Consider the following 93,266-nt stretch of genomic DNA (forward strand, 5'->3'; position numbering starts at 1 on the left):
CCTGCAATGTGCACCGGCTGTCAGGCGCGGGAGACTCGAGGTCGATGAGATAGTCCGCGACGATTCCATCGACACACGCATTCCCGCCGATCAGGGCCACGCCGTGCTGTTCGCCTTCGACGGTGAGCAGGCTGGCGCCAAGCGTCCTGGCCAGGCTGATCCCCCCTTCGTGCGGAGTCGCCGGGTCGCGGGTGACTGACACGACCAGTGTTTTCGGAAGTCCCTCGATATTGACGGCATAGGGATAGCCAAGCGTCGGCTTTACTGGCCACGCCTCACAGATATCACGGGCCTGGACGGGCCGGCCTGTGGCCAGGAAGGGCGCAACTTCAAAAACCGCGCGCTTCATCGCGCTCTCCTCCTCGGGAGTATGGCGTTCTTCGTCGAGACATTCGATCGCGATTTGCGCCTCGTTGGCGTTGCCGTAGCTGCCATCGGCATGACGCGACTGGGCCAGGTCACGCAGGAGCATCAGAGGTTCGCCACGCCCGGCTTTCAGTGCGCCGATGCCCTGGATGACGGCTGGCCAGCCCGACTCGCTGTACAGGGGCAGGACCAGGCCGTTGAGTGCGGCAGTGTAGGTCAGCTTGCGCCCGGGGGCGGTGACGATCGGTTTGTCGATCAGCGCTTGCAAGAGCTGCTGGAAGGCGGCGGTCGCCTGCGCGGGATCGGTACCGAGCGGACAGTCTGGCGACCTGGCGCAGAAGGCCGCCATATTGTCGAAGCCGCGTTGAAAGCCCGCGAACTGAACCAGCCGACGCGCGGCGGTGCCGGTCAGAGGGTCGACTGCACCGTCGAGCACCAGCGCCCGCACGTTTTGAGGGAACATTTCGGCATACACGGCGCCCAGCCGCGTGCCGTAACTGGCGCCGGCGAATGTCAGCTTGTCGTCGCCCAGCACGGCGCGCAGTACGTCCATGTCGCGGACCACATCGCGGGTGCCGACGTTGGCCAGCACGTCCTCGCCGCCAGAACGCGCGGCGCACTTGCTGTAGACCTGGCGGGTCTCGTCTTCGGTGTAGTCGGCGACCCCGGAGTTGAGCGTGGAGAGTGTCACGTCGGCCTCGCGCTCGGCATCTGTAAAACAGTCCAATGCCGGTATCGACGCTCCGACCCCGCGCGGGTCGAACCCGATCAGGTCGAACCGTCGCGTGATCGGACTATCGGCCAGGGCGTCCGCCACTGTCGCCGCATAGCCCATGCCAGAAAAGCCGGGGCCGCCCGGGTTGAGCAGGATCGAGCCGATCCGGTTGCCCGGCTCGCCCTTCGCCGCCACCCGCAGCAGTGCGATCTGCGCCGTTCTTCCCTCCGGATTTTGATAGTCGAGCGGCACCTGGAGCCGGGCGCATGTCAAGGTCTTGTCGGCGAATTCCTTGGCTTGCGCCTCCGTGGCGGCGTAGCTGTCGCAGGGGCCGAACGTCAGCTGCTGGTCGTAGAAGCGCGCCAACCCTGGCGAGACATCGCCAGGCGTCGGCGTCTGACCCGGGCCGGAGTTGCCGCCACAGGCGCCAAGCATCAGGCTCAGCGCCACGAGTTTTGCTATCCCGGCCATGTGCCAACGCCGACCGCAAGCCTTGCGCGTATTTGATGTTTTCATCCAAGCAGCTTCCTTTCTATCTGATTGACTGAAGTATTGCTTCAGGAATACAAATTAGCGGAGCAGAGCGGTTAAGTGGACGACCGCTCAGAAGTGCCTAGTTTCAGCCTTGAGCATTGTGGGAACATGGCGGCGTGGCCGCGGAGGGATGCAGGGGGAAGTCAGCGCATCGCGCGCCAGGTGAGGGTGAAGGCGACCGCCAGCGCCGCCGCCGAGATCAGCACCGTCCACAGGAGGCTGCCGAAGCTGATGCCGTCGCGCCAGACGCACAGGCCGTAGGCCAGCGCCAGCAGGCCCAGGCCGGCGGGACGCAGCCAGCGCCACGCGGCGGCGCGCGGCGACCCGCCGCCGCATTGTTCCCAATGCTCCGGCATGGCCAGCGCCAGACAGGCAAAGCCGCCATAGCTGGCCAGGCAGGCGGCGACCAGCAACAGCGCCGTCATGCCCGCACCCCGGCCTGGCGGGCGCCGCCTCGGACCGGTTTGACGGCCAGGCGGCGTGCACACCACGCCGCCAGCACTGCCAGTGCCAGCAGCAGCAAGTCCACGCCCGCCACCGCCCAGCTTCCGCTTGCGAGCGCCTGGAGCGGATGGTCGCCGGTGGTGACTGCATTGAGCAGCACGCACACCACGGCCAGCAGGCAGATGGCCCAGGCCTGGTCGCGCCAGGCCGCGCGGCCACGCCACCACGCATGGCCGAAGCCGGCCACCCACACCAGATAGAACGTCCAGACCTCGAGCGCCGCCCGCGCTTCGCCGCCCAGTCCCTGCGCGGGCGGCAGCAAGCGGTTGGTGGCCATGAATGCCAGCGTGGCGATCACGATCCCGGTGACGCTGCCGACCGTCAGACCTTCCACCACGCGCACCCCGGCCAGTCCCTTTGCGGCATGGCGCGCGCGGCGCGCCTCGAGCCAGAACAGGAAGCCGGTGGCGATCAGCACGCAGCCCGCCAGCCCGGCCAGGAAGTACAACCAGCGCAGCGTCCAGTGCTCGAACTGGATGAAGTGGATGCCCGAGATGAAGCGCTGGGCCGACATCACGGGCGCCGCCTGGAAGCGGTGCAGCACCTGGCCGCTGGCCGCGTCGAAGAAGATCTGGTCCACGTTCATCGTGACCTCGCGCGCGTAGGAGCGGCGCAGTTCGACGTAGCTGTTGGCGTCGCCCGGGTGCCAGACCCGCACGAAATATGGCTGAGATTCGGGCTGCCTGCCGCCCCACTCGCGCCGGGCCGTGTCGGCCATCGCATCGAGCGAGGCCAGGGCGCCGGGTGCGTTGGCCCTGGGCCGGCTGTACTTGCCATAGGCATCGGCGAAGAACGCGGCCTTGGCCGCCTTGCCTTCACCGTAGGCGCCGGTGTACGCCTGGGGAAAATAAATCATCATGAAGATGACCATGCCCGACAGCGTAATGATGAAGTGGAAGGGCAGGCCCAGCACGCCGACCAGGTTGTGAAGGTCCAGGCTGCTGCGCTGCAGGGATTTGCGGGGCCGGAAGGTGAAGAACTGGGCGAATATCTTGCGGTGGACGATGACGCCCGAGACCAGCAACAGCAGCATGGCCATGCCCGCCACGCCGACGATCCACTTGCCGACCTCTTTCCATTGCAGGTGCAGGCCGTAGTGAAATGGGAAGAAAAAGCCGCTGCCGCCCAGCGTGCCTTGCTCAGGCAGGAAGGCAAGCCGCTGCGGATCCAGCTGGCGCGGCGCCGGCTCGTCATCCCCGGCCTTGTAGGTCAAGCGCAGCACCGGGGTGCGCTGGGTCGGCAGGTCGACCCGCCACTGGCTGGCGCCAGCGGGCACCGCCGGCTGCACGGTGCGCGCGACGGCGTCGAGCGAGATCGGCGCGGTTGCGGGCGCGAGCCGGGTGGCCGGCATCATCCAGCGGTCGATCTCGCGATCGAACACGCTCAGGGTGCCCATCCAGAACACGGCGAACAGCACGCTGCCCAGCACGACGCCGGCCCAGGTGTGGAGCCAGGCCATCGATTTGCGCAAGGTGTCTTCCATGGCGCCCTCCTAGTCAACCACGTGGATGACGGCGACTGTCAAGACCACCCCGGCTACCAGCACGATCCACAGCCGCGCCGCGGGACGTACGCTGAACGCCCAGACCAGCAGCGCGAGATAGAACACGAAGCCCAGCATCGAGGACAGCGCGACGGCTTCCGAGCGCGCCATGCCGAGGCGGGCCAGCACGGCGCCGGCCGCGATCACCGTCAACACGGTGAGCAGATAGCCGCCCACCACCGCGCCGACGATCCGGAGGCCGCGCTCAGAAGCCGAGCGCATAACCCACGGTCACGGTGCGGCCGCGGCCGGCGAAGTAGCGGGCCGGCTCGACCAGCGCGCTCTGCGAGTAGTACGTGATGTAGTCCTTGTCCAGCAGGTTGGCGAAGCCCAGGCGCAGGTCGCCCTTGCGCAGCTTGTAGGTCAGCGCCGCGTCGACCAGGGTATAGCCCGAAAAGCGTTTTGCCGGATCGTCAAAGTCCTGCGAGAACGCATGCTGGGCCTGCACCAGCGACGACAGGCGGTCGCTCCAGTTCGCGGTCCAGCTGGCCAGCACGCGGTCCGGAGAGACGTTCAGGCCGTCGAGCTTCGCATCCAGGCTGCCGTCGTTATTGCTGTCGTAGCGGCCCTTGGTACGCGCATACGAGACGCTGGCGCGGTGGGCGGCATTGAAGCGGTGCGCGACCTTGGCCTCGACGCCTTCGAGCCGCGTCTTTTCGCGCGCCATCATGAACACGCCGCCGACCGAGACGACGCGCGCGCCGAAGTCCGAATCGGAACGGTAATAGCTGGCGTCGAATTCCCAGTCGCCCTTGCGCACGCGGGCGCCGGCTTCCACGCCATCGGTCAGGATCGGCTCGAGGTTGCGCAGGCTGCCGATGCTCTGGCCCGGCGTGTTGATCGAGCGGAGCGTGCGGCCGATGTCCGGCAGGCCGAAGCCTTCCGAATAATTGGCGTACAGGGTGACGTCCTTGAGCGGCTCCAGCACCAGTCCCGCATTGAGCAGCGTTTCGTTGAACTTGATTTTGCCGCCTTCGACGAAGGTGTTGTTGTAGGCGGCCAGCGTGCGATAGCTGTCGACTTCGAGGTCGGCATTCTCGCGCCGCGCGCCGGCGTGCAGCGTCAGCTTATCGAGCAGCCTGAATTCGCCCTGGGTGAACAGCGACAGGTTGCTGTACTTTGATTCGGGCACGAAGGTGCGCCCGGTGCCGTACATATCCTGCTTGCCCTCGTCGACCAGCGTGTCAAAGCCGACGGTGAGCTTCACGCGCCCATCGAGCAGGCCTTCTTTCGTCAGGCCGACCTTGCTGCCGTACTTCGAGGCGACCGAACGCGACTGGTCGTACAGGGTCCCGCGCGGCGCAATCGTCACGTCCTGGAAGGTGGCCGAATTGTCGGCGCCGAACAGGCCGACGAATTCCTGGCTGTAGACAATAGCCGACAATTCCATGCCGGCCAGGCTGGTGTGGGTGTAGCTGGCGCTGGTGGTCCAGACATCGTTCCAGGCCGGTGTGCCGGGCGGCGTGCCCTCGACCGAGGTGGACGGGATGCCGCGCGCGCGGTCGCCCGGCACGCCGAGGTAGCTGGCCTTCGACTTGATGCGGTAGCGGTTGACCGAGAACTGCAGGCGCTGGTGTTCGTCCGGCCGGTAGCCGATCTTGGCCAGCACGTCGTAGCTGCGCGAGTCCATCAGGTCGCCCTGGGTCACATCGACCCCGATCGAACGGCCGGCTCCGTCCAGGTACAGCCCCTGGTCCTCGTAGCCTACCGAGAACAGATATTCGAGCTTGTCGCCGCGGCCGTCGAGCCGGTAGGTGGTCTTGTAGCCGAGCAGGTCGCCGTTCACCTCGGAGGTGGGCGTCGTCACCTGCACGTCGACGTGCTGGTTGAAGCTGCCCGGGGCAGGGCGGCGCGTGATGATGTTGATGGTGCCGCCGGTCGCGCCGAGGCCGTTGATGGCGTTCGGGCCCTGCACGATCTCGATGCGGTCGACCATCGCATAATCGATGGTGTGGGCCTCGCGCCCGGTGGGGCGCACCGGATTCGATTGCGGCACGCCGTCGACCAGGATCAGCGGGGTGCGTCCGCGCAGCGTCTCGCCCGAGCCGTTCATCTTGCCGCGGCTGGGCGTGTACGAGGGCAGCAGGTTGCTCAGGACGTCGGACGTGTTGGTGGAAATGGTCAGCTGGCGGGCGATGTCTTCCTTGCGGATCACGACCACCGTTTGCGGCGCCTTGTCCACTTCGACGTTGGAGCGGGAGGCCGCGATGACGACCACGGCACCGTCGCCATCGGCCGACTGGGCCTGGGCCTGGGCGGAGACCGCCAGTATGGTGAGTGAAATGAGCGTCGCGAGTGGACGACGCGTGAAGGGAAAGGCCTGCGATGACTGCACGAACTGCTCCGATCTAATCGATAATGAGAACTATTATCAATTAGATCGGAGGGCGATGTCAATCCACCATCGGCTGTCGGTCGATGGCCGGAGATCAGCTCCCTGCGGCGCCCGTCTTGCCGGCCTTGGCCACCTTGGACGCCGCCTGCGTTTCCGGATTGAGCATCACTTGCACGTAGTTGTTCGTGTTGAAGTAACGGCGCGCCGCCGTCTTGATGTCGTCCGCCGTCAGGGCCTGCACCTGCTTCTCCACGGCGAGGATCGACGCCGGATCGGTGCCCTCGGTCAGCGCCGATTGCAGGTTCGCCACCCAGTAGCCGTTCTCGCGCAGCGAGCGCCGGTGGTTCTGGATCCAGCCGGTCTTGACCTTGTCCAGCTCCGCCGCGTCCGGTCCGTGTTCCTGCAGGCGCGCGATCTCGGCGAAGGTTGCGGCGATCACCTTGTCCACGTGTTCCGGTCCGGTCGGCAGGCTGATGCCGACCGAGTAGTTCCCGTACGGGATCTTGCTCAGGGTGCCGCTGGCGCCGCCGCCGTAGATCATCGCCATCTTCTCGCGCAGCACCTCGATGATGCGCAGATTGGTCACTTCGATCAGCGCCGACAGGCGCAGCTGCTCGGCTTCGGTGAATTCGGCCGGGCCGGTGAAGTTGAGCGCGATGCTGCTCTTCGGTTCGGAGCCGCTGCGGACTTCGCGCTTGACGATGCCGGTCGCCGGACGCAGGCCAACGTCGCGGAAGGCGACCGGGATGTCGGGCGTGGGCAGGGTGCCGAGGTAGGTCGCCAGCAGCGGCCGGATCTTCTGTTCGTCGAAGCTGCCGACCAGGATGAAGGTCAGGTCCTTGGCGCTCGAGAAGCGCTGGCGGAAGATGTCGATGCTGCGGTCCAGGTCGATCTTGGAGAATTCCTCGGCGTCGAGCGTGCGCGGTGCGCGCGGGTGGTTGTTGTACAGGGCCGCCACCAGCGCGTCGTTGAAGTAGCGTCCCGGCAGGCCGCTCTGGTTGCGCGCGATCTCGGCCTGCTTGTCGATGTAGGCGTGGAACAGCCCTTCGTCGCGGCGCACGTCGGCGAACTTCAGCCACAAGAGCTGCAGCATGGTCTCGATGTCGGTGGCGCCCGAAGCGCCCGCGATCACGTCGCTATAGCTGCCCAGGCCCACGGTCACGCCGGCCGCCTTGCCGGCCAGGATCTTGCGCATGTCGAGCGGGGAAAAGTCTTTCACGCCCATGCTGGCCACGATCGCGTTCGAGAAGCGCGCATTGAGGATGTCGCCGTCCGGGAACAGGCTCTGGCCGCCGGGACGGGCCGCGCTCAGCATCACCTGGTCGTTGCGGAAGTCCGTGGGCTTGAGGATCACCTTGACCCCGTTCGACAGGGTCAGGCGCGTCAGGCCCAGCGCCTTGTCGTGCTGCTCGGCGGTGATCTTGCCCGGCTGCGCCGGCCGTTCCATCAGGCGCGTCGCCAGAAGTTTTTCGTCGTGCCGCTCCACCGGCTGGCGCGCGGCCTCACTGACCGCCGCCAGCAGCTGCGCGCCGGTCGGCGCGTCGCCTTGCTGGTCGCCTTTGCTGACGCCCGTATACAACACCAGCTTGCCCGAATCCGCCGGGATCGTGCGCTTCGCATAATCGTTCATCTCGGCGACCGAAATGCCCGGCACCAGCTGCTGCACGTAGCGCCACTCGGTCTCGATGCCGGGGATCGCCTCATCTTGCAGGAAGTTGCGGATGTACTCGGCGGCGTAGGTCGCCGAGTCGCTCTTGGCGCGCTCGAGCCAAGCTTGCTCGTAGGTGCGCATCAGGTTTTTCTTGGCCCGCTCGAGTTCCTGCTCGCCGAAGCCGTGCTGGCGCGCGCGCTCGTTTTCCTGGACCAGGGCTGCGATCGCCGGCAAGGCGCCGCGCGGGCCGATGGCGGCCGACGAATTATAGGAGTGGTAGCGCGGCGTCAGCTTGCCGAGCGAGCTGCCCGCGCCCAGGTAGGGCGCGTCGGGCAGCTGGGCCAGTTCCGCCAGGCGCTGGTTGAGCATGGTCCCGAACAGCGATTGCACCAGTTCTTCGCGGTAGGCGCCGATGGTGCCCAGCTCGCGCACCGGCTGCACCGGGTAGCGGATCAGGACCGCGTTGCCGTTGGCTTCCGGGTCGGTCACGACCAGCGCCTCGGTATCGGCGCGCGCCGGAATGGCGGCGTAGTCGCGTGGGCGCGGATTGGCCGGGTTCTTCAGGCGCGCGAAATGCTGCTTGACGAGTTTCTCGGCGCGCGCCGGATCGACGTCGCCGACCACCACCACCGCCATCAGGTCGGGGCGGTACCAGTCGCGGTAGAAGCGTTTGACGGTCTCTGGCTTGAAATTACGTAGAACGTCTTCGCGGCCGATCGGCAACCGCTCGGCATATTTCGAGCCGTTGAACAGGCGCGGATAGATCTGCTTGCCCATGCGGTCCGATGCGCCTTTGCCGAGGCGCAGCTCTTCCAGCACGATGCCGCGCTCCTTCTCGATGGCATCGGCATCAAAGCGCACGCCGTGGGCCCAGTCTTCGAGCACCTGGAAGGCCTTGCTGACGTGTTCCGGCTTGTCGGTCGGGATCGGGAGGATGTAGACGGTTTCGTCGAACGAGGTGTAGGCGTTCAAGTCGGCGCCGAAGCCCACGCCGATCGACTGCAGATAGGACACCAGCTCGTGCTTGCGGAAGTTGGTGGTGCCGTTGAAGGCCATGTGCTCGACGAAGTGGGCCAGGCCGCGCTGGTCTTCATCCTCGAGGATCGAGCCGGCCTTGACCACCAGCCGCAGTTCGAGCTTGCGTTCGGGGCGCGCATTGCGCTGGATGTAGTAAGTGAGACCGTTGTCCAGTTTCCCGACCTTGACCTGCGGGCCGACCGGGATGGGCGATTCCATCTGCAGCGCCGGCGCCTGGGCCGCCTGCGGCGCGCTCTGCGCCAGCGGGGACAGACCCAGTATCGCGGCCAGCGCCATCAACGGCAGGCCGCGTACGAAGTTGTTGCTCATTCAATGGTTCCCGGAAGACTTGGTTATTGCATTCTACATGGCGCGAGGGCCTGCACGGATGAGCTTAAGGCTGCCCTAAACCTGTCAGAGCACGACCCGTCCTTTCGCCAGCAACTGGGCCATTTCGAAGGCCGGCACCGGCCGCCCGTACAGATAGCCCTGCAACACGTCACAGCCGAGGGAGCCGAGAAAATCGCGCTGGCCGACCGTTTCCACGCCTTCGGCCACCACCGCCAGCGACAGGCCCTGGGCCAGGGCGATCGTGGCCTGGGCGATGGCGGCGCTGCGCTGCTCGGTGGCGATATTGCGGACAAACGTCTGGTCGATCTTGAGTTTATCGAGCGGGAAGCGCGACAGGTAGCCCAGCGACGAGTAGCCGGTGCCGAAGTCGTCCAGCGACAGCGAGACCCCCATCGCGCGCAGCTCGGCCATCTGGGCTTCGGCCGCGGCGCTGTCGCCCATCATCACGCTCTCGGTCAGTTCGACTTCGAGCCATTGCGCTTCAAGGCCGCTGTCCCGCAACGCGGTGCGCACCACCTGGGCCACGCTGCCGGCCTTGAACTGGCTGGCCGAGACGTTGACCGCCACCCGCACCGGCCCCAGGCCGGCGTTTTGCCAGGCCTTGTTCTGGAAGCAGGCCTGGCGGATCACCCATTCGCCGATCGGGTGGATCAGGCCCGTGTCCTCGGCCAGCGGGATGAAGTCGGCGGGCGAGACCGACCCGATCTCGTCGCTGCGCCAACGCAGCAGCGCTTCCATGCCGACCACGCGCCCATCCAGGCGCGAGACCTGCGGCTGATAGTGCAGCGTCAGCTCGTCGCGCTCGATCGCGCGCCGCAGGCGCGTCTCCAGGGCCAGCCAGCGCAGCGCTTCGGCGTTCATCTCGCCCTTGAAGAACCTGAAGCCGTTGCGGCCAGATTCCTTCACCAGGGTCAGCGCGGCGTCGGCTGCTTTCAGCAGGTCGCCCGGGACGTCGCCGTCGCGCGGATAGACGCTGATGCCGATGCTGCCGGTGACCACCACGTCGTGCTCGCCGACCAGCAGCGGCTGGGACACGGCTTCCATCAGGCGCTGGGCGCAATAGATCACGTCGTCGGTGTCGTCGAAACTGGTCAGCAGCAGCACGAATTCGTCGCCCGACAGGCGCGCCACGGTATCGGTCGCGCCGGCCACCGCGCCGGCGCGGTGCGCCACCTCGCGCAGCACGGCGTCGCCGGCCGCATGGCCCAGGCTATCGTTGATGCGCGACAGGCGGTCGACGTTAAACAGCAGCAGCGCCACCTGGGTCGCGTCCTTGCGCGCGGCAGCCAGCGCCTGCTGCATGCGGTCGTTGAACAGCGAGCGGTTCGGCAGCAGGGTCAGTGCGTCGTGGTTCGACAGGAAATCCAGCTGGTGATGGGCCGCCTTGAGCGCCGACAGGTCGGTCGACACCGATACATAGGCGGTGATCCTGCCATGGTCGTCGCGCACCGCGCTCAGGCTGGTGCGCTCGGGGTAGATCTCGCCGTTCTTGCGGCGGTTCCAGACCTCGCCGCGCCACTGGCCCTCGTGTTCCAGGCAGTCCCACATCGCGCGGTAGAAGGCGGGATCGTGGCGTCCCGAGCGCAGCATGGCCGGGCTGCGGCCGAGCACCTCGGCTTCGCGATAGCCCGTGATTTCCTCGAAGGCGGGATTGACGGCGACGATCCTGGCGTCGGCGTCGGTCATCAGGATCGCCTCCTGCGTGCTGTCGAACACCTGGCGCGCCAGTTCCAGCCGGTGCTCGCTGTCGCGCAGCGCGGCGTCGGAATCGGCGCGCGCCAGCGCCTCGAGCTGCAGCTGGGCGGCGTGACGCTGCACGACTTCGTACAGGTTCAGGTTTTCGTAGGCCACCGCCAGCTGGGCCGCCAGCGCCGTGGCCCAGCGCTCCTCTTCGTCCGAGAACGGCGCCGTGCCGACCCGGCGCGTGCAATACAGCCAGCCGAGCGGATGCTGCAGGTCGTGCACCTGCAGGCCGAGCAGGTGGCCGACCTCGGGGTGGTGTTGGGGCAGGGTGGCCAGCAGGGCGTCGTCGCCGTCCAGGCGCAGCGGGGCGCGGGCACGCAGCAGCACGCCGGGCAGGTCTCGCTCGTTGAGCGCATAGGACTCGAGCAGGCAGCCTTCGACGCCATGGGTGGCCAGGTGGCGCACCGTGCGCTCGGTGCTGGCCAGCAGGCACAGGGCGACGCAGTCGGCGTTGAGCACGCGCCGCGCGGCGTCCACGAAGGCATCGGCCAGGGCCTCGACGCGGCGCTCGCCCACCAGCATCATGCACATGCGCTCCAGCTCGGACAGGCGCGCGCACAGGTCGAACGGCAGGTCGCGGTCGTTCTCGCGTTCGGAAGGCAGCGCCGGCGCCGGCGCGCCGTGCATCACGCCCAGTTCGGCGGCCACCGCGTCGAGGATGCGCTGCGGCTCGGAAGGCTTGCCCAATACCGTGGTCACGCCGCAGCGCGCTGCCATCGCCATCGTCTCGCGCTCCGAATAGACGGCCGAGAAGAAGATGACGCGGGTCGCGTGCAGGGCGGGATCGGCGCGCAGCTGCTGGACGAATTCGTAGCCGTCCATGGTCGGCATCAGGATGTCGGTGATGATCAGCTCGGGCCGCTCGGCGCGCGTGATGGCGAGCGCGCGGGCGCCGTCCTCGGCTTCGAGGATCCGGTGCCCGGTGTAGCCGAGCAGGGCGCCGAGATAGCTGCGGTTGCTCGGACGGTCGTCGACGATCAGGATCGTGGCCATCAGCACCGCCCTCCGCATGGGGCGGCGCCTGGATGGCTGACTGGGACGGCTACCGGCATGGCAACTCCGAAAAATGGGCCGCACCGCCTGGATGGGTGCGGTAAAGATGTCTTAATAATAATCCAGTTGTGTGTGGACACAGTACGATGTTGCACGTGAAAACATCGAGCTTAACAATTTAAAGCCGTAAAATCACTAGTTGTTGCTCAATCGTAACGCCAGTTGACGCGACAAGGCGGCTGTGCTGCCGAATTGGGGAGAGGGAGGGGCCGACAATGCAGTTGAAAGCCTGTAAATCCATTAAAATAGCGGATTACGCATAACTCTCCCGTTTCAAGGAATCCCGTATGTCTATTTCCAGCACCGAGGACATCGTTGCCGAACTGCGCGCCGGCCGCATGGTCATCCTGGTCGACGAGGAAGATCGCGAGAACGAAGGCGACCTCGTGCTTGCAGCCGACTTCGTCACGCCCGAGGCGATCAACTTCATGATCCGCCATGCGCGCGGCCTGGTCTGCCTGACCCTGTCCGAGGAAATCTGCGACCGCCTGGCGCTGCCGATGATGACGTCGCGTAACGGCACCTCGTTCGGCACCAATTTCACCGTGTCGATCGAAGCGGCCGAAGGCGTCACCACCGGCATCTCGGCGGCCGACCGCGCGCGCACCATCCAGGTGGCGGTGAACAAGGGCACGACGCCGGACGACCTCGTGCAGCCGGGCCACATCTTCCCGCTGCGCGCCCAGAAGGGCGGCGTCCTGATGCGCGCCGGGCATACCGAAGCGGGTTGCGACCTGACCCAGATGGCGGGCCTGACCCCGGCCTCGGTGATCTGCGAGATCATCAAGGAAGACGGCACCATGGCGCGCCTGCCCGACCTGATCGAGTTCGCAAAAGAGCACAAGCTCAAGATCGGCACCATCGCCGACCTGATCCACTACCGCAGCCAGAACGAGTGCCTGGTCGAGCGCGTGGCCGAGCGTACGCTGTCGACCGAGGCCGGGCAATTCCAGCTGATCGCCTTCCGCGACGCGCCGAGCGGCTGCGCCCACCTGGCCCTGGTCCACGGCGAGCTGTCGCCTGAGAAGGAAGCGCTGGTGCGCGTGCACCAGCCGGTGTCGATCCTCGACCTGCTCGAGAACCGCGCCACCACCCACTCGTGGGACATGGCCTCGGCCATGAAGACGATCAAGGCAAGCGATGCCGGCGTGATCGTGCTGCTCAACTGCGGCGAAAGCGCAGACCAATTGTTCGCCCAGCTGGCGCCGCAGGACGGCAAGACCAGCCGCGCCGGCGCACGCGCCGCGTCGATGGACTTGCGCACCTACGGCATCGGCGCCCAGATCCTGCGCGCCCTTGGCGTGGGCAAGATGCAGCTGCTGGCCAATCCGCGCAAGATGCCGTCGATGACCGGTTTCGACCTGGAAGTCACCGGTTACGTGCCGCGCCCGGAAGCCTGAACAATCAACCAATCAACAAGAAGAGGTCAGCCATGACGGTAGGAACTTTTGAAAGCAATCTGCAGGGCGAAGACCTGCGTATCGGTATCGTGCAGGCCCGTTTCAACGCCGACGTGGGCCACGGCCTGCTGTCGTCCTGCCTGGCCGAACTCAAGCGCCTGGGCGTGGCCGACGAAGACATCCTGCACGTGACCGTGCCGGGCGCGCTCGAAGTGCCGCTGGCGCTGCAGCGCATGGCCGTGACCGAGCAGTTCGACGCGCTGATCGCCCTGGGCGCGGTGATCCGCGGCGAAACCTACCACTTCGAGCTGGTGTCGAACGAATCGGGCGCCGGCATCACCCGCATCGGCCTCGATTACGGCATCCCGATCGCCAACGCGATCCTGACCACCGAGACCGACGAGCAGGCCGAAGTCCGCATGGCCGAGAAGGGCGGCGACGCCGCACGCGTCGCGGTCGAGATGGCCAACCTCCTGATGGCGCTGGACGAGCTGGTGCCAGAGGACGAATAACAGTAAAGGCAAGAAAACAATGACTGACAAGAGTACGCACGCCAACCCGAGCAAGAACCGCACGCCGCGCCACCGCGCGCGCGAGTTCGCGCTCCAGGGTCTGTACCAATGGCTGCTGAATAATGAACCGGCGCGGGTGGTTTCGACCAATATCCGCAGCGCCCACGGCTTCGACAAGGCCGACAGCGAGTTCTTCTCGGCGCTGCTCAATGGCGCGATCGGCACTTCGGTCGAGCTGCGCGAGTCGATCGCCCCGCTGATCGACCGTTCGATCGCCGAACTGTCGCCGATCGAGCACGCGGTGCTGCTGTTGGGCGCCTACGAGCTGAAGAACCACCCCGAGATTCCGTATCGCGTCGTGATCAACGAGGCGGTCGAATTGACCAAGTCGTTCGGCGGGATCGATGGGCACAAGTATGTCAATGGCGTGCTGGATAAATTGGCGTCCCGCCTGCGGCCGGATGAAGTGGCGGCGAACGAGCGTCGTTGATTGGTCTACTTCTAGATCGACGAAAAAAGCCACCGTGCGCGAGCCGGTGGCTTTTTTGTTGGGGGTGTGGTCTGTTGGGGCCTTGGGTGCCCGCCTGCGCGGGCACGACGTGCTTACCTACGTGTTCGAAGTCGCGTTAATGGCAGTTCGATCGACCAAATCAACGTCGTTCCCGCGCAGGCGGGAACCCAAGCCACACGCGCAGCCCGAAACAACATATATATAGCAGACGCAAAAAAGCCACCGCCGCAGCGGTGGCATCGAAGGATTCCCCTCGTGAGATCTTACAGCCCGGCCAGCGGCTCCACATTCGGCACGTGCGCGCCGGTGGTGGAGGCGGTGGTGGTTTCCTGCAGCGGCTTGGCTTCCGGCTTGACCGTGTCGGACTCGGTCTGCTTGGCGGCGACGATGGTCACCGGCGCCGGCGTCACGCGCGGGGTGCGCACCGGGACATTCTGGCCTTTCGAGACCTTCTTGAGCAAACGGTACTCGGTCAGCACCTTGTGGCCATAGCCCGAGTCGGTGTCGAAGTTGGCTGCGCCGACGTAGGTTTTCAGGCCGCCTTCGACCGAGCCGGTGCGCTTGACGTAGTCCTTCAGGATCAGGGCGCCGACACGGATGTTGGCGACCGGATTCAGGGCCGCCTGCGGGCCGCCCACGTCCTCGAACTTGTCGTGGTGGACCTTGGCCATCACCTGCATCAGGCCCTTGGCGCCCATCGCGCTTTCGGCGAACGGGTTCAGGCCCGATTCGATCGCCATCACCGCCAGGATCAGCAGTGGATCGAGTTTCAGTTCGTGCGCCGTCAGGTAAGCGGTCGAGACCAGCATATTGGCGGCATCGCCGGCGACGCGGTAACGCTTCGACAGCCAGGTGGTGACGTATTGCTGCTGCTTGCTGTCACCCAGCATGGCATGCGAATCGCGCAGGTGCGTCGTTTCGACGGCAACTGCTTCGGCCACGGCCTTTGGCGTGGGCGCGACGATTGCCACCGGCTCTGCAGCGGCGACGACGACTGGCTGCGGATGCAGCATTTCAGAGACGCGCTTGGCGAAACTGTCATTGGTGTACAGCAGCGCCAGCATGGCCACTGCGGTCAGACCGAATACGGTCAGGGTAGTGCGTGCGGTTTTCATGAAACCGCTTGCCGTTTTGCTCACGGAAGACCACGTGATTGGCTGGCTCGCCATGGATTGCACGAGCCTTGCGCTCGTGGTTAAACGATGAAACATCGAATTTTCCCCTTGTCGCGGCGAAAAGAATCCCGTCGTGTCGCTGTGAGCGAAACGCAGAATGTGTTTGCCGTGCATCAGAAAATCGTTTGTCGCCGCGACGCGGCCGACTAACGCCGTCATTGCTTTGCTTCAGCTGGCTGCTAACCCGTAGGGCAGGGACCAGTGGCTCAACAACTGTCTCGGGGGGTATGGGCAGACGCCCAAAAAGAAAACACTCCTTAAAATGTCGTGTGGGGCCCCGACCCCGTGAATGCATGAGAACAGCTAAAATTGTGGCAAAAAAAGTAAGGCCGTCTCATCAAGTAGGACGGATTGTAGGGGCGGAGCTTATATCAAGTCAACCCTAGCACGCCTGCCTCTTATTACTTTTGGTTCTGATGACGTGGCCTTCCAAATAGAAATACTTGACGAATCAATCACTTGGCTCCACCCTCTCACTTACGTTCTGCAATCGAAGAAATGCTCAAAACTTGATGAAATATACAGACTTGCGAGATTTTATGGCCCAGCTCGAACGCATGGGCGAGCTCAAACATGTTGACATTCCGGTGTCAGCGAACCTCGAAATGACCGAAATCTGCGACCGCACCCTGCGCGCCGAAGGTCCCGCGCTGCTGTTCCGGCAGCCGACCGGGCACACGATCCCGGTCCTCGGCAACCTGTTCGGCACCCCGAAGCGGGTGGCGCTGGGCATGGGAGCGCAGGACTTGAGTGAGCTGCGCCAGATTGGCCACGTGCTGGCGCGCCTGAAGGAGCCCGAGCCGCCCAAGGGTTTCAAGGACATCATGGGCATGGGCTCGCTCGTCAAGGCGGTATGGGATATGGCGCCGAAAGAAGTAAAAGGCGCTCCCTGCCAGGAAATCGTCTGGGAGGGCAAGGACGTCGACCTCGCCCGCCTGCCGATCCAGCACTGCTGGCCGGGCGACGTCGCGCCCCTGATCACCTGGGGCCTGGTGATCACCAAGGGTCCGAACAAGAAACGCCAGAATCTCGGTATCTACCGCCAGCAGGTGCTGGGACCCAATAAAGTGATCATGCGCTGGCTGGCGCACCGCGGCGGCGCGCTCGATTTCCGCGAGCACGCGCTGGCCAATCCGGGCAAGCCGTATCCGATCGCGGTGGCGCTGGGCGCCGACCCGGCCACCATCCTGGGCGCCGTGACGCCGGTGCCGGACACGCTGTCCGAATACCAGTTCGCCGGCCTGCTGCGCGGCAGCCGCACCTCGCTCACCAAGGCGATCGGCAGTGAACTGATGGTGCCGGCCTCAGCCGAGATCGTGCTCGAAGGGCATATCTACCCGGACGAGAACCACCCATCCGGCTTCGAGCATGCGCTCGAGGGGCCATATGGCGACCACACCGGCTACTATAATGAACAGGACAGTTTTCCGGTGTTCACGATCGACCGCATCACGATGCGGCGCGATCCGATCTATCACTCGACCTATACCGGCAAGCCGCCGGACGAGCCGGCAGTGCTGGGCGTGGCGCTGAACGAAGTCTTCATCCCGCTGCTGCAGAAGCAGTTCACCGAGATCACCGATTTCTACCTGCCGCCGGAAGGCTGCAGCTACCGCATGGCGGTGGTGCAGATGAAGAAGCAGTACGCGGGCCACGCCAAGCGGGTGATGTTCGGCGTCTGGAGTTTCCTGCGCCAGTTCATGTATACCAAGTTCATCGTCGTGGTCGACGAGGACGTCAATGTGCGCGACTGGAAAGAGGTGATCTGGGCCATCACGACCCGCGTCGATCCGACCCGCGACACGGTCATGGTCGACAACACCCCGATCGACTACCTCGACTTCGCTTCGCCGATCAGCGGCCTGGGAAGCAAGATGGGAATCGATGCCACTAATAAGTGGCCGGGTGAGACCAATCGCGAGTGGGGCACGCCGATCGTGATGGCGCCGGAGGTCAAGAAGAAGGTGGATGAGATCTGGGGGCAGTTGGGCATCTGATCGCTTCAGGCGGGGGCGTCCTGTGCGACACCCCCGCCATTTCCCCAAACCGCATACCCTGGGGTATAATGATCGCTGGCGGGCCCCTGCGCATTGTGGCATGGTTTACCTGGTCAGGTCGGGAACGAAGCAGCCAAAGCCGTTCACCGCAAGTGCCGCAGATCAGGCTCGCCTCTTATCTCCTCTCCGTAGTATCTTCCCGTAGTACCTTCCCTCATATCTGTTCCCAAGCAGTAAGCAGCGCCCGCACGTCCATCTCTCGCATTTTTCATGCCAGTTGCACAAGAGCCCGACCGTTGAATATTCGCGACGACCGCCATCTGCGGTAAAATCGTGGCATGTCCTATCAAGTCCTCGCCCGCAAATACCGTCCCAAGAACTTCGAAACGCTGGTTGGCCAGGAGCACGTCGTCCGTGCGCTGACCCATGCCTTGCGCACGGAGCGGCTGCACCATGCCTATCTGTTCACGGGCACGCGCGGGGTCGGCAAGACCACCCTGTCGCGCATCCTGGCCAAGTCGCTCAATTGCACCGGGCCGGACGGGCAGGGCGGCATCACCGCCGAGCCGTGCGGACAATGCGAGGCTTGCCGCGCGATCGATGCCGGCCGCTTCGTCGACTATATCGAGATGGATGCGGCGTCCAACCGCGGCGTGGACGAGATGGCCCAGCTGCTGGAGCAGGCGGTTTACGCGCCGAGCAATGCGCGCTTCAAGGTCTATATGATCGATGAGGTGCACATGCTCACCAATCACGCGTTCAATTCGATGCTCAAGACGCTCGAAGAACCGCCGCCGCACGTCAAGTTCATCCTGGCGACCACGGATCCGCAAAAGATTCCCGTGACGGTGCTGTCGCGCTGCCTCCAGTTCAATCTCAAGCAAATGCCGCCGGGCCATATCGTCGGCCACCTCGAGAACATCCTGGGCCAGGAAGGCGTGAGCTTCGAGCAACCGGCGCTGCGCCTGCTGGCGCAAGGCGCCCACGGCTCGATGCGCGACGCGCTGTCGCTCACCGACCAGGCGATCGCCTATGCGGCCGGCCAGGTCACGCTCGATGCGGTGCAGGGCATGCTCGGCGCGCTCGACCAATCCTACCTGGTGCGCCTGCTCGACGCCCTGGCGGCGCAGGACGGCGCCGACCTGATGGCGGTGGCCGACGAGATGGCCAGCCGCAGCCTGTCGTACAACGGCGCGCTGCAAGACCTGGGCACCCTGCTGCACCGGATCGCGCTGGCGCAGTCGGTGCCCGGCGCCGTGCCGCAAGACTTGCCCGAGCTGGCCGACATCATGCGCCTGGCCGGCTCCTTCGAGCCGCAGGAAGTGCAGCTGTACTACCAGATCGCCGTGCACGGACGCAACGAGATCGGCCTGGCGCCGGACGAATATGCCGGCTTCACCATGACCCTGCTGCGCATGCTGGCCTTTCGTCCCGGACAGGGTGGGGCAGAAGCATCGGCTGCGCCGCCCGCAGCCGCTCCGGTAGGCGCATCGCCTGCGCGCGCCGCCGCGGCCGCCGCGGCCAGCCATGCGGCGGTGACGCCACGTTCGGCCGCACCGTCGGCCGCGCCGCCTGCACCCCCGGCGCCTGCGCCTGCGCAGCCAAGTGCGCCGACCGCCGCCGCAGCCCCCGGCGCGCCGGCAATGACGTCGGCGCGGGCCGCGATCAATGCCGCGCTGGAAGCGGCGCGCGCCGCGTCGGGCATCCGCACCCCACCCAAGCGTCCAGGGGCCGAGCCGGTCGCGCCGGCGCCAGCGGCGCCACCGCCCGCAGCGCCGCCACCAGCGGCGCCCGGACCGTCGGCCGCGCTGCCGTCCGATGGCGTCGGCATGCAGGCACGCGCCGCGACCGCGCCACCGCCATGGGAGGGTGGACAGCCGCAAGCCACGGCCCAGCCGCAACCGGCCATGCAGGCCCGCCAACAGTCGCAGTCACAGCAGCCGCAGCAGCAAATGGACGACGACGTGCCGTCGTGGGTCACCGATTTTTCCGACGACACCGCCGTCGCCGCCGAGGCGCCGGCCGTGGTCGCGCCCGCGCCCCAGGTGCGGGCCCTGGCCGCACCGCCGCACGCCTATGTCGTCACGCCGGTGCCAGAGATCGCCTGGGACGGCAACTGGCCGGCGCTGGCGGGCAGCCTGCCGCTGCGCGGCGTGGCCCAGCAACTGGCGCTGCAGACCGAACTGGTCGCCTGCGTCGTGCACGACGGCGCGGCCACCTTCAAGCTGCGCGTGCCGGTCGATACGCTGCGCGCCAGTGGCAATAGCGAGAAGCTGGCGGCTGCGCTGCAAGAACATTTCCCCGACTTCCGCGTGAATGTGGAGTCCGAGATCGGCCCGGTGTGGTATACAGCCGGGGCCGAACAAAAAGCGGCGCGCGAAGAGCGCCAGCGCCTGGCCGAGTCCATCGTCGCCGCCGATCCTTTCGTGCAGGAGCTCGAGCGACGCTTCGACGCGTTCGTCGTGCCCGGCTCGGTCAAGGTCGCCTGAGCGCGTCGCTGCCGATCAATCACCCATCCGACTTTTGGAGAAACCCACCATGATGAAAAACCAGCTCGCAGGCTTGATGAAACAGGCGCAAGCCATGCAGGACAATATGAAGAAGGCGCAGGAGCAGCTGGCCCTGGTCGAAGTCGAAGGCCAGTCGGGCGCCGGCCTGGTGAAGGTCGTCATGACCTGCAAGAACGACGTCAAGCGCGTCACCATCGACCCGTCGCTGCTGGGCGACGACCGCGACATGCTGGAAGACCTGGTCGCGGCCGCGTTCAACGACGCCGTGCGCAAGGCCGAGGCGACCGCCGCCGAGAAGATGAGCGGCCTGACCGCCGGCATGCCGGGCCTGCCGCCTGGCTTCAAGATGCCTTTCTGACCCATTGAAAGCAGTCCCGGCCGGCGCCTTGCCGGCGGGACGCCCCACATGTCGACCTCGCTCGAATTTCTCATCGAATCGCTGCGCCGCCTGCCGGGCGTGGGCCCCAAGTCGGCCCAGCGCATGGCATTCCACCTGCTGCAGCACGACCGCGAGGGCGCCGCGCAACTGTCGCGCGCGCTCTACCAGGCGGTCGATACGGTGCACCACTGCGTCAAGTGCAATACCTTCTCCGACATTGAAATCTGCGAGCTGTGCGCCGACCCGGAGCGTGACCACACCTTGTTGTGCGTGGTCGAGACCCCGGCCGACCAGATCATGATCGAGCAGACGCTCACCTGGCGCGGCCTGTACTTCGTGCTGATGGGCCGGTTGTCGCCGCTGGACGGCATCGGCCCGCGTGACATCGCCCTGGACAAGCTCGTCAACCGCGCCACCGATGGCCTCGTCGGCGAAGTGGTGCTGGCGACCAATTTCACCAACGAGGGCGAAGCCACCGCCCACTACATCAGCGAGATGCTCAAGGCGCGCGGCCTGAAGGTCAGCCGCCTGGCGCGCGGCGTGCCGGTGGGTGGAGAGCTCGAGTACGTCGATGCCGGCACGATCGCGCGCGCGATGCTCGATCGCCGCAGCGCTTGATGTTCCGCCTCTAAGCGCGGTCCAGGCCACCAGCGCACGCCCTGCGTGCGCGCAAGCCTGATGGCCGGGCCGCTGCTATCGTGGATTTTTCTGCGAGCCGGCCATGCACCTCGTCGACCTCACGATGTTCTATGCCGCCGAGGGCGGTGGCGTCAGTACCTACCTGAACGCCAAGTCGGCGTGGCTGGCGCGCCAGGGCCGCGTGCGGCACACGATCCTGAGTCCGAACCGCGATGTGGATACAGACGTCGCGCGTGCCAAGCGCGCCGCGTCGGCCTGCCTGCGCGTTCCCAGCCTGGCCTTGCCCGGCTTTCACGGCTACCGCATGCCGCTGTCGGTGGCCATCGTCGCTCGCCGCCTGCGCCGCTTGCGGCCCGACCTGGTCGAAGTGGGCGACGCCGGCCACTGCGCCTGGGCCGCGCTGCGCGCGCGTGACCGGCTGCGCATCCCGGTCGTGGCCTTCTACCATTCCGACCTGCCGCGCCTGGTCGAGAACCGTTTCGGCCTGCATGCCGCCCAGCTGACCCGGCGCTACCTGGCGCAGCTGTACAGCCAGTTCGACCTGGTGCTGGCCCCAAGCCGGCTGATGGTGGCGCAATTGCAGGCGATGGGGGTACAAGGCGCGCTGCACCAGCCGCTCGGCATCGATTGCACCATTTTTCACCCCGCCCGTCGCGACGCCGCCGTGCGCGCCGAACTGGACGTGGCGCCCGGGGCATGCCTGCTGGTGTATGCCGGACGCTTTACGGCCGACAAGAAACTGGACGTGCTGCTGGCGGCGATGGGCCGGCTCGGCGCCGGCTTCCATCTGCTGATGGTGGGGCCGGGCGAGGCCGCGTTCGACGTCCCGGTGGGCGTCCGGATCAGCCGCCTGCCGTTCCAGCGCGATCAGCGCGCGCTGGCGCGCCTGCTGGCCAGCTGCGATTTGCTGGTGCATCCGGGCGATTGCGAAACCTTTGGCCTGATCGTGCTCGAGGCCATGGGGTGCGGCCTGCCGGTGGTGGTGGCGGGCGCCGGCGGTCTTGCCGAACTGGTCGACGACGACACGGGCGTGCTGGCGCGCCCCAATTGCCCCGACAGCCTGGCCGACGCGATCAGGCATGCGGCTACCCGCGACCTGGCCGCCCTCGGCGCCAATGCGCGGCGCAAGGTCGAATCGTCGTTCGACTGGGAGGCGGTGTTTGACGGGTTACTGATGCACTACTGCAAGCTGCTGCCGCAGGATGCAGCAGGCTGCGCCGCCGTGGGCCGCGCGCTCGACGAACAATCCTATGCCCAGGCCGGGTTTTACCAGTAAGGGCCCCAATAGCCGCCGCGATAGCGTGGCCCCCAGGCGCCGTATGCCCCGGCGCCATTGCCCATGCGCTGCAATTCCTCGCGCGTACCCAGGTGCAGCACGCATTCGCGCCAGGGATCGGTGTTCGCGCCATAACCGAGCTGGGTGCATGCCGGACCATAGATATTCATGAGTTCTGCCATCTCGGACTGCGCGCGCGCCGATTTTTCTTGCGGCGTCGAACAGGCCGCGGCCAGCAGGGCCAGGCCGATGGCGGCGGATGTGCGCACGATGGCAGGCATTCTTGCGCCCTTGGTGACGTTTTGCATGACAGTTCCTCCCGCCGCATCGCGCGGCATGATTCCAGAATAGCATCGCCCGCACGCGCCGCGTGTGCGATGGCAAACGAATAGTGAGATTTCTTCACATTCCTCATTATCGGATATTGGGGCGGATGTGTCCGCCTTCAACGATATCAGCAGCTACGGCGCAGGAGGCGTAGCGGATGCGCTTATGACGCTCTATGCAATGAGGTATTTTTCTCGCGCCAAATCGTATCGGGCGTGAATTTTCTGGCAAGATACGCTCCCAAAACAAGGAGGGAGACGGATGGACAAATCCTTGGGCAAGTCCCGATGGAAGACCTGGACCCTGCGCGGGACCGGGGCGCTGCTGGCGCTCGTGCTGCTGGCAGCGCTGGCCACCTGGCTGTTCCTGCGCGCCAGTCTGGCCCAGCTCGACGGTGAGCGCCGGGTGGCCGGCCTGGCGGGCGAAGTCAGGGTCGAGCGCGACGCCGGTGGGGTGCCCCTGATCAGCGGCGCCAGCCGGCTCGACGTCGCCTATGCGACCGGCTTCGTGCATGGCCAGGAACGCTTCTTCCAGATGGATTTGTTGCGCCGCACGGCGGCCGGCGAGCTGGCCGAGCTGTTCGGCGCGGCAGCGCTGCCCACCGACCGTACGCACCGCCTGCACCGCTTCCGCGCCCGCGCGCTGGACACGCTGGCCCGTCTGCCGGCGCCGGAACGCGCACTGCTGGAACGCTATGCGCAAGGCGTCAACGAGGGCCTCGATGCGCTCGGCGCGCGGCCTTTCGAATACGCGCTGACCGGCGTGGCGCCGCGGCCGTGGACGGCGCCCGACTCGCTGCTGGTGGTGTGGGCCATGTACATCGACCTGCAGGGCGCCCAGCAGGCGCGCGAACTGGCGCGCGGCTGGCTGCGCGCGCACAGCGACGAGGCGCAGCTGGCTTTCCTGCTGCCCGAGGCGACAGCTTTTGATGCGACGCTGGACCAGGGCGCGGCAAAGGTGGCTAGCGCGTTGCCGCCACAGGCCCCGGCCTGGTGGGGCGCCGCGCCGGAGGCGCCCGGCGCGCCGGTCACGCTGGCCGGCCTGGACGTCACCGATTCGGTCGGCAGCAACAACTATGCGCTGGCCGGCAGCCGTAGCAGCACCGGCGCGGCCATCGTGGCCGACGATATGCACCTGGGCCTGCGGCTGCCGAACATCTGGTATCGCCTCGCGCTACGCTTTCCCGATCCGGGCGCGCCCGGCGGGCAGCGCCGCCTGGCCGGCGTCAGCCTGCCCGGGGCGCCGCCGTCCGTCATCGTCGGCAGCAATGGCCAGGTGGCCTGGGCCTTCACCAACAGCTATGCCGATTCGCTCGACCTGGTCGAACTGCGGGTCGATCCGACGCGCCCGAACCAGGTCGGCCTGCCTGGCGGCTGGGAGACGCCGCGCGAGCACATCGAGGCGATTGCCGTGAAAGGCGCCGCGGCCGAACGCATGGTCGTGCGCGAGACTTCGCTCGGCCCGATCCGCGAGGTGGCGGGACGCAGCTATGCGCTGCACTGGATCGCCCACGATCCGGCCGCGCTGAACATGAATCACCTGAAGCTCGAGACGGTGGCCAATGTCGAGCAAGCGCTGGCCGCCGCCGCCGGCAACGGCATCCCGGCCCAGAACTTCGTCGCCGGCGACGTGCACGGAAATATCGGCTGGACCATCGCCGGCCTGCTGCCGCGGCGCGCCGCGGACGCTCAGGCGGCCGGCCTGGCAGCCGGATTTCCGCTCGCCGCCGGCAGCGGGGCCCATACCTGGAGCGAGGCGCTGCCCTACGCCGAGTATCCGCGCATCCTGAATCCCGCCGATGGCCAGATCACGACCGCCAATAGCCGCCAGTTGTCCGGCGCCGGATACGCGCTGCTGGGCGACGGCGGCTACGACTTGGGCCAGCGCAACCGCCAGCTGCACGAGGGCTTGCAGGCCATGGGCGACAAGGTCGACGTGCGCCGCGCCTTCGACGGCGCCCTGGACGATCGCGCGATCCTGGTCGGCCAATGGCGCCAGCGCGCGCTGGTCGCGCTCGATGCGCAGGCGCTCGCCGGCCACCCGCAGCGCGCCGAGTTCCGGCGCCTGCTCGAGACCAGCTGGAGCGGGCGCGCCAGCGTGGAGTCGATCGGCTATCGCCTGGGGCGCGACTTCATGTGGGCCGTGCACGGCCTGCTGTACGGCGGCGTCAATGCGGCCCTGAAGGAGATCGATCCGAAGGCCAGCGCTGCCGCGGCCAGCACGCGCTGGCCGGCGGTGGCGGCGCGCCTGCTGGACGAGAAGCCGCCGGGCTGGCTGCCGGCAGGTCACGCCTCGTGGCGCGACCTGGAGCTGGCGGCGGTGGACCGCGCCATCGCGGCCCTGGTCGATGCCGGCACGCCGCTGGCCGAGGCCACCTGGGGCCGGCGCAACACCGCCGACATCGCGCATCCGATCAGCATGGCCGTGCCCGCGCTGCGCCCCTGGCTCGCCGCGCCGGGCCAGCCGCTGGCGGGCGACGCCCACATGCCGCGCGTGGCCGGACCGAAGTTCGGCCAGTCGGAGCGGCTGACCGTGTCGCCGGGGCGTGAAGAAGAGGGTTTATATAATATGCCGGGCGGGCAGAGCGGGCATCCCTTGTCGCCGTTCTTCCTGCTGGACCACGCGGCCTGGGTCGAGGGCAAACCGGCGCCGTTGTTGCCGGGGGCGGTGAAGCATACGTTGAGGTTTGTGCCGTGAGCGCACGGTCGGCGTCTTTCGCCTGCTAGCCAACGCACGTCGTTCCCGCGAAGGCGGGAACCTAAGGTTGCTCGCACCCAGGCTGCGTTCGATGCAAATGGCAGCGGTACGGAATTAGGTTCCCGCCTGCGCGGGAACGACGTGCTGGGGCTGCGGGCTGGCGGTATGGATCCTGGCCACCACTACTTCGCCGGCAATGCCTGCTGCGCATGCTGGAGCATCTCGGTGATCTTCTCGGCGCTCGAGGGGTGGCCGAGGTAGTAGCCTTGCACCATGTCGCAGCCCAGCTCCTCGAGCAGCAGCAGCTGCTCGCCGGTCTCGACGCCCTCGGCCACCACCACCATCTTGAGGCCGTGGGCCATGGCGATGATGGCGCGCGTGATGGCCGCGTTCTCCGAATCCTGGGGCAGGCCGGCGATGAAGCTGCGGTCGATCTTGAGGGCCCGCACGTCGAAGCGCTTCAGGTAATTCATCGATGAGTATCCCGTGCCGAAGTCGTCGATCGACAGGTGCACGCCGATGCCGCGCAGCTGCTCGAGCGTGACCAGCGTGGCGCGCGCATCGTCCATCAGGGTGCCTTCGGTCAGCTCCAGTTCCAGCAGGCGCGGTTCGAGCCCGGTCTCGGTCAGGGCCGACAGCACGATCTGCGACAGGTTCTCGTCCTTGAACTGCTTGGCCGACAGGTTGACCGCGATGCGCAGCAGGCGCCGCGTCAGGCGCTGCCAGGCACGGGCCTGGCGGCAGGCGGTGCGCAGCACCCATTCGCCGATCGGGACGATCAGGCCGGTCTCCTCGGCCAGCGGGATGAACTCGGTCGGCGGCACCAGCCCGCGCTCGGGATGGCGCCAGCGTACCAGCGCCTCGACGCCCACGATCTCGGACGTTGCTACGGCCCGCTGCGGCTGGTAGACCAGGTACAGTTCGTCGTTCTGCAGCGCGCGGCGCAGCCCGACCTCGAGCTTCACGTGGCTCATGATCTGCATCGTCAGCGAAGAGCTGTACAGCTTGGCGTTGTTCTTGCCGCAGTTCTTGGCGTGGTACATGGCCGTGTCGGCGAATTTCAGCAGCGAGCCGCAATCGTCGCCGTCCTCGGGAAATAGCGAGATGCCGATGCTGGCGGTGACGAAGATCTCGTTGCCCTCGATCAGAAAGGGACGCCGCATCGCTTCCTTGACGCGGGTGGCCACGTTCAGCGCGTGCTCGACCCGCTCCAGGTCGGGAATCAGGATGGTGAACTCGTCGCCGCCCAGGCGCGCCAGGCTGGCGGCGTCATGGGCGCTGTGCTCTACGCCTTCGCCGCGCGAGACCAGGTCGCTGGGACGGGTGGTTTCGCGCAGGCGTTCCGACACCATCTTGAGCAACTGGTCGCCGGCGTTGTGCCCCAGCGTGTCGTTGATGCGCTTGAAGGCGTCGAGGTCCATGAACAGCACCGCGAACTTCTTGTTGCCCATCTTGGCGCGCTGCAGCTCGCGTTCCAGCGTCTCGAGAAAGGCTTGCCGGTTGGGGATACCGGTCAGGCCGTCGCAATAGGCCAGGCGCCGGATCTGTTCCTCGGCGCGCTTGCGTTCGCTGATGTCGCGCACCAGGCCCAGCACCTCGGACGGGCTGGTGGCCACCAGGCGCGCCTCGAAGTGCAGCACGTCGCCGCAGTCGATCAGCTCGTACTCGACCGAGCGCACCTGCTGGGTGGCGAGTACGGTCTTCATCTGCTCGAGCATGCGCGCCGCGATCTCGGGCGGCAGCGTATCGGACAGGTGCTTGCCGATGAAGCGCGCGCTGGTCGATGGAAAGCTGGCCGCGCGTCCCGGGCACGACTGGCGTTCCTGGCCGGGTTCGTAGTCGAGATAGAAGCCGTCCGCATTCAGTCGAAAGAAGGTGTCGGGGATGGCTTCGAGCACGGCGCGGTTCTGGGCGTCGGCGATGCGCAGGCGGGCGATGGCATCGCTGGCGCGCAGCACGTACAGCACGCGGTGGCCGAGGATCGGCCAGTTGATCGGCTTGGACACGAAGTCGGTGGCGCCGACCTCGTAGGCCTGGGTCACGGCCTCGACGTCGTCGCTGCCGGTGACCATGACGATCGGGACGCAGGCGCCGTCTTTTTCGGCGGCGCGGATCATGCGGCAGGCCGTGAAGCCGTCCATGCGCGGCATGTCGACGTCCATCAGGATCAGGTCGGGCATGCGCGTGCGCGCCAGCTCGAGCGCTTCCAGGCCGTCGCCGGCCTCGACGCCTTCCATTCCGACCTGGGCCAGCATCTCGAGCATCAGGAGGCGCATGACGGGATCGTCGTCGGCGACGAGCACCGTCCCGCGCTGGGTGGAGGCAAAGGCTGGCATGTCAGGATTCCTTTTCGAGCATGGCGTGGAGCGACTGGCGCACCGACTGGAATTCGCGCTCCATGTCGGCCAGCAGGGGCGCGGCGCCGTCGACGCTGCCACCGCGGCCGAGCTGTTCGAGATCGCGGCAAGTCGCGGCCAGTCGCGCCGCGCCAATATTGGCGCTGGCCGACTTGAGGCCGTGGGCGATGCGGCGCAGGCTGTCGGCGTCGCGCGTGGTCAAGGCCTGGCGCAGCGCCTGCAGGTGGCGCGGGGCGTCTCCCACGTAGGCGTTGATCACCTTCTGCACCAGGGCGTCGCCGGCATCGCGGCTCAGCGCGCGGATATTGTCGAGGGCGGCGCGGTTGACCGGGTCACCCTGCGGCGGCGGCGCCGGCGGCGCAGGCGGTGGGGGAAGATGTGATGGCGCAGGCGGGTAGTCCAGCGCCAGCCCGGGCTCGTCGTCATGGTGGCGCTCCGCCAGCACCGGCAGCGCCACCCAGCGCCCGATCACGGCCGCCAGCTGCTGCTGGGTGAAAGGCTTGGACAGGTAGTCGTCCATGCCGGCCGCGAGGCAGGCTTCGCGGTCGCCCTGCAGCGCATTGGCGGTGATCGCGATCACGGGCAGGGCGCGCGCGCGGCCCATTTCTCGCTCATGGCGCCGGATCTCTCCGGTCGCCGCGAAGCCGTCCATCACCGGCATCTGGCAATCCATCAGCACCGCGTCCCAGCCGCCTTCGTGCACCGCATGCAGCGCTTCCTGGCCATTGGTGGCGCAGTGGGTTTCCAGGCCCAGGCCTTCCAGCATGGCCCTGGCGACTTCGACGTTGACCGGATTGTCCTCGGCCAGCAGCACGCGCCGCGCGCGCCGCATCGGCTGCTTGGACGCCATCGGCGTCGGCCGGGGAGCGTCGTACGGCGCCGCAGCGGCAGCGGCGACTGCATGATGCAGCCGCGCCGCGCGCGCCGTCAGGCAGGCATACAGGTCGGCCGCGCGCGCCGGCTTGACCAGCTGGTAGGCCACGCCCGCCTCGCGCCGCTGGACCGGATCGGCGGCGAGCCTCTCTGGGCTGAGCAATACGATGTGGGTCGAACGGGCCACCGCCTCGGCGCGCACCGAGGCCGCCAGCGCCAGGCCGCTGGTCTGGGTCAGTTCCATGTCGAGCACCGCCGCGTCATACGGGCGGCCGGCGCGCGCCGCGCTCACCAGGTGCTCGAAGGCGGCCGCGGCGCTGCCCACGCCCTCGCACGCCGCGCGCCAGGCTTCCAGCTGCTGCACCAGTTCCTTGCGGCTGGCCTCCTGTTCGTCCACCACCAGCACCCGCAGGCCTGCCAAAGTGTGCTGGCGGTGGCCGGGCGCGTCGGGATCGACGCGGCGCTTGTCGAAGCTGAGGGTGAACCAGAAGATCGAGCCCTGCCTTGGCGCGTTCTCGACGCCGATCGTGCCCTTCATGAGTTCGACCAGCTGCTTCGAGATGGCCAGCCCCAGGCCGGTGCCGCCGTACTTGCGGGTGGTGGAATCGTCGGCCTGCGAGAAGGCGTTGAAGATGCGCGCGCGCGCGTCGCGCGAGATGCCGATGCCGGTGTCGTGCACTTCGAAGCGCAGCGCCACCCGCTGCGTGTCCTCGCCGGCCACCCGCACCCGCGCCATGATGCGGCCCTCGGTGGTGAACTTGATCGCATTGCCGATCAGGTTGGCCATGATCTGGCGCAGCCGGTTCGGGTCGCCGCAGATCGCCACCGGGATGTCGTTGGCGATGTCGAAGTCGCAGCCCAGGCCCTTGGCCGCCGCCTGCGGAGTGTAGACGTTGTGGATGTCGTCCAGCAGGTCCCACAGGTTGAAGTTGATGTATTCGATGGTCAGCTTGCCGGCCTCGATCTTCGAGAAATCCAGGATGTCGTTGATGATCACCAGCAGGTGCTCGCCCGAGCGCTTGACCAGCTGCGTATAGCTGCGCTGGGCCTCGGTCAGCTCGGTGGCGAGCAGCATCTCGGTCATGCCCAGCACCCCGTTCATCGGGGTGCGGATCTCGTGGCTCATGGTGGCCAGGAAGCCGCTCTTGGCGCGGCTGGCCGCTTCGGCCGCGTTCTTGGCCTTTTCCAGCTGCTCGGTGCGCACGCCGACCTGGCGTTCCAGCTCGTCGCGGTGGTGCAGCAGGGCCGCGCCGCGATCCTCGATCTGGGCCAGCATGGTGTTGAAGCTGTCGATCAGCACGCCCAGTTCGTCGCTGCGCTTGTGCTGCACGCGCAAGGCATAGTTCTGGCTGACCGAGACCTTTTGCGCGGCCTGGATCAGCCTGGCGATCGGCTCGGCGATGCTGCGCTTGAGCGGCCGCGCCAGTCCCAGCGAGACCAGCAGCGCGGCCCCCATCGCCAGCCCGATCACGACCAGGCTGGTCATGATGTCGAGCCACATCGGCAGCAGGTCGGCCTCGATCATGACCGCGCCGACCGCCAGCTCGCCATGGCGCACCTCGTGCACCACGCGCATGTGGCGCGACAGCAGGAAGCGGCCGGCGCGGTTGGCGTCGTTCAGCGTGTCCAGCCCGAGATCGTCCAGCGACGGTAGTTCGGCGCCCAGGCGCGACGGCGCGCGGTACTCGGCCAGCGAGCGGCCGAAGCGGTCGTACAGCACCGCCGCCGAGATGTGCTGCTGTGCTTCCAGCGCCGCCAGCGTGGCGCCGGCCTGGCGCCGGTCGACCAGCATCAGGTCGCCGGACGTGGCCGCGCCGATCACGCGCGCGAAGGCGGCCAGTTGCAGGCTCTCGGCCTGGCGGTGATTGATGATGGAAGTGACGGCGAAGGCGCAGAACACGAACAGCAGCGCGGTCGCCGTCGAAAGCAGCGACAGGATGTTCAGCTTCCGGTTCAGGCTCGAGCGCTCGAAATTCTGCATCGTGGTTCCCGCAAACGGCACAGCGCAGCGGATCCGGCAACGGTGCAGATCCTCCTAGCGGGCAAGAACCCGCAGGAAAAAAATATACGCACTAGGGGAGGTGACAGCTTTGCGAATCCGCAAATGTGGCAAAGGGAACAATTCTATGTCGCAATTAGCATCGACGGGCGCAAAAAAGGGGCGCACGCGGCGCCCCTTGTCGGCTCAATTCATGCGGCCTGTCAGCAGCACGACGCCCGGCTTCCCCCATAGCGCGCCTCCTGGCGCTCGCGGAAGAATTCCTCGTACGTCATCGCCGGTTTATCCGGATGGGTACGCTCCATATGCGCCAGGTAGGTGTCGTACTCGGGCAGGCCGACCATCAGCCGCAGGCTTTGCCCGAGGTAGTTGCCGGCCTGTTTCAGGGTGCCGAACATCACTGCACCTGCGCGGCCGGCATGGCGACGTACGGCGACTCCTTGGCGGTCGGCGCGTTCGCGCGGCGCGCATCGATCACCGTGCGCACGCCGTAGAACAGCACCGCCAGCACCACGAAGATGAAGAAGCCGGCCAGGCTGGCGTTGACGTAGTCGTTGAAGATGATGCGCTCCATGTCGAGGATCGACTTGGCCGGCGCCAGGATCTCGCCCGCATCGTGCGCCGCCTGATACTTGTTGGCGTGCGCCACGAAGCCGATGCGTGGATCGCTGTGGAAGATCTTCTGCCAGCCGGCTGTGAGCGTGCAGGCCAGCAGCCACAGGGTCGGCATGATGGTCACCCACGCATATTTGGCGCGTTTCATCTTGAACAGCACGCAGGTGCCCAGCATCAGCGCGATACCGGCCAGCATCTGGTTGGCGATGCCGAACAGCGGCCACAGGGTATTGATGCCACCCAGCGGATCGACCACGCCCTGGTACAGGAAGTAGCCCCAGGCGGCGACGCACAGGCCGGTGGCCAGCAGGTTGGCCGGGAGCGAGTCGGTCTTTTTCAGCGACGGGGCGAAGGCGCCCAGCAGGTCTTGCAGCATGAAGCGGCCGGCGCGGGTGCCGGCATCGACCGCGGTCAGGATGAACAGGGCCTCGAACAGGATCGCGAAGTGGTACCAGAAGGCCATCATGGCCGGGCCGCCCACCAGGTTCGACAGGATCTCGGCCATGCCGACCGCCAGCGTCGGTGCGCCGCCGGCGCGCGAGATGATGGTGTGCTCGCCGACGTTGCGCGCCATCTGCTCCAGCGCTTCCGGCGTGATCACGAAGCCCATCTGCGAGACCGCCTGCGCCGCCGATTGCGCGGTGGTGCCGAGCAGCGCGGCCGGGCTGTTCATGGCGAAGTAGATGCCGGGGTCGATGGTCGACGCGGCGATCAGCGCCATGATCGCCACGAAGCTTTCCATCAGCATGCCGCCGTAGCCGATGAAGCGCGCCTGGGTTTCATTCTCGAGCATCTTGGGCGTGGTGCCGGACGAGATCAGCGCGTGGAAGCCCGACACCGCGCCGCAGGCGATCGTGATGAACAGGAAGGGGAAGATATTGCCGGACCATACCGGGCCGCTGCCGTCGATGAACTTGGTCATGGCCGGCATTTTGAGGTCAGGGGCGACCACGATGATGCCGATCGCGAGACCCAGGATGGTGCCGATCTTGAGGAAGGTGGACAGATAATCGCGCGGCGCCAGCAGCAGCCACACGGGAATCACCGCCGCCACGAAGCCGTAGCCGATCAGCATCCAGGTCAGTTCGGTGCCGGTGAAGGTGAACATCGGGCCCCAGGTCGGCGAATCGTGCACCCACTGGCCGCCGATGATGGCGAGCATGAGCAGGACAAAACCGATCAGCGATATCTCGCCGATGCGGCCGACCCGCACGTAGCGCGAATAAATCCCCATGAACAGCGCGATCGGGATCGTCGCCATCACGGTGAAGGTGCCCCACGGCGAACCGGTGAGCGCCTTCACGACGATCAGCGCCAGCACGGCGAGAATGATCACCATGATCATGAAGGTGCCGAGCAGCGCGATCAGGCCGGGGATCTCGCCCATCTCGGATTTGATCAGGTCACCGAGCGAGCGGCCGTCGCGGCGGGTCGACATGAACAGCACCATGAAATCCTGCACCGCGCCGGCGAACACGACGCCGGCCAGGATCCACATCATGCCGGGCAGGTAGCCCATTTGCGCCGCCAGCACGGGGCCGACCAGCGGGCCGGCGCCGGCGATCGCGGCGAAGTGGTGGCCGAACAGGACGTTCTTGTTGGTCGGGACGTAGTCGAGGCCATCGTTGAACTTGTAGGCCGGGGTCTGGCGCGTGGGGTCGAGCCCCATCACCTTGGTGGCGATGAACAGCGAGTAGAAGCGGTAGGCGATCAGGTAGACGCAACCGGCGGCTGCGACGATCCAGATGGCGTTGATGGTTTCACCGCGCTTGAGCGCGATGTAGCCGAGCGAGAACGCGCCCAGGATGGACAAGGCGATCCATCCGAGCATGCTCGAGAGACGTTTCATGGGTGACTCCTCCGAAGTGGATTGATGCTTTTGCGTCAGTACGTGCCGACGCCATTATTTACAGCATGCTGTTGAGTATCTTGCACTATTGTCAGTACCGCAAGCGCATGATTACGCAGTCTCTACGTAATGCTACGTAGATCGACCCCTGCCATCGGACGTAGAATGCAGGCCTTCGAATCGAACCATGCGGAAAAAGCATATGCGGCTGAGGCAAAAAGTGATCGTGCTGGCCGTCGTGCCACTGGTGGTGGCGCTGTGCGCGATCGCGCTCTACGTGCGCCAGCAGGGGGTGACCCTGGCGGCCGAGCAGCGCGCCACCATCCAGCGCGCCTACCTGGCGAGCAAGGAGGCCGAGCTGCGCCACTACGTCGAGCTGGCGGCGCGCTCGATCGCGCACCTCACGCGCACCGGCGACAGCGACCCGGCCACCCAGCGGGAAGCGATCCGCATCCTGTCGAGCCTGAGCTACGGCGAGGATGGCTACTTCTTCGTCTACGACACCCGGGGCAAGAACCTGATGCACCCGCGCCAGCCGGAGCTGGTCGGCACCGATATGTGGCAATGGCGCGACTCGACCGGCGCGCCGACGATCCAGCGCCTGATCGCGCTGGCCAGTGGGGGCGGGGGCTTTTTGCGCTATACCTGGGCCAAGCCTTCGAGCAACCGGCCGGCGCCCAAGCTGGGCTACGTTGTGCCGATCGCACACTGGAACTGGGTGATGGGCACCGGCATCTACCTCGACGACGTCGAATCGGCGCTGGCGCTGGTCGACGCCCAGCAGTCGCGCAATATCGAAGAGACGTTGCTGTGGATGGCGGTGCTGGCCACGGTGGCGGCGGTGGGCGTGGCCGGCGGCGGCCTGGCCCTGAACATCAGCGAGGGACGCGTGGCCGACGCCAAACTGAAGGCGCTGGCCCAGCGCGTGGTGGAATCGCAGGAAGAAGAACGGGCGCGCCTGTCGCGCGACCTGCACGACGGGATCAGCCAGGCACTGGTCTCGGTCAAGCTGCAGCTGGAGGCCGGCATCATCCGCATCGACGGCGATGAAGCGCGGCGCGAGCAGGGCCGCGCGGGGCTGGAGCGCACCGTCGAGCAGGTGAAAACGCTGCTGGGCGAGGTGCGCCGCATCTCGCACGACCTGCGCCCGACCCTGCTGGACGATATGGGCCTGGCGCCGGCGCTGGACCACCTGGCGAGCGAATTCGGCGAGCACGCGGGCGCGCCGGTGCGCTTCCGCGCGGCCGGCGCGGTGGACGCGCTGCCCGAGATCGTGGGCACGGTGCTGTTTCGCATCGCGCAAGAGGCGCTAACCAACGTCGAGCGCCACGCCCAGGCGCGGCATATCGAGATGGTGCTCGAACGCGTGGGCGACATGGTGAGCCTGTGCATCGCCGACGACGGCGTGGGCTTCGACATGGATGGCGTGGCCGTGCATCCCAAGCGCGGCATCGGGCTAAGGAATATGATGGAGCGCATGGAGGCGATCGGCGGGCGGTTCTCGATCGCGTCGTCCTCCACGGGCACCCGGGTGGTGGCCAGCATCGATTTGAAGGAGCAAGGCAGTGAGTGGTGAAGTAAGCGATAAAGTAAATGAGGTAAAAATCCTGTTGGTTGACGACCACCCGCTGGTGCGCGACGGCCTGCGCGCGCGGCTCGAGTCGGCGCCGCACCTGACCGTGGTGGCCGAAGCCGGCTCGGGCGAGGAAGCCCTGGCGCGGGCGGGTGAATTCCATCCCGACCTGGTGCTGATGGACGTGAACATGCGCGGCGGGAGCGGCATCGAGGCGACGCACCAGCTCACCGCGCGCTATCCCGGCATCGCGGTGCTGATGTTGTCGATGCACGACAAGCCCGAGTACGTGAGCCAGGCCATGGCGGCCGGCGCGCGCGGCTATGTGCTCAAGGATGCGCCGGGCAAGGACATCGTGCTGGCCATCGAAACCGTGATGGGCGGCGGCATCTACTACAGCGCCGCGCTGGCGCGCCAGCTGGCCAATCCGGCCACGCCGAGCGACCAGCTGACGGCGCGCGAGCACGAAGTGCTCAAGCATATCGCGGCCGGCCAGTCGAACAAGCAGATCGCGCGCGACCTCGATCTGTCGGTGCGCACGGTAGAGACCCACCGCCTGAATATCAAGCGCAAACTCGGCATCGAAGGGCAGGCGGAACTGATCCGTTTCGCGGTCCAGCGCGCCGGCAGTAACTGAGAGTGAACTCCCAATATCCACTAGGAAACATTGCTGTTGCTTTAAAGTATTCGGTGCAATAAGATTGACTGAATATTATTGAGAAACATCACATGGCCGAGCAGGGACATTTTCCGCTGGTAGCAATCGACCCGGTCGCCAATGCGCAGAACGAATGGGTGGCGCTGAGCCTGCGGCTGGCGCCAGGCGCCGACCTGGCGCAACGGCTGCAGGCGGTGTTCGCCGGCGCCGACCTGCTCACGGCGATCGCGCCGCTCGACTGCCTGCTGCACCTGGATGGCCCCGAGGCCCTGACGGTGCCGGTGCTGGCGCTGCTGCCGGCCAACCGCGTCGGTCTGGTGATCGAGGCCGCGGCTCTCGCGTCGAATGGCGCCACGCGCCAGCTGGCCGAGCTGCATGCGATCGGTTACCGCATCTGGCTCGACGGCGAGGTCCCCGAGGGCGCGAAGGCGCCGCCGGCCCTGCGCTCGGCGGCGCGCGACTGCCGAGCCCATCGCGACACTGCGCTGCCGCCGGGCCGCCTGGTCGCGCTGTTCGGACCGCACCTGGCGCACGGCGTCGACGGCGCGCGCCGCTTTTCAGAGTGCGAGAACGCGGGCTTCGACTGGTTCAGCGGCGACTATCCCTGCGACCCCGACGCGGCGCCATCGACGGACGACGATGGTAGCTCGCGCCGCCGCATCCTGACCCTGCTGGGCCTGTTGGCGCGCGACGCCGAATCGCGCGAGCTGGAAGACCAGATCAAGCAGGATCCGGCGCTGGCCTACCACCTGCTCAAGCTCGTGAACTCGGCCGCCTTCGCGGTGAGCACCCAGATCACGAGCTTCTCCCACGCGATCACGGTGCTCGGCCGGCGCCAGCTGCAGCGCTGGCTGCAACTGCTGCTGTACGCGCGGCAGCAGCCGGACGGGCTGCCGAACCTGCTGCTGCCGCTGGCGGCGCGCCGCGCCGCGCAGCTGGAAGCCTTGAGCCGGGAGGCGGGCGGCGACCGCGACGCGCAAGACCTGGCTTTCATGACCGGCGTGTTCTCGCTGCTCGACCGCCTGCTGCACATGTCGATGGCGGCGATCGCGGCCGACCTGTACCTGCCCGACGACGTCGCCGGCGCGCTGATCGACCGGCGCGGCCAGTTGGGCGCTTGGCTGCGGCTGACCGAGACGCATCCGGACGAGGCGCTGCTCGAGGAGGCGGGTGTGAGCCCGGCGGCCTGGTGGGGCAGCCAGCTGCACGCCTGGCACTGGGCGATCCAGGTGGGCCGGAATGTCTGACCTGCGCGAACTGGCTTCGTTCGACTTCGTCGGCGGCACGACCGCCGTCTGCGACGCCATCCTCCGCCTGCGCGGCGAAGCCCTGACCCTGGGGCTGGGGCGCCTGGCGGCCCTGCTCACGGGCAGTCCGGAGGGCCGCTTCGTGCCGGGCGCCGGCCTGATCGACCCCAATCCGCCGGGCGCGCGCATCCTGCGTCATGCGGTGGCGGCCGGCATCGAGCAGTTCGGCTGGTATGAGGTCAGCGGCGGAGAGGGGTATTGTCCCGAGACCGGGCGCAAACTGGAGGCGCTGGCCCACCTGACGGCCAGCCTGATGCAGATGCACGCGCTGGCGCAGCGCTCCACCCACGCCTATGCGCAGATGGAGGCGCAACTGGCGCACCAGTCGCAGATCCTCGACCAGATCCATGAGTCGGTGCTGACGATGGACCAGATGGGCTACATCACCAGCTGGAACCGCGGCGCCGAGCAGCTGTTCGGCTACACGGCGCTGGAAGCGGTCGGGCGCAACATCCTGTTCTTGTATGCCGACGAAGGCGACGGCGCCGATGGCAAGGACACCCAGCCCGACCTGTTCGCGGAGCAGGGCGGGCGCATGATGGAAGTGCGGCGCCGGAAAAAATCGGGCGAGGTGTTCTGGGCCAGCCTGTCGCTGTCTCCGCTGCGCGACCTGGCCGAGCGGCCGACGGGGCTGATCGCCTATCTCACCGACATCACCGAACGCAAGCAGGCCGAGGAACAGCTGCACCACCTGGCCTATTACGACGAGCTGACCGGCCTGCCGAACCGCACGCTGTTCGCGCGCCTGGTCGACCAGGCGCTGGCGGTTTCGCAGCGCAACGAGACGGCGGGCAGCGTGCTGTTCGTGGACCTGAACCGCTTCAAGCGCATCAACGACACGCTCGGGCGCCGCATCGGCGACGAGCTGCTGCGCCAGGTCGCGCAGCGCTTCAAGGACGCCCTGCGCGATGAAGACGTGGTTGCGCGCCTCTCAGGCGACGAATTCGCCGTGGGGCTGTCGGACATCCGCCAGCACTTCGAGGCCACCACGGTGGCGCAAAAGCTGCAGGCCTCGCTCGATGCGCCGTTCTTCATCGCCGGGCACGACCTGCGCGTGGGCGCCAGCATCGGCATCAGCGTGTATCCGCAGGACGGCAACGATGCCGAGACCCTGCTCGGACTGGCCGACATCGCGATGGAGCGGGCCAAGCGGGCCGAGGCCAATCCGGACCGCAGCGTGGCGTTCTACAGCCAGGACATGAACAAGGGCATGCAGGAGCGCATGCGCATCGAATCGGGCCTGCGCCATGCGCTGGGCAACGGCGAACTGATCCTGTATTACCAGCCCAAGTTCGAGATCGCCAGCGGGCGCATCGTCGGCGCCGAGGCCCTGGTGCGCTGGGTGCATCCGCAGCGCGGTATCGTGCCGCCATCGGAATTCATTCCGCTGGCCGAAACCACGGGCCTGATCGTGCAGGTTGGCGAGTGGGTGCTGGAACAGGCTTGCGCCCAGGCGGCGATCTGGCAGAGATCCGGGATTTCGCCGTTCAGGCTGGCGGTGAACGTGTCGGCGCGGGAGTTTACGCCGTCGCTGCCTTCGCGGGTGGCCGATACCTTGCGGCGCTATCAGCTCGATCCGTCGTGGCTGGAGCTGGAAATCACCGAGAGCACGCTGATGCACGACTTCGAGCGCGTGACGGCCATCATGGACCGGATCACGGCGCTGGGGGTGTCGCTGTCGCTGGACGATTTCGGGACGGGGTATTCGAGTTTGTCGTATCTGAAGCGCTTCCCGATCCAGACGCTCAAGATCGACCGCTCGTTCACGACCGGGATTCCGCGCGATGCGAGCGATTGCGCGATCGCGGGGACCATCGTCAGCATGGCGCGGCAACTGTGCCTGCGCGTGATCGCGGAAGGGGTGGAGACGCTGGATCAGCTGGAGTTCCTGCGCGAGGCGGGGTGCGATGAGGTGCAGGGGTATCTGTATGCGGCGCCGTTGCCGGCGTATGAGTTCGAGCGGTGTTTGCGGGATAACTGGTTGTTGATTGCGTGAGCTGCGCGCCTGTGCAGGCCGGCTTCGTCCGCTTTAAGCACTAACGTCCGCACGTCGTTCCCGCGAAGGCGGGAACCCAAGGTGGTTTGCGTCACCGCGACGCGTGAACAACCTAACCTGACCAGCCCAGATGATTTATGTATAATGCCGGTTCCTCAGGGAAGCGTGGCCGAGTGGTTGAAGGCAGCAGTCTTGAAAACTGCCGACGGGGGAACCCGTTCGTGAGTTCGAATCTCACCGCTTCCGCCAAGCATACTGAACAAGAGCCCCACGAGTTGGGGCTTTTTTTCGTCACATACGGTCAATTCCTGCCCGAATAGCCAGCAAGCTGCGCCCTCCGCGCAACTGGCGACGATTTCAAACGACAAGAAAATACATGGACCAATCCCGTCACGAGCGCAATAATCGTGTCGGGACCATCCATCATTTTTCGCCACATGACCGATATCGACGTTAGCCAGCCAGCCTCGCCACTGAGCGCCGAACACCGCAGCGAACTGGAGTCGCTTCTCCACCCGATCAGGGAAGACCTGCCCACCGGACCGCCGATCCGCTTCGCCCCCATTTTCGACGCATTACGCGAGGCACGCCGGGAAGACGATCCGAGTCTGCCGATGGGCGCGTGGGATAAGCCTCGGAGGCGCGCCGATTGGGCCAGAGTCGAGATGCTCTGCAAGACGACCTTGAGCGGTCACGCCAAGGATCTGCAGATCGCCGCCTGGCTCACCGAAGCCTGGACGCACCGGCATGGTTTCGAAGGGCTCTTGCGCGGTCTGCTGCTTGTAGAGGGCCTGCTCGTGCGTTTCTGGGAGACCGTGCATCCGCAGGTGGACGAAGATGGCGACCCCGGATTTCGCGTGGCGCCGCTGGAGTGGATGAACAGCTCGTTGGCGGCGACGATCAGGATGCACGTCCCAGTGCTGGGCCAATCCGGCCAGCAGCTCGGGCAATTCAGCCTGGCCGACTGGGAACGTATGTCGAGCGACGCTTCGTTGCCGGCAGCGCGAGAGAGGGCGCGCAGGGAAGCGGACGAAAGCGGCCAGCCGCTGCAGGCGCGTGCCGACGTCATCGACTATGCCAGGGCTCGTCGGAGAGCGGACGCCGAGCGCAGCCTTCAGGAGGTTCGCCATTGCGTGGCCGCCGTGCTGTCGATCGCCAGCGTGACCGAAGCGCGCCTGGGCGAGGATGCGCCGGATATGTCGAGGCTGTGCGAAACACTGCGCGCGGTCGAGCGTGTATTGCTGCAACTTGGGGCCACTGGCGAAGCCGGCGCTGTCCCTCGGGATGCGATGCAGGCGCAGCCCGTCGCGGTCGCGGGCACGGTCCTGCACGAGCAAGCAATGCCTGACGATGCTGCCCGGACGAGCCACACATCGGCCGGCGAAGCCTCGCCGCCGGATGCGTCGGAACTGCTCGGCCGGCGCATTGACGCTATCTGCAAGGTGGCGGGTATCCATGCGCCAGGCAATGCCGAGCGCCTGATGGCGATGCAGATCGGACTGCTGCACGATCAGAATACGATCCTGCAAGGCGCCAAGTGGGACGCGACAGATGCCGCTTGCGGTGATTTTACCGCGCTCGTTGGCGCCGTGTTGTCCAGCAAGGTGACGACCCGCTAGAGCGGGGCCGTCCGCCGATGGGAGGAAGCTGGCACGTTCACCGGGTGGCCGGTATGGCCGTCTCCGGTTTCCACACATAGATGCCGCCATCAGCCATCAAGCTCAAGGACAGCATGTCGCCCTGCATCGTGTAGGAGCGAACATACCCCATGTCCCTGGCGATGCGGCTGTCGAGCGACCCTGGCGGGCACATCGCCCGCGTCATCGCCACGTTGCTGAACGTAAGTGCGCCCCGGCCTGGCTCGCTGGTCCCGATGGTGTACGACGTCGAGCCCCGGTTGCAGTCGAGCTGGAACGCGGCGCGGCCGTCCGGCATCAGCTGCATGGAATAGACCCGGTCAGGCGGCGGCCGCGTGTTGCCAGTGGCGTCGTCCATTGACTGGATTTCGTGCAGGCGCCAGGTCGTGCCGGTCAAGGCGATGGTCTGGGTGTCCCGTGCGGCGGGGTTGGTCGATGGCGCCGTGCCGGTGCTGCAGGCGGCGCACAGGACTGTCGCGAGCGCGACGGCGATGCTCGATGGTGTCGACATGGTTGGTTTCCTCATGCGTGTCCGGGTCCGTCCGGTGGTTTTCCTGGGCTTTGCATTGTCATCATCATCCCATGCCGGAGTCGACGACAGGTGCACAGTTGCGTCATCCGATGAGCGCATGCGTGGGCCGCGTCGACCAAGTGCCGGAACGCGTTCCCGGAGCTGCGAACGCCGCCAGCTTGTCTATGTCGCCTTGCGCTTCTTGCCCCCGGCCGCGAACATCTCGATCTTCTTGGTCGGTCCCGAAACGATCAGCAGGTCGGCCGAGCGGATCGTGGTGTCCGCCAGCGCGTGCTGGAAGTCTTCGTTGGCGCGCTTGACGCCCACTACGGTCACGCCGAAGCGGCTGCGCACATGCGCTTCGGCCAGGGTGCGGTTGTGGGTCTCTGGCGGCGCATTGATCTTGGCGATCGCAAACCCGTCTTCGAACTCGATGAAATCCATCATGCGTCCCGTGATCAGGTGCGCCACGCGCGCGCCCATGTCGGCCTCGGGATAGATCACGTGGTGGGCGCCGATGCGCTGGGCGATCTGCCCGTGCTCCGGCGTCATCGCCTTGACCCAGATGTCCTTGATGCCCAGCTCGGTCAAGACCATCAGGGTCATCAGGCTGGCCGCCAGGTCCGAGCCAATGCCGACGATCGCATGCGAGAAATCGGCCACGCCCAGCTGCAGCATCACGTTTTCGTTGGTCGAGTCGGCCTGTACGGCATGGGTCAGGCGGTCGCCCCACACCTGCACCAGGTCTTCGCGCGTGTCGATGCCCATCACGTCGTGGCCCAGGCGCATCAGCGATTGCGCCACGGCGCCGCCGAAGCGTCCGAGGCCGATGACGACCACGCTGTCGCCGGACGAGAACGCGAACTGCTCTGTGAAAATTCTACCCAACAATTGGATGCTCCTCAGGATAACGGTAAGGCATGCGCCGCTCGCTCAGCACCAGCGAGGTCGCGAAGGTGATCGTGCCGACCCGGCCCACGAACATGAGCAGGGCCAGCACCAGCTGGCCGGACACGGGGAGCTCGGCGGTGATGCCGGTCGACAGGCCGGCGCTGCCGAAGGCCGCGATCACCTCGAAAATCACCTGGTCGGTCGGGAAATGCGATAGGCGCAGCAGGGCCACCGTGCCGAGGGCGACGACGACGCTGCCCAGCACCAGCACGGTAATCGCCTGGCGCTGGGCGGACGAGCCGACCCGGCGTCCGAAGGCCTCGGTATCGGTGTGGCCCTTGGCTTCGGCGATCACCAGCAGCACCAGCACCGCCACGGTGCCCACCTTGACCCCGCCCGCGGTGCCCGCGCTGCCGCCGCCGATGAACATCAAAAAATAATGCAGGGCCCAGGTTTCACGGGTCAGCGCCGCCACCTCGACCGTGTTGAAGCCCGAGGTACGCGCCGCCGCCGACATGAACATCCCGTTCATCAGCTTGTCGACCAGACCGAAGGCGCCCAGGGTCTGCGGATTCTTCCATTCGAACAGCAAAATGGCGACATAGCCCAGCAATAGCAGGATCAGGGTACCGGACAGGGTCAGCTTGGTGTGCAGCGACCAGTGGCGCGGATCGCGCAAGCGGTGGCGCAGGTCGTGCAGCACCGGGAATCCCACGCCGCCGATGATGGCGGCCAGCATGATCGGCACCAGGATGCCGGCGTCGCCCGCATAGCGGATCATGCTGTCCGGGTGGATCGAGAACCCGGCGTTGTTGAAGGCCGACACGGCGTGGAACAGCCCCACCCAGCTGGCCTCGCCCCAGGCCATGCCGTAGTCGGACTGCAGCCTGAGCGTCAGCACCGCCGCGATCGCCAGCTGGAACAGCACCGACACCACCAGCACCACCCGCGCCACGCTCGAGATGTCGCCCATGCCGATCGAACGCGTCTCGGTCTGGGTCATCAGGCGGGTGCGCAGCTTGGGCGAGCGGTTGACCATCAGGCCGAGCAGGGTGGCGGCCGTCATCATGCCCAGGCCGCCCAGCTGGAACAGTACCATGATCGTCGACTGGCCGAAGCCGGACCAGTAGGTGCCGGTATCGACCAGGACCAGTCCGGTCACGCATACGGCCGACACCGAGGTGAAGAAGGCCACCATCAGCGGCGCGGCGCCGCCGTCGGCGCGCGCCAGCGGCAGCATGAGCAGCGCGGTGCCCGCGAGGATCGCCAGCAGGAAGCCCAGGGCGACCGCGCGCGCGGGGTGGATGACCTTGTTCATCGGCAGTGTCGTTTATTTCGTTGGCGTTGGCGGATCTTGGTCGAAGTCCATGGTGTCGGGGTCATGGTCGGAGGCCAGTGGCGCGCCCATGAGCTTGAGCCAGGTGAAGCCGATCGTGCCGGCGATCACCGACGCGGCCAGGATCGCCATCTTCGAGGCGTTGATGATATCCGCATGTCCCACGAATGCCAGGTTCGTGATGAAGATCGACATCGTGAAGCCGATGCCGCCCAGCATGCCGGCGCCGAGCACATGGCGCCAGGCCAGGTCGAGCGGCAGGCGGCACACGCCGATCGCGACAGCGGCAAAGCTGAACAGCAGGATGCCGACCGGCTTGCCGAGCACCAGGCCGACCAGGATGCCGAGGCTGTTGAGCGAGGCCAGCTCGCCGGCCCAGTCGGCGCCGATCACGATGCCGGTATTGGCCAGCGCGAAGATCGGCAGGATCAGGAAGGCCACCGGCTTGTGCAGCGCGTGTTCCAGGCGGTGCGACGGAGAATTGGCATCGTCTTCCAGCGCCGAATAGGGAATGGTGAAGGCCAGCAGCACGCCGGCGATGGTGGCGTGCACGCCCGACTTGAGCATCAGGAACCACATCAGCGCCCCGCCCAGCAGATAGGGCCACATGGCCAGCACGCGCAGGTACTTGTTCATCACGCGCAGCGCCACGAAGACCGCTAGGGCGCCCGCCAGGTAAGCCACCGACAGCTGGGCTGTATAGAACACGGCGATGACGATGATGGCGCCCAGGTCGTCCATCACGGCCAGTGCGGTCAGGAACACCTTGAGCGAGGCCGGCACTCGGTTGCCCAGCAGCGCCAGCACGCCCAGGGCGAAGGCGATGTCGGTGGCCATCGGGATGCCGACGCCGGGCTGGGTCGGCGTGCCGCCGTTGAGGGCGAAGTGGATCCCGGCCGGCACAACGATGCCGCCGGCCGCCGCCAGGATCGGCAGCATGGCGTTGCGCAGGTCGGACAATTCGCCGTTGTACATCTCGCGCTTGAGTTCGAGGCCGACGAGCAGGAAGAACACCGCCATCAGCAAGTCGTTGATCCACAGTTCGACGGTGAGGCCGCCGAGCGGGATGTGCCAGAAGCCCAGGTAGGAAGAGCCCCAGGCCGAATTGGCGATGGCCAGGGAAACGAGGGTGCACAGGATCAGGACGGCGCCGCCGGCCTTGCCCGATGCAATGAATTCTTGGAATGTTTTAGAAACTCGTCGTTCGATGCGCATAAAGGATTTCCAGCCGCGACGGCGCAGATGCCGTCCGGTATGTTTCATGAATTGGCAGCCCACGGTCCGGCATGGCCGGGAACGGGCCAGCGGGAGGTGGGTGAAGGCGGGACGCGATGCGGCCAGGAGGTGGCCGGGATGGTGCAACAATACAGGGTGAGTGTCATGGTTGACGTGCGTAGCCGAGCTGCGTGGCGGCCCGACCAGCGCAAATCCTGTCATACCCGCAGCGGTATGATCACCCAGACAATATTATAGGCGATCACCGGCCGTCCCGGCGACGTCTCGTCTGCGTTGCGCAGGTTCAACGACGGGTCGCGGCCGCGGCGTCGATCTCGGCGCCCCACGGATCCTTGTGCGCCACCGGCTTGCCGTCCGCCGAGAAATCCATCAGCTGGTCGCCCCCGCGCGCATAGCGCGGCCATGCCGGCAAGCCCGCGCCGTTCGGATCGCCGCGCTTGGCGAAGTTCACCAAATACGTGCTCATCGCCTTGCCGACGGCGACGTCCTTGCCCGTCGCCTGCTCGCCGTACTTGACCGCCACCGTATCGAAGAAGAAGGGGATGTCGGTCGCATGGCCGGCGCCGGCGCCCGGCTTGGCGTTCGATTCCGCCACGTACGAGAAGCGGTAGGCGTAGACCGGCACCCCATGGTCGGCCAGGGTCGCCGCCAGGCTGCGCGCGCCGGCCACCATATAGCCGGTCTTGCCGCCGATGTCGGCGCTGGTGGCGCCGATCATCACCGGCACCTTGTGCATGCGGCCGGCGGCGAAGGCGGCGCCTGAATCGATCGCCAGCCTGCCGTCGGCGAACGGCCCGTGGTAGGTCGGCATCCCCTGCATCCTGAAGTTGGCCAGGTTCAGGCCATCGACCACGCTGTCGGCCGGCAGCGCGCGCAGTTTTTCCAGGGACTTCGGATCGTCGGCGGCGATGCCCTTGCCGGTCGCGAAATTCAGGCCGATCTTCTCGGCGTCGGCGGGCGGCGTCGGCGCCGTGCCGCCATCGCCGCCCGACATCACGACGGCCTTGGCAAACAGGCCCCGGCTCTGTGGCGACGTAAGCAGGAAATTGACCGACATGCCGCCCGCCGATTCGCCGCTGATGGTCACATTGGCCGGGTCGCCGCCAAAGGACGCGGCGTTGCGCTTGACCCATTCCAGCGCCGCGATCTGGTCCATGAAGCCATAGTTGCCGGGCGCGGCTTCTTGGCCGACCTTCTGGCCGGCTTCCTGCGTCAGTTGCGGATGGGCGAAGAAGCCGAAGCGGCCGATGCGGTAATTGAAGCTGACCACCACCACGCCCTGTTTCGCCAGCTCGGCGCCGGAATACGTCGGCGGCGACGAGCCGCCGTTGACGAAGCCGCCGCCATAGATCCAGACCAGCACCGGGAGCTTGCCTTGGGCAGCGGCCGGCTTCCAGATATTGAGGTACAGGCAGTCCTCATCGGGTTTGGTGCCGAGCGGCGCGGCGTCGCTGGGGAAGGGCAGTTGCATGCAGTCCGCCGCATAGCTGCTTGCCTGGCGCACCCCGGTCCAGGGCTGGACCGCTTGTGGCGCGCGCCAGCGCAGGGCGCCCACCGGCGGGGCGGCAAAGGGGATGCCTTTCCAGCTGGCGACGCCGGCGTCGACCTTGCCCTCTATCTTGCCGCTGTCGATCGAGACCACCGGGCCGGCGAGCGACAGTGGTGCGGCGATGGCCAGGGCGGCGGCGAGCAGGGGGTAGAAGGGGGAACGCGGCATCGGGGTCTCCTTATTGAATATGTAATCGTATCTTCATGGTAACCGACGCGCTCAGCCGAAGCCGGCGAACGCGTCCTTCAGGAAATCGACGAACACCCGCACCCGCGGCGACAGCTGGCGGCTCTGCGGATACAGCACATACACGGGAAGGGCTGGTGGCGCGAGGTCGGGCAGCAAGACCTCGAGTTCGCCCTGGGCCAGCGCGCGTTCGACGCGGTAGCGCGGCACCTGCACCAGCCCCAGGCCGGCCAGCGCGCCGGCCGTGTACATATCGGCGCCGGTGACCGACACCGGGCCGGGCAAGGTCAGCTGGCGCAGGGCGCCGTCGACCATGAATTCGAGCGGATACGGCTTACCGGTGGCAGAGGAAATGAAGTTGACGGCCTGGTGCGGCTGCAAGCCGTCGAGCGAGGTTGGCCGGCCGTGGCGTTCGAGGTAGGCCGGGCTGGCGCAAGTAACCTGCGCGATCTGCGTGATCTGCTGGGCCACCATCGACGAATCCTGCAGATTACCGACGCGCAGCACGCAATCGATACCCTCGCGCACCAGGTCGACCAGCCGGTCGCCTTCGCCGATCTGCAGTTCGATGCCCGGATAGCGCGCCAGGAAGGCCGGCAGGCGCGGCGCCACGACCCGGCGCGCCAGCGTGGCCTGCAGGTTCACACGCAGCAAGCCGGTCGGCGCTGCACGGGTGAAGACGCTTTCCATTTCTCCGAGGTCGGCCAGCAGGCGCACGCAGCGCTCGTAATACGCCTGGCCGTCGAGTGTCGGCGCGACCACCCGCGTGGTGCGGTCCAGCAGGCGCGTGCCGAGCCGCGCTTCCAGGCGCTTGATCGCGTTCGTCACGGTCGCGCGCGGCAGCGACAAGTCTTCGGCCGCGAGTGTGAAACTGCGCCGCTCCACGATGCGCGTAAAAATCTGCATCTCCTGGAAGCGGTCCATGTGGGTGGTCATCTATACCGTCCTTGTGGCAGTCGGCAAAAACGAATAGTGACATGGTCGAATGTCTTATTCCCCATATTCGATTTTTCCGAAAATGCTTGTTCTAGAATGGTGAGAAATGAATACAATTTTTTGCTAAAAGAAATGCTACAGCGACTTCTGCTTGCGTTAAAGTGTTGCGTTCTGTCCAAAATCCTCGGGGACTAATAAATTTCCTCGGTGCATTGTTTCCAAGGATGAACTCACCCTTGGTTTCAGCGCTATGATGACGGGTTATTACGTTTACGCAAATCTCTTATGCAAGGTCTGCTCTGCAAATTCCGCCTGTCCACCCTGATGACGTTGGCAGTGTGCATCACCGTGGCATTGACCGTGGCCTTGCAACTGGCGGTGGTGAACCATTTCGCCGTCCGCCAGGCGAATGCTGAAGCCGAGTTGCGCCTGCAACAACTGTCGTGGCAGATGCGCGATGCGCTCAATCGCGTCGTGGAGCAGGCTGTCGGCGATGCGCGCCTGCTGGCCGCGTTGCCGTCGGTGCGCCAGGCACGCAATCCCGCAGTGGCGCGCGTTACGCTCGAGAGCCTGCAGCAGACCTTTCCCGACTACGCCTGGATCGGCATGGCCGACAACTCGGGCAAGGTGGTCGCCTCGACCATGGGGCTGCTGGAGGGGAACGACGTCAGCATGCGTCCCTGGTTCCAGGTCGGCCGCGATGGCGTACGCGCCACCGACTACCATCCGGCGCTGCTGCTGGAAAAACTGATGCCGCAAAGGCCCGACCCCTGGCGCTTCGTCGACGTGTCGACGCCCGTGTTCAGCCAGGAGGGCGAGCTGTTCGCCGTGCTGGGCCTGCACCTGAGCTGGGAATGGGCGCGCCGCCAGGCGCAGATGCTGCTCACGCCGGCGCTGCGCGAGTATGGCGCCGAGATCCTGGTGGTGCGCGCCGACGGCACCGTGATGCTGGGGCCGCAGGAGCTGGTCGAACAGAAAATCGATACCGCAAGCCTGCGCCGCGCCAACCTGGGCGACACCGGCGCCCTGCGCGAAGCATGGCCGGGCGGGCGCACCTATCTCACCGGATTCAGCCAGACCGGTCACGCCGGAAATCCGGCGACGCTGCAGTGGTCGGTGCTGGTGCGGCAGGATGAAGAAAAAGCCTTGCAGGGAGCAAGCGAGCTGAAACGCCGTATGCTGGCCTGGAGCACATTACTGGGCTTGCTGCTGGTGCTCGTGGCCGCGCTGCTGGCGCGCCGCCTGGCGCAGCCGATGGCCCAGCTGGGCCAGGCGATCGAACGGGTGACGGAGGCCACGGCGAGCGGGAAAGACTTGCCGCCGATCCCGCAGATCAGTGGCTTCCACGAAGCGAACATGTTGTCGGGCACGATGCGCGACCTGGTCAGCAGCGAAGCGCAGTACCGGCGCGCGCTGCAGCAGATGAACGAGCATCTTGAAACGGCAGTGGCCGAACGCACCGCCGAGCTCAATGCGCTGCTGTTGCGCGACGTGCTGACCGGCTTGCCAAATCGGCGCGCGCTGATGGAGGCCTTGCCCGAAGCCATGGCGCGGGCCTCGCGCAGCACGATGCCGGCGGCGCTGCTGTTCATCGACATGGATGGATTCAAGGCGGTCAACGACACCCACGGCCACGAGGAGGGCGACGAGCTGCTGCGCCAGTTCGGCGCGCGCCTGGCCGAGTCCGTGCGCAAGACCGACCTGGTGGCGCGCCTGGCCGGCGACGAATTCGTGGTGGTGCTCGAGATGCTGACCAGCCCGGGCGACGCGGAAGACACCGCGCGCAAGCTGCTTGCCTGCATCCGCGAGCCCTACACCTTGCGCACCACCGACGTCACGGTGGGCGCCAGCATCGGCGTGGCGCTGTTCGCGCCCGGCGACAAGCCCGACCTGGACGCCTGGCTGGCACGCGCCGACCACGCCATGTACGCAGCCAAGCGCGGCGGCAAGAACGCCGTCAGGCTGGCCGCGGTGCCGGTCTGGCATGCAGCGGCGACCGGTACCGTTTCCTGATCGTTCCCCGAGTTCCCACCATGACCCAAATCAGCCAGATCATCGCCACCCTCAAGCGCCAGCTGAAGCTGCAAGGCTTGACCTACCGCGACGTCGCCGTCGCGCTCGACCTGTCCGAGCCAAGCATCAAGCGCCTGTTCGCCAGCGAGCAGTTCACGCTCGAGCGCATCGTGGAAATCTGCAGCCTGCTCGGCTTTACCCTGGCCGAGATTGCGCAGGAAGCCCAGAACGGCCAGCGCCGCCTGCGCACCCTGAGCGCCGAGCAGGAGGGCGAACTGGTGCAGGATGACAAGCTGCTGCTGGTGGCGGTGTGCGCGCTGAACCATTGGCGCATGCTCGACATGCTCAATGTCTACCGGCTGAGCGAGGCCGAGTGCCTGCAATACCTGCTGCGCCTGGACCGCCTGCAACTGATCACGCTCCTGCCCGGCAACCGCATCCGCGTCAACGTGGCGCGCGACTTCGACTGGCTGGCCGACGGCCCGATCCGGCGCTACTTCAATGGCCAGGGCATGCCCGAGTTCGTGGCGGGCGGCTTCGATGGCGCCAGCGAGACCCTCGACTTCGCGCATGGCATGCTCACCGACAGCGCGCGCGCCAAGCTGCAGCACGAGCTGCGCCTGATGCGCGCCCGCTTCGCCCAGCTGCACGAGGAAAGCCTGGCCGCGCCCCTGGCGCAGCGGCGCGGCAGCGGCCTGCTGCTGGCGCTGCGCGAATGGGAGCCGGCCGCCTTCGCCGCATTGCGCCGTTAAGGCCGATATTTCTGGAAATCTCGTAAAGATTGCACCGGCTCACCATTCGGTGTACGGTGGACATCAATGCACGAGCCGTGCGACAGATCAAGGCAGGCCATAGGGTGCTGCGCTGGCGCATGAGCAATACGAAACTGTCGGTTATGTGAGGTATTAGACAGATCAGGTTGCCATAACAGGCGGATAGTAGGTGTCAGGGAGAGATTGACGCCATGAGAATGTCCATCGTCGCATTGGCCGTGCTCGGAGGGAGCGCGGCGTGCGCTTCGGCGCAAAACAACCCGGCGCTTTCGCAAGGCGCCGGCGCCGGGGCGATTCAGGAAGCCGTCTGCGCAGCAGACTGCCTGGCAGAACTGCAGCTGGCCGCACGCGCCGATGCGGTGCCGGCAGCGTCGTCCATCTTCACGCTCGAGAGCGCGGCGGACGTCGAGAGCGTGCGCGAGCGCGCACGCCAGGGCACGGTCACCGTCGGACGCCAGTACAACCTCGACTACACTACCCTGAACGACGTCGGCGACCCATTCCAGGGCGGCCTGGCGGCCCAGTCGGCGCCGCGCGGCGTGCACGCCGACGACAGCGTTGGCTACGAAGGCCGCTATGCCGGCATCAGCACCGGCGCCAAATGGCGCAAGGGCGACGTCGACGGCTCGCCCTCGGGACGCGCCTGGGGCATGACGGTCGGCGTCAACCTGGGACCGCTGAACATCCGCGCCGCCCACCAGAACCGCAACGTGGCCAAGGTCACGCGCTACAACGAGATCGACATCACGATGGCGGCCAGGAATTCCATCGTCGCCGCCAATATGCGTTTCGACTGGGGCACGGCCTACACCGCCTATAGCGCCAACCGCGGCTGGGGCAATTCGCCGCTGTTCAATCCGGACAATCCCTATGGCGCCAGCGTCGCCGCCACACGCTCGACCGACAGCCGCGACGTGCTGATGGGCGTGGCGGTGCCGATATCGCGCCAGACCACGCTGCTGGCATCGTACGTGCGCCGCAACGACCGCGATCCGGCCAACAACGACGCGCGCCAGCTCGCCGTCGGCGCCACCTATGCGGTATCGCGCCGGCTGGATTTCTATGCCGCCTACTCGCGCATCCAGCACCTGGCCGGCACCCGCATGGTCGAGCCGGGCAGCGGCTCCTCGATGAACGTGGGGATGCGGCGCGCGTTCTGAGTTCCGACGTGCGGCCCTGCGCTGCGACACCAGGCAGCGAAATTCAGTACTCTGTCTCCATGGTTCATCAACACTTATGGAGGCAATATGACTGGCACCAGCACACTTGACCCGGACAACTTCCCGGAACGCCCTGACCGCAACCTGGGCAAGGGCCATGGCATCGACGCGCTCGGCCCGAGCGATATCTCGGACACCGGCAGCGACGTCGTCGGCGGCCCCGGTTTCGCCGGCAATCTCGACCCTGAGCAGATGCTCGACTTCGACGAAGGCACGACGTCCGACCTCGAGGCCAGCCACGCCGGCGACACCGCCGGGCCCGACGTCGGCGACGCCGATTTCTCGGGCGACAGCGATGTAGGCGGCACCGGCGAACGCGCCGCGGCCGGGCGCGACGCCGTGTCCCGGGACGGCGCCGACATCGATACCGACCGCATCGAGTCCATCCCCGATCTTCCGCTGACCGAGGAGGACACCGAGTTCTTAACGAGCCGTCCGCCGACTCAGGGCGAAGGCCGCTAGCAGGGCGCCGCCGCCCAGCAGGGCGGTGGTGATCTGCTTCGAGCGCAGCTGGGCCGCGGTGTACGGGCTGCGCTCATGGGTCTGGTAAATGCCCTGGCGCTCGCGCAGCTCGCGCGTGTGGTCGGGCTTGTGCAGCGCGTCGCGGCGGCCCGGATCGGCCGGCGCATCCGATTTCTGGTTCCTGAACATGGTTGCCGTCACATATTTGTCGAAGGCGCGCGGCAGGAAGCGGGCGCCCGACGAATTCATCTTGGCCGCGCCGCCGACGAACACGTCGCGCTTCGGATGCTGGGCCGCGTACAGGATGGCGTCGGCCACCAGTTCCGGCGCATACACCGGCGACGGCAGCTTCGGTTCTTTTTCCATATAGTTCTTGGCGTGCACCGCGAACATGGTGTCGATGCCCGACGGTTTGACCAGCGTGACCGACATCGGCGCGCCTTCCTTTTCCAGTTCCATGCGCAGCGAATCGGTGAAGCCTTTCACCGCGTGCTTGGACGCTGCGTACATGCCCTGCAGCGGGATGCCGTGGTCGGACAGTTCGCTGCCCAGGTTGATCAGGGCGCCGCCGCCGCGTAGCTTCATGCGCTTGACCGCTTCCAGCGAGCCGTTCACGACGCCCCAGAAATTGGTCTGGAACAGGCGGTGGTGGTCTTCGGGCGAGACGTCTTCGATGCGGCCGAAGATCGAGATGCCGGCATTGTTGACCCAGGTGTCGATGCGGCCGAATTCGCGAATGGCGGCATCGCCGATACGCTCGACGTCGTCGATCTTGCCGACGTCGGCGGTGACGGCGATGACGTCGGCGCCGCGCGCGCGCAGTTCGCGGACCAGTTCGTCCAGCGCATCGTCGGCGCGCGCCGCCAGCACCAGGCGGGCGCCGCGCTCGGCGGCCATGCGCGCGGTCGACAGGCCGATGCCGCTGGTGGCGCCGGTGATGACCATGACTTGCTCGTTGATCTTGCGGAGTTTGACTGACATTGGTGATCCTTTCCGTGTTCGGGTTATGCGGGGAAGGACCGCCGCGTTCGCGATAGCGATGCGCGGCAGGCCACGAGTTAGTGAATTGTTCACTTCGTGACCGAGTTTGCTATTTCAAGGGATTTTTTGGCGCGCGGGTGAAACGGGACACCAATGACGGCCCGCAATGCAAAAACGTCGTTACCTCCACTGGAGGTAACGACTTCCCTCGGAGGCGGGAACCCAAGTCTTCAGCGCCGCCACCATGATGGACTTCAGTGGCAATGCATCGGTCTTGGGTTCCCGCCTCCGCGGGAACGACGTGCTTATAGCGTTGGCCGGATCAGTAGCCGCGCGCTGCGCTTACTTCTTGGTGTAGATCTGGTCGAAGATGCCGCCGTCGGCGAAGTGGTTCTTCTGGGCCGCGGTCCAGCCGCCAAGCTCGTTGATCTGGAACAGCTTGATCTGCGGGAACTGCGACGCATACTTCTTGGCGAACTTGTCGACCGCCGGGCGATAGTAGTTCTTGGCGATGATGTCCTGGCCTTCGTCGCTGTACAGGTATTCGAGGTAGGCCTGGGCCACCTTGCGGGTGCCTTTCTTGTCGACGTTCTTGTCGACCACGGCGACCGGCGGTTCGGCCAGGATGCTCAGCGACGGGGCGACGATCTCGAATTTATCGGGGCCGAGTTCGCGCAGCGCCAGCAGCGCCTCGTTTTCCCAGGCCAGCAGCACGTCGCCGATGCCGCGCTCGACGAAGGTGGTGGTGGAGCCGCGCGCGCCCGAATCGAGCACCGGCACGTTCTTGTACAGGGCGCCCAGGAATTCGGCCGCCTTCTGCGGATTGCCGCCCGGCTGGCGCAGTGCATAGCCATAGGCCGCGAGGTGATTCCAGCGCGCGCCGCCCGAGGTCTTTGGATTCGGCGTGATCACCGAGACGCCCGGCTTGACCAGGTCGTTCCAGTCCTTGATCTGCTTCGGATTGCCCTTGCGCACCAGGAACACGATCGTCGAGGTATATGGCGCGCTATGGTATTGCAGCTTCTTTTCCCAGCCCGGATTGATCAGGCCCTTGTCGCGGATGGCGTCGATGTCGTAGGCCAGCGCCAGGGTGACGACGTCGGCCTGCAGGCCGTCGATCACCGAACGCGCCTGCTTGCCCGAACCGCCGTGCGATTGCTTCACGGTGACGTTGTCGCCCGTCTTGGCTTTCCAGTGCTTGGCGAAGGCCGCATCGAACTCGTGGTACAGCTCGCGGGTCGGGTCATACGACACGTTGAGCAGGTTGACGTCGGCGGCGAATGCCGAGGTCTGCACCAGCAGGGTCAGTGCCGCCAGCGAACGGATGAAGGTTTTGCGAAGCATTTATTATCTTTCTGGAGGGTGGGAAACCGTAGCGTACGGTCTCAGCCCATAGAAAGAAAAGGAATAAATTCAAGCATCCATATGAATTTTTCCAACGTAGATCAGCTTACGCAGCGCCGTCAGTTAGTGCGCCTTGGAAAGAATGAGCAGCCAGCGGCGGAACAGCAGGATCTCGACGTGGCCGGCCTCGACGCCGGTATCGCACTCGATAACCGGGTTGACGGCATAGAAGCGCTTGCGGAAATCACGGGTGATGAGAATTTCGCGGCGGCCAATGCGCGCCAGGAAAGGGACAGGTGCGTGTTCCAGGCCGAAGGAGCTGTTCAGAGTCGTCATGTTCGTTTCCTTTAATCGTAGTGGTTGTGCAGTGAGGAAAGAATATCACAACTACTGTACAAATACACAGCTACTGTTCGGATATACAGTAAATTTTTGCGTGTGTGGTTTTTTCGCCAAGTCAGTCATAATCAATGTCATGAGCAATGTCCTGCCCCGTCTTCACCGTTTTGCCGCCGCCCGCTTCTCGCCGGAAGGCGAGTACGGCCTCCATCTCACCGTCGGGATCGCCTTCCTGGTGCTGGCGATGGCGGGCTTTGCCCACCTGGCCGGGGCCGTTGTCGCCGGCGCCCCGATCACCCAGCTCGACGTGGTGGTGGCCGACTGGCTGCACTCGCACGCGAGCCAGGGCGGCCTGTTGCGCGATGCGCTGCTGGTGCTGACCCACATCCACAGCACGCCGGGCGTGCTCACGATCGCCTTCGGCGTCGGCGTCTGGCTGTACCGCCGCGGGCAGCGCTACTGGATCGTGGCACTGATCTCGAGCGTGCCGGGCGGGATGCTGCTCAATGTGGCGCTCAAGCATACCTTCGAGCGCGCGCGTCCCCATTTCGAGGAACCCATCCTCACCCTCACCACGTATAGTTTCCCGAGCGGGCACACGATGGCCGCCACCGTGCTGTACGGCCTGCTGGCCTGCTACTTCGCGCGTCACGCCAGGTCGTGGATCGGGCGCCTGCTGCCCTTCGTGCTGGCGGCGCTGATGATCGGGCTGATCGCGTTCTCGCGCATGTACCTCGGCGCGCACTACCTGACCGATATCCTGGCCGCGCTGGCCGAGGGCTGCGGCTGGCTGGCGATCTGCATCGGCGGCGCGGCCACCCTCAACCGGCGCCGGGCCGCGCGCGAGCGGCGCGCGTCTGGCAGGGCGCCGCGACAAGAGATATAAGTGTCGTAAAAAAAAGGAGACTCCCCGATGCGCACCCTCGTTCACCTGTCCGACCTGCATTTCGGCCGCGTCGACCAGGCGCTGCTCGGCCCCTTGCGCGAACTGGTCGAGCGCATCGCGGCCGATGTGGTCGTGATCTCGGGCGACCTGACCCAGCGCGCGAAGGTCGAGGAATTCGAAGAGGCGCGCGCCTTCCTCGATTCGCTGCCCGGTCCGCAGATCATTGTGCCCGGCAACCACGACATCTCGCTGTACAACGTGTTCCGCCGTTTCATGCGGCCACTGGCGCGCTACAAGCGCTACATCACCGACGAGCTCGAGCCCGTGTTCATCGACGACGAGATCGCCGTGGTGGGCGTCAACACCGCGCGTTCGCTGACCATCAAGGACGGCCGCATCAGCCACGAGCAGGTGGCGGGGCTGCGCCAGCGCCTGGCCGGCCTGGGGCCGGAGGTGACGCGCATCGTCGTCACCCACCATCCCTTCGATTTGCCGGAACACTTCGAAAAGCGCGACCTCGTGGTGCGCGCGCCGTTGGCGATGGAAGTGTTCGCCGAGACCAACGTCGACATCCTGATGGCCGGCCATATGCATGCAAGTCATGCGGGCAGCACGGCGGCGCGCTACCAGATCGACGAATACGCGGCGCTCGTGATCCAGGCCGGCACCGCCACCTCCACCCGCGGGCGCGGCGAGGTCAATTCGTTCAATGTGGTGCGGGTCGAGCCGCAGCGGGTCGAGATCGACCGCTATGGCTGGGACGTAGTCGGAGGCAGGTTTGCCCTGGTCACGACCGAGAAGTTCGTGCGCGCGGGGAGCATCTGGTCGCCGCACAGCGATGGCATGCTGGCGGCCGGTCTTTGAGCCGGCCAGCAGCGCGCGCACGTCGTTCCCGCCCTCGCCGGGCGCCTTGGCGGGAACCCGATCCTTTTTAAGCCGCCACGCGATTTAACAGTAGTGGCAGCGCATGCAACCTTGGGTTCCCGCCTGCGCGGGAACGACGTTTATACGGTAGCGATCGAGTCAGACGCCGGCGTCAGATCCGGCACCGGCATCAGATCCAGTACTCCGTCAGCCGCGACATCATCTCGCGCAGCCGGTCGCCCCACGGCCGCCGCTTCCAGTCCGCCAGCTTGATCTCTTTCGAGTGCCGCAAGTCTTCCCTGAACGCCGCTTCCATATCGCGCCCGAAGTGCGGATCGAGCACCACCACATTGACCTCGTAGTTGTGGATGAAACTGCGGCGGTCGATGTTCGCCGAGCCGATCGACGACCACATGCCGTCGATCACCGTCGTCTTGGCGTGCAGCACCGCCACCTGCAGCTGGAAGATGCGCACGCCGCCTTCCAGCAGCTCGTGGTAGAACGACTCGCCCGCATACTTGATGAAGTCGTGGTCCGACACACCCGGCAGCACCAGTTGCACGTCGACCCCGCGCTTGGACGCCGCGATCAGGCCGTCGACGATCTGCTGGTCCGGCACGAAATAGGCGGCCGTCAGGTGGATCGACTTCTTCGCCTCGCCGATCGCCAGTACCAGCGATTTATAGATTTCCGAATCGCGGTCGGGCGACGTCGCCAGCACCCGCACCACTTTTTCGCCCACCGGGGCGAGCTTGGGGAAGTATTCGATCTGGGGCAGCTCGCCCGCGTCCTGGTGCACCCAGTTGTCGATGAAGGCCCATTGCAGGGCGCCGACGGCCGGTCCCTCGATCTTGATGTGGGTATCGCGCCAGCCGACGTCTTCTTCGTTGACCTTGCCGGCGCGCTTGTTCGAGCGGAACAGCGAGCTATTGGCATAGGTGCTGCTGATATTGATGCCACCGGTGAAGGCGACCTTGCCGTCGACGATCATGATCTTGCGGTGGTCGCGGTTGTTGACTGCCCACTTGCCCGGCCGCTTGGTCGGGTTCACCGGATTGAACACCAGCACGTTGATGCCGGCCTGCTGCAGGCGCTCGAAGAATTCCTTGGGCGTGGCCAACGTGCCGACGCCGTCGACGATGATGTTGACGGTCACGCCCTCGGCGCGCTTCTGTATCAGGATCTCGGCGAACTGGGCGCCGATTTCGTCGTGGTCGAAGATATAGGTCTCGAGGTTGATCGAGGTTTTCGCGTTCTTTGCCGCCTCCATCATGGCGCGCATGGTGGCCGGACCGTCGAACAGCAGCGAGACCTGGTTGCCGGCGATCAGCGGCACGCCGGTCGCCTGCTCTTCGAGCACCGCCAGTTGCTTGAGGTCGGGCGAGGCGCGCGCCCAGCGCCGCTTGAGCAGCGCCGCCGCCTGTCCGTCCTTCATCTCGCCGCGTTGGGTGGCGACGGTGGGCACGGCCTTGTCCGGCGCTCCGGCGATCGTGCTGCGGTCGGGCAGGGCCTTGCACGAGGCGACCACGCAGACGAAACCGATGAAGCCGAGCCAGGCGGCGAAGCGCTTCTTGTTCATTTTGTTCCCCTCGAGGAGACGGTATCGGGCGGCGGCAACTGGCGATGCCGCGGACCCATGAAGAATTCGACCGGCGAATAGGCGAAGCGCCGACCCAGCGCCTGCACCAGCAGGATCCAGCGCTTGAAGACGATCTTGCGTGCGCGCAGCGCCACCCACAGCGCCAGCCCGAAGCTCACCAGCAGGTTGATGGTGCCGATCATCAGCACGCCGGCGGTGGCGTTGGCGATCTGGGCCCAGCTCATGCCGTAATCCAGGGCCACCAGCGCGGTGGCGAAGTTGGCGGCCGAGAAGGTGATGTGGCGGATGTCGATCGGCAGGCCGAGCAGGAAGCCGATGGTGCCGGTGGTGCCGAGCAGGATGCCGAAGAAGAAGTTACCCATCAGGCCGCCGAGATTGTCCTCGACATAGCGGCCCAGGCGCGCCAGGCGCTCGGCGCCCAGCAGGCGGCGCAGGCCGCGGATCTGCTGCACGCGCTGGCCCATGCGCGTGTACAGCGCCTTGTTGTCGTAGTAGCCCGAGATCAGCCCGGCCACGAACAGCCAGACGCCGGCCACGGCGGCGTAGAACAGGGCCGGGCTGTGCAGCGGGTCGATGTCGTTGAGCAGGTGCAGCGCCTTGATCGGGTCGACCAGGTGGTGGCCGGTGTACCAGCGCACGCCTTCGGCGATCGCCCAGGCCACGGGGAAGGCCACCAGCACGTTGCCGAGCACCGCCACCATCTGCGTGCGGAACACTTTGTTGACCAGTTCGGCCAGCTTGTCGACGTCGATGCCGCGCCCGGTGGCGGAGCGGTGCAGCGAGGCTGCGATGCGCTGCGCCGTCATGGCCGGCTGCTTGGTGGCGACCGTGAAGTGCAGCATGTGGATCAGCACGAAGCCGAGCGAGTAGTTCATGCTGAACAGGAAAGCCTCGACCAGCGGCGGCGTCCTCAGGTAACCCAGCAGGATCTTGAACAGCGCCATGAAGCCGACGATGAAGCCGGCGCCGGACGAGGACCACAGCATCTTGCGCAAGTCCTTGCGGTCTTCGGCGATGTAGTGCTCGCCGGTGCGGCTGGCGTTCTCGGTGACGTTGCGCGCCAGCAGGTGCACGTTGTCGCGCACCAGGCCGCTGACCTGGTACTTGGTGTTGTGGGCCTCGATCAATTCTTCGGCCAGCGAGATCGCGGCGTGCTGGCGCGGGGTGAGCAGCGGCGCATCGGGCAGCGCCAGCTGGCCCGGCTTGTCGGCTTGCGGCGCTACCGGCGGCAGCACCTCGCCGTCGATGACCAGCTCGTCCATGACTTCATGGGCCGAGGGGGAGGCGGGCGAGGGCGTCGACCCCTGCTCATCGGTGACGTCGACCAGGAACAGCAGTTTTTGCAGGCGGTCGATGCTCTGCTGCACCGCCACCAGCAGGTAGGTCAGGGCGATGCTGGTGCCGTTCGACAGCGCCAGGCGCCGGATCTTGAGCACCACGTCCTCGCACTGGTCGAGCATCACCAGCAGGTGGCGCGCGTCGTCCGGACGTTCGCGCTCGCCGCTCAGGTAGCGCGCGTATTCATCGAGGTAGCGGTTGGCCTCGATGTTCTGCATCAGGAAGGGCGAATCGAAATTCTCGATCTGGCTATAGCTGTGCACCAGGCGCGGCTCGAGGCCGAGCGCGCAGATGCGGCAGGACAGGGTGCGGATCGCGTCCAAGAGGCCCTTGAGCGTGTCCACGCGCGCGCGGCCGGGCACGCTGTCGTCGGTCGGCGGGGCATTGGCGATCACGTCGAACAACTGCATCCAGTCGCCGTCGGGCACCGCGCGGATCCATTCGTAGTCGTCCTCGCGGTACAGCACCTGGTCGAGCGCGTCCGATAAATACAGATTGTCGAGCGCGGGGGGCAGTAAGCGGTAGGTGATGCGGCTCTTGAGTTCGGTGACGAAGCCGTCGTTCGAGAGGATGCCGATATCGCTGTAAAGACTGGTGTGCCGCCGCTTCTCGAGCAGGGTCGTGATGTAGCGGCGCAGCGCCCAGGCCTGGGCTGGATTGCCTTTCAGGAGCTGGGTCAGCGTGCGCACCGCCTGGGCGGGATCGTCCACGTCCTGCCACACCCAGCGCTGGCGCGGGCGCAGGTGGCAGACCAACTCGACCAAGAGGTCGATGTCGTCGCTGTAGGGATCGATCCGTTCGAGAGTAGCAAGCATGAAAACAATTTTTACTGGAAAGCCATAGTGTACGCGACGAGGCCGGTAAATATGGTGTGGCAACGAACAGTAAGTCGGCGGGTGAAGCCGCCGCTGGCAGGGATAATAAAGGGCTTGCGCTTTTACGAATTTCCTTAGAGCATGTATCGGCGGCTGCCGCGTGCATGGCAGCGCCCTGGCGCCATGGGGCAGGCCGCGACTTTTGACATAGGAGACAGCATGGCAGGTAATCTTGAGCTCGCCGAGGTCGGCTTTATCGAGCGCATCGTCGTCGGCAACAACGATCCTCGACATATGCGGAGCGAGGAAGAGATCCGCTTGCAGATGGAGCGCGTGAACCGATGCCTGAGCGGAACCCCGCGCGGTCGTATCGTCGGCATGGAAAAAAGCTTCGCCCTGCACACGATCGGCGACCAGCAGTTCGTCCTGCAGTACGTCGTGTACCACCTCGGCTTCGTGCGCAAGCCCTTGTACCTGGACGAATACGTGCTTCCGGAGCATGCCGAACCCGAGCCGGCGGCGTCCGAATCGCCCGTCCAGCCTGCGGCGGCAGTCGAGGCGCCAGTAGCCCTGGTCGCGGCGGCCAGCGCGCCGGCGCCTGCGCCGCAGGCACTGGTGGCGCGCGAGCCAGTCAGCCAGCCGTCAGGAGGCACGAACAAGGAAGCGCCTGAAAGTGGCATCACGCTTACCCAGTTACAGCAGCTGCTGACCTACCCTGGGGGAGAGGCGTACGCGGCGCAATGGCTGGAGCCCCTTAACACAGCCATGCGGGCCTGCGCCATCGATACGCCGCGTCGCCAGGCCGCCTTCCTGGCCCAGGTGCTGGTCGAGTCGAGCGAATTGCGGCGCCTCGAAGAATCGCTGAACTACCCCGCACGGCGCCTGCGCGTCGTTTGGCCGCAGCGCTTTCCAAGTGACGAAGTTGCCGCACTTTACAGCGGTAAGCCGCAAGCGCTGGCCAATCACATCTACGCCGACCGCATGGGCAACGGCGACGAAGCCAGTGGAGACGGCTGGCGCTACCATGGGCGTGGCCTCATCCAGCTGACCGGGCGCGACAACTATGCGCAATTCGCGCGCACCTCCGGTCTCGATGTGCTCGCGCAGCCCGATCTGCTGCTGGAGCCGGCCGGCGCGGCGCGCGCGGCAGCCTGGTTCTGGCAGGCGAGGGGACTCAACGAGCTTGCCGATCAGACCGCTGGCAGCGATGGTGACATGTATTTCGTGAACATTACCAGGCGCATCGACGGCGGCACCATGGGACTCGACGAGCGCAGGGCATACTGGCAACGTGCGCGCCGCGCGCTGGGCCTGGGCTGACGTCACGCGCGTCCAGCCGGCCCGCCCATCCGGCCGACTGGACGCGGGCACGCCGGTGCCGATACACTGGCGTGCTCTGCATTGGAAGAAAATCATGTACCTCACTTACTACAACGGCCAATGGGCCGAAGGTAACACCCCCCTGTATGGCGCGATGGACCACAGCCTGTGGCTCGGTTCGTCCGTGTTCGACGGCGCGCGCGCCATCCGCGGCAAGCTGCCCGACCTGCGCCCGCACCTGGAGCGCGTCATCACGTCCGCCGAAAAACTCGGCCTGCGCTGCCCGCTGACAGTCGAAGAGATGGAAGCGCTGGTGCGCGAAGGCGTGGCCAAGTTCCCCCTTGATGCCGAACTGTATATCCGTCCGCTGGTGTTCGGTTCCGAAGGCTTCCTGATTCCTGTCGCCGAGAAAAGCCAGTTCGCGCTGACCCTGTTCGATGCGCCGCTGCCGCCGTTCACCGGTTTCTCGGCCTGCCTGTCGACGATGCGCCGTCCGCAGCCGAATATGGCGCCGACCGACGCCAAGGCCTCGGCCCTGTACGCCAATTCGACCCGCGCGATGCGCGAAGCGAAAGAGCGCGGCTTCGAGCAGGCCATCATGCTCGACGCCGAAGGCCATGTGGCCGAATTCGCGGCCTCGAACCTGTTCCTGGTGACTGAAGACGGCAAGGTGGTGACGCCGGCGCTGAACGGCACCTTCCTGGCGGGGATCACCCGTGCGCGCGTGATGGCGCTGCTGGCCGAGGCCGGCGTGCAGGTCGAAGAGCGCAGCGTCAAGGCCACCGAACTGAATACCGCGCGCGAGATATTCAGCACCGGTAACTATGGCAAGGTCACGCCGTGCACCCGTTACGAGGACCGCATGCTCGAAGCGGGACCGGTCGCACGCCAGGCGCGCGAGCTGTACTTGGCGTTCACCGAAGCCGGTTGATTACCCACCGTCGTCCCCGCGAAGGCGGGGACCTAAGTCTCATGCGCAGCTACGACGATTGACGTCATCGCCGCGCACGTGAACTGGGGTTCCCGCCTGCGCGGGAACGACGGATCGAGCGCCAACAAAAAAGGCCGGCAATGCCGGCCTTTGTCATTGGTGGGAGAGGATCAGCCGCGCGCAGGTTCGGCGACGTAGATCTCGACGCGGCGGTTGCGTGCCTTGCCCGCGTTGTCGTTGTTCGAGGCGATCGGCTCGCGCGAGCCGCGGCCTTCGATGGTGATGCGGTTCGGGTTCACGCCGCGGCCGGCCAGGTAGTCGCGGGTGCGCGAGGCGCGGTCGACCGACAATGGCTGGTTGATCGAATCGCTGCCGGTGCTGTCGGTGTGGCCGATGATGACGACGTTGGTGTTCGGGTTTTCTTGCAGGGTCTGGGCGAAGCGCTGCAGGATAGGCTGGAAGTTGCCCTTGATGTCGGAGCGGCCCGTGTCGAACGAGATGTCGCTCGGGATTTCCAGCTTCAGGCGATTGTCCTGGGTCTGGGTGACTTGCACGCCGGTGCCCTGGGTGGCTTGTTCCATCTGCTGCTTCTGCGCTTCCATGCGCTTGGACCAGATGTTGCCGATCACGGCGCCCGCGGCTGCGCCGATGGCGGCGCCGCCGGCAACGCGGCCACCGCCGCCGCCGCTGGTCGTGCCGCCGATCAGGCCGCCCAGGCCGGCGCCGATGCCGGCGCCGGTCGCGGTGCCGCGCTGGGTGGTGGACATGTCGGCGCAACCGGTGGCGGTCAGGGCGACGATGGCGATGGCGGCGGTGGTTTTGATGAAGTTTTTCTGCATTGTGGAACTCCTTAAGTAAAAAATCCGTTTCGTCGTCACGCCGTTACAGGCGCGACCGCGAAACGGATTGGGGTGCTGCGACAAGTGGAACTTGTCATTCTACTGCTATATGCCGCGTCCGCTGATCAGGCGCACCAGGATCATGATGACGGCGACGACGAGCAGGATGTGGATGAAGCCGCCGATGGTGTACGAAGTCACCAGGCCGAGCAGCCAAAGAATAACGAGAACGACAGCGATGGTATATAACATGGTGGTTTCTCCTCTACTGTTTGCGCCGGTTGCGCTGTGATTCCAGTATGTAGTTGCCAACAGTCGCGTACCGTTCGATAACGTACATTAAACGCAACTTTTTTGTTTTCGCAAGCCGGGGATCCAGCCCATCACGCCCACCAGGCCGGTGCAGCCGATCAGGCAGGTGAGCAGGCCGCCCGCGATCAGGAACACGATGTCCTGCGGTTGCAGGTGTGCATTCCCATCGGGCGCCGGCCCGGCCGACAACAGGCCGAACAGAGTCAGTAAGATTCCCCAGACGATGATGCCGATCCATGCCAGGCTGTTCATGCGCTTCTCCCACGGTTGATGGTGTCCCGCTATCCGTTTTTAGCGTGCTTCGATTGTCGGGGCAGCTCATCCATACTTCCGTGCGTTGGCGCACATTGCATTCAGGAAAAAGATTGGCCGGGACGCTTGCGCAATCCCGGCCATGTGCTAGCCATGCAGCCTGAGTGAATCAGGCTATTGAATTCAGGCCACCGAGCGCAGCTTTCCCTTGACGATGCGGACCCGGTCGCCGCTGCTCCATTGCGGCTGGCTGTTCTGGCGGAAGGTGCGCAGGGTGCCGTCGTCCAGGCGCACGCGGATCTCGTAGCTGTTGGTGGCCTTCATATTGCCTTCCACCTGGTTGCCGACCACGGCGCCGCCGATTGCACCGGCGGCGGTGGCCAGGGTGCGGCCATTGCCGCCGCCGACCTGGTTGCCAAGCAGGCCGCCGATGACGGCGCCGCCGGCCGCGCCCAGGCCGCTGCCTTCGGCGCGCTGGGTGATGGTGCGGACCGATTCCACGTTGCCGCAGTTCGAGCACCAGTCGCGTTCATTGGCGGCGACCTGGGTCGGCTTGCTTTCCTTGACCGGCGTCGCCACGACTGGCGCTGCGACCGGTGCAAGCGGCTGAGCCCGCGCCGGCGCCGGCGCATAGGCTTGCTGCTGTGCCTGCTGCTCCGGCGCGAGCGGCGCGCCTGGATAGGCGGCGTAGCCCGGCGCTTGCTGGGGCACGTCCTGCGGCAGGGTGGAAGCCAGGGCCAGGCGGTCGGCTTCGGTCAGTTGGCGGTTGGCGGTGCCGCCGGTGGAGGAGGGCAGCCAGCCCATGATGGCGGCGGTGCCGACCAGGCTGAACAGGACGACCGCAGCCGCCGCCAGCAGCAGCAGGGGGTGGGTGCGGTTCTTGACAGGATTGTGTGGGGGCGTATTCATCTTTATTCCTTTCGTATGGCGTTGACGCCGCGGTACGTTGATTGTCTTCAGGAACAACCCGAGCTTCCGTGCGTCACCGTACATACTCGCTCAAGGGGCGACGGTTACGCTGACTGAATTGTTTGCAAATGTATCTGGAACAGGGCGTATCCGGCTTGCGCCGCGTACCGATCCTTACAATTTCCTGAGGAAAGAATGAACTCTGCCGTCCCCCCGCCCGTCACCGACTGCAGCAGCAACCTGTTGCTGGCCGCGCTGCCGTCGCAAGAGATGGCGCGCATGTTGCCGATGCTCGACCAGGTCAGGGTAGAGGCGGGGCAAGTGCTGTGCGAAGCCGGCGATCCGATCGAGCACATTTATTTCCCTCACGATTGCCTGCTGTCCCTGCTGGGCGTGGCCGAAGGACGCATGACGCTCGAGGTCGGCCAGGTGGGACGCGAAGGCATGCTGGGCGTGACCAGCGCACTGGGTCACGACACGACCCAGGTGCGCGCCGTGGTCCAGCGCGCCGGCAACGCCAGCCGCATGGATGGCGCGCGCTTTCGCAGCGAGGTCGAACGCAATCCGGCGCTGCAGAAGGTGCTGTACCGGTATACCGATGCGCTGCTGGCGCAGGCGATCCAGATCGCCGTCTGCAGCCGCTTCCACGTGCTCGAGGCGCGGCTGGCGCGTTCGCTGATGGTCACGCGCGACCGCCTGCAATCCGACCGATTCCACCTGACCCATGAATTCCTTGCGCACTCGCTCGGTGTGCGCCGGGTCGGCGTCACCAAGGCCGCCAGCGCGCTGCAGCAGCAGGGCCTGATCGACTACAGCCGCGGCAATATCGAGATCCTCGATCCCGACGGCCTGGCCGCGGCGGCCTGTAGCTGCTATGCGATCGTGAGGGAAGCCGGCGCCATGCCGGTCGCGAACGGCCGCGCCGATTGAGCAGGCGGCGCCGCCGCGTTCCTCTGGCCCGTCATCCCTGCGGGGGCCCCTTGAAAGTACAAACGCCCGGCAAGCCGGGCGTTTGACTGTCGGGCGAGAACGTCGATCAGTTGGTGGTCTTGACCTGGTTGCCGATCACGCCGCCGACGGCCGCGCCGCCCACGGTGCCCAGTGCGCTGCCACCGCTCACGGCGCCACCCAGCACGGCGCCGGCGCCGGCGCCGATGGCGGTGTTACGGTCCTGCTTGGACATGTTCGAGCAGCCGACCATACCGAAGGCGGCGGTTGCCAGGGTTGCGGTCACTACCAGCGATTTGATGTTTTTCATGATGATCTCCTTAGATGGGGTTACTTCAGGCGCAGGTCATTCCTGACCGATTTGACGCCCTTGACGGTTCGCGCGACCGAGGCCGCCGCGGCTACGCTGTCGGCCGAGCTGACGAAGCCGCTAAGCCGGACAATGCCTTGGTACGTGTCGACATCGAGATCGGAAACCGTCAGTTCGGGATCGAGCCTGATGGCGCTGCGCACGCCGGCACTGATGGCTTCGTCATTGACGGTTTCGACGCTGCCGAAACCGGGAATGCCTGAGGCACAACCTGCCAGCGGTCCGCAGGCCAGGAAGGCCAGCAGGACTGGAATGCTTGCGTAACGCTTGATGCTCGATCCGTTCATTCGGGTATGTCGTTTTCTCGGTGACTTGGTTCAAGACTAGAGTCCGTTGCAAATTTGATCTGTTCGGCAACACACAATCGGCGCGCCGTGTTGTTACAGGGTGTTTCAGCCGCGGCCTGTCGCGTGCACTGTTCGGCTGCCTTGGAAATCAATGTGCGTCAACGAACTGAGTGCCGGGCATAACAGGTTTATAACGTTCTCTACAACACTTCCCCAGGAGAATATGCGATGAATAAACATCAAACGATGACCGGGCTTCGCCTCAGCTGCGCCGCAGCCGTGCTGGCACTGACGGCATGCGCCAGCCCCGACCAGGCCCCTGCGACGGCCGACGTGGCGGTCTCGCGCCACGCGGTCGAGAACGCCGTGTCGGCGGGCGCAGCCGAACTGGCGCCGGCCGAGATCAGCGCCGCCCGCGACAAGATGGGCCGCGCCAACCAGGCGCTGGCCGCGCGCGACTACAAGCTGGCGCGCGAACTGGCGGTCCAGGCCCAGGCCGATGCCAAGCTGGCGCAGAGCAAGGCCGTGTCGGCCAAGGCGACCGCTGCCTCGACCCAGCTGAACGAAGACCTGCGCGTGCTGCGTGAGGAAGTCGATCGCGCCAACAGCCAGTAAGACCAACCTTTGACGTCCGCATTGAACGCATGAGTCCGCGCCGTCGAACGGCGCTCCAACAAGAAGAGGAACAAGAACATGAAAAACCGTAAATCCGCCGTCTCGATCCTGGCCGCCGCCGTGCTGGCCGCCGCCTGCGCCAGCGCCCCGGTGACCACCGCGACCCTGGACCAGGCGCGCGCCGACTTCGTCAGCGCCAATAACAATCCGCAGGTGTCGACCTATGCGCCGATGGAATTCAAGCAGGCCAGCGAGGCGCTCGACCAGGCCAACCAGGCCGCGCATCGCCGCGAAAGCCTGGAAGACGTCGACCGCCTGGCCTACGTCGCCAAGCAGCGTATCGCCACCGCGCAGGAAGTGGCCAAGGCCAAGGCCGCCGAAGCCGACATCGCCGATGCCGGGCGCCAGCGCGACCAGGTCCGTCTCGAGGCGCGCACCGCCGAAGCCGAGCGCGCCAAGCGCGATGCCGAAGCCGCCACCGCCGCCGCCCAGCAGGCCCAGGCACAGGCCCAGGCCGCCCAGCAGCAGAACGCCGCCCTGAGCGAGCGCGCCGCCCACCTGGAAGCCTTGCTGAACGACATCCAGGCCGTCAAGACCGAGCGCGGCTATGTGGTGACGATCGGCGACGTGCTGTTCGCCACCAACCAGGCGACCCTGAATCCGAACGGAATATCGACCCTGCGCAAGCTGGGCGACGTGATGCGCGAGAACCCGGACCGTACGGTGCTGGTCGAAGGGTTTACGGACAGTACCGGCAGCGCGAGCTACAACCAGGACCTGTCGCAGCGCCGCGCCAACGCGGTCGCCAGCGCCCTGGGCGAAATGGGCGTGCCGCGCGACCGCATCTCGATGAAGGCCTATGGCCAGGCATTCCCGGTGGCGTCGAACGACAACGCATCCGGCCGCCAGCAGAACCGCCGCGTCGAGATCGTGCTGTCCAACGATGGCGCACAGATTCCACCACGTGCAGCAATGCGTTGAACCACACTGAACACTGATTAAGGAAACACCATGGAACAGACGAACAACCTGGCGCACGGCTTCGACATCGAGGCGATCCGCCGCGCGGCAGCCAATCTCGACGACGGCGCCGTCACCGAGGGCTACCAGGCCGACCGCGAAGCGGTCATCGCGATGCTCAACGACGCCCTGGCCACCGAGCTGCTGTGCGTGATGCGCTACAAGCGCCATTACTACACGGTGGCCGGCCCCAACACGGGCCACATCAAGGCCGAGTTCCTGGAGCACGCGCAGCAAGAGCAGGATCACGCCGACCGCATCGCCGAACGCATCGTGCAGCTCAACGGCTCGCCCAACTTCAACCCGTCCACGTTCGCCGCGCGCAGCCATGCCGAGTACGACGAGTCCGACGACGTGCAGGCGATGGTGCGGGCCGACCTGATCGCCGAGCGGGTGGCGATCGAGTCCTACCGCCAGATGATCGCGGCGATCGGCGACAAGGATCCGACCACGCGCAATATGCTCATCGACATCATGGCGATGGAAGAAGAGCATGCCGACGACCTGCGCGACCTGATGGCGTGAGTCGTCAGCCGTGAACAAGCCGGGCCGGGATGACGGCCCCGGCCTGTTCGCGGCCGGTTTTTCAATGATTTTTCAGTGACAGGAGTAGAACATGCTAGAAACTTCCCGCAACACCAACGGCAGCATGCACCCGATCAGCGGCAGCACCTATGCGACCCAGTCCGACATGAAGGCGCTGGTGCGCGATGCCCAGTCGATGCTGACCGCGGCCGCTTCGCTGACCGGCGAGAAGGCCGAGGAACTGCGCGCGCGTGGCATGGAGCTGCTCGACCGCGCCCTGGGTGGCGCCAGCCTGCTGCCGACCCAGGCCGTGGAGAAAGGCAAGGAACTGGCCCACACGGCCGATGTCTACGTTAAGGACAATCCGTGGCGCACGATGGCGATCGCGGCCGGCGTCGGTGTGCTGCTCGGCATCCTGCTGAGCCGCAAACATTAACGCCGGGGGAATAGACGTGGATAAACAAGAAGCGATCGTACATAACCCTGGCGTCATCAGCGGCATTTCCAGCCTGTTCAAGAGCCTGTTCGGGCTGGCGGTCTCGCGCGTTGAACTGGCGGCGCTCGAGCTGTCCGAGATCCGCAACCATGTCATCGAGCTGCTGGCCATCTTCGCGGCGGCGGTGCTGGCGGTCTGGTTCGCCATCGCCTTCGGCGCCATGACGGTGGTCGCGCTGGCCTGGGATTCGATGGGCTGGACCATCCTGCTGATCATGTTCGCGGTGTTCGCCCTGATCACGGCGGTGCTGGTGACGAAGGGACTGGCGCTGCTCAAGCAGAACAAGCTGGCCTTCCCGGCGACGATGAAAGAACTCAAGAACGACCGCGAGATGTTGCTGTAAGCGGCTGTGATGAGCGCCTGCCAGACGGGCGAACACAAGCGGTCAACAAGGGAGAAAGTATGCAGAATCAAAACGGAACGACAGGATTGGCGGGTCACCAGCACAGCCTGGATCCGGCGGTGCGCAAGGCAGAGCTACTGCGTGAAGGCGAGTTCTTCCGAGCAGGCGTGGCGCATGCCAAGGCCAGCATCCAGTACGGCATCAAGCCCGAAGTCATGCTGCACTCGGCGATGGATCACGCGACCTGGGCCTTGCGTGCCCGGGCCGACGCCATGCTCAAGCCTACCGGAACCAATGTGTCGGTGCTGCTGCCATATGCGCTGGGCGTGATCAATTTCGTGCGCCAGCGCCGGCTGGGCAAGCCGGCGGCGGGCGCCGCCCTGGTGCTTGGCGCACTGGGCTGGTACGTCAATCGCAAACGAGCGCAGCAAATACCAGAATAAGGGTAAGCTGTATTCCAGACGTTGCCGCAAGGAGGAGTTTGCGGCAACCGCCAGCCGGAACACGGGCTTGGACAGTCGGAGCATGAACATAAGCGATCGCGCCGCCATCAAGAACGACAGGGCCGATCGTGTGGTACAGAATATGGTGGGGCTTGAGCGGCGTCGCAATCGGGGATTGGGCGCCGTCTTTTTTTGTCGGCCGCCTGGCCGATACCGATCGTGAGGCGCACATGCATCCGTCTAATATCGTCCTGCTCGAGTTCCATCCCGAGCGCAATGACCTCAGCCCCGACAAGGAATTGCGCAACGGCCTGTCGGTGGCCCTGCGCATGGGCGACACCCTGTGGCTGGCCAACGACGAGTCGCTCAGCATCGAGCGCCTGACGCTGGCGCCCGAGGACCGCCGCGGCAAGACCAGTTTTGCGCGCGCGCACCACCAGTTCGCGCTGCACGACTTCTTGCAACTGCCCCTGCCGCCGCATGACGAGGAGGGCAAGCGCATCAACGAAGCCGATATCGAGGGCCTGGCCAGCGATGGTGACTATCTGTGGCTGACCGGCTCGCACAGCCTGCGCCGCAAGCGGCCGGACGGGGGTGACGGCGTACGGCGCACGCACAAGCGCCTGGCCAGCGTCAGTGCCGACGCCAACCGCTACCTGCTGGCGCGCATCCCCCTCGTCAAGCAGGACGGCGGCTTCACGCTGCAGAAGGAGGCCGCGCACAAGGGCAAGCGGCGTAGCGCGGCGCTGCTGCGCGGCGACGAGCACGGCAACGAATTGACGGGGCTGCTGCGGCAGGACGAGCACTTCGGTCCCTTCCTGGCCATCCCCGGCAAGGACAACGGCTTCGATATCGAGGGCATCGCCCTGGCCGGCAAGCATGTGCTCCTGGGTTTGCGCGGCCCGGTGCTGCGCGGCTGGGCGGCGATCGTCGAAATTGCGCCGGTCGACGATGGCGAAGAGGGCTGGCTAAGGCTGGCGCCGCTCGACGACGAGGGCACCCTGTACCGCAAGCATTTTCTTGACCTGGATGGCCTGGGCATCCGCGACCTGTGCGTGCAAGGCAAGGATCTCCTGATCCTGGCCGGGCCGTCGATGGACCTCGACGGGCCGGTGACCTTGCTGCGCTGGCCCGGCGGGGCAAGGCCCGACAAAGCCTCGGCGGTGAGCCGGGACATGCTCGAACACGTGCTGGCGCTGCCGTTCGGGCAGGGCGTCGATCATCCCGAAGGCATTTCACTGTTTTCGAGCCACGACGGGCGCGAGGAGGGGCTGCTGGTAGTGCACGACTCGGCCTCGCCAAGTCGCCAGATCGGCGACAGCACCCTGGTGGCCGATGTGTATCCGCTGCCGCCGCGGCGCAAAAAGAAATAGATGAAAAAAAGCGGCCATCGGAATGGCCGCTTCGTCGATGCGCTCGGAACCTACTGGCGCGGCATCGGCTTGCCGAGTTGCGCCGTCTCGCGCTGCCAAGTGGCGCGCGCCTCGTGCATGCACGATTTGCGTTCGGCCGTCGGCGCCTTGCGGCAGGCGTTCTGCGCTTCCTGCAGCGCCGCGCCGAGTTCCTTGCGCAGCGTTTGCTGCGCCGGATCGTCGCGGTACCAGCGCGGTGGATCGCCTTTTGCAATTTCATGGGCCTGCTGACGGGCGACGATCGGGTTGACGGTCGCGTCGGTGCCGGCTGGCGCCGCGTCCTGGGCCGATACGTGCGCCGACGCCGCGAAGGCGGCGCCGGCCAGTGCACAGGCGCAAGCGCCGCGCACGATGCGGGTGAGAGTAGCCATGGTTGTCTCCAGCTGTCTCATGCCGGTGGATCAGTAGCGGTAGACGCGGCCGTCGACGATGCGCACGCGGTTGCCCACGCGCAGATCGTAGGCACTGTCCTGGGTCACGGCGCGGTATTCGCCGTTATCCATGCGCATATTGATCTGGTACATCTCCGGGCCCGGGGCATTGCGGTTTTTCTCGACGTTGTTGCCAACGACGGCGCCAGCCAGGCCGCCTGCCACGGTGGCCGCGGTACGGCCGCCGCCGCTACCGATCTGGCTGCCGGCCAGGGCGCCGACCACGCCGCCCAGCACGCCGCCGGCGCCGCTGGTGCGGTTCTCACCCTGGACCACCTGGATCGATTCGATCACACCATAGCCGGCCGAGGCGGTGCTGCCACCCGAGCCGTATCCGGCGTTGTTGCCGTAGGGCTGGGAGCTGTTGCTGGCGCAGCCAGTGAGAAGCGCGCCGGTCGCCAGCAAGGCGACGATAAATTTACGGTTAGCATTCATGTTGTTCTCCTGACAAAATTATGAGTCCAGAATAGTCAGGTGGCCAGCGAGGGTCTGTGCGTTGCCGCACCCACCTTGCTTCGAGGGTAGAGCCGGCCGCTATCCCTATTCGGGTCGGCAGAAAGTCGGCCGATGCGGCCCGCTTTCAGTCGACTGGCTTGTTCTAGGCGCTGTCATCGTTACCTGTTGATGACCCCGAATGCGCTGCGCAGCAATTGCTCGACAGAAGTGACTCGGCCGCCATCGAGCGCCCAATGCCAGCCCAGATGGTTGGGAAGGCGGCGCGACGCCACACCATGAAAGCGCGCCAGCCATTCCTTGAAGCGCCTATGGTAGGCGTTCACGTTCTGCACATGGATGGCGCCTTCGGCGCCGTTGCGGACGCGTTCGCCGGCGCTGAGATTGACGGCCTGATGCGCAACGCCATGGGCACGGGCGAAGGCGGGATAGGCGGCGTTGGCATCGGTGACCAGCAGCGCCTGAGGATCGAGTTTCGGCAGCAGGTGCCTGACCAGTTGGGTTACCTTCAAGGCGCCGCGACCGGTCACGGCGTCGATGGTCTGGCCGCCGCGGTCGCGCGCTACCAGGATGCAGTCGAGGTGATGCGAAATGCCGCGCAGGGCGGCCCTGCCACCACGCTTGCGGGGCTTGCGATCGAGCTTGCGTGAACCCTTCTGCGACTCGAGCAGGAATGTCTCGTCGGCCTCGACGATGCCGATCAGGCGCTCCGGCCGGTCGTTCTTGACGCGGTCGAGAAAGCGATGGCGCCAGCGAAACGTGGTGTTGGGGTGCACGCCGACGCGCTTGGCCGCAGAACGGACCGTGCGCGAATCGAGCACCGTGTCCAGATAATCGAGCCACTTGCCCTTGTGCCTGAGCCGCGCAAGCGGCGTGCCTGTCAGGTCGTTAAAGGTGCGGCCGCACGCGCAACAGCGAAAGCGTTGCAGGTCGTTGGCCTGGCCATGGCGGTGGCAACGCTCGCAGGCGCAATCCGGGCAACAGCGCCCCTTTGACCGGATTTCGCCAATGAGGGCGACCACCCGGTCGAGTCCGGCTGCCGGATGCAGGGCGGCAAGCATCTGCTGACGCTGCGGCTGGTTCAGTTGAGGCAGCTGGGCGAACAGCTTGGCGAACTTCGGCGCTTTCATGGCGCGCTCCCGATCGATGGCGACGTGGATTGGACCGCGGATTAGCTCAGCAGTTCAATGCTCATCCATATTTAACGATGACAGCGCCTTGTCCTATATCTGCTCATCTATATGTGTCCGCCAAGAGTCTGCTAGTTGTGTTCGGCACCGAACAGAAGCCGGGTACGTGGCATGTAAAGATGTCTCCAATGTTGACAAATGGAGAACAAAAATAATGAAGACGTCGCACGCACTCCTCCTGATCGGTGCAGCTTTCGGCTGGGCTGGCCAGGCTGTCGCCCAGCAGCCGGCGCCGGAGGCGAAGACCGTCTATCAACAGACAATGGATGCCGCCGAAGCCGCCTACGACGCCGCCAAGGCGCGCTGCGACGCGCTGGCCGGTGTCCCGCACGAGATCTGTGTCGCCGACGCCCGCGCCGCCCGCGTGCGCGTCGAGGAAGAAGCGGGCGCAGCCTACAAGAACACGCTGGCGGCCTACACCCAGGCGCGCATGCGCATCGCGACGGCCTATTACGAGCGCGACAAGACGCGCTGCGGCGCCGCGCTCGGGAACGACCGCGACGTGTGCCAGCGCCAGGCCAAGGCGACCCTGGTCGCCAGCCAGGCCGACGCCCGGGCCGACCGCAAAGCGATCGAGGCGCGCCTGGAAGCGCAGGGGGCAAAGATCGACGCCGAATACCGCGTCGCACTGCAAAAGTGCGATGCCTTCGCCGGTGACGTCAAGGAAGGGTGCGTCAGCACCACCCGGACGGCCTACGGCAAATGAAAAGAACCTGCGGGCCGGATTGCCGGCGCCGCCCAACCCGCCCGCAAGGGTATTGCACCACCATGATTATCAATAAGGAGCCATCATGAAAATCGCCAAGAACCTCATCTCTGCCGCTTTCGTCGCCACCGTCGCCATTACCGCCGTCGGCTGCTCGTCGACCCCTAACCAGGCGAGCACCGGTGAATACGTCGATGACGCCGTGATCACCACCAAGGTCAAGGCCGCCCTGGTCAACGACCCGAACGTGAAGGCACGCGAAGTCAACGTCGAAACCTTCAAGGGCGACGTCCAGCTGTCGGGCTTCGTGGCCGAGGCCGCCGATGCGCAGCGCGCCGTCGAGATCGCCCGTGGCGTCAAGGGCGTGACTTCGGTCAAGAACGACATCCGTGTGAAATAATATGCGCTTAGCCGGGGCGGCCCGGCATCTCGTTCAGGCATACCATGCAGCTAGCACCAACCGATCCGGCCACGCCGGCAGCATCCAACCCTTCGCCTGAACCAGCCGCCCCTCCTGGCGACGCCGCCCGCGCCGACGCGCGCGGGGCCGGCGACGACCTTGCCCTGCACATCGGCGGCATGCGCGTGCCGCTGCACGTCAATGCGCGCGGACTGTCGCTCGGCATCCTCGCCACCATCGCTTTTGTGTTCGCGCTCCAGTGGGCGCAGAAATTCTTCGTCCCGCTGCTGCTCGGCATCCTGATCGCCTACACCCTCAATCCCGTCGTGCGCTGGCTCGAACGCTGGCACATCAAGCGCATCATCGGCGCCACTCTCGTCACGGCCGTGATCGTGGGAGCGATGGCGGGCACCCTGTACCGGCTGCAGGGCGAATTCTTCAATATCCTCGACGAGTTGCCGACGCTGACCCACAAGGTCACGCGCATCCTCACCAATACCAGCGGCCAGCGCTCGACCCTGCAGCAGATGCAGGCGGCGGCGGCCGAGATCGAACGCGCCGCGAGCAATGTTGGCGCCGACGCCAAGCGCCTGGCGCAGCAGCGGCGCCAGTATCCGCCGCCGGCCGCCGCGGCCAGTTCGCCGATCCGCGTGATGGACTGGGTGCTGGCCGGCTCGATGAGCCTGGCCGCCTTCATGTCGCAGGCGACCATGGTCGTATTCCTGGTGTTCTTCCTGCTGCTGGCGGGCGACACCTTCAAGCGCAAGCTGGTCAAGCTCACCGGCCCCTCGCTCACACGCAAGAAAGTCACGGTCCACATCCTGGACGACATCAATACCTCGATCCAGAGCTATATGTTCATGCTGCTGGTGACCAATATCCTGCTTGCCCTCTTGATGTGGGGCGCGCTGCGCCTGATCGGTCTCGAGAACGCCGGCGCCTGGGCCGCCTTCGCCGGCGTGGCCCACCTGATGCCGTATTTCGGCCCCCTCGTCATCACGGTCGCGACCGGGATGGCGGCTTTCCTCCAGTACGAGACCCTGAGCATGGTGATGCTGGTGGCCGGCGCCTCGATGGCGATCGCGACCTTGGTCGGCATGGTCGTCGCCACCTGGATGACCGGCAAGATCGCGCGCATGAATCCGGCCGCGGTCTTCGTCAGCCTGCTGTTCTGGGGCTGGTTGTGGGGCGTCTGGGGCTTGCTGCTCGGTGTGCCGGTGGTGATGGTGCTGAAGGTGGTGGCCGAGCGGGTCGAGGGGATGGAAGTGGTGTCGGAGCTGCTGGGAGAATAATCCGGGTGGGGTGGAAGGCTTCGCCTCCCACCCCACAATGCCTCAGGCGGTGCTGGCCTTCGGTTCGACGCCCGTGATTTCCTTCGGCTTGTTGTGCAAGCTACCCATTTGCAGGGCGTACTGGCGCGCGAATTCGGCGCCCAGGAAGAAAATCTGCGCCGAGTAATACACCCACAGCAGCAGCGCGATCAGCGAACCGGCGGCGCCGAAGCTGTCGGTGGTGCCGCTGTTGCCGATGTACAGCCCGATCCCGAACTTACCCAGCGTGAACATCGCGGCGGTGCCGAGCGCGCCGATGGTGACGTCCTTCCACGACAACCGCACGCGCGGCAGCAGCTTGTAGATCACGCCGAACAGGGTGGCGATGACCAGGAAGCCGATGCCGGAGGCGATCCAGCCCATGACGACGGCGGCTTCCTGCCACACACCGGTGATGAACTTCTCGGCCACCGTGGTGGCGGCACTGACCACCAGGGACACCATCAGCAGGAAACCCAGCACCAGCACCATGCCGAACGACAGCAGGCGGGTGCGGATCGTATTCCAGATGCCGGCATCCGGCGGCGTCGGGAGACCCCAGATCTCGTCCAGGCTGTCCTTCAGCTCGGAAAACACGGTGGTGGCGCCGACGATCAGCAGCACGGTGGCGACGATCGTGGCGAAGCGGCCCGATTCCTTGTTCTGGGCGCCGGCCAGGATGGCCTGGATCGTGTCCGCCCCCTGCGCACCCAGCAGTCCGCGCAGCTCGGCCAGCAACTGGCCCTGCGCGGCTTCCTCGCCGTAGAAGAAACCGGCGACGGCGATCACCAGCACCAGGATCGGCGCCAGCGAAAACAGGGTGTAGAAGGCCAGTGCTGCGCCCTTGCTGGAGGCACGGTGGTCGAGCCATTCCGTTACCGCGCAGCGCAGGACTTTCAGGATCTGGTGCGTGTAAGGGAACCATTTCTTAACTGCCATATCCCATCCTCCAAATAAAAAGGGGGCCGAAGCCCCCTCGAACAAGCGTTGCCGCCTAAGGTATTACTGCTGAACTGGCACTTCGACCGTGATCTGGTCGACTTCGACGCGACGGTTCGGTTCCAGGCAAGCGATCAGCTGGGCACGGTTCTTCTGCTGGCACTCGACCAGCGGGTTGGCTTCGCCCTTGCCGATGGCGCGCAGGCGGTTGCCGTCGATGCCTTTGCCGACCAGGTAATCACGCACGGCGTTGGCGCGGCGCTCCGACAGCTTCTGGTTGTAGGACTCTTTACCCAGACGGTCGGTGTAACCGGTGATTTCGACATTGGTGACCGAGGTGTCGGCCTGCAGGGCAGCGGCGATCTCGTCCAGCTTAGGCGCCGGGGTGATCACTTCAGCCTTGTCGAAGGCGAACAGCTTGGTGGCTTCCAGGGTCACTTTCTGGAAGCGCGGTGCTGGTGGTGGTGGCGGTTCGACTGGCGCCGGTGCTGGAGGCGGAGCCTCGACCACTGGGGCTGGAGCCGGTGCCGGTGGTGCTGGCGGCGGGTTGAACGCGTAGTTCAGGCCGACGGTCAGCATCTTGTTGTTGCTGCGCTTGAAGCCGAATTCTTCGTCATCACGCAGGAAGCCGCGCACGGTGCGCAGGTCGGCTTGCAGCGACCATTGCGGGGTCAGGCTGGCCTGGAAACCGATACCGACGGTGGCGTACGGCGAGTTTTTCTCGACGTTGCGCAGTGGGTTGTTGACCTTGTCACGCTCGGCGCCCAGGCCGAACAGGACGAACGGACGGAAGCGATCGCGGCTCAGCATCAGCAGGGCATCGACGCCCAGCAGGGTCTGGCGATACTCGCTTTGGCCTTGCTCGAAGCGGGTCTGGCTGGCGCCGATCTGGATGTCCCAGTTCTGGTGCACCGCCTTACCGAACTTCAGGCCGCCACCGGTATCGCGGTCGTCCACGCCGAAGTCGGCATCCGGCTTCACGTGGTTGACGCTTGGCTGGATGTACCACGACGGGTTGAGCTCTTGGGCGAGGGTGGCGCCGGATGCGCACAGCAGTGCAGCAGCCAGGGCGATCTTCTTGGTATTGTTCACAGGTAACTCCCGTAGGTTAAAAGTTGATGACAACGCATACGTCAGCAGCGATGTTGGATAAAGAATAACAGTGCAAGTTCCGTATGCTCGGTGCGGTAGCGCACCCAACGTGGAATGGCAGTGCGATTTTACAACAGTGGTAAAAACTCCACATTTCCAATATGAAACGAACTGTAACGACGTTGTCATGTACAGAGCGGGCGTGCGACGCGCGCGCGCCGTCACCCCGCTGTCATGTCGACATATTCATATTAGATATGTGACATGACATTCTGACATCGTTACGTCATGCGCGCATGTTCGCCAAAAGGAGGGGGCAGTTTCTGCAGCGGCGGGCGGCGGAAGGGGAGGCGGGGGAAAAATGCTTTTGGGAATGTTGTCGAATGTTGGATGGCGCACAGACCATGATGTCTGATGCAGGCAATCTTGAGTCCAGTTAAGCGGAACCGAGATGTTGTCAGGGTGTCATACGACACACAGCGACCCGGACCACACAGTCTCACTCTCTATATTGGAGCTCATCGATATGCATGCAACGACTCAGCACAACGCGGTACCAGGCGAAACCGGCGCAGTGCACACTTCCAGCAATTCGGCGCTGATCGAGCGCGTCCCACCACAACCGACCGAGCGCGCCCCGATTTCGCTGGCCCCGATCGAGCGTGTGCGTTCGACCTCGGCCACCCAGCGTCGCATCGAAAACATGCAAAAGCTGATCAACGAACTGTCGAGCCACGAAATGCTGGCCGACGAGATCGCCTGGTTCCTCAAATTCTCGCCGTCGGGCGCCCGCAAGTACATCCGCGACCTGCGCGAAGCCGGCGTGATCGAACTGGCGCGCTATATCGAAGGCACCGCCACCTACCTGGGCAAGGCCGTGTACCAGATCTCGCCAGACCCGGAGCGCGTCAAGGCCTTCCTGGCCGCGATCTGCCAGCCGAAGCGCGAAGGCGCCGCCCCGCGCAAGGAGCGTCCAGGCCTGCGCGAACAGAATATGGCCGGCAGCGGTCGCCATTTCCACATCCTGGCCGATGACACCCATTACGCCATCCGCGTGAACCGCAGCCCGGTTGCCCGCGACCCGCTGGTTGCAGCACTGTTCGGCCCGGCGCCAGGGCAGAACGTCGTTACCGCCAAGGAACGCGCCTGAGTGCGCGCCCGGGGCCGCTGCGGTAGAGACCCGCAGCGCCTCCGGTTCGACGATCGCTGTCGTCATTTTTGCCGCGCTTTATGCGCGGCTTTGTTTTTTATGGGGACGCCACGGAGGGATATCCCGGTGACCAACTTATTGCAACTCTCGTGTTGAAAACCGGTCAATAATCCTCACTTGTCTGCCATGCCGCCGCTCAGCCGGCAGGTTCAATCAGATAGGAGTGACGATGTTACCGAGTGCCGAATCGCTGGAAGGCAAACCAATCCCCAACGTGGTCTTCAAGGCCAGGCTCGACGACCAATGGCGTGATCTCAGTTCCGACGAGCTGTTCAAGGGCCGCACGGTCGTCGTGTTTTCCCTGCCGGGCGCCTTCACCCCAACCTGCTCCTCGACCCATTTGCCGCGCTATAACGAACTGGCGCCGGTGCTGCGTTCGCATGGCGTGGACGACATCCTGTGCGTCTCGGTCAACGATGCCTTCGTCATGAACCAGTGGAAGGCCGGCCAGGACGCGGCCAATATCACGGTCATCCCGGATGGCAACGGCGACTTCACCGACGGCATGGGCATGCTGGTCGACAAGCGCGAGCTGGGGTTCGGCTGCCGCTCCTGGCGCTATTCGATGCTGGTGCGCGACGGCGTGATCGAGAAAATCTTCATCGAACCGGAGCGCGAGGGCGACCCGTTCGAGGTTTCGGACGCCGATACCATGCTGGCCTACCTGGCGCCGGATGCCCAGGTGCCAGAGCCGGTCGTCATGTTCTCGCGTCCCGGCTGTCCTCATTGCGCCCGTGCCAAGCAGGCGCTGCGCGACAATGACATCCACTACACCGACATCTCCGAGGATCAGAAGATCAATACCATCGTCCTGCGCGGCGTCACCGGTCGCATGACCTGGCCGCAAGTCTTCGTTGGCGGCGAGCTGATCGGCGGCGCCGACGAGGTGCAAGCCTGGCTGGCCGACAAGGCTTGACCATGGAGGGCATCGCAGTCGGGGCACTGGGCCTGGCCGTGCTGGCGGCCTGGCTGTGGCCGAAGTGGCGCCTGCGGCAGGCGCTGGCGCGGCCGTTGCCGGCGGCGCAGGTCGCTATCCTGGCGCGCAACCTCGCCCAGTACGGTGCGATGGACGAAGGGCAGCGCCGGCGTTTGCAGCGCATGGTCCAGCAATTTCTGCACGAGAAGAAATTCGTCGGCTGCGCCGGCCTGGACGTCACCGACGAGATGCGGGTGACGATCGCGGGCCAGGCCTGCCTGCTGCTGCTGGGGCGGGTCGGCGACACGGGCAAGCCCGATATCTATCCCACGCTGGACCTGATCCTGGTCTATCCCGGCGCCTTCCTGGCGCCGCGCAAGCAGGTCGACATGTCGGGCGTGGTGACCGAGGAACGCCAGGACTTGCTGGGCGAATCCTGGGGCGATGGCCGCGTGATCCTGTCGTGGGACCATGTGCGGCGCGCCGGCCATGCCGAGTCGGCCGGCCACAATGTGGTGCTGCACGAATTCGCTCACCAGCTCGACAGCGAGTCGGGCAATACGAACGGCGCACCCTATCTCGGTAGCAGCGAGCGCTACCGCAGCTGGTCCGACGTGCTGTCGCGCGACTATGCCAACCTGCGCCAGGAGGCGATGTGGGGCACGCAGGGCGTGCTCGACCACTATGGCGCGACCAATCCGGCCGAGTTCTTCGCGGTGGCCACCGAAAGTTTCTTCGAGCAGCCGCACCAGCTGGCGGCCCGCCATCCGGCCCTGTACGAGGAATTCCTCAAGTATTACCGGATCGACCCACGTCAATGGCAGAGCGCCCCGCAGCCACCGGTGGAGGAACCGCCGAGCTATGGGGTGGTCTATGGGCAGTGGCGGTAGCCTGGCAATGAGCAGCGTGCGATCCCGTACAGATCGGCGGGTGCGACCCGCGTACGCTTGAGCTACCGTAGACGCTACTTATTTGCCACATAATCGGGAGGATTCGCCGATGTCCACCATCATCGCAGGACGTTTCCAGCTTCAGGATGACGTCGACCGTGCGCGCGACGCGCTGATCGACGCCGGATTCGATGCCGACCGCATCAGCGGGTTCTACCTGACCCAACCCGGACAGCACGATATGACGCCCATCGGAGGCGACCACCTCCAGTCGCCCGGCGCCAAGGAAGCGCCTGAGGGCGTGGTAAAAGGCGTGGCCACCGGCGGCGCCGTCGGTGTGGCCGTAGGCGCCGCCACCTCGCCCGTGACGGGGCCGCTGGGCCCGATCGTCGGCGGGCTGGTGGGCGGCCACGTCGGCTCGCTGTTCAGCTTCAGCAAGATGAAAGACCGGGGCGAACCCGAAGAGGGCGGCGAGAACGCCGTGCCGCCGCGTCCGGCCGGCATGCTGGTGGCGGTCGCCTTCGACGATCCCGACCTGCAGGCACGCGCCGTCGACTTGCTGCGCCAGCTGGGCGCCCACCACATCGAACGGGCCCAGGGCAATATCGTCGGCGGAGATTGGGCGGATTTCGATCCCGGCAGCAGGCCCGACGTCATCGCCTGAATCCTGCAGATGTGGCGCAGCATGTCCGCTGCGCTGCTCGTTGCACATGGGCTTTGCCCCGTTCACACTTGATCCTAATCAACAGCCAGCTGTTGTCGTTTCCCTACACTCGGATGCTTGCAGTCGCGCCATCGGCGCCAACGAGAATAGGAGGTCGACATGGCAGGAGACACGGTAGCAAGACAGGAAACAGGGGCATCCGACAGGCGGGTAGCCTTGGTGACGGGGGCGATGGGTGGGCTGGGCACGGCGCTGTGCCGGCGCCTGCATGCAGAAGGGTTCCAGGTTGCGGCAACGCATTCGCCGCAGAATGCGCGCCGCGACGCCTGGCTGGCCGGACAGGAAGCGGACGGCGTCAAGGTGCGGGCCTACGAGCTGGACGTTTCCAACGGCAATGCCTGCGAGAACGTCGTGCGCCGGGTGCTGGGCGACCTGGGCCGCATCGACGTCCTGGTCAATAACGCCGGCATCACGCGCGACCGCAGCATGCGCAAGATGAGCCAGGAAGACTGGCATACGGTGATGGGCACCAATCTCGACAGCGTATTCAATATGACGCGGCCGGTGCTCGAGGCGATGATCGCGCAGCGCTGGGGGCGCATCATTAATATCTCTTCGGTCAATGGCCAGCAAGGTGCTTTCGGCCAGGCCAATTACGCCGCAGCCAAGGCCGGCATGCATGGCTTCACCAAATCGCTGGCGCTCGAAGTAGCGCGCCACGGCGTCACGGTCAATACGGTCTCGCCCGGCTACCTGGACACCGCCATGGTGGAAAAAGTGCCGCAGGACGTGCTGCGCGACCGTATCTTGCCGCAAATCCCCGTCGGCAGGCTGGGCAAACCGGCGGAAGTGGCGGGGCTGGTGGCCTATCTGGTGTCGGACCTGGCGGGCTATCTGACCGGCGCCAATATCGCGATCAATGGCGGGCAGCATATGTATTGAGGGTGGCCGCTCACAGCGTCCGCCTGGCCGGCAGTCGCGGTTCAGGCCGCGGCTGTCGGCGGCGTCGGCGTGAGCGCATCGAGGGTGGTGCTGTGCAGCTGGATTTTCTCGATGGCCAGCACGATCGGCGTCGGCTGGCCGGTGGCGACGGCGCCGGCCAGGGACAGCAGGCCACCGACGAGGCCGGTGACTTCGCCGATCACGCCGATGCGCCGGATCTTTTCGGCCGCCGCGGCGGTGAGGGCCACGAGCCTGCTTTGTGGCTGGCCCAGGCCCTGGATGACGAAGGCGGCGGCGTCGGCATATAAAGTGTTGGCGCGCTGGCGTAATACCATTTCATCGTCCAGCAGGCGGCGCATGGCGTCCTGCACCTGCACGGGGACGCCGCGGCCGTCGTAGCTGCGGATCTCGCGCAGGATGCGTTCGTGCAGGCGGTCGGCGATCGTCGACAGGCCATCGGCCAGTTCGACCACCTGCTGCATGCTGGACAGGCCGCTGCCTCCGCCGACACCGTGGGCGGTCTTGGCGGCGTGGCCCCTGGCATTGGCGGGTGCTGCGGCCGAGGCGCTGGTGACAGGGGCTATCTCGGCTGGAGTTATATCGTCCTGCGCCGCGCCCGCATCCGGCGGGCTGGTCTTGTCGTGTGATGACTCCTGCATGCCGTCCTCCTCAATCGCCGTTCAGCCCGTCGCGGATTGCCCGCAGGTCGCGGGCATAGTTGGCGAGCATGCGCCGTGTCTCGTCGCCCGTCAGCTTGTTCATGTTCTCGCGCATCTTCTGGTGGCCGAGCGCCACCTTGGTGAGGCCCTGCAGCGCCAGCTCATAGCGGCGGTCGATCAGCTTGTACTCGGTCGACTTGTTCAGGTAGTGCACCTTGGCGAGGGTGACGAGCATGCGATCGGTATTGCGGTTCGAAAACGGAAGCTCCACATCGAAGATGCCGAGCACAGTCTTCTTCTCATTCTCGTTGGTCTTGTAATAGAGGCGGGTGAGCGAGATCATGGCATCGAGCAGCACCTGCACATCCGCATCGCCGTCGCGCACCATGGTCTCGACGCTGCGGTTCTGGTAACCCGAGGCGATCACGCGCGTGAGCAGCCGGGTCATCCCCGTATACGCCGCCACATGCCGCTGCTGCAGCCCGGATTCGGCATTCGCCTTGAGTCCATTGCCCAGGTCATCGATCCGCTCCGACAAATCGTAGCGCTCCTCGCCCGCGAGCAGGCTGAGCGTTTGCATATACAGGACCAGCGTCTTCTGGATGGCGACGAAGTCGTCATAGACGGCGCGCCGCCGCACATCGTTCTCGCGCGCGATGCGTTCGGCCTGCGGCGACAGATAGGGCTGTTCGCGCTCGTAGGTGTCGCGATACCGCCGCGACAATTCCGCATACCCACCCAGCTTGGCCGAGGCATCCGCAAACTCGCGCACCTCCTGCAAGCTGACCGACCCCTGCGAAGCGCAACCGCCGAGCAGCACGCCAAGCCCCAACACCAGCCCCACCGCAAGTCGACGCAGCATCGCGACTCCTCCCACCCGCCAGCCCGAAAATCCCATTCTTCCAGCCCCGCACCGCCCCACCTTGCCAATTATCAAATTCTCCCTCCCAATCCCACCCCACCGCACACTCTGAGGGTCAGAGTCGAATTAAATGACAACTTTTAAAGTTGTCAAACAAATCGACTCCGACCCTCATTATTGAATAAATTACTAACGGAATGCCTGCCTCAACGCTTTTCCACCATTAAATTCAATCATGGCTATTGGCCAATAATTCGACTCTGACCCTCATTAATTTGGAGGTCGAAAATGGCGTGAAAATAAGGCTTTGATCAAAATCGGCAGAAAAATTGGCAGGATGAATCGATGTTCCGAAAAAATGGGCGATTCAATAGAGCGGAGGGAATAAATAAATGAGGGTCAGAGTCGAATTAAATGACAACATTCGAAAGTTGTCACTTAATTCGACTCTGACCCTAATTATTGGGTAATAACTTGGCAGGAACAAGCTGAGGGTAAAATCGGCGAATTGGGTGATGTGACAATCTTTCCCAATAATTCGACTCTGACCCTCAGTGGACCCTCAAGGGGTTAGCGGTCGCGGCGGACGGCGGAAGCGGGGCGGGGGCCGCTGTGGCGCTTCGCAGCGGCGGGGGCGCCGGTGCCGGGGGTGCGCGGTTTGTTGCCGCCACCGCCACCACCACCGCCACCGCCGCCACCGCCATGGCCACGACCGCCACCTGGACGGCCGCCGCGGCCCGTATGGCCAGGCGCACCGCTGCGCAGCTGGATCGGTTGCGGCTTGGCGTTCAGGTCGGGCTCGAAGCCGGGGATCACGGCGCGCGGCAGGGTTTGCTTGATCAGCTTTTCGATGTCTTTCAGCATCTGGTGCTCGTCCACGCAGACCAGCGACACCGCCTCGCCCGTCGCGCCCGCACGGCCGGTACGGCCAATGCGGTGCACATAGTCTTCCGGCACGTTCGGCAGGTCATAGTTCACCACGTGCGGCAGCTGGTCGATGTCGATGCCGCGCGCTGCGATGTCGGTGGCCACCAGCACTTGAAGGCTGCCATCCTTGAATTCGGCCAGCGCCTTGGTGCGCGCCGACTGGCTCTTGTTGCCGTGGATCGCCATCGCGCCGATGCCGTCCTTGCCCAGCTGTTCCACCAGCTTGTTGGCGCCATGCTTGGTGCGCGTAAACACCAGCACCTGGGTCCAGTTGTTGGACTTGATCAGGTGCGCCAGCATCGGGTGCTTCTTGTCGCGGTCCACCGGGTGGATTTTTTGTGCGATCACTTCCACGGTCGAGTTGCGGCGCGCCACTTCGATCGATTGCGGATTGTTCAGCAGGCGGTCGGCCAGTGCCTTGATGTCGTCCGAGAAGGTGGCCGAGAACAGCAGGTTCTGGCGCTTCGGCGGCAGCAGGGCCAGCACTTTGCGGATGTCGTGGATGAAGCCCATGTCCAGCATGCGGTCGGCTTCATCCAGGATCAGGATTTCGACCTTCGACAGGTCGATCGTGCCCTGGCCCGCGTGGTCAAGCAAGCGGCCCGGGGTGGCGACAAGGATGTCGACGCCATGCTTGAGCAGCTTGATCTGCGGGTTGATGCCGACGCCGCCGAAGATCACGGCCGAATTCAGGTTCGTGTACTTGCCGTACAGGCGCACGCTTTCCTCGACCTGGGCCGCGAGCTCGCGGGTCGGGGTCAGCACCAGCGCGCGGATGGTCCGTTGCGCGGTCTTGTTGCGCTGCGCGGCGCCCACGGCGTCGCTCGACAGGCGGTGCAGGATCGGGAGGGTGAAGCCGGCGGTCTTGCCAGTGCCGGTCTGAGCGCCGGCCAGCAGGTCGCCGCCGTTCAGGACGGCCGGGATGGCCTGGCTCTGGATCGGCGTCGGGGCGGTATAGCCTTGTTCGGTCACCGCGCGCACGATCGCGTCGGAGAGACCAAGTGAAGAGAATGACATAGATTTTTCAGTAAAAAGCGGCCCGTCGCCACAGTGGCGGCAAGTCCTGGAATCGGGTTGATGCGGGCGCGCAATCAAGCGCTCGCCCGGACGCTGCCGCGCAAGGCGGTTAGCAGGAATTATAGTGAAGTTAGTTTCACTATAGAAAGTTTTTGCGCCATTACTATGTAATGCTTTGTAAGACGCCTGGTCAAAAGCAAGCGGGCTACCGGCAAGCGCAGCCTGCCAGTAGCCCGATCAGTACAACCGGTATTTTACGCGAAAGGCGAAAGCAGCGGGACCAGTGCGCCGAAAACCTTCGGGCCGGCGGCGATCACGTCGCCCTTGTTCAAGTATTCGGACTCGCCATTGAATTCACCGACGATGCCGCCCGCCTCGGTCACCAGCAGGGCGCCGGCCGCGATATCCCAGACCTTGAGGCCTTTTTCGAAATAGCCGTCGATGCGGCCGGCCGCGACGTTCGCCAGTTCCAGCGCCGCCGAACCGCCGCTGCGCACGCCGTGGCTGCGCGAGGCGACCACTTCGTACATGCGCAGGTATTCGGCCAGCGCGCGCGGATCGGGACTGTGGCCGGCCGACAGCAGGGCGCGGCCGATGCGCTCGGTCGGGCGCACGCGGATGCGCTTGTCGTTCAGGTAGGCGCCGGCGCCCTTGGTCGCGGTGAACAGGTCGTTGCGGACCGGGTCGTAGACCAGGCCGTTGGTGATCACGCCGCGCTGCTTGAGCGCGATCGAGATGCAGTAGTTGGGATAGCCGTGCAGGAAGTTGGTGGTGCCATCGATCGGGTCGATGATCCACACGTTTTCACTCTCGTCGTTCAGGTTGGCCGATGCGCCGCTTTCTTCCGCCAGGATGGCGTGGTCGGGATAGGCCTTGAGCAGGGTCTCGACGATCGCTTGCTCCGCCGCCTGGTCGACGTCGGTGACGAAATCGTTGTGTTGCTTCTCAGAGACGACGATGCGATCGATATCGAAGGACGCACGGTTGATGACGGTGGCGGCGCGGCGGGCGGCCTTGATGGCCGTGTTGAGCATTGGGTGCATGGAGGCTTATCCGTAAAAAACGCGAACGCCCACTCACGCACCTTGGGGGCGTCGTGAACGATCAGCTATTGAAGAGTGATTAAAGAGCAGGGCAGTGTCGAAACGGCTACAATCGCGGGCTTGTCCCCGCCATCTTGGAAAACCGTCCGCAATGCGCGATGGTCGCTATTGTAAATGAACCCGACCCAAACCGACACTTCTCTTTTCAAACGCCTCCGCTTCGTTCTGGTCGAGACCAGCCGCGCCGGCAACGTCGGCTCGGTGGCGCGCGCCATGAAGACGATGGGCTTTTGCGACCTGGTGCTGGTCGCCCCCAAATGCGAGAACCCGCTGGCCGACCCCGAAGCGGTGGCCTTCGCCAGCGGCGCCATCGACGTGCTTTCCAACGCGCGCATCGTCGCCGACATCAACGAGGCGCTGGATGGGTGCAACTTCGCCGCCGCCGTCTCGGCCCGCCTGCGCGAATTCTCGCCGCCGGTCTGGACCCCGCGCGCCTTCGCCGACCATGCCGGCAGCCAGAGCGAACTGCGCCCGGCCATCGTGTTCGGCAACGAGCGGGTCGGCCTGCCGAACGGGATCGTCGAAAGCTGCAACGTCCTGATCAACATTCCGGCCAACCCGGACTATTCGTCGCTCAACCTGTCGCAGGCGGCCCAGGTGCTGGCCTACGAGGCGCGCATGGCCGCGGTGGGCGACGGCATCGACGCGCGTGGCGTGGGCTTCCACGGCGAGGCGGCAAGCGTGACCCAGGTCGACGGCATGTATGCGCACCTCGAACAGGCGCTGGTCGCGATCGGCTTCCTGAACGCCGACAATCCCAAGAAGTTGATGCCGCGCCTGAAGCGCCTGTTCGCGCGCACCGGCCTCGAGACCGAAGAGGTCAACATCCTGCGCGGCATCGCGAGCGCGATCCTGAAGGACCGCCCCCCGCGCTGAGCCGTATTGCACCCTGTCCGTACGGCCGCATGGCGTACACTGAGGGCATGGCGAATCAACGCAACACATCACGCAACACATCGCGCAGGACTTTCCTGGCTATCGGCGGCCTGGCCGCGCTGGCGCTGGGCGCCGGCGGCGCCTGGTACCGCGCCACGCATCGGCAAACAGCGCAGGGCTTCGCGCTCGACGGCGAGGCGCGCGCCGCCCTGCATGCGATCGCACCGGCCATCCTGGACGGCGCGCTGGCCCACGACCCGGGCCGCCGCCAGCGCCAGCTGGGCGCCGCCATCGACGCCGTCGAAGCCGCCATCCGCGGTCTGCCGCAAGCCACGCAAGAAGAGGTGCAGGATTTGTTCGGCCTCTTGGCCCTGCGTCCGGCGCGGCGCCTGCTCACCGGCGTGCCGACCGGCTGGGAGAGCGCCGACATCGCCCACGTCAGCGCCTTCCTGCAGGAATGGCGCGTGCACCGTCTCGGCATGATGCGCAGTGCCTACGGCGCGCTGCACGACCTCGTGCTGGGCGCCTGGTATGCCCAGCCGGCCAGCTGGGAAGCGATCGGCTATCCCGGTCCGCCACGGGTGCCGGCATGACGGCCCGCATTCCCGATCCGATCGAGGCTGGCCTCAAACGTGGCTGGCGCACGATCGACGCCTCGACGCTCGAGCACGACCGCACCCTGGAGGCCGACGTCGTCATCGTCGGCAGCGGCGCCGGCGGCGCCATCAGCGCCGAGATCCTTGCCAGGTCCGGCCTGTCGGTGATCGTGGTGGAAGAGGGGCCCCTTAAATCGTCGCGCGATTTTCAGATGCGCGAGGCCGAGGCCTACCCGCAGCTATACCAGGAGTCGGCCGCGCGCAAGACGGCCGACAAGGCGATCAACATCCTGCAGGGCCGCGCCGTCGGCGGCTCGACCACGGTCAACTGGACCTCGAGCTTTCGTACGCCGCAGCCGACGCTGGACTGGTGGCGCCGCCACCACGGCCTGGCATTCGCATCGAACGACGAGCTGGCGCCCTGGTTCGCCATGGCCGAGCGCCGCACCGGCGTGGTCGACTGGCTGGTGGGGCCGAACGAGAATAACGCCATCCTGCGCCGCGGCGCGGCAAAACTGGGCATTGCCAGCGCCGCCATCCGGCGCAACGTGCAGGGCTGCTGGAACCTGGGCTATTGCGGCATGGGTTGCCCCACCAATGCCAAGCAGTCGATGCTGGTCACCAGCATTCCGGCGGCGCTCGACAATGGCGCCACCCTCGTCACGCGGGCGCGCGCCGACCGCCTGCGGCTGCGCGGCCAGAAGGCCGAGGAGCTGGTCTGCAGCGCGCTCGGCGCGGATGGCGTGCTGCCCAGCGGGCGCGAGCTGCGCCTGCGCGCGCGCCACTTCGTGGTCGCGGGCGGCGCCATCAATACCCCTGCGCTGCTGCTGCGCTCGCAGGCGCCCGATCCCAGCGGACAGCTCGGCAAGCGCACCTTCCTGCACCCGACCGTGATCTCGGCCGCCTTTTACGAGAAGCTGGTCGAGGGCTGGGCCGGGGCGCCGCAGAGCGTGTATTCCGACCACTTCCTGTCGCGCGATCCGATCGACGGCCCGATGGGCTATATGCTCGAGACGCCGCCGGTGCATCCGCTGATGGCAGCAACCATGATGAGCGGCTTCGGCGAACAGCATGCGGCGGCGATGCGCGACTTCGCCCACCTGGGCGGCATGCTGGCCTTGCTGCGCGACGGCTTCCATGAAGACTCGCCGGGCGGCGTCGTGCAGCTGCGCGACGATGGCAGCGGCGAACTCGATTACCCGCTGAACGACTACCTGTGGGACGGCGCGCGCCGCGCGCTGCTCTCCATGGCCGAGATCCAGTTCGCGGCCGGCGCCCGCACCGTGCAGCCGGCGCACGAGAAGGCCCAGCGCTACCGTTCCTGGGCCGAGGCGCGGCGCGAGATCGCGGCCCTGCCGCAGCGCGCCCACGTCACGCGCGTGGTCTCGGCCCATGTAATGGGCGGCTGCGCCATGAGCGGCGATGAGCGCCGCGGCGTGGTCGATCCCGCCGGCCGTTACCGCGGACTGGCGAACGTGTCGGTGCATGACGGCTCGCTGTTCCCGACCTCGCTCGGCGCCAATCCGCAGTTGACCATCTACGCCATCACGGCGCGCCTGGCGAGCGGCCTGGCGGCTGACCTGACGGGCCGCCCGGCGGTGGCGCTGGCATGAGTTCGCGCACCCTGCTGCGGCTGATCCTGCTGGTGCAGGCGCTGGCGGCGCTCGGCATCGGCGCGGCCGGCATGCGCTGGCTCGGGCTGAACGGCTGGCAGGCCGCCGCGCTGGGGCTGGGCAGCGTGGCGCTGGTGCGCCTGCTCATCAATGCCAACAACTTCCTGATGGCGGCGCGCGCCGCCAGCCCGACGCCGCCCGAATATCGGATCACCCCGGGCGCCGCCTTGAAAATGGTTTGGGAAGAGTTCAGCACCAGCATGCTGACCACCTCCTGGCACATGCCCCGCGCGCGGACGCGCACCCGCATTTATCCCGGCTCTACGGCGCCGCCGGTGCTGCTGGTGCACGGCTACGGCTGCAATAGCGGCTACTGGGCCCATCTGGCGCCGCGGCTGGATGCGGCGCGCATCAGCCACGCCACGCTCGACCTGGAGCCGTTGACCGGCGACATCGACGGTTATGCCGCGCGCATCGAGGAAGCGGCGCAGCGGCTGTGCGCGCAGGCCGGCGCGGCGCAGCTGATCGTGGTCGCCCACAGCATGGGCGGGCTGGCCGCGCGCGCCTGGATGCGCACCCACGGCGTGGGGCGGGTGGCGCGCCTCATCACGCTCGGCACGCCGCACCACGGCACCTGCCTGGCCGCCTTCGGCCTGGGCATCAATGCCGGCCAGATGCGGCGCATGGGCGTGGCCGGACCCGAATGCGCCTGGCTCGGCGCGCTCGCGGGCGGCGAAGCGCCCGAGGTGCGGGCACGGATCGTGTCGCTCTACAGCCACCACGACAACATCATCGCGCCGCAGACCTCGAGCGAACTGCCGGGCGCGCGCAACCTGGCGCTGGGCGGCGTGGGCCACGTGGCGCTCGGCCGCAACCCGCGCGTGCTGGCCATGGTAATGAGCGAGATCGAAACCCTGCGTAGCGAGCGTGCGACGCCTGCCGCAATGCACCATCAACATGGCGTCACTTAGCTGACTCACGACTGGCTCACGGCGACGCCGCCGCGTGGTACAGTGATGTCAACATCGCATTCCCGGAGCGCCATCGTGGCCCGTATCCTCATCATCGAAGACAACCCAGCAAACATCGAGCTGATGTCGTTCCTGCTCGGCGCCTATGGCCACACGCCGCTGTCGGCCGCCGACGGCCCGCGTGGCGTGGCCGCCGCGCGCAGCGAGCGGCCCGACCTGATCGCCTGCGACGTCAACCTGCCCGGCATGGATGGTTTCGCGGTGCTGGCCGCGCTCAAGACCGACCCACAGCTGGCAGGCGTGCCGATCCTGGCCGTGACCGCGCTGGCGATGGCGGGCGACCGCGAAAAAGTGCTGGCCGCCGGCTTCGATGGCTACATCAGCAAGCCGATCGAACCGGAGAGCTTCGTCGCCGAGCTCGAAGCCTTCCTGGCTGCCGCGCCCGCAGTTGCCCCTGCAGTTGCCCCTGCTGCCGCGAGCGCGCCAGCAGCCCGGCCCGTGCCAGCGCAAGCGCCCAGCGCCGTGCCCGAAGAACGCACGCTGCTGCTGGTCGACGACGACCGCTTCATGCTGGGCGTGCTGAACGACATGCTGGTCGGCCAGCCCTACCGTGTGCTCAGCGCCTGCTCGGGCGAAGAGGCGCTGGAAGTGCTCGACCACGAAGCGGTCGAGGTGATCCTGTGCGACCAGGCCATGCCCGGCATGCTCGGCACCGAAGTGCTGGCGCGCGCCGCCGAGCGGTATCCCAAGACCGTGCGCCTGATGCTGTCCGGCCAGCCCGACCTCTCCGAGATCGAGGCGGCGATCGCCAGCGGCGTGGCCGACGACCACTACATCAAGCCGCTGGGCGCGCGCACCCTGCGCGAACGGATCGGTGAGGCCTTCCGCCTGCAGAGCCAGCGCGCCGCCGCCTGAACGAGGTCGATGCGATAGGGCCGATCGAAAGATTCATCGAACGACCGTTCGATGTTATCCTTGCGGGAATGCACTATTAACTTCGGCCTACATGCAACAAAAAGCCCCGCGCCGCACCCGTGAACGCATCCTCGAGCTGTCGCTCAGGCTGTTCAACGAGTTCGGCGAGCCCAATATCACGACGACCGTCATTGCCGAGGAGATGAATATCTCGCCCGGCAATCTGTACTACCATTTCCGCAACAAGGACGACATCGTCAATTCGATCTTCGTCCAGTTCGAGGCGGAGATCGAGCGCATCCTGACGGTGCCGGCAGGGCGCCGCTCGAACATGGAAGACGTGTGGCTGTATCTGCACCATATGTTCAAGCTGATCTGGCGCTATCGCTTCTTCTACCGCGACCTGAACGACCTGCTGTCGCGCAACCGCAAGCTCGAACTGCACTTCAAGGCCATCCACGCCCACAAGATTAAGGTCGCACGCCAGCTGTGCGAAGACCTGCGCAGCGAAGGCTCGCTCGAGGCCTCCGACCAGCAGATCGGCGCCATGGCGACCAATATGGTGGTGGTGGCGACCTACTGGCTGTCGTTCGAATACGTGCGCAACCCGCGCAAGTACAGCGAGCAGCAAGCCATCGCCGACGCGCTGGCGCGCGGCTGCTACCAGGTGCTGTCGATGGTCGGACCCTACCTGTGCGGCGAGACCCGGGTGCTGTTCGAGAAGCTGTCCGACGACTATCTCCAAAAACTGTCGGCCGACGCCAAGCCGGGCGCCGACTTCTTCTGAGGCTGACACGATGAAAACCCTGGCCGTCTATTGCGGCGCCGCGCACGGCGTCAATCCTGTGTATGCCGACGCCGCGCGCGCCCTCGCGCGCGCCATGGTCGAGCACAATATTGCCCTGGTCTATGGCGGCGGCAAGGTCGGCCTGATGGGCGTGATCGCCGACGAAGTGCTGCGCCTGGGCGGCGAAGCCACCGGCGTGATCCCGCGCGCGCTGGTCGAGCGCGAGGTCGGCCACGCCGGCCTGACCCGCCTGTTCGTGGTCAAGGACATGCACGAGCGCAAGGCAATGATGTCGGACCTGTCGGAAGGCTTCATCGCCATGCCGGGCGGGATGGGCACCCTGGAAGAGCTGTTCGAGATGGTCACCTGGTCCCAGCTGGGCATCCACGCCAAGCCGATTGGCCTGCTCAACGTAAACGGCTTCTACGACGGCCTGCGCGCCTTCGTGCGCCACCAGGTGGAAGAGGGATTCGTGCGGCCCGAGCACGAGGGACTGATGCTGGCCGAAAGCGACCCTGGTGAATTGATCCGGGGCCTGCGCGCGGCGGCGCCGGCGCCCGCCGTTCAGGCGGCGGTCGAGGCCGACGCCGAAGCCAGGGGATTGCGCGGATAAGCGCCGTAGCCGGCCAGCTCGCTGAGAAAGCCCCGTTCGAGATAGCCGGGGATTTTTTCGTACTCGGCCAGCACGCGGGCGCGGAACTCGGCGTGCTCGTGCCAGCAATCCGTCGCGACGCCAAAGTAGTTGACCGGGCAGCCTGACAGCGCCAGTCCCGGCCAGTGTCGCTCGAGCGTCATCAGGTAGCGCCGCATGGCGCAGGCCTTGCCGATCGCCAGCACGCTGCCCACAGTCGCCAAGTCCATCTGCGCGGCCAGCGCGGCGCGGCCGAGCACCACGTTTTCTCCGGTATTGGTGGCCGCAGTTTCCAGTACCAGGGCCGCCGGCGGCATCCCCAGTTCGACCAGGCGCGCGCCGATCACCTCGGCCTCTGGCCGCGTGTCGCCGCGCGTGACGCCGCCCGACACCAGCAGCACGCGGAACATGCCGCGCTCCCACAGCGCGTGGGCGGCAAGACAGAATTCTTCCACGCCGTGGCGGGTGCCGAACAGGAAGCCGACGTCGGAGGCGCGCAGCGGCACCTCGGGCATGACGTAGGCGGCGATGGCGGACAGGTCGGGGTACATGGGTGGCGGGATGCTGGAATCGATGCCGTGATTCTAACGTGGCCCGTCGTTCCCGCGAAGGCGGGAACCCAATCCCTCAGCGCTGCCGTCATCTTCAACTTCTCCGTTGGCGCAGGCAACCTTGGGTTCCCGCCTTCTGAACTGCTACACGAAAGTCGGACACTAGTTCTAAGCGCTGCCTGTGTGCTTGACCCTGTACTGCACCGGGGTCAAG

Annotated in this window: 86 protein-coding genes, 1 tRNA gene and 1 other RNA gene (1 of these 88 running past the window's edge); 48 read left to right on the plus strand and 40 right to left on the minus strand. The window is 65.9% G+C overall.

All coding sequences use genetic code 11. The annotated features are described in order from the left end of the window. The 7 genes from AC3A6F_RS05205 to AC3A6F_RS05235 all read right to left on the minus strand — a co-directional run. Nucleotides 1-1,597, minus strand: partial view of an alpha/beta hydrolase gene (locus AC3A6F_RS05205; protein WP_487678902.1) — the 5' portion only. It extends 5 nt beyond the left edge of the window; only the first 1,597 of its 1,602 coding nucleotides appear in the window; the start codon lies at nucleotides 1,595-1,597; the stop codon falls past the left edge of the window. Nucleotides 1,598-1,758: 161 nt separating this feature from the next. Further along, the gene (locus tag AC3A6F_RS05210; RefSeq protein WP_487678903.1) at nucleotides 1,759-2,040 is read right to left on the minus strand and encodes a DUF3325 domain-containing protein; all 282 of its coding nucleotides are present in this window, start codon (nucleotides 2,038-2,040) and stop codon (nucleotides 1,759-1,761) included. Beyond that, on the minus strand, nucleotides 2,037-3,602 hold the full coding sequence (locus tag AC3A6F_RS05215; RefSeq protein ID WP_487678904.1) for a PepSY-associated TM helix domain-containing protein: 1,566 nt from the start codon (nucleotides 3,600-3,602) through the stop codon (nucleotides 2,037-2,039). Before AC3A6F_RS05215 ends, AC3A6F_RS05210 begins: the two co-directional genes overlap by 4 nt. 9 nt (nucleotides 3,603-3,611) lie before the next feature. Continuing rightward, complete coding sequence (locus AC3A6F_RS05220) at nucleotides 3,612-3,884, minus strand: iron uptake protein (protein WP_487678905.1); 273 nt, start codon at nucleotides 3,882-3,884, stop codon at nucleotides 3,612-3,614. Continuing rightward, complete coding sequence (locus AC3A6F_RS05225) at nucleotides 3,868-5,997, minus strand: TonB-dependent receptor (RefSeq protein ID WP_487678906.1); 2,130 nt, start codon at nucleotides 5,995-5,997, stop codon at nucleotides 3,868-3,870. Before AC3A6F_RS05225 ends, AC3A6F_RS05220 begins: the two co-directional genes overlap by 17 nt. A gap of 94 nt (nucleotides 5,998-6,091) precedes the next feature. Next, the gene (locus AC3A6F_RS05230; protein WP_487678907.1) at nucleotides 6,092-8,995 is read right to left on the minus strand and encodes a M16 family metallopeptidase; all 2,904 of its coding nucleotides are present in this window, start codon (nucleotides 8,993-8,995) and stop codon (nucleotides 6,092-6,094) included. Between the two features lie 84 nt (nucleotides 8,996-9,079). Beyond that, complete coding sequence (locus tag AC3A6F_RS05235; RefSeq protein WP_487678908.1) at nucleotides 9,080-11,752, minus strand: two-component system response regulator; 2,673 nt, start codon at nucleotides 11,750-11,752, stop codon at nucleotides 9,080-9,082. 347 nt (nucleotides 11,753-12,099) lie between these two features. Between AC3A6F_RS05235 and ribBA the strand changes: the two genes are divergently transcribed. Genes ribBA through nusB form a run of 3 tightly spaced genes read left to right on the plus strand, consistent with a single transcriptional unit; the run spans nucleotide 12,100 to nucleotide 14,214 of the window. Then, nucleotides 12,100-13,212: a bifunctional 3,4-dihydroxy-2-butanone-4-phosphate synthase/GTP cyclohydrolase II gene (ribBA, locus tag AC3A6F_RS05240; protein ID WP_487678909.1), complete on the plus strand. Its 1,113-nt coding sequence runs from the start codon at nucleotides 12,100-12,102 to the stop codon at nucleotides 13,210-13,212. A gap of 32 nt (nucleotides 13,213-13,244) precedes the next feature. Continuing rightward, complete coding sequence (gene ribH, locus AC3A6F_RS05245) at nucleotides 13,245-13,724, plus strand: 6,7-dimethyl-8-ribityllumazine synthase (protein ID WP_005671273.1); 480 nt, start codon at nucleotides 13,245-13,247, stop codon at nucleotides 13,722-13,724. A 19-nt stretch (nucleotides 13,725-13,743) separates the two neighbouring features. Continuing rightward, on the plus strand, nucleotides 13,744-14,214 hold the full coding sequence (nusB, locus tag AC3A6F_RS05250; RefSeq protein ID WP_487678910.1) for a transcription antitermination factor NusB: 471 nt from the start codon (nucleotides 13,744-13,746) through the stop codon (nucleotides 14,212-14,214). 284 nt (nucleotides 14,215-14,498) lie between these two features. Here the strand turns inward: nusB and AC3A6F_RS05255 are convergent, their stop codons facing one another. Next, nucleotides 14,499-15,350 (minus strand): transglycosylase SLT domain-containing protein, encoded by an 852-nt coding sequence (locus AC3A6F_RS05255; protein ID WP_487678911.1) that lies wholly within the window; start codon nucleotides 15,348-15,350, stop codon nucleotides 14,499-14,501. 572 nt (nucleotides 15,351-15,922) lie between these two features. Between AC3A6F_RS05255 and ubiD the strand changes: the two genes are divergently transcribed. The 6 genes from ubiD (at nucleotide 15,923) to AC3A6F_RS05285 (ending at nucleotide 22,211) form a co-directional block, all read left to right on the plus strand. Next, nucleotides 15,923-17,407, plus strand: a complete 1,485-nt coding sequence (gene ubiD / locus AC3A6F_RS05260) for a 4-hydroxy-3-polyprenylbenzoate decarboxylase (RefSeq protein ID WP_487678912.1) — start codon at nucleotides 15,923-15,925, stop codon at nucleotides 17,405-17,407. A 77-nt stretch (nucleotides 17,408-17,484) separates the two neighbouring features. Further along, nucleotides 17,485-17,583, plus strand: an RNA gene (gene ffs / locus AC3A6F_RS05265) — signal recognition particle sRNA small type. A 162-nt stretch (nucleotides 17,584-17,745) separates the two neighbouring features. Next, complete coding sequence (locus AC3A6F_RS05270; protein WP_487678913.1) at nucleotides 17,746-19,896, plus strand: DNA polymerase III subunit gamma/tau; 2,151 nt, start codon at nucleotides 17,746-17,748, stop codon at nucleotides 19,894-19,896. Between the two features lie 49 nt (nucleotides 19,897-19,945). Beyond that, nucleotides 19,946-20,275, plus strand: a complete 330-nt coding sequence (locus AC3A6F_RS05275; protein WP_123068667.1) for a YbaB/EbfC family nucleoid-associated protein — start codon at nucleotides 19,946-19,948, stop codon at nucleotides 20,273-20,275. A gap of 48 nt (nucleotides 20,276-20,323) precedes the next feature. Further along, a complete protein-coding gene (gene recR, locus AC3A6F_RS05280; RefSeq protein WP_487678914.1) occupies nucleotides 20,324-20,914 on the plus strand; it encodes a recombination mediator RecR in 591 nt (196 codons plus the stop codon). Nucleotides 20,915-21,017: 103 nt separating this feature from the next. Then, nucleotides 21,018-22,211, plus strand: coding sequence for a glycosyltransferase (locus AC3A6F_RS05285; RefSeq protein ID WP_487678915.1), 1,194 nt, complete (start codon nucleotides 21,018-21,020; stop codon nucleotides 22,209-22,211). On the opposite strand, the gene AC3A6F_RS05290 is transcribed toward AC3A6F_RS05285, so the two are convergent. After that, entirely contained in the window at nucleotides 22,202-22,519 is a 318-nt protein-coding gene (locus tag AC3A6F_RS05290; protein ID WP_487678916.1) for a hypothetical protein, read from the minus strand. The genes AC3A6F_RS05285 and AC3A6F_RS05290 overlap by 10 nt on opposite strands. Nucleotides 22,520-22,799: 280 nt before the next feature. On the opposite strand from AC3A6F_RS05290, the gene AC3A6F_RS05295 reads away from it, so the two are divergent. Further along, nucleotides 22,800-25,235: a penicillin acylase family protein gene (locus AC3A6F_RS05295; RefSeq protein ID WP_487678917.1), complete on the plus strand. Its 2,436-nt coding sequence runs from the start codon at nucleotides 22,800-22,802 to the stop codon at nucleotides 25,233-25,235. Nucleotides 25,236-25,417: 182 nt separating this feature from the next. Here the strand turns inward: AC3A6F_RS05295 and AC3A6F_RS05300 are convergent, their stop codons facing one another. The 4 genes from AC3A6F_RS05300 to AC3A6F_RS05315 form a co-directional block, all read right to left on the minus strand. After that, nucleotides 25,418-27,571: a putative bifunctional diguanylate cyclase/phosphodiesterase gene (locus AC3A6F_RS05300; protein WP_487678919.1), complete on the minus strand. Its 2,154-nt coding sequence runs from the start codon at nucleotides 27,569-27,571 to the stop codon at nucleotides 25,418-25,420. Between the two features lies 1 nt (nucleotide 27,572). Next, the gene (locus tag AC3A6F_RS05305) at nucleotides 27,573-30,446 is read right to left on the minus strand and encodes a hybrid sensor histidine kinase/response regulator (protein ID WP_487678920.1); all 2,874 of its coding nucleotides are present in this window, start codon (nucleotides 30,444-30,446) and stop codon (nucleotides 27,573-27,575) included. 221 nt (nucleotides 30,447-30,667) lie between these two features. Beyond that, nucleotides 30,668-30,862 carry a YbdD/YjiX family protein gene (locus AC3A6F_RS05310; protein ID WP_123070577.1) on the minus strand — a complete coding sequence of 65 codons (195 nt, stop codon included), beginning with the start codon at nucleotides 30,860-30,862 and terminating at the stop codon, nucleotides 30,668-30,670. After that, nucleotides 30,862-32,928: a carbon starvation CstA family protein gene (locus AC3A6F_RS05315; protein WP_487678921.1), complete on the minus strand. Its 2,067-nt coding sequence runs from the start codon at nucleotides 32,926-32,928 to the stop codon at nucleotides 30,862-30,864. The genes AC3A6F_RS05310 and AC3A6F_RS05315 overlap by 1 nt, the downstream gene beginning before the upstream one ends. 202 nt (nucleotides 32,929-33,130) lie before the next feature. Here AC3A6F_RS05315 and AC3A6F_RS05320 point away from each other — a divergent pair, with 202 nt between their 5' ends. The 6 genes from AC3A6F_RS05320 (at nucleotide 33,131) to tssA (ending at nucleotide 40,081) form a co-directional block, all read left to right on the plus strand. Continuing rightward, nucleotides 33,131-34,504: a cache domain-containing protein gene (locus AC3A6F_RS05320; RefSeq protein ID WP_487678922.1), complete on the plus strand. Its 1,374-nt coding sequence runs from the start codon at nucleotides 33,131-33,133 to the stop codon at nucleotides 34,502-34,504. After that, complete coding sequence (locus AC3A6F_RS05325; RefSeq protein ID WP_487678923.1) at nucleotides 34,494-35,138, plus strand: response regulator transcription factor; 645 nt, start codon at nucleotides 34,494-34,496, stop codon at nucleotides 35,136-35,138. The genes AC3A6F_RS05320 and AC3A6F_RS05325 overlap by 11 nt, the downstream gene beginning before the upstream one ends. Nucleotides 35,139-35,230: 92 nt before the next feature. Further along, a complete protein-coding gene (locus AC3A6F_RS05330) occupies nucleotides 35,231-36,406 on the plus strand; it encodes an HDOD domain-containing protein (RefSeq protein ID WP_487678924.1) in 1,176 nt (391 codons plus the stop codon). Then, entirely contained in the window at nucleotides 36,399-38,462 is a 2,064-nt protein-coding gene (locus tag AC3A6F_RS05335) for a putative bifunctional diguanylate cyclase/phosphodiesterase (RefSeq protein WP_487678925.1), read from the plus strand. The genes AC3A6F_RS05330 and AC3A6F_RS05335 overlap by 8 nt, the downstream gene beginning before the upstream one ends. A gap of 159 nt (nucleotides 38,463-38,621) precedes the next feature. Then, nucleotides 38,622-38,711 (plus strand) — tRNA-Ser (locus AC3A6F_RS05340). Nucleotides 38,712-38,899: 188 nt separating this feature from the next. After that, nucleotides 38,900-40,081 carry a type VI secretion system protein TssA gene (gene tssA / locus AC3A6F_RS05345; protein WP_487678926.1) on the plus strand — a complete coding sequence of 394 codons (1,182 nt, stop codon included), beginning with the start codon at nucleotides 38,900-38,902 and terminating at the stop codon, nucleotides 40,079-40,081. Between the two features lie 37 nt (nucleotides 40,082-40,118). On the opposite strand, the gene AC3A6F_RS05350 is transcribed toward tssA, so the two are convergent. The 6 genes from AC3A6F_RS05350 to AC3A6F_RS05375 form a co-directional block, all read right to left on the minus strand. Next, complete coding sequence (locus tag AC3A6F_RS05350; protein WP_487678927.1) at nucleotides 40,119-40,610, minus strand: META domain-containing protein; 492 nt, start codon at nucleotides 40,608-40,610, stop codon at nucleotides 40,119-40,121. 183 nt (nucleotides 40,611-40,793) lie between these two features. Further along, nucleotides 40,794-41,498, minus strand: coding sequence for a potassium channel family protein (locus tag AC3A6F_RS05355; RefSeq protein WP_487678928.1), 705 nt, complete (start codon nucleotides 41,496-41,498; stop codon nucleotides 40,794-40,796). Continuing rightward, entirely contained in the window at nucleotides 41,491-42,819 is a 1,329-nt protein-coding gene (locus tag AC3A6F_RS05360; protein ID WP_487678929.1) for a TrkH family potassium uptake protein, read from the minus strand. The genes AC3A6F_RS05355 and AC3A6F_RS05360 overlap by 8 nt, the downstream gene beginning before the upstream one ends. 12 nt (nucleotides 42,820-42,831) lie before the next feature. Next, nucleotides 42,832-44,052, minus strand: a complete 1,221-nt coding sequence (gene nhaA, locus AC3A6F_RS05365; protein ID WP_487678930.1) for a Na+/H+ antiporter NhaA — start codon at nucleotides 44,050-44,052, stop codon at nucleotides 42,832-42,834. Between the two features lie 304 nt (nucleotides 44,053-44,356). Beyond that, the gene (locus AC3A6F_RS05370; protein WP_487678931.1) at nucleotides 44,357-45,790 is read right to left on the minus strand and encodes a carboxylesterase/lipase family protein; all 1,434 of its coding nucleotides are present in this window, start codon (nucleotides 45,788-45,790) and stop codon (nucleotides 44,357-44,359) included. 51 nt (nucleotides 45,791-45,841) lie between these two features. Further along, a complete protein-coding gene (locus AC3A6F_RS05375; protein WP_487678989.1) occupies nucleotides 45,842-46,732 on the minus strand; it encodes a LysR family transcriptional regulator in 891 nt (296 codons plus the stop codon). 297 nt (nucleotides 46,733-47,029) lie between these two features. On the opposite strand from AC3A6F_RS05375, the gene AC3A6F_RS05380 reads away from it, so the two are divergent. The 4 genes from AC3A6F_RS05380 to AC3A6F_RS05395 all read left to right on the plus strand — a co-directional run bounded on the left by AC3A6F_RS05380 (nucleotide 47,030) and on the right by AC3A6F_RS05395 (nucleotide 51,212). Continuing rightward, entirely contained in the window at nucleotides 47,030-48,757 is a 1,728-nt protein-coding gene (locus AC3A6F_RS05380; protein WP_487678932.1) for a diguanylate cyclase domain-containing protein, read from the plus strand. 20 nt (nucleotides 48,758-48,777) lie between these two features. Beyond that, nucleotides 48,778-49,509 carry a helix-turn-helix domain-containing protein gene (locus tag AC3A6F_RS05385; protein WP_487678933.1) on the plus strand — a complete coding sequence of 244 codons (732 nt, stop codon included), beginning with the start codon at nucleotides 48,778-48,780 and terminating at the stop codon, nucleotides 49,507-49,509. A 212-nt stretch (nucleotides 49,510-49,721) separates the two neighbouring features. After that, nucleotides 49,722-50,690, plus strand: coding sequence for a porin (locus tag AC3A6F_RS05390; protein ID WP_487678934.1), 969 nt, complete (start codon nucleotides 49,722-49,724; stop codon nucleotides 50,688-50,690). Between the two features lie 87 nt (nucleotides 50,691-50,777). Continuing rightward, nucleotides 50,778-51,212, plus strand: a complete 435-nt coding sequence (locus tag AC3A6F_RS05395) for a hypothetical protein (protein WP_123070559.1) — start codon at nucleotides 50,778-50,780, stop codon at nucleotides 51,210-51,212. On the opposite strand, the gene AC3A6F_RS05400 is transcribed toward AC3A6F_RS05395, so the two are convergent. The 3 genes from AC3A6F_RS05400 to AC3A6F_RS05410 form a co-directional block, all read right to left on the minus strand. Next, nucleotides 51,174-52,193: an SDR family oxidoreductase gene (locus tag AC3A6F_RS05400; RefSeq protein WP_487678935.1), complete on the minus strand. Its 1,020-nt coding sequence runs from the start codon at nucleotides 52,191-52,193 to the stop codon at nucleotides 51,174-51,176. The two genes, AC3A6F_RS05395 and AC3A6F_RS05400, sit on opposite strands and share 39 nt — an antisense overlap. A 342-nt stretch (nucleotides 52,194-52,535) precedes the next feature. Then, nucleotides 52,536-53,537: a sulfate ABC transporter substrate-binding protein gene (locus tag AC3A6F_RS05405; protein ID WP_487678936.1), complete on the minus strand. Its 1,002-nt coding sequence runs from the start codon at nucleotides 53,535-53,537 to the stop codon at nucleotides 52,536-52,538. A 123-nt stretch (nucleotides 53,538-53,660) separates the two neighbouring features. Then, nucleotides 53,661-53,873: a hypothetical protein gene (locus AC3A6F_RS05410; RefSeq protein ID WP_123069738.1), complete on the minus strand. Its 213-nt coding sequence runs from the start codon at nucleotides 53,871-53,873 to the stop codon at nucleotides 53,661-53,663. A 139-nt stretch (nucleotides 53,874-54,012) separates the two neighbouring features. Here AC3A6F_RS05410 and AC3A6F_RS05415 point away from each other — a divergent pair, with 139 nt between their 5' ends. Continuing rightward, nucleotides 54,013-54,762 (plus strand): phosphatase PAP2 family protein, encoded by a 750-nt coding sequence (locus AC3A6F_RS05415; RefSeq protein WP_487678937.1) that lies wholly within the window; start codon nucleotides 54,013-54,015, stop codon nucleotides 54,760-54,762. Nucleotides 54,763-54,789: 27 nt separating this feature from the next. Continuing rightward, nucleotides 54,790-55,626, plus strand: coding sequence for a metallophosphoesterase family protein (locus tag AC3A6F_RS05420; RefSeq protein WP_487678938.1), 837 nt, complete (start codon nucleotides 54,790-54,792; stop codon nucleotides 55,624-55,626). Between the two features lie 190 nt (nucleotides 55,627-55,816). On the opposite strand, the gene cls is transcribed toward AC3A6F_RS05420, so the two are convergent. Then, nucleotides 55,817-57,205 carry a cardiolipin synthase gene (gene cls, locus AC3A6F_RS05425; protein ID WP_487678939.1) on the minus strand — a complete coding sequence of 463 codons (1,389 nt, stop codon included), beginning with the start codon at nucleotides 57,203-57,205 and terminating at the stop codon, nucleotides 55,817-55,819. Beyond that, nucleotides 57,202-59,379: a site-specific recombinase gene (locus AC3A6F_RS05430; RefSeq protein ID WP_487678941.1), complete on the minus strand. Its 2,178-nt coding sequence runs from the start codon at nucleotides 59,377-59,379 to the stop codon at nucleotides 57,202-57,204. The genes cls and AC3A6F_RS05430 overlap by 4 nt, the downstream gene beginning before the upstream one ends. Before the next feature lie 56 nt (nucleotides 59,380-59,435). On the opposite strand from AC3A6F_RS05430, the gene AC3A6F_RS05435 reads away from it, so the two are divergent. From AC3A6F_RS05435 to AC3A6F_RS05445, 3 genes are all read left to right on the plus strand, one after another. Next, nucleotides 59,436-59,585 carry a hypothetical protein gene (locus tag AC3A6F_RS05435; RefSeq protein WP_487678942.1) on the plus strand — a complete coding sequence of 50 codons (150 nt, stop codon included), beginning with the start codon at nucleotides 59,436-59,438 and terminating at the stop codon, nucleotides 59,583-59,585. A gap of 13 nt (nucleotides 59,586-59,598) precedes the next feature. Next, a complete protein-coding gene (locus AC3A6F_RS05440; RefSeq protein ID WP_487678943.1) occupies nucleotides 59,599-60,699 on the plus strand; it encodes a glycoside hydrolase family 19 protein in 1,101 nt (366 codons plus the stop codon). A gap of 94 nt (nucleotides 60,700-60,793) precedes the next feature. Further along, nucleotides 60,794-61,630 carry a branched-chain amino acid aminotransferase gene (locus tag AC3A6F_RS05445; RefSeq protein WP_487678944.1) on the plus strand — a complete coding sequence of 279 codons (837 nt, stop codon included), beginning with the start codon at nucleotides 60,794-60,796 and terminating at the stop codon, nucleotides 61,628-61,630. A 170-nt stretch (nucleotides 61,631-61,800) separates the two neighbouring features. On the opposite strand, the gene AC3A6F_RS05450 is transcribed toward AC3A6F_RS05445, so the two are convergent. The 4 genes from AC3A6F_RS05450 to AC3A6F_RS05465 all read right to left on the minus strand — a co-directional run bounded on the left by AC3A6F_RS05450 (nucleotide 61,801) and on the right by AC3A6F_RS05465 (nucleotide 63,942). Beyond that, nucleotides 61,801-62,469 (minus strand): YiaD family glycine zipper/OmpA-like lipoprotein, encoded by a 669-nt coding sequence (locus AC3A6F_RS05450; RefSeq protein WP_123069557.1) that lies wholly within the window; start codon nucleotides 62,467-62,469, stop codon nucleotides 61,801-61,803. A gap of 105 nt (nucleotides 62,470-62,574) precedes the next feature. Then, entirely contained in the window at nucleotides 62,575-62,721 is a 147-nt protein-coding gene (locus AC3A6F_RS05455) for a lmo0937 family membrane protein (protein WP_005671362.1), read from the minus strand. An 87-nt stretch (nucleotides 62,722-62,808) separates the two neighbouring features. After that, nucleotides 62,809-63,033: a hypothetical protein gene (locus AC3A6F_RS05460; protein ID WP_487678945.1), complete on the minus strand. Its 225-nt coding sequence runs from the start codon at nucleotides 63,031-63,033 to the stop codon at nucleotides 62,809-62,811. 183 nt (nucleotides 63,034-63,216) lie between these two features. Next, a complete protein-coding gene (locus AC3A6F_RS05465) occupies nucleotides 63,217-63,942 on the minus strand; it encodes an outer membrane lipoprotein (protein ID WP_487678947.1) in 726 nt (241 codons plus the stop codon). Between the two features lie 195 nt (nucleotides 63,943-64,137). On the opposite strand from AC3A6F_RS05465, the gene AC3A6F_RS05470 reads away from it, so the two are divergent. Then, on the plus strand, nucleotides 64,138-64,872 hold the full coding sequence (locus AC3A6F_RS05470) for a Crp/Fnr family transcriptional regulator (protein ID WP_487678948.1): 735 nt from the start codon (nucleotides 64,138-64,140) through the stop codon (nucleotides 64,870-64,872). 106 nt (nucleotides 64,873-64,978) lie between these two features. On the opposite strand, the gene AC3A6F_RS05475 is transcribed toward AC3A6F_RS05470, so the two are convergent. Together AC3A6F_RS05475 and AC3A6F_RS05480 are read right to left on the minus strand one after the other, a co-directional pair. Further along, complete coding sequence (locus AC3A6F_RS05475) at nucleotides 64,979-65,200, minus strand: YMGG-like glycine zipper-containing protein (protein WP_109344196.1); 222 nt, start codon at nucleotides 65,198-65,200, stop codon at nucleotides 64,979-64,981. 20 nt (nucleotides 65,201-65,220) lie between these two features. Then, nucleotides 65,221-65,547, minus strand: coding sequence for a BON domain-containing protein (locus AC3A6F_RS05480; RefSeq protein WP_320474718.1), 327 nt, complete (start codon nucleotides 65,545-65,547; stop codon nucleotides 65,221-65,223). 228 nt (nucleotides 65,548-65,775) lie between these two features. Between AC3A6F_RS05480 and AC3A6F_RS05485 the strand changes: the two genes are divergently transcribed. From AC3A6F_RS05485 to AC3A6F_RS05515, 7 genes are all read left to right on the plus strand, one after another. After that, nucleotides 65,776-66,162: a DUF4398 domain-containing protein gene (locus AC3A6F_RS05485; protein WP_147937086.1), complete on the plus strand. Its 387-nt coding sequence runs from the start codon at nucleotides 65,776-65,778 to the stop codon at nucleotides 66,160-66,162. A 78-nt stretch (nucleotides 66,163-66,240) separates the two neighbouring features. Next, complete coding sequence (locus AC3A6F_RS05490; RefSeq protein ID WP_487678949.1) at nucleotides 66,241-67,143, plus strand: OmpA family protein; 903 nt, start codon at nucleotides 66,241-66,243, stop codon at nucleotides 67,141-67,143. 30 nt (nucleotides 67,144-67,173) lie between these two features. Further along, a complete protein-coding gene (locus AC3A6F_RS05495; RefSeq protein ID WP_487678950.1) occupies nucleotides 67,174-67,707 on the plus strand; it encodes a ferritin-like domain-containing protein in 534 nt (177 codons plus the stop codon). A gap of 91 nt (nucleotides 67,708-67,798) precedes the next feature. Next, nucleotides 67,799-68,143, plus strand: coding sequence for an ElaB/YgaM/YqjD family protein (locus tag AC3A6F_RS05500; protein WP_229414938.1), 345 nt, complete (start codon nucleotides 67,799-67,801; stop codon nucleotides 68,141-68,143). 16 nt (nucleotides 68,144-68,159) lie between these two features. Beyond that, nucleotides 68,160-68,546: a phage holin family protein gene (locus tag AC3A6F_RS05505; RefSeq protein WP_487678951.1), complete on the plus strand. Its 387-nt coding sequence runs from the start codon at nucleotides 68,160-68,162 to the stop codon at nucleotides 68,544-68,546. A gap of 59 nt (nucleotides 68,547-68,605) precedes the next feature. Further along, complete coding sequence (locus AC3A6F_RS05510) at nucleotides 68,606-68,989, plus strand: hypothetical protein (protein WP_123069567.1); 384 nt, start codon at nucleotides 68,606-68,608, stop codon at nucleotides 68,987-68,989. 230 nt (nucleotides 68,990-69,219) lie between these two features. Then, entirely contained in the window at nucleotides 69,220-70,362 is a 1,143-nt protein-coding gene (locus AC3A6F_RS05515) for a DUF3616 domain-containing protein (RefSeq protein WP_487678952.1), read from the plus strand. A 50-nt stretch (nucleotides 70,363-70,412) separates the two neighbouring features. Here AC3A6F_RS05515 and AC3A6F_RS05520 read toward each other — a convergent pair whose 3' ends face one another. The 3 genes from AC3A6F_RS05520 to AC3A6F_RS05530 form a co-directional block, all read right to left on the minus strand. Beyond that, the gene (locus AC3A6F_RS05520; RefSeq protein ID WP_487678953.1) at nucleotides 70,413-70,772 is read right to left on the minus strand and encodes a hypothetical protein; all 360 of its coding nucleotides are present in this window, start codon (nucleotides 70,770-70,772) and stop codon (nucleotides 70,413-70,415) included. A 30-nt stretch (nucleotides 70,773-70,802) separates the two neighbouring features. Then, nucleotides 70,803-71,267, minus strand: coding sequence for an outer membrane lipoprotein (locus AC3A6F_RS05525; protein ID WP_487678954.1), 465 nt, complete (start codon nucleotides 71,265-71,267; stop codon nucleotides 70,803-70,805). Between the two features lie 179 nt (nucleotides 71,268-71,446). Beyond that, nucleotides 71,447-72,415, minus strand: coding sequence for an IS1595 family transposase (locus AC3A6F_RS05530; protein WP_487678955.1), 969 nt, complete (start codon nucleotides 72,413-72,415; stop codon nucleotides 71,447-71,449). 214 nt (nucleotides 72,416-72,629) lie between these two features. Here AC3A6F_RS05530 and AC3A6F_RS05535 point away from each other — a divergent pair, with 214 nt between their 5' ends. The 3 genes from AC3A6F_RS05535 to AC3A6F_RS05545 all read left to right on the plus strand — a co-directional run bounded on the left by AC3A6F_RS05535 (nucleotide 72,630) and on the right by AC3A6F_RS05545 (nucleotide 74,873). Continuing rightward, a complete protein-coding gene (locus tag AC3A6F_RS05535; protein ID WP_487678956.1) occupies nucleotides 72,630-73,181 on the plus strand; it encodes a hypothetical protein in 552 nt (183 codons plus the stop codon). A gap of 85 nt (nucleotides 73,182-73,266) precedes the next feature. After that, nucleotides 73,267-73,581 (plus strand): BON domain-containing protein, encoded by a 315-nt coding sequence (locus tag AC3A6F_RS05540; RefSeq protein WP_487678957.1) that lies wholly within the window; start codon nucleotides 73,267-73,269, stop codon nucleotides 73,579-73,581. Nucleotides 73,582-73,625: 44 nt separating this feature from the next. Continuing rightward, a complete protein-coding gene (locus AC3A6F_RS05545) occupies nucleotides 73,626-74,873 on the plus strand; it encodes an AI-2E family transporter (protein ID WP_487678958.1) in 1,248 nt (415 codons plus the stop codon). A 42-nt stretch (nucleotides 74,874-74,915) separates the two neighbouring features. Here the strand turns inward: AC3A6F_RS05545 and AC3A6F_RS05550 are convergent, their stop codons facing one another. Then, complete coding sequence (locus AC3A6F_RS05550; RefSeq protein WP_487678959.1) at nucleotides 74,916-75,830, minus strand: YihY/virulence factor BrkB family protein; 915 nt, start codon at nucleotides 75,828-75,830, stop codon at nucleotides 74,916-74,918. Between the two features lie 63 nt (nucleotides 75,831-75,893). Then, a complete protein-coding gene (locus AC3A6F_RS05555; protein ID WP_487678960.1) occupies nucleotides 75,894-76,922 on the minus strand; it encodes an OmpA family protein in 1,029 nt (342 codons plus the stop codon). 526 nt (nucleotides 76,923-77,448) lie between these two features. Here AC3A6F_RS05555 and AC3A6F_RS05560 point away from each other — a divergent pair. The 5 genes from AC3A6F_RS05560 (at nucleotide 77,449) to phbB (ending at nucleotide 81,544) form a co-directional block, all read left to right on the plus strand. Further along, nucleotides 77,449-78,072, plus strand: a complete 624-nt coding sequence (locus tag AC3A6F_RS05560; RefSeq protein ID WP_487678962.1) for a winged helix-turn-helix domain-containing protein — start codon at nucleotides 77,449-77,451, stop codon at nucleotides 78,070-78,072. Between the two features lie 229 nt (nucleotides 78,073-78,301). Further along, nucleotides 78,302-79,048: a glutathione peroxidase gene (locus AC3A6F_RS05565; RefSeq protein ID WP_487678963.1), complete on the plus strand. Its 747-nt coding sequence runs from the start codon at nucleotides 78,302-78,304 to the stop codon at nucleotides 79,046-79,048. A gap of 2 nt (nucleotides 79,049-79,050) precedes the next feature. After that, nucleotides 79,051-79,938, plus strand: a complete 888-nt coding sequence (locus AC3A6F_RS05570; RefSeq protein WP_487678965.1) for a M90 family metallopeptidase — start codon at nucleotides 79,051-79,053, stop codon at nucleotides 79,936-79,938. A 109-nt stretch (nucleotides 79,939-80,047) separates the two neighbouring features. Continuing rightward, nucleotides 80,048-80,602: a hypothetical protein gene (locus AC3A6F_RS05575; protein WP_487678966.1), complete on the plus strand. Its 555-nt coding sequence runs from the start codon at nucleotides 80,048-80,050 to the stop codon at nucleotides 80,600-80,602. Between the two features lie 159 nt (nucleotides 80,603-80,761). Then, nucleotides 80,762-81,544 (plus strand): acetoacetyl-CoA reductase, encoded by a 783-nt coding sequence (gene phbB / locus AC3A6F_RS05580; protein ID WP_487678967.1) that lies wholly within the window; start codon nucleotides 80,762-80,764, stop codon nucleotides 81,542-81,544. Between the two features lie 41 nt (nucleotides 81,545-81,585). On the opposite strand, the gene AC3A6F_RS05585 is transcribed toward phbB, so the two are convergent. The 4 genes from AC3A6F_RS05585 to AC3A6F_RS05600 form a co-directional block, all read right to left on the minus strand. Continuing rightward, entirely contained in the window at nucleotides 81,586-82,203 is a 618-nt protein-coding gene (locus AC3A6F_RS05585; RefSeq protein WP_487678968.1) for a hypothetical protein, read from the minus strand. 10 nt (nucleotides 82,204-82,213) lie between these two features. Then, nucleotides 82,214-83,065, minus strand: a complete 852-nt coding sequence (locus tag AC3A6F_RS05590; RefSeq protein ID WP_487678969.1) for a hypothetical protein — start codon at nucleotides 83,063-83,065, stop codon at nucleotides 82,214-82,216. A gap of 570 nt (nucleotides 83,066-83,635) precedes the next feature. After that, entirely contained in the window at nucleotides 83,636-85,009 is a 1,374-nt protein-coding gene (locus AC3A6F_RS05595) for a DEAD/DEAH box helicase (RefSeq protein ID WP_487678970.1), read from the minus strand. A 254-nt stretch (nucleotides 85,010-85,263) separates the two neighbouring features. Further along, the gene (locus AC3A6F_RS05600) at nucleotides 85,264-86,043 is read right to left on the minus strand and encodes an inositol monophosphatase family protein (protein ID WP_487678990.1); all 780 of its coding nucleotides are present in this window, start codon (nucleotides 86,041-86,043) and stop codon (nucleotides 85,264-85,266) included. A gap of 183 nt (nucleotides 86,044-86,226) precedes the next feature. Between AC3A6F_RS05600 and AC3A6F_RS05605 the strand changes: the two genes are divergently transcribed. The 7 genes from AC3A6F_RS05605 (at nucleotide 86,227) to AC3A6F_RS05635 (ending at nucleotide 92,483) form a co-directional block, all read left to right on the plus strand. Next, nucleotides 86,227-86,988, plus strand: coding sequence for an RNA methyltransferase (locus AC3A6F_RS05605; RefSeq protein WP_487678971.1), 762 nt, complete (start codon nucleotides 86,227-86,229; stop codon nucleotides 86,986-86,988). Between the two features lie 47 nt (nucleotides 86,989-87,035). Next, nucleotides 87,036-87,581, plus strand: coding sequence for a hypothetical protein (locus tag AC3A6F_RS05610; protein ID WP_487678972.1), 546 nt, complete (start codon nucleotides 87,036-87,038; stop codon nucleotides 87,579-87,581). Then, complete coding sequence (locus AC3A6F_RS05615) at nucleotides 87,578-89,197, plus strand: GMC family oxidoreductase N-terminal domain-containing protein (RefSeq protein ID WP_487678973.1); 1,620 nt, start codon at nucleotides 87,578-87,580, stop codon at nucleotides 89,195-89,197. The genes AC3A6F_RS05610 and AC3A6F_RS05615 overlap by 4 nt, the downstream gene beginning before the upstream one ends. After that, on the plus strand, nucleotides 89,194-90,168 hold the full coding sequence (locus AC3A6F_RS05620; RefSeq protein ID WP_487678974.1) for an esterase/lipase family protein: 975 nt from the start codon (nucleotides 89,194-89,196) through the stop codon (nucleotides 90,166-90,168). The genes AC3A6F_RS05615 and AC3A6F_RS05620 overlap by 4 nt, the downstream gene beginning before the upstream one ends. Nucleotides 90,169-90,243: 75 nt before the next feature. Continuing rightward, nucleotides 90,244-91,083, plus strand: coding sequence for a response regulator (locus AC3A6F_RS05625; RefSeq protein ID WP_487678976.1), 840 nt, complete (start codon nucleotides 90,244-90,246; stop codon nucleotides 91,081-91,083). Nucleotides 91,084-91,174: 91 nt separating this feature from the next. After that, complete coding sequence (locus tag AC3A6F_RS05630) at nucleotides 91,175-91,870, plus strand: TetR/AcrR family transcriptional regulator (protein ID WP_320476768.1); 696 nt, start codon at nucleotides 91,175-91,177, stop codon at nucleotides 91,868-91,870. A gap of 10 nt (nucleotides 91,871-91,880) precedes the next feature. Next, on the plus strand, nucleotides 91,881-92,483 hold the full coding sequence (locus AC3A6F_RS05635) for an LOG family protein (protein WP_487678977.1): 603 nt from the start codon (nucleotides 91,881-91,883) through the stop codon (nucleotides 92,481-92,483). Here the strand turns inward: AC3A6F_RS05635 and AC3A6F_RS05640 are convergent. Beyond that, on the minus strand, nucleotides 92,435-93,052 hold the full coding sequence (locus AC3A6F_RS05640; protein ID WP_487678978.1) for a YdcF family protein: 618 nt from the start codon (nucleotides 93,050-93,052) through the stop codon (nucleotides 92,435-92,437). The two genes, AC3A6F_RS05635 and AC3A6F_RS05640, sit on opposite strands and share 49 nt — an antisense overlap. Nucleotides 93,053-93,266 lie beyond the last annotated feature (214 nt).

It is taken from the genome of Massilia sp. Soil_C_3 (assembly GCF_057657035.1).

What these genes read in the sequence shown, in the direction of transcription:
- nhaA (WP_487678930.1), bottom strand. Translation starts at nt 44,052, where the DNA reads ATGCGCATCGAACGACGAGTTTCTAAAACATTCCAAGAATTCATTGCA.
- AC3A6F_RS05540 (WP_487678957.1), top strand. Translation starts at nt 73,267, where the DNA reads ATGAAAATCGCCAAGAACCTCATCTCTGCCGCTTTCGTCGCCACCGTC.
- AC3A6F_RS05630 (WP_320476768.1), top strand. Translation starts at nt 91,175, where the DNA reads ATGCAACAAAAAGCCCCGCGCCGCACCCGTGAACGCATCCTCGAGCTG.
- AC3A6F_RS05285 (WP_487678915.1), top strand. Translation starts at nt 21,018, where the DNA reads ATGCACCTCGTCGACCTCACGATGTTCTATGCCGCCGAGGGCGGTGGC.
- AC3A6F_RS05450 (WP_123069557.1), bottom strand. Translation starts at nt 62,469, where the DNA reads ATGCAGAAAAACTTCATCAAAACCACCGCCGCCATCGCCATCGTCGCC.
- AC3A6F_RS05605 (WP_487678971.1), top strand. Translation starts at nt 86,227, where the DNA reads ATGAACCCGACCCAAACCGACACTTCTCTTTTCAAACGCCTCCGCTTC.
- AC3A6F_RS05295 (WP_487678917.1), top strand. Translation starts at nt 22,800, where the DNA reads ATGGACAAATCCTTGGGCAAGTCCCGATGGAAGACCTGGACCCTGCGC.
- AC3A6F_RS05525 (WP_487678954.1), bottom strand. Translation starts at nt 71,267, where the DNA reads ATGAATGCTAACCGTAAATTTATCGTCGCCTTGCTGGCGACCGGCGCG.
- AC3A6F_RS05455 (WP_005671362.1), bottom strand. Translation starts at nt 62,721, where the DNA reads ATGTTATATACCATCGCTGTCGTTCTCGTTATTCTTTGGCTGCTCGGC.
- AC3A6F_RS05320 (WP_487678922.1), top strand. Translation starts at nt 33,131, where the DNA reads ATGCGGCTGAGGCAAAAAGTGATCGTGCTGGCCGTCGTGCCACTGGTG.
- AC3A6F_RS05360 (WP_487678929.1), bottom strand. Translation starts at nt 42,819, where the DNA reads ATGAACAAGGTCATCCACCCCGCGCGCGCGGTCGCCCTGGGCTTCCTG.
- AC3A6F_RS05385 (WP_487678933.1), top strand. Translation starts at nt 48,778, where the DNA reads ATGACCCAAATCAGCCAGATCATCGCCACCCTCAAGCGCCAGCTGAAG.
- AC3A6F_RS05400 (WP_487678935.1), bottom strand. Translation starts at nt 52,193, where the DNA reads ATGTCAGTCAAACTCCGCAAGATCAACGAGCAAGTCATGGTCATCACC.
- AC3A6F_RS05415 (WP_487678937.1), top strand. Translation starts at nt 54,013, where the DNA reads ATGAGCAATGTCCTGCCCCGTCTTCACCGTTTTGCCGCCGCCCGCTTC.
- AC3A6F_RS05530 (WP_487678955.1), bottom strand. Translation starts at nt 72,415, where the DNA reads ATGAAAGCGCCGAAGTTCGCCAAGCTGTTCGCCCAGCTGCCTCAACTG.
- AC3A6F_RS05215 (WP_487678904.1), bottom strand. Translation starts at nt 3,602, where the DNA reads ATGGAAGACACCTTGCGCAAATCGATGGCCTGGCTCCACACCTGGGCC.
- AC3A6F_RS05290 (WP_487678916.1), bottom strand. Translation starts at nt 22,519, where the DNA reads ATGCAAAACGTCACCAAGGGCGCAAGAATGCCTGCCATCGTGCGCACA.
- ubiD (WP_487678912.1), top strand. Translation starts at nt 15,923, where the DNA reads ATGAAATATACAGACTTGCGAGATTTTATGGCCCAGCTCGAACGCATG.
- AC3A6F_RS05535 (WP_487678956.1), top strand. Translation starts at nt 72,630, where the DNA reads ATGAAGACGTCGCACGCACTCCTCCTGATCGGTGCAGCTTTCGGCTGG.
- AC3A6F_RS05510 (WP_123069567.1), top strand. Translation starts at nt 68,606, where the DNA reads ATGCAGAATCAAAACGGAACGACAGGATTGGCGGGTCACCAGCACAGC.
- AC3A6F_RS05275 (WP_123068667.1), top strand. Translation starts at nt 19,946, where the DNA reads ATGATGAAAAACCAGCTCGCAGGCTTGATGAAACAGGCGCAAGCCATG.
- AC3A6F_RS05485 (WP_147937086.1), top strand. Translation starts at nt 65,776, where the DNA reads ATGAATAAACATCAAACGATGACCGGGCTTCGCCTCAGCTGCGCCGCA.
- AC3A6F_RS05585 (WP_487678968.1), bottom strand. Translation starts at nt 82,203, where the DNA reads ATGCAGGAGTCATCACACGACAAGACCAGCCCGCCGGATGCGGGCGCG.
- AC3A6F_RS05395 (WP_123070559.1), top strand. Translation starts at nt 50,778, where the DNA reads ATGACTGGCACCAGCACACTTGACCCGGACAACTTCCCGGAACGCCCT.
- AC3A6F_RS05270 (WP_487678913.1), top strand. Translation starts at nt 17,746, where the DNA reads ATGTCCTATCAAGTCCTCGCCCGCAAATACCGTCCCAAGAACTTCGAA.
- AC3A6F_RS05520 (WP_487678953.1), bottom strand. Translation starts at nt 70,772, where the DNA reads ATGGCTACTCTCACCCGCATCGTGCGCGGCGCTTGCGCCTGTGCACTG.
- AC3A6F_RS05380 (WP_487678932.1), top strand. Translation starts at nt 47,030, where the DNA reads ATGCAAGGTCTGCTCTGCAAATTCCGCCTGTCCACCCTGATGACGTTG.
- AC3A6F_RS05620 (WP_487678974.1), top strand. Translation starts at nt 89,194, where the DNA reads ATGAGTTCGCGCACCCTGCTGCGGCTGATCCTGCTGGTGCAGGCGCTG.
- AC3A6F_RS05590 (WP_487678969.1), bottom strand. Translation starts at nt 83,065, where the DNA reads ATGCTGCGTCGACTTGCGGTGGGGCTGGTGTTGGGGCTTGGCGTGCTG.
- AC3A6F_RS05210 (WP_487678903.1), bottom strand. Translation starts at nt 2,040, where the DNA reads ATGACGGCGCTGTTGCTGGTCGCCGCCTGCCTGGCCAGCTATGGCGGC.
- AC3A6F_RS05635 (WP_487678977.1), top strand. Translation starts at nt 91,881, where the DNA reads ATGAAAACCCTGGCCGTCTATTGCGGCGCCGCGCACGGCGTCAATCCT.
- AC3A6F_RS05515 (WP_487678952.1), top strand. Translation starts at nt 69,220, where the DNA reads ATGCATCCGTCTAATATCGTCCTGCTCGAGTTCCATCCCGAGCGCAAT.
- AC3A6F_RS05440 (WP_487678943.1), top strand. Translation starts at nt 59,599, where the DNA reads ATGGCAGGTAATCTTGAGCTCGCCGAGGTCGGCTTTATCGAGCGCATC.
- AC3A6F_RS05475 (WP_109344196.1), bottom strand. Translation starts at nt 65,200, where the DNA reads ATGAAAAACATCAAATCGCTGGTAGTGACCGCAACCCTGGCAACCGCC.
- AC3A6F_RS05315 (WP_487678921.1), bottom strand. Translation starts at nt 32,928, where the DNA reads ATGAAACGTCTCTCGAGCATGCTCGGATGGATCGCCTTGTCCATCCTG.
- AC3A6F_RS05495 (WP_487678950.1), top strand. Translation starts at nt 67,174, where the DNA reads ATGGAACAGACGAACAACCTGGCGCACGGCTTCGACATCGAGGCGATC.
- AC3A6F_RS05640 (WP_487678978.1), bottom strand. Translation starts at nt 93,052, where the DNA reads ATGTACCCCGACCTGTCCGCCATCGCCGCCTACGTCATGCCCGAGGTG.
- AC3A6F_RS05470 (WP_487678948.1), top strand. Translation starts at nt 64,138, where the DNA reads ATGAACTCTGCCGTCCCCCCGCCCGTCACCGACTGCAGCAGCAACCTG.
- AC3A6F_RS05500 (WP_229414938.1), top strand. Translation starts at nt 67,799, where the DNA reads ATGCTAGAAACTTCCCGCAACACCAACGGCAGCATGCACCCGATCAGC.
- AC3A6F_RS05490 (WP_487678949.1), top strand. Translation starts at nt 66,241, where the DNA reads ATGAAAAACCGTAAATCCGCCGTCTCGATCCTGGCCGCCGCCGTGCTG.
- AC3A6F_RS05560 (WP_487678962.1), top strand. Translation starts at nt 77,449, where the DNA reads ATGCATGCAACGACTCAGCACAACGCGGTACCAGGCGAAACCGGCGCA.
- AC3A6F_RS05410 (WP_123069738.1), bottom strand. Translation starts at nt 53,873, where the DNA reads ATGACGACTCTGAACAGCTCCTTCGGCCTGGAACACGCACCTGTCCCT.
- ribBA (WP_487678909.1), top strand. Translation starts at nt 12,100, where the DNA reads ATGTCTATTTCCAGCACCGAGGACATCGTTGCCGAACTGCGCGCCGGC.
- AC3A6F_RS05235 (WP_487678908.1), bottom strand. Translation starts at nt 11,752, where the DNA reads ATGGCCACGATCCTGATCGTCGACGACCGTCCGAGCAACCGCAGCTAT.
- AC3A6F_RS05545 (WP_487678958.1), top strand. Translation starts at nt 73,626, where the DNA reads ATGCAGCTAGCACCAACCGATCCGGCCACGCCGGCAGCATCCAACCCT.
- AC3A6F_RS05480 (WP_320474718.1), bottom strand. Translation starts at nt 65,547, where the DNA reads ATGAACGGATCGAGCATCAAGCGTTACGCAAGCATTCCAGTCCTGCTG.
- AC3A6F_RS05445 (WP_487678944.1), top strand. Translation starts at nt 60,794, where the DNA reads ATGTACCTCACTTACTACAACGGCCAATGGGCCGAAGGTAACACCCCC.
- AC3A6F_RS05550 (WP_487678959.1), bottom strand. Translation starts at nt 75,830, where the DNA reads ATGGCAGTTAAGAAATGGTTCCCTTACACGCACCAGATCCTGAAAGTC.
- AC3A6F_RS05230 (WP_487678907.1), bottom strand. Translation starts at nt 8,995, where the DNA reads ATGAGCAACAACTTCGTACGCGGCCTGCCGTTGATGGCGCTGGCCGCG.
- AC3A6F_RS05370 (WP_487678931.1), bottom strand. Translation starts at nt 45,790, where the DNA reads ATGCCGCGTTCCCCCTTCTACCCCCTGCTCGCCGCCGCCCTGGCCATC.
- AC3A6F_RS05220 (WP_487678905.1), bottom strand. Translation starts at nt 3,884, where the DNA reads ATGCGCTCGGCTTCTGAGCGCGGCCTCCGGATCGTCGGCGCGGTGGTG.
- phbB (WP_487678967.1), top strand. Translation starts at nt 80,762, where the DNA reads ATGGCAGGAGACACGGTAGCAAGACAGGAAACAGGGGCATCCGACAGG.
- AC3A6F_RS05390 (WP_487678934.1), top strand. Translation starts at nt 49,722, where the DNA reads ATGAGAATGTCCATCGTCGCATTGGCCGTGCTCGGAGGGAGCGCGGCG.
- AC3A6F_RS05305 (WP_487678920.1), bottom strand. Translation starts at nt 30,446, where the DNA reads ATGCAGAATTTCGAGCGCTCGAGCCTGAACCGGAAGCTGAACATCCTG.
- AC3A6F_RS05405 (WP_487678936.1), bottom strand. Translation starts at nt 53,537, where the DNA reads ATGCTTCGCAAAACCTTCATCCGTTCGCTGGCGGCACTGACCCTGCTG.
- ribH (WP_005671273.1), top strand. Translation starts at nt 13,245, where the DNA reads ATGACGGTAGGAACTTTTGAAAGCAATCTGCAGGGCGAAGACCTGCGT.
- AC3A6F_RS05610 (WP_487678972.1), top strand. Translation starts at nt 87,036, where the DNA reads ATGGCGAATCAACGCAACACATCACGCAACACATCGCGCAGGACTTTC.
- AC3A6F_RS05465 (WP_487678947.1), bottom strand. Translation starts at nt 63,942, where the DNA reads ATGAATACGCCCCCACACAATCCTGTCAAGAACCGCACCCACCCCCTG.
- AC3A6F_RS05335 (WP_487678925.1), top strand. Translation starts at nt 36,399, where the DNA reads ATGTCTGACCTGCGCGAACTGGCTTCGTTCGACTTCGTCGGCGGCACG.
- AC3A6F_RS05255 (WP_487678911.1), bottom strand. Translation starts at nt 15,350, where the DNA reads ATGAAAACCGCACGCACTACCCTGACCGTATTCGGTCTGACCGCAGTG.
- AC3A6F_RS05310 (WP_123070577.1), bottom strand. Translation starts at nt 30,862, where the DNA reads ATGTTCGGCACCCTGAAACAGGCCGGCAACTACCTCGGGCAAAGCCTG.
- cls (WP_487678939.1), bottom strand. Translation starts at nt 57,205, where the DNA reads ATGAACAAGAAGCGCTTCGCCGCCTGGCTCGGCTTCATCGGTTTCGTC.
- AC3A6F_RS05430 (WP_487678941.1), bottom strand. Translation starts at nt 59,379, where the DNA reads ATGCTTGCTACTCTCGAACGGATCGATCCCTACAGCGACGACATCGAC.
- AC3A6F_RS05375 (WP_487678989.1), bottom strand. Translation starts at nt 46,732, where the DNA reads ATGGACCGCTTCCAGGAGATGCAGATTTTTACGCGCATCGTGGAGCGG.
- AC3A6F_RS05420 (WP_487678938.1), top strand. Translation starts at nt 54,790, where the DNA reads ATGCGCACCCTCGTTCACCTGTCCGACCTGCATTTCGGCCGCGTCGAC.
- AC3A6F_RS05570 (WP_487678965.1), top strand. Translation starts at nt 79,051, where the DNA reads ATGGAGGGCATCGCAGTCGGGGCACTGGGCCTGGCCGTGCTGGCGGCC.
- nusB (WP_487678910.1), top strand. Translation starts at nt 13,744, where the DNA reads ATGACTGACAAGAGTACGCACGCCAACCCGAGCAAGAACCGCACGCCG.
- AC3A6F_RS05600 (WP_487678990.1), bottom strand. Translation starts at nt 86,043, where the DNA reads ATGCTCAACACGGCCATCAAGGCCGCCCGCCGCGCCGCCACCGTCATC.
- AC3A6F_RS05575 (WP_487678966.1), top strand. Translation starts at nt 80,048, where the DNA reads ATGTCCACCATCATCGCAGGACGTTTCCAGCTTCAGGATGACGTCGAC.
- AC3A6F_RS05300 (WP_487678919.1), bottom strand. Translation starts at nt 27,571, where the DNA reads ATGCCAGCCTTTGCCTCCACCCAGCGCGGGACGGTGCTCGTCGCCGAC.
- AC3A6F_RS05615 (WP_487678973.1), top strand. Translation starts at nt 87,578, where the DNA reads ATGACGGCCCGCATTCCCGATCCGATCGAGGCTGGCCTCAAACGTGGC.
- AC3A6F_RS05595 (WP_487678970.1), bottom strand. Translation starts at nt 85,009, where the DNA reads ATGTCATTCTCTTCACTTGGTCTCTCCGACGCGATCGTGCGCGCGGTG.
- AC3A6F_RS05350 (WP_487678927.1), bottom strand. Translation starts at nt 40,610, where the DNA reads ATGTCGACACCATCGAGCATCGCCGTCGCGCTCGCGACAGTCCTGTGC.
- AC3A6F_RS05460 (WP_487678945.1), bottom strand. Translation starts at nt 63,033, where the DNA reads ATGAACAGCCTGGCATGGATCGGCATCATCGTCTGGGGAATCTTACTG.
- AC3A6F_RS05565 (WP_487678963.1), top strand. Translation starts at nt 78,302, where the DNA reads ATGTTACCGAGTGCCGAATCGCTGGAAGGCAAACCAATCCCCAACGTG.
- AC3A6F_RS05330 (WP_487678924.1), top strand. Translation starts at nt 35,231, where the DNA reads ATGGCCGAGCAGGGACATTTTCCGCTGGTAGCAATCGACCCGGTCGCC.
- tssA (WP_487678926.1), top strand. Translation starts at nt 38,900, where the DNA reads ATGACCGATATCGACGTTAGCCAGCCAGCCTCGCCACTGAGCGCCGAA.
- recR (WP_487678914.1), top strand. Translation starts at nt 20,324, where the DNA reads ATGTCGACCTCGCTCGAATTTCTCATCGAATCGCTGCGCCGCCTGCCG.